This window comes from Bradyrhizobium manausense (assembly GCF_018129685.1).
Lineage (GTDB): Bacteria > Pseudomonadota > Alphaproteobacteria > Rhizobiales > Xanthobacteraceae > Bradyrhizobium > Bradyrhizobium manausense_D.
The window spans coordinates 1-115343 of the sequence record NZ_JAFCLG010000018.1 but is presented as its reverse complement, the minus strand read 5'-3'; the positions used below and the strand labels follow the sequence as shown (position 1 = coordinate 115343).

General features: G+C 64.5%; 100 protein-coding genes and 1 pseudogene (1 of these 101 running past the window's edge). 42 read left to right on the top strand and 59 right to left on the bottom strand.

Translation table 11 applies throughout. The annotated features are described in order from the left end of the window. The 3 genes from JQ621_RS28830 to JQ621_RS28820 form a co-directional block, all read left to right on the top strand. Positions 1–286: the 3' portion of a cupredoxin domain-containing protein gene (locus JQ621_RS28830; protein WP_212239848.1), read on the top strand. 44 nt of this gene lie to the left of the window's left edge; only the last 286 of its 330 coding nucleotides appear in the window; its start codon lies beyond the left edge, outside the window; its stop codon occupies positions 284–286. 139 nt (positions 287–425) lie between these two features. Further along, complete coding sequence (locus JQ621_RS28825) at positions 426–974, top strand: sigma-70 family RNA polymerase sigma factor (RefSeq protein ID WP_212239845.1); 549 nt, start codon at positions 426–428, stop codon at positions 972–974. Then, complete coding sequence (locus JQ621_RS28820; protein WP_212239842.1) at positions 971–1735, top strand: anti-sigma factor family protein; 765 nt, start codon at positions 971–973, stop codon at positions 1733–1735. The genes JQ621_RS28825 and JQ621_RS28820 overlap by 4 nt, the downstream gene beginning before the upstream one ends. Positions 1736–1767: 32 nt before the next feature. Here JQ621_RS28820 and JQ621_RS28815 read toward each other — a convergent pair whose 3' ends face one another. Further along, positions 1768–2493: a hypothetical protein gene (locus tag JQ621_RS28815; protein WP_212239839.1), complete on the bottom strand. Its 726-nt coding sequence runs from the start codon at positions 2491–2493 to the stop codon at positions 1768–1770. A 30-nt stretch (positions 2494–2523) separates the two neighbouring features. Beyond that, positions 2524–3915, bottom strand: a complete 1392-nt coding sequence (gene hpnO / locus JQ621_RS28810) for an aminobacteriohopanetriol synthase HpnO (RefSeq protein ID WP_212239838.1) — start codon at positions 3913–3915, stop codon at positions 2524–2526. 142 nt (positions 3916–4057) lie between these two features. Here hpnO and JQ621_RS28805 point away from each other — a divergent pair, with 142 nt between their 5' ends. Beyond that, positions 4058–4690 (top strand): DUF2147 domain-containing protein, encoded by a 633-nt coding sequence (locus tag JQ621_RS28805; protein WP_212239836.1) that lies wholly within the window; start codon positions 4058–4060, stop codon positions 4688–4690. Here the strand turns inward: JQ621_RS28805 and hpnN are convergent. Next, positions 4658–7246, bottom strand: a complete 2589-nt coding sequence (gene hpnN / locus JQ621_RS28800) for a hopanoid transporter HpnN (RefSeq protein WP_212239834.1) — start codon at positions 7244–7246, stop codon at positions 4658–4660. The genes JQ621_RS28805 and hpnN overlap by 33 nt on opposite strands. 456 nt (positions 7247–7702) lie before the next feature. Between hpnN and ispH the strand changes: the two genes are divergently transcribed. The 4 genes and pseudogenes from ispH (at position 7703) to JQ621_RS28780 (ending at position 11119) form a co-directional block, all read left to right on the top strand. Then, positions 7703–8629, top strand: coding sequence for a 4-hydroxy-3-methylbut-2-enyl diphosphate reductase (gene ispH / locus JQ621_RS28795; protein WP_212239832.1), 927 nt, complete (start codon positions 7703–7705; stop codon positions 8627–8629). 35 nt (positions 8630–8664) lie between these two features. After that, the gene (hpnH, locus tag JQ621_RS28790; RefSeq protein WP_212239829.1) at positions 8665–9825 is read left to right on the top strand and encodes an adenosyl-hopene transferase HpnH; all 1161 of its coding nucleotides are present in this window, start codon (positions 8665–8667) and stop codon (positions 9823–9825) included. 638 nt (positions 9826–10463) lie between these two features. Further along, positions 10464–10721: an antitoxin gene (locus JQ621_RS28785; RefSeq protein ID WP_212239827.1), complete on the top strand. Its 258-nt coding sequence runs from the start codon at positions 10464–10466 to the stop codon at positions 10719–10721. Positions 10722–10745: 24 nt separating this feature from the next. Beyond that, positions 10746–11119: pseudogene (locus JQ621_RS28780) on the top strand (PIN domain-containing protein). A gap of 266 nt (positions 11120–11385) precedes the next feature. Here JQ621_RS28780 and JQ621_RS28775 read toward each other — a convergent pair. Then, entirely contained in the window at positions 11386–12309 is a 924-nt protein-coding gene (locus JQ621_RS28775) for a LysR family transcriptional regulator (RefSeq protein ID WP_212239824.1), read from the bottom strand. Positions 12310–12329: 20 nt separating this feature from the next. Here JQ621_RS28775 and JQ621_RS28770 point away from each other — a divergent pair, with 20 nt between their 5' ends. From JQ621_RS28770 to JQ621_RS28760, 3 genes are read left to right on the top strand one after another with little or no spacing between them, the layout of a single operon-like run. Beyond that, positions 12330–12728 carry a putative quinol monooxygenase gene (locus JQ621_RS28770; RefSeq protein ID WP_212239822.1) on the top strand — a complete coding sequence of 133 codons (399 nt, stop codon included), beginning with the start codon at positions 12330–12332 and terminating at the stop codon, positions 12726–12728. Continuing rightward, positions 12725–13354 (top strand): NADPH-dependent F420 reductase, encoded by a 630-nt coding sequence (locus JQ621_RS28765; RefSeq protein WP_212239819.1) that lies wholly within the window; start codon positions 12725–12727, stop codon positions 13352–13354. Before JQ621_RS28770 ends, JQ621_RS28765 begins: the two co-directional genes overlap by 4 nt. Before the next feature lie 23 nt (positions 13355–13377). Beyond that, positions 13378–14136, top strand: coding sequence for an SDR family oxidoreductase (locus JQ621_RS28760; protein ID WP_212239817.1), 759 nt, complete (start codon positions 13378–13380; stop codon positions 14134–14136). Between the two features lie 277 nt (positions 14137–14413). On the opposite strand, the gene JQ621_RS28755 is transcribed toward JQ621_RS28760, so the two are convergent. From JQ621_RS28755 to JQ621_RS28720, 8 genes are all read right to left on the bottom strand, one after another. Continuing rightward, positions 14414–14803 carry a type II toxin-antitoxin system VapC family toxin gene (locus JQ621_RS28755; RefSeq protein WP_212239815.1) on the bottom strand — a complete coding sequence of 130 codons (390 nt, stop codon included), beginning with the start codon at positions 14801–14803 and terminating at the stop codon, positions 14414–14416. After that, positions 14790–15062, bottom strand: a complete 273-nt coding sequence (locus JQ621_RS28750) for an AbrB/MazE/SpoVT family DNA-binding domain-containing protein (RefSeq protein ID WP_212239812.1) — start codon at positions 15060–15062, stop codon at positions 14790–14792. Before JQ621_RS28750 ends, JQ621_RS28755 begins: the two co-directional genes overlap by 14 nt. Positions 15063–15254: 192 nt before the next feature. Then, on the bottom strand, positions 15255–16067 hold the full coding sequence (locus tag JQ621_RS28745; protein ID WP_249125640.1) for a phosphorylase: 813 nt from the start codon (positions 16065–16067) through the stop codon (positions 15255–15257). Further along, a complete protein-coding gene (gene shc / locus JQ621_RS28740; protein ID WP_212239806.1) occupies positions 16001–17953 on the bottom strand; it encodes a squalene--hopene cyclase in 1953 nt (650 codons plus the stop codon). Before shc ends, JQ621_RS28745 begins: the two co-directional genes overlap by 67 nt. Positions 17954–18004: 51 nt before the next feature. After that, a complete protein-coding gene (hpnE, locus tag JQ621_RS28735) occupies positions 18005–19261 on the bottom strand; it encodes a hydroxysqualene dehydroxylase HpnE (protein ID WP_212239802.1) in 1257 nt (418 codons plus the stop codon). Next, positions 19261–20100 (bottom strand): presqualene diphosphate synthase HpnD, encoded by an 840-nt coding sequence (hpnD, locus tag JQ621_RS28730; protein WP_212239796.1) that lies wholly within the window; start codon positions 20098–20100, stop codon positions 19261–19263. Before hpnD ends, hpnE begins: the two co-directional genes overlap by 1 nt. After that, the gene (gene hpnC / locus JQ621_RS28725) at positions 20090–20974 is read right to left on the bottom strand and encodes a squalene synthase HpnC (RefSeq protein WP_212239785.1); all 885 of its coding nucleotides are present in this window, start codon (positions 20972–20974) and stop codon (positions 20090–20092) included. Before hpnC ends, hpnD begins: the two co-directional genes overlap by 11 nt. 273 nt (positions 20975–21247) lie before the next feature. Further along, positions 21248–21484, bottom strand: a complete 237-nt coding sequence (locus JQ621_RS28720) for a cysteine rich repeat-containing protein (protein WP_212239778.1) — start codon at positions 21482–21484, stop codon at positions 21248–21250. A 483-nt stretch (positions 21485–21967) separates the two neighbouring features. Between JQ621_RS28720 and JQ621_RS28715 the strand changes: the two genes are divergently transcribed. Beyond that, complete coding sequence (locus tag JQ621_RS28715) at positions 21968–22465, top strand: hypothetical protein (RefSeq protein WP_212239878.1); 498 nt, start codon at positions 21968–21970, stop codon at positions 22463–22465. Positions 22466–22622: 157 nt separating this feature from the next. After that, positions 22623–23369: a hypothetical protein gene (locus JQ621_RS28710; RefSeq protein ID WP_249125639.1), complete on the top strand. Its 747-nt coding sequence runs from the start codon at positions 22623–22625 to the stop codon at positions 23367–23369. Positions 23370–23379: 10 nt separating this feature from the next. On the opposite strand, the gene JQ621_RS28705 is transcribed toward JQ621_RS28710, so the two are convergent. From JQ621_RS28705 to JQ621_RS28685, 5 genes are all read right to left on the bottom strand, one after another. Continuing rightward, positions 23380–24162: a class I SAM-dependent methyltransferase gene (locus JQ621_RS28705; protein WP_212239773.1), complete on the bottom strand. Its 783-nt coding sequence runs from the start codon at positions 24160–24162 to the stop codon at positions 23380–23382. A gap of 58 nt (positions 24163–24220) precedes the next feature. Then, positions 24221–26587, bottom strand: a complete 2367-nt coding sequence (locus JQ621_RS28700; RefSeq protein ID WP_212239769.1) for an efflux RND transporter permease subunit — start codon at positions 26585–26587, stop codon at positions 24221–24223. Between the two features lie 205 nt (positions 26588–26792). After that, positions 26793–27578 (bottom strand): ethanolamine ammonia-lyase subunit EutC, encoded by a 786-nt coding sequence (gene eutC, locus JQ621_RS28695; RefSeq protein WP_212239766.1) that lies wholly within the window; start codon positions 27576–27578, stop codon positions 26793–26795. Beyond that, positions 27575–29161 carry a B12-binding domain-containing radical SAM protein gene (locus tag JQ621_RS28690; protein ID WP_212239764.1) on the bottom strand — a complete coding sequence of 529 codons (1587 nt, stop codon included), beginning with the start codon at positions 29159–29161 and terminating at the stop codon, positions 27575–27577. The genes eutC and JQ621_RS28690 overlap by 4 nt, the downstream gene beginning before the upstream one ends. A gap of 171 nt (positions 29162–29332) precedes the next feature. Then, positions 29333–30715: an ethanolamine ammonia-lyase subunit EutB gene (locus tag JQ621_RS28685; RefSeq protein WP_212239761.1), complete on the bottom strand. Its 1383-nt coding sequence runs from the start codon at positions 30713–30715 to the stop codon at positions 29333–29335. A 167-nt stretch (positions 30716–30882) separates the two neighbouring features. On the opposite strand from JQ621_RS28685, the gene JQ621_RS28680 reads away from it, so the two are divergent. Further along, on the top strand, positions 30883–32622 hold the full coding sequence (locus tag JQ621_RS28680; RefSeq protein WP_212239759.1) for a methyl-accepting chemotaxis protein: 1740 nt from the start codon (positions 30883–30885) through the stop codon (positions 32620–32622). A 526-nt stretch (positions 32623–33148) separates the two neighbouring features. Here the strand turns inward: JQ621_RS28680 and JQ621_RS28675 are convergent. From JQ621_RS28675 to JQ621_RS28665, 3 genes are all read right to left on the bottom strand, one after another. Then, positions 33149–33640, bottom strand: a complete 492-nt coding sequence (locus JQ621_RS28675) for a septal ring lytic transglycosylase RlpA family protein (RefSeq protein WP_212239756.1) — start codon at positions 33638–33640, stop codon at positions 33149–33151. A gap of 343 nt (positions 33641–33983) precedes the next feature. Beyond that, positions 33984–35198 (bottom strand): acyl-CoA dehydrogenase family protein, encoded by a 1215-nt coding sequence (locus JQ621_RS28670; RefSeq protein WP_212239753.1) that lies wholly within the window; start codon positions 35196–35198, stop codon positions 33984–33986. Between the two features lie 160 nt (positions 35199–35358). Then, positions 35359–36570 carry an ABC transporter substrate-binding protein gene (locus JQ621_RS28665; protein WP_212239752.1) on the bottom strand — a complete coding sequence of 404 codons (1212 nt, stop codon included), beginning with the start codon at positions 36568–36570 and terminating at the stop codon, positions 35359–35361. A 185-nt stretch (positions 36571–36755) separates the two neighbouring features. On the opposite strand from JQ621_RS28665, the gene JQ621_RS28660 reads away from it, so the two are divergent. Beyond that, positions 36756–38273, top strand: a complete 1518-nt coding sequence (locus JQ621_RS28660) for a M81 family metallopeptidase (RefSeq protein ID WP_212239743.1) — start codon at positions 36756–36758, stop codon at positions 38271–38273. Here the strand turns inward: JQ621_RS28660 and JQ621_RS28655 are convergent, their stop codons facing one another. Both JQ621_RS28655 and JQ621_RS28650 read right to left on the bottom strand, forming a co-directional pair. Then, positions 38274–38849: an HdeD family acid-resistance protein gene (locus tag JQ621_RS28655; protein ID WP_212239741.1), complete on the bottom strand. Its 576-nt coding sequence runs from the start codon at positions 38847–38849 to the stop codon at positions 38274–38276. Positions 38850–38973: 124 nt separating this feature from the next. Continuing rightward, positions 38974–39870 carry an alpha/beta fold hydrolase gene (locus JQ621_RS28650; protein WP_212239740.1) on the bottom strand — a complete coding sequence of 299 codons (897 nt, stop codon included), beginning with the start codon at positions 39868–39870 and terminating at the stop codon, positions 38974–38976. A 98-nt stretch (positions 39871–39968) separates the two neighbouring features. Between JQ621_RS28650 and JQ621_RS28645 the strand changes: the two genes are divergently transcribed. Further along, positions 39969–40301, top strand: a complete 333-nt coding sequence (locus JQ621_RS28645; RefSeq protein ID WP_212239738.1) for a hypothetical protein — start codon at positions 39969–39971, stop codon at positions 40299–40301. Positions 40302–40304: 3 nt separating this feature from the next. Here the strand turns inward: JQ621_RS28645 and JQ621_RS28640 are convergent, their stop codons facing one another. Beyond that, entirely contained in the window at positions 40305–42377 is a 2073-nt protein-coding gene (locus JQ621_RS28640; protein WP_212239736.1) for a putative bifunctional diguanylate cyclase/phosphodiesterase, read from the bottom strand. 465 nt (positions 42378–42842) lie between these two features. On the opposite strand from JQ621_RS28640, the gene JQ621_RS28635 reads away from it, so the two are divergent. The 4 genes from JQ621_RS28635 (at position 42843) to JQ621_RS28620 (ending at position 46249) form a co-directional block, all read left to right on the top strand. Then, positions 42843–43382 (top strand): sigma-70 family RNA polymerase sigma factor, encoded by a 540-nt coding sequence (locus tag JQ621_RS28635; RefSeq protein ID WP_212239876.1) that lies wholly within the window; start codon positions 42843–42845, stop codon positions 43380–43382. Between the two features lies 1 nt (position 43383). Then, positions 43384–44037 (top strand): ChrR family anti-sigma-E factor, encoded by a 654-nt coding sequence (locus tag JQ621_RS28630; protein ID WP_212239733.1) that lies wholly within the window; start codon positions 43384–43386, stop codon positions 44035–44037. A 68-nt stretch (positions 44038–44105) separates the two neighbouring features. Further along, the gene (locus JQ621_RS28625) at positions 44106–44702 is read left to right on the top strand and encodes a sigma-70 family RNA polymerase sigma factor (protein WP_212239731.1); all 597 of its coding nucleotides are present in this window, start codon (positions 44106–44108) and stop codon (positions 44700–44702) included. Between the two features lie 8 nt (positions 44703–44710). Continuing rightward, a complete protein-coding gene (locus JQ621_RS28620) occupies positions 44711–46249 on the top strand; it encodes a cryptochrome/photolyase family protein (RefSeq protein WP_409334253.1) in 1539 nt (512 codons plus the stop codon). A gap of 8 nt (positions 46250–46257) precedes the next feature. Here JQ621_RS28620 and JQ621_RS28615 read toward each other — a convergent pair whose 3' ends face one another. The 10 genes from JQ621_RS28615 to hpaR form a co-directional block, all read right to left on the bottom strand. Beyond that, positions 46258–46701, bottom strand: a complete 444-nt coding sequence (locus JQ621_RS28615; RefSeq protein ID WP_312015453.1) for a TspO/MBR family protein — start codon at positions 46699–46701, stop codon at positions 46258–46260. Between the two features lie 83 nt (positions 46702–46784). After that, positions 46785–47612: an HD domain-containing protein gene (locus JQ621_RS28610; RefSeq protein ID WP_212239726.1), complete on the bottom strand. Its 828-nt coding sequence runs from the start codon at positions 47610–47612 to the stop codon at positions 46785–46787. A 240-nt stretch (positions 47613–47852) separates the two neighbouring features. Beyond that, a complete protein-coding gene (locus tag JQ621_RS28605; protein ID WP_212239725.1) occupies positions 47853–48731 on the bottom strand; it encodes a transglutaminase family protein in 879 nt (292 codons plus the stop codon). Next, positions 48728–51250 (bottom strand): circularly permuted type 2 ATP-grasp protein, encoded by a 2523-nt coding sequence (locus tag JQ621_RS28600; RefSeq protein ID WP_212239722.1) that lies wholly within the window; start codon positions 51248–51250, stop codon positions 48728–48730. Before JQ621_RS28600 ends, JQ621_RS28605 begins: the two co-directional genes overlap by 4 nt. 27 nt (positions 51251–51277) lie before the next feature. Further along, positions 51278–54547, bottom strand: a complete 3270-nt coding sequence (locus JQ621_RS28595) for a transglutaminase family protein (RefSeq protein ID WP_212239715.1) — start codon at positions 54545–54547, stop codon at positions 51278–51280. A gap of 248 nt (positions 54548–54795) precedes the next feature. Further along, positions 54796–56100, bottom strand: coding sequence for a methyl-accepting chemotaxis protein (locus JQ621_RS28590; RefSeq protein ID WP_212239712.1), 1305 nt, complete (start codon positions 56098–56100; stop codon positions 54796–54798). Next, positions 56078–56599: a PAS domain-containing protein gene (locus JQ621_RS28585; protein ID WP_212239702.1), complete on the bottom strand. Its 522-nt coding sequence runs from the start codon at positions 56597–56599 to the stop codon at positions 56078–56080. The genes JQ621_RS28590 and JQ621_RS28585 overlap by 23 nt, the downstream gene beginning before the upstream one ends. A gap of 178 nt (positions 56600–56777) precedes the next feature. Next, positions 56778–58301 carry a UxaA family hydrolase gene (locus JQ621_RS28580; RefSeq protein ID WP_212239700.1) on the bottom strand — a complete coding sequence of 508 codons (1524 nt, stop codon included), beginning with the start codon at positions 58299–58301 and terminating at the stop codon, positions 56778–56780. Positions 58302–58397: 96 nt separating this feature from the next. Next, positions 58398–59213 (bottom strand): HpcH/HpaI aldolase family protein, encoded by an 816-nt coding sequence (locus tag JQ621_RS28575; RefSeq protein WP_249125636.1) that lies wholly within the window; start codon positions 59211–59213, stop codon positions 58398–58400. A 129-nt stretch (positions 59214–59342) separates the two neighbouring features. Then, entirely contained in the window at positions 59343–59861 is a 519-nt protein-coding gene (gene hpaR / locus JQ621_RS28570; protein WP_212239698.1) for a homoprotocatechuate degradation operon regulator HpaR, read from the bottom strand. Between the two features lie 125 nt (positions 59862–59986). On the opposite strand from hpaR, the gene hpaH reads away from it, so the two are divergent. The 6 genes from hpaH to JQ621_RS28540 all read left to right on the top strand — a co-directional run bounded on the left by hpaH (position 59987) and on the right by JQ621_RS28540 (position 66539). Next, positions 59987–60793 carry a 2-oxo-hept-4-ene-1,7-dioate hydratase gene (hpaH, locus tag JQ621_RS28565; protein WP_212239697.1) on the top strand — a complete coding sequence of 269 codons (807 nt, stop codon included), beginning with the start codon at positions 59987–59989 and terminating at the stop codon, positions 60791–60793. 34 nt (positions 60794–60827) lie between these two features. Beyond that, on the top strand, positions 60828–61226 hold the full coding sequence (locus tag JQ621_RS28560) for a 5-carboxymethyl-2-hydroxymuconate Delta-isomerase (RefSeq protein WP_212239694.1): 399 nt from the start codon (positions 60828–60830) through the stop codon (positions 61224–61226). Beyond that, on the top strand, positions 61219–62757 hold the full coding sequence (hpaE, locus tag JQ621_RS28555) for a 5-carboxymethyl-2-hydroxymuconate semialdehyde dehydrogenase (protein WP_212239692.1): 1539 nt from the start codon (positions 61219–61221) through the stop codon (positions 62755–62757). Before JQ621_RS28560 ends, hpaE begins: the two co-directional genes overlap by 8 nt. A 105-nt stretch (positions 62758–62862) precedes the next feature. Next, a complete protein-coding gene (gene hpaD / locus JQ621_RS28550; protein WP_212239689.1) occupies positions 62863–63846 on the top strand; it encodes a 3,4-dihydroxyphenylacetate 2,3-dioxygenase in 984 nt (327 codons plus the stop codon). 170 nt (positions 63847–64016) lie between these two features. Continuing rightward, positions 64017–64886: a fumarylacetoacetate hydrolase family protein gene (locus tag JQ621_RS28545; RefSeq protein WP_212239686.1), complete on the top strand. Its 870-nt coding sequence runs from the start codon at positions 64017–64019 to the stop codon at positions 64884–64886. A gap of 27 nt (positions 64887–64913) precedes the next feature. Further along, on the top strand, positions 64914–66539 hold the full coding sequence (locus JQ621_RS28540; RefSeq protein ID WP_212239684.1) for a thiamine pyrophosphate-dependent enzyme: 1626 nt from the start codon (positions 64914–64916) through the stop codon (positions 66537–66539). A gap of 3 nt (positions 66540–66542) precedes the next feature. Here JQ621_RS28540 and alkB read toward each other — a convergent pair whose 3' ends face one another. The 4 genes from alkB to JQ621_RS28520 all read right to left on the bottom strand — a co-directional run bounded on the left by alkB (position 66543) and on the right by JQ621_RS28520 (position 70163). Next, positions 66543–67196, bottom strand: coding sequence for a DNA oxidative demethylase AlkB (gene alkB, locus JQ621_RS28535; protein ID WP_212239682.1), 654 nt, complete (start codon positions 67194–67196; stop codon positions 66543–66545). 9 nt (positions 67197–67205) lie between these two features. Continuing rightward, positions 67206–67952 carry a 2OG-Fe(II) oxygenase gene (locus tag JQ621_RS28530; protein WP_212239680.1) on the bottom strand — a complete coding sequence of 249 codons (747 nt, stop codon included), beginning with the start codon at positions 67950–67952 and terminating at the stop codon, positions 67206–67208. Positions 67953–68134: 182 nt separating this feature from the next. Then, a complete protein-coding gene (locus JQ621_RS28525; RefSeq protein WP_212239678.1) occupies positions 68135–68821 on the bottom strand; it encodes a DUF2848 domain-containing protein in 687 nt (228 codons plus the stop codon). Next, on the bottom strand, positions 68814–70163 hold the full coding sequence (locus tag JQ621_RS28520) for an amidase (protein WP_212239676.1): 1350 nt from the start codon (positions 70161–70163) through the stop codon (positions 68814–68816). The genes JQ621_RS28525 and JQ621_RS28520 overlap by 8 nt, the downstream gene beginning before the upstream one ends. Positions 70164–70337: 174 nt before the next feature. Here JQ621_RS28520 and JQ621_RS28515 point away from each other — a divergent pair, with 174 nt between their 5' ends. The 3 genes from JQ621_RS28515 to JQ621_RS28505 are packed head-to-tail and all read left to right on the top strand — an operon-like array spanning position 70338 to position 72814. After that, entirely contained in the window at positions 70338–70751 is a 414-nt protein-coding gene (locus JQ621_RS28515) for a Zn-ribbon domain-containing OB-fold protein (RefSeq protein ID WP_212239670.1), read from the top strand. Positions 70752–70754: 3 nt separating this feature from the next. Further along, positions 70755–71894 (top strand): thiolase C-terminal domain-containing protein, encoded by a 1140-nt coding sequence (locus tag JQ621_RS28510; protein ID WP_212239669.1) that lies wholly within the window; start codon positions 70755–70757, stop codon positions 71892–71894. Between the two features lie 5 nt (positions 71895–71899). After that, positions 71900–72814, top strand: a complete 915-nt coding sequence (locus JQ621_RS28505; RefSeq protein WP_212239668.1) for an SDR family oxidoreductase — start codon at positions 71900–71902, stop codon at positions 72812–72814. A 126-nt stretch (positions 72815–72940) separates the two neighbouring features. Here the strand turns inward: JQ621_RS28505 and ppc are convergent, their stop codons facing one another. From ppc to JQ621_RS28480, 5 genes are all read right to left on the bottom strand, one after another. After that, positions 72941–75733 (bottom strand): phosphoenolpyruvate carboxylase, encoded by a 2793-nt coding sequence (gene ppc / locus JQ621_RS28500; RefSeq protein ID WP_212239667.1) that lies wholly within the window; start codon positions 75731–75733, stop codon positions 72941–72943. Between the two features lie 272 nt (positions 75734–76005). Continuing rightward, a complete protein-coding gene (locus tag JQ621_RS28495; protein ID WP_212239664.1) occupies positions 76006–76410 on the bottom strand; it encodes a YccF domain-containing protein in 405 nt (134 codons plus the stop codon). Positions 76411–76474: 64 nt separating this feature from the next. Beyond that, positions 76475–77674, bottom strand: a complete 1200-nt coding sequence (locus tag JQ621_RS28490) for a rhomboid family intramembrane serine protease (RefSeq protein WP_249125635.1) — start codon at positions 77672–77674, stop codon at positions 76475–76477. After that, a complete protein-coding gene (locus JQ621_RS28485) occupies positions 77647–79191 on the bottom strand; it encodes an acyl-CoA synthetase (RefSeq protein WP_212239661.1) in 1545 nt (514 codons plus the stop codon). Before JQ621_RS28485 ends, JQ621_RS28490 begins: the two co-directional genes overlap by 28 nt. A gap of 139 nt (positions 79192–79330) precedes the next feature. Beyond that, on the bottom strand, positions 79331–80140 hold the full coding sequence (locus tag JQ621_RS28480; RefSeq protein ID WP_212239660.1) for a crotonase/enoyl-CoA hydratase family protein: 810 nt from the start codon (positions 80138–80140) through the stop codon (positions 79331–79333). A 105-nt stretch (positions 80141–80245) separates the two neighbouring features. Here JQ621_RS28480 and JQ621_RS28475 point away from each other — a divergent pair, with 105 nt between their 5' ends. Then, a complete protein-coding gene (locus tag JQ621_RS28475; RefSeq protein WP_212239659.1) occupies positions 80246–81118 on the top strand; it encodes an SDR family oxidoreductase in 873 nt (290 codons plus the stop codon). Between the two features lie 224 nt (positions 81119–81342). Next, positions 81343–82920, top strand: a complete 1578-nt coding sequence (locus JQ621_RS28470) for a fatty acid--CoA ligase (RefSeq protein ID WP_212239658.1) — start codon at positions 81343–81345, stop codon at positions 82918–82920. A gap of 182 nt (positions 82921–83102) precedes the next feature. On the opposite strand, the gene JQ621_RS28465 is transcribed toward JQ621_RS28470, so the two are convergent. Next, complete coding sequence (locus JQ621_RS28465) at positions 83103–84377, bottom strand: acyl-CoA dehydrogenase family protein (RefSeq protein ID WP_212239657.1); 1275 nt, start codon at positions 84375–84377, stop codon at positions 83103–83105. Between the two features lie 212 nt (positions 84378–84589). On the opposite strand from JQ621_RS28465, the gene JQ621_RS28460 reads away from it, so the two are divergent. Continuing rightward, positions 84590–85369 carry an enoyl-CoA hydratase-related protein gene (locus tag JQ621_RS28460; protein WP_212239656.1) on the top strand — a complete coding sequence of 260 codons (780 nt, stop codon included), beginning with the start codon at positions 84590–84592 and terminating at the stop codon, positions 85367–85369. A 74-nt stretch (positions 85370–85443) separates the two neighbouring features. Here the strand turns inward: JQ621_RS28460 and JQ621_RS28455 are convergent, their stop codons facing one another. Genes JQ621_RS28455 through JQ621_RS28445 form a run of 3 tightly spaced genes read right to left on the bottom strand, consistent with a single transcriptional unit; the run spans position 85444 to position 87596 of the window. After that, on the bottom strand, positions 85444–85821 hold the full coding sequence (locus JQ621_RS28455; RefSeq protein WP_212239654.1) for a DUF6285 domain-containing protein: 378 nt from the start codon (positions 85819–85821) through the stop codon (positions 85444–85446). A gap of 3 nt (positions 85822–85824) precedes the next feature. Beyond that, positions 85825–86811 carry a phosphotransferase family protein gene (locus tag JQ621_RS28450; RefSeq protein WP_212239651.1) on the bottom strand — a complete coding sequence of 329 codons (987 nt, stop codon included), beginning with the start codon at positions 86809–86811 and terminating at the stop codon, positions 85825–85827. Further along, on the bottom strand, positions 86808–87596 hold the full coding sequence (locus JQ621_RS28445) for an enoyl-CoA hydratase/isomerase (protein WP_212239648.1): 789 nt from the start codon (positions 87594–87596) through the stop codon (positions 86808–86810). The genes JQ621_RS28450 and JQ621_RS28445 overlap by 4 nt, the downstream gene beginning before the upstream one ends. A gap of 178 nt (positions 87597–87774) precedes the next feature. Between JQ621_RS28445 and JQ621_RS28440 the strand changes: the two genes are divergently transcribed. From JQ621_RS28440 to JQ621_RS28430, 3 genes are all read left to right on the top strand, one after another. Beyond that, positions 87775–88554, top strand: a complete 780-nt coding sequence (locus JQ621_RS28440; protein WP_212239645.1) for an SDR family NAD(P)-dependent oxidoreductase — start codon at positions 87775–87777, stop codon at positions 88552–88554. 103 nt (positions 88555–88657) lie between these two features. After that, on the top strand, positions 88658–89038 hold the full coding sequence (locus tag JQ621_RS28435) for a VOC family protein (protein ID WP_212239642.1): 381 nt from the start codon (positions 88658–88660) through the stop codon (positions 89036–89038). Between the two features lie 308 nt (positions 89039–89346). Continuing rightward, positions 89347–90624: an acyl-CoA dehydrogenase family protein gene (locus JQ621_RS28430; protein ID WP_212239639.1), complete on the top strand. Its 1278-nt coding sequence runs from the start codon at positions 89347–89349 to the stop codon at positions 90622–90624. Positions 90625–90816: 192 nt separating this feature from the next. On the opposite strand, the gene yghU is transcribed toward JQ621_RS28430, so the two are convergent. Then, positions 90817–91689: a glutathione-dependent disulfide-bond oxidoreductase gene (gene yghU, locus JQ621_RS28425; protein ID WP_212239636.1), complete on the bottom strand. Its 873-nt coding sequence runs from the start codon at positions 91687–91689 to the stop codon at positions 90817–90819. A gap of 305 nt (positions 91690–91994) precedes the next feature. On the opposite strand from yghU, the gene JQ621_RS28420 reads away from it, so the two are divergent. Together JQ621_RS28420 and JQ621_RS28415 are read left to right on the top strand one after the other, a co-directional pair. Beyond that, complete coding sequence (locus JQ621_RS28420) at positions 91995–93128, top strand: nitronate monooxygenase (protein ID WP_212239634.1); 1134 nt, start codon at positions 91995–91997, stop codon at positions 93126–93128. Positions 93129–93322: 194 nt separating this feature from the next. Next, positions 93323–94837, top strand: a complete 1515-nt coding sequence (locus JQ621_RS28415; RefSeq protein ID WP_212239632.1) for an acetyl-CoA acetyltransferase — start codon at positions 93323–93325, stop codon at positions 94835–94837. Here the strand turns inward: JQ621_RS28415 and JQ621_RS28410 are convergent. The 6 genes from JQ621_RS28410 to ltnD all read right to left on the bottom strand — a co-directional run bounded on the left by JQ621_RS28410 (position 94834) and on the right by ltnD (position 104284). Continuing rightward, a complete protein-coding gene (locus JQ621_RS28410; RefSeq protein ID WP_212239630.1) occupies positions 94834–96030 on the bottom strand; it encodes an efflux RND transporter periplasmic adaptor subunit in 1197 nt (398 codons plus the stop codon). The two genes, JQ621_RS28415 and JQ621_RS28410, sit on opposite strands and share 4 nt — an antisense overlap. After that, a complete protein-coding gene (locus JQ621_RS28405; RefSeq protein WP_212239628.1) occupies positions 96017–99196 on the bottom strand; it encodes an efflux RND transporter permease subunit in 3180 nt (1059 codons plus the stop codon). The genes JQ621_RS28410 and JQ621_RS28405 overlap by 14 nt, the downstream gene beginning before the upstream one ends. Before the next feature lie 246 nt (positions 99197–99442). Further along, a complete protein-coding gene (locus JQ621_RS28400; protein WP_212239625.1) occupies positions 99443–101134 on the bottom strand; it encodes a methyl-accepting chemotaxis protein in 1692 nt (563 codons plus the stop codon). Between the two features lie 163 nt (positions 101135–101297). Continuing rightward, entirely contained in the window at positions 101298–102575 is a 1278-nt protein-coding gene (otnK, locus tag JQ621_RS28395; protein WP_212239622.1) for a 3-oxo-tetronate kinase, read from the bottom strand. Beyond that, positions 102572–103354: a 2-oxo-tetronate isomerase gene (gene otnI, locus JQ621_RS28390; protein WP_212239619.1), complete on the bottom strand. Its 783-nt coding sequence runs from the start codon at positions 103352–103354 to the stop codon at positions 102572–102574. The genes otnK and otnI overlap by 4 nt, the downstream gene beginning before the upstream one ends. A 12-nt stretch (positions 103355–103366) precedes the next feature. Continuing rightward, positions 103367–104284, bottom strand: coding sequence for an L-threonate dehydrogenase (gene ltnD, locus JQ621_RS28385; RefSeq protein WP_212239617.1), 918 nt, complete (start codon positions 104282–104284; stop codon positions 103367–103369). A 114-nt stretch (positions 104285–104398) separates the two neighbouring features. Between ltnD and otnC the strand changes: the two genes are divergently transcribed. Continuing rightward, positions 104399–105085: a 3-oxo-tetronate 4-phosphate decarboxylase gene (gene otnC / locus JQ621_RS28380; protein ID WP_212239615.1), complete on the top strand. Its 687-nt coding sequence runs from the start codon at positions 104399–104401 to the stop codon at positions 105083–105085. 185 nt (positions 105086–105270) lie between these two features. Here otnC and JQ621_RS28375 read toward each other — a convergent pair whose 3' ends face one another. From JQ621_RS28375 to JQ621_RS28350, 6 genes are all read right to left on the bottom strand, one after another. After that, the gene (locus JQ621_RS28375; protein ID WP_212239613.1) at positions 105271–105975 is read right to left on the bottom strand and encodes an ABC transporter ATP-binding protein; all 705 of its coding nucleotides are present in this window, start codon (positions 105973–105975) and stop codon (positions 105271–105273) included. Further along, entirely contained in the window at positions 105959–106690 is a 732-nt protein-coding gene (locus JQ621_RS28370; protein WP_212239611.1) for an ABC transporter ATP-binding protein, read from the bottom strand. Before JQ621_RS28370 ends, JQ621_RS28375 begins: the two co-directional genes overlap by 17 nt. After that, on the bottom strand, positions 106687–107670 hold the full coding sequence (locus JQ621_RS28365) for a branched-chain amino acid ABC transporter permease (RefSeq protein WP_212239609.1): 984 nt from the start codon (positions 107668–107670) through the stop codon (positions 106687–106689). The genes JQ621_RS28370 and JQ621_RS28365 overlap by 4 nt, the downstream gene beginning before the upstream one ends. Further along, on the bottom strand, positions 107670–108548 hold the full coding sequence (locus tag JQ621_RS28360) for a branched-chain amino acid ABC transporter permease (RefSeq protein WP_212239870.1): 879 nt from the start codon (positions 108546–108548) through the stop codon (positions 107670–107672). The genes JQ621_RS28365 and JQ621_RS28360 overlap by 1 nt, the downstream gene beginning before the upstream one ends. 149 nt (positions 108549–108697) lie before the next feature. Beyond that, positions 108698–109942, bottom strand: a complete 1245-nt coding sequence (locus JQ621_RS28355) for an ABC transporter substrate-binding protein (RefSeq protein ID WP_212239607.1) — start codon at positions 109940–109942, stop codon at positions 108698–108700. 92 nt (positions 109943–110034) lie between these two features. Further along, positions 110035–110850: a putative hydro-lyase gene (locus tag JQ621_RS28350; protein ID WP_212239605.1), complete on the bottom strand. Its 816-nt coding sequence runs from the start codon at positions 110848–110850 to the stop codon at positions 110035–110037. Between the two features lie 119 nt (positions 110851–110969). Between JQ621_RS28350 and JQ621_RS28345 the strand changes: the two genes are divergently transcribed. From JQ621_RS28345 to JQ621_RS28330, 4 genes are read left to right on the top strand one after another with little or no spacing between them, the layout of a single operon-like run. After that, positions 110970–111887 (top strand): LysR family transcriptional regulator, encoded by a 918-nt coding sequence (locus JQ621_RS28345; RefSeq protein ID WP_212239603.1) that lies wholly within the window; start codon positions 110970–110972, stop codon positions 111885–111887. A gap of 31 nt (positions 111888–111918) precedes the next feature. Next, entirely contained in the window at positions 111919–113169 is a 1251-nt protein-coding gene (locus JQ621_RS28340; protein WP_212239600.1) for a Zn-dependent hydrolase, read from the top strand. A gap of 14 nt (positions 113170–113183) precedes the next feature. Continuing rightward, positions 113184–114095 carry an NAD(P)-dependent oxidoreductase gene (locus tag JQ621_RS28335; RefSeq protein ID WP_212239597.1) on the top strand — a complete coding sequence of 304 codons (912 nt, stop codon included), beginning with the start codon at positions 113184–113186 and terminating at the stop codon, positions 114093–114095. An 11-nt stretch (positions 114096–114106) separates the two neighbouring features. Then, on the top strand, positions 114107–115180 hold the full coding sequence (locus JQ621_RS28330) for a malate/lactate/ureidoglycolate dehydrogenase (protein WP_212239594.1): 1074 nt from the start codon (positions 114107–114109) through the stop codon (positions 115178–115180). Positions 115181–115343: the final 163 nt, after the last annotated feature.

Here is a 115343-nt window from a genome sequence, read left to right as displayed (position 1 = left end):
GGCCATCCTGCTCCCCGTCACGACCGCCCGTGCCGACGACAACGCCATGGAGGTGCATATCGACAATTTCGTCTTCCAGCCGGCGGAGCTCAAGATCAAGGTCGGCACGACCGTGACCTGGACCAACCGGGACGACATCCCGCACACGGTGGTGTCGGCCGGCAAGTTCCGGTCCAAGGCCCTGGATACCGACGACAAGTTCTCATTCACCTTCACCGATGCGGGCGACTACAAGTATTTTTGTTCGTTGCACCCGCACATGACCGGGATGATCAAGGTTGAGTAACGTCTCCAACCAAGGCATCTCTGTCTTGCCCGGCCGGTGGTCCCACGCCGGCCGGGCTCGCGTGCCTTCGCTCAGACCCGGGGATGACGCGAAGCACGCAACGATGGACCAAACGCAGCAAGAGGCAAAGCGAGAGGCGATGCCGGTCAGCGACGATTTCCAGAAGGCGCAGCGCTTCCGCGAGGCGGCGTTGCCCTATCTCGACGACGTCTACACGCTCGCACGTTATTTGCTGCGCGACGCCTCCGACGCGGAGGACGCGGTGCAGGAGTGCTATTTGCGGGCGCTGAAGCATTTCGACAGTTATCGCGGCCCGGCGATGAAGCCGTGGCTGTTCGCGATCCTGCGCAATGTCTGCAACGCCGAATACGCCAGACGCGCGCACTCGCATGCCGCGATCGAGGACACGCCTGGCGCTGCCGACCAGACGCCGATCTGGCAGGAGGGCGATGCGAGCCCGGAGACCGAGGTGCTGCGCAGCCGCGACGCCGGCGCCATTCGCAAGATGATCGACGCGCTCGCCGAGCCGTTCAAGGAAACCTTCGTGCTGCGGGAGATCAACAACCTGTCCTACCGTGAAATTGCAGAAGCCGTCGGCGCCCCCGTCGGCACCGTGATGTCCCGCCTCGCCCGCGCCCGCGCCATGCTGCGCGCGGCCTGGATGGCGGAAGAGGAGCATTCGAAATGACCTGCGACGAAGCAAAAATCCTGCTTCACGCGCTGCTCGACAACGAGCTCGATGCCGGCCACGCGCGCGAGGTCGAAGCCCATATCGCCACCTGCCCGACTTGCAAGGCCGAGTTCGCGGCCCAACAAGAGATGAAACGGGTGCTGGCCGACGCCAGTCTGCGCTACAGCGCGCCTGCGACGTTGCGCGCCCGGATCGAGGCGTCGATGCCGCAAGCGCGGCCGCAGCCGAGCCGGCGTTCCGTGCTGCGCGGGTTCGCGATGGGCTCGGCGGTCTCGGCGCTCGCCGCCTCCGGCGTCGTCGCCGTCGTGCTGCGCCAGGACGACCAGCAGCGCATCCTTTCGGAGGTGGTCTCCGCGCATCTGCGCTCGCTCCAGGCCGGTCATCTCATCGACGTCGTCTCGACCGACCAGCACACGGTCAAGCCCTGGTTCAACGGCAAGCTCGACGTCGCCCCGCCCGTGATCGACCTCACCGCGCAGGGCTTTACGCTGGTCGGCGGCCGGCTCGACTATATCGACGCGCGCGCCATCGGCGCCGTCGTCTACAAGCGCCGGCAGCACATCATCAACCTGTTCGTGTCGCAGACTGCGAGCACCGAGCATCGGCCGCCGAAGACGCAGACCATGCAGGGCTTCAACTGCCGCCGCTGGGGCGAGCGCGGCCTGAACTTCTGGGCCGTCAGCGACATCGGCAACGACGAGCTCGCCGAGTTCGTCGACAAGTTCGAGGTGGCGATGAAGGCGAATGTGGAAGGGTAGACCGAATGGCGTCTCTGCTCGCAAGTCCGGCATCATGGCTTGTGAGGCGGTTGAAAGACGGCCCAGTGATCATCCTTAAACAGATAGAGCGCTGACGATACCCGCAAGTATTCACTGCTCGAATAGAGGTACGTGACGCCCCTGCGCAAAGTGTCCACCGCCTGTCCGTCGCTCAACGGCACAAACACCAGCCCGCCGCGCTTTGGCACGGCAACCAATATCCCTTCGGGATGTTCGCGAAGACGCGCTCGCCAGAACTCTCGATCGAGAAAATAGCTGCTGTCGAGATCAGACGACTTACCTTGGACCTGCATCAGTCCCCCCGTCCAGGGCGTTGCGACGGGGGCACCGTAGACGCGCTTGAGATTGTCGACCGCCAATCGAAGCGCTTGCTCCGGACTAAGGTGCAGTCGCGCGAGATCCTGCGGAATTGCGTTCAACATGGAAACCGGTCCGTCGAACACGAACCTTATTTGCATGTCCCCGAGAAATTTGAAGGTCGCCAATTCGAGCTCGACCTCCTTGCCATCGGCCAGTCGGGCGCGCAGCTTGCCCATAGGCTCCAACGCCTCGTCCTGTTTGTTGGCACCGGGCGTCTCCCTGATGACGACCATCAGGTTATCTGCGCTCTTGTCGACGGTTTGCGCTGTGGCGTCCCTCGGCGCGAGCGATCCACTTAATAGCGCGAAAGCACACAGACAGGCATAGGACGCCAAGACCCGACGTTGCTTGGAAAGAAGGGCCAAACGAAAAGACATGACGATGTCATTTGATTGGAAGCCGACGGCTTACGCCGACCGTCGCACCGCGTTGTCCACCAGCGTCTTGCCGAGCGACCAGATCGCGCCCGGGACCTTGTGGCTGCCGGCGATGACGTCGTCGAAGGCGCGCTCGATCCAGTTGCAGTCTTCTTCGGTGATGGTGAGCGGCGGCAGCAGCTTGATCGTGTGGCTGCCGTGGCCAGCGACCTGCGTCAGGATCTTGTGATCCTTGAACAGCGGCACGGTGATGAGCTGACAGAACAGCCCCTTGTTGGCGGCCTCCAGCACGTTCCAGGACGCCCGCAGCCGCAGCGATTTCGGCGGGCCGAACTCGATGCCGATCATCAGGCCCTTGCCGCGCACTTCCTTCAGCAGCTCGTAACCGGGCACCATGCGCGTCAGCGCGAGACGAAGCTCGGCGCCGCGCTTGGCGGCAGCCTCGATCAGCTTCTCGGACTCCATGACATCGAGCGTGGCAATGCCGGCGGCCATCGCGAGATCGTTCTTGGAGAAGGTCGAACCGTGCACGACGGCGCGGTCCATCTGGTTAAAGATCTTGTCGAAGATACCCTTGCGCGTCAGCACCGCGCCGACAGGCACATGGCCGCCCGACAGCGACTTCGACAGCAGCACCATGTCGGGCTCGACGTTCCAGTGCTCGACCGCGAGGAAGCGGCCGGTGCGGCCCATGCCGGTCTGGATCTCGTCGGCGACGAACAGCGTGCCGTATTTCTTGCAGAGCGCGGCCGCGCCGGGCAGGAACTCGTCGGTGGGCATGTTGACGCCCTTGCCCTGGATCGGCTCGACGACGAAGGCCGCGACCTCGCGCGAGGCCAGCGCCTTCTCGAGCGCGGCAAGATCGTTGAACGGAACCGAGGTGCAGCCCGGCAGCAGCGGCTCGAAGCCGGTGCGGAAGTTCGAATCGCCCGTCAACGACAGCGCGCCATAGGTCAGGCCATGATAGCCGTGGGCGCAGTAGACGATACCGGGACGGCCGGTGGCGCCACGCGCGAACTTGATCGCGGCTTCGACGCATTCGGCACCGGAATTGGCGAAGAACGCCTTGTCGAGATAGGGAACGTATTTCAACAGCCGCTCGGCGAGCACGCCGGCGAGCACGGAGACGTCGAACTGGACGAGATTGGGCAGATCGGCGTCGAGCACGCTCTTCAGCGCCTCACGCATGACAGGATGGTTGCGCCCGATCGCGAACACGCCAAATCCGGACAACAGGTCGAGATAGCGCGCCCCCTCGCGATCGTAGAGGTACTGTCCATGCCCTTTCTGGAACCCGACATCGTAGCCGATGGTCTTGAGAACCCGAACGAACTGTTCGTTCAGGTACCGATTATGCAGGGCGCTGCGCTGGGCCTGACGGTCCGCGAACAATTGGGACATGTCTGGATTTGGACTGTTCATCCGCTACATACTTCGGTTGAGGGCCGCTTCGTCAACTGAAAACGGTCAGCCAACGGAAAAGGGTCTGTGCGGCCTTTTGCCCTTTTTCGGACCATCTTCGCAAGCACAGCTTTAGACCATGTTGCACCGCCGAGGAACACTCATGCGTTTAGCCATTTTCACCGGTATAATACTGGCAGGCAGTTACGCCAGCCTGACACCGGCGCTCGCCGCCGATCCCACGGGCGACTGGCGGGTCGCCGACGGCGTCGCCAATATCCGTGTCGCCCAATGCAACGGCAGCATGTGGGGCGCGGTTTCCTGGGAAAAACAGCCCGGCGGCCGTGACGAGAACAATCCGGATGTCTCAAAAAAGAACAGGCCGACGCTGGGCATGGTAACCCTGATCAATATGAAGAAGACGGCTGGCGCCGACCAGTGGGAAGGTCAGGTCTACAACGCGAAGGATGGTCAAATGTACAGCGCGACCATTACGCCTGTCGGCACCGACCAGCTCGAGATCAAGGGCTGTGTGCTGGGCTTCCTGTGCGGCGGCGAGACGTGGACCCGCGTCGGACCGCCAATCCCCCTCAGCACCGCCAACGCCATGGCCAAGAGTGCACCCAAAAGCACTGCAGCAGCGCCCAAGGCCGCTCCGGCGCCGTCTACCGCCGCACCGGCAACCACGACGGCAGCTCCGAAGAGCGCCGCCGCGACCAAGTCGGGTCAGAAAGGCCCCGCCGACACCGTCGGCGACATCTGCCTACTCCCTGAGATTGCGGGGTTTGCCCATTAGGGCCGGCTGAAACAGCAGCACTGCGGCAAGCGTCGTCACCAGCGAAAGTGCGAGCAGCTTGCCCATGCTGGACGTACCGGGATGGCTCGACAGCCACAGGCTGCCGAACGCGGTCGCCGTCGTCAGCGCGCTGAAAAAGATCGCACGTGTAAGGCTGGTCTGAAGCAGGTTCGTCCTGCCGGAGCGCCACGCCACGACATAGTAGATCTTGAACGCGACGCCGATGCCGAGCAGCAGCGGGAACGCGACGATGTTGGCAAAGTTGAGCGGCAGGCCGATCAACACGCAGATCTCGAGCGTCACTGCGCCCGCAACCAGAAGCGGCACCAGCGTCATCAGCACGTCGACGATGCGGCGGAGGGTGATCCACAACAGCAGCCCGATCACGAGCAGCGCATAGATGCCGGCATGGATGAATGCGTTCACCACGGTATCGCCGGATTTCAGGATCGAGACCGGTCCGCCGATCGCGGTCGGCTCGGCCTCGAGCATAGCCGCCGCGAACTTGCGCAGCGTATCGTTGTCGTTCGGGTCGCCCTTCGGCTGAGCTTCGACGCGGATGATGCCGTCCTTGCTCTTCCAGGCGTTGACGAGATCCGGCGGCAGTGAGCTCAGAGTGACCGGCCCGGCCTGCATCGCATTCCTGAGCTGGTCGAACACGATCTTCATGGGCGTCACGAACACGTCCTGCGCCCTGTTGCGGGTCGCCTCGTCGGAGTTTGCGAGCCTTTCCAGGGCGTCCGCGAGTCGGCGCGAGGCAACTGCGCCCGGCCCCTTCGCGTCACCCGCCGTCCGTCGAAGATTCTCGACCGCGGATTTCAGCGACTCGACGTTCTCCTGGTCCGACGGCGCCGCATCGACCTGATCAGGATTGAGCGCGGGGTTCAGCGTCTTGGCGCCCTGCGCGATCAGCTTCAGTTTCGGCTGCTGGTCCTCGGGCACGAAACTGTCGAGCGACATCACGCGCAACACTTCCGGCACCTTCTCCAGCTTCGCCTCGACCTGCCTGGCCTGGTCTTCGGACGTGACCATCACGTTGATCGCGTTGGCGCCGGTGTTGGGGTCCTTGCGCAGGTCGAGGAAGGTCGCGATCGACTCCGCCTTCGGATTGCGCAGGTTCATCGGGTTGAAGTCGAATTTCATGAAGTAAAGCAGCGGCAGGCCGGCGACCGCGAGCAACAGCGTACCGCCGACGACCAGAACACGGTGCTTCTCCAGGAAATGGTCGAGCGGCGCCAGGAAGGCATAACCGACCGGCTCCTTCTCGCCGGGCGGATTCAGAAGCTTCAACAGCGCCGGCAAGATGGTGATCGAGGAAATGAAAGCCACCAGCATGCCGACACCGGCGATCTGGCCGAGCTCCGAGATTCCCTTATAGGCGGTCGGCAGGAAGCACAGAAAGCCCGCCGCGGTCGCCATCGCCGCGAGCGACAGCGGCACCGCCGAGCGTTTCGCTGCCAGCACCAGCGCACCGGTGAGATCGTCGTGCTTGAAGCGCTCCGAGCGGTAGCGAACGCTGTACTGAATGCCGAAATCGACGCCGAGGCCGACGAACAGCACTGCGAAGGCGATCGACAGGAGGTTGAGCGAGCCGACCATCATCAGGCCCGCCGCAGTCGTCAGCGCAAGGCCGACGAAGAGATTGACGAAGACCGCGAAAATGATCTTCGCGGAGTGCAGCGCAAGCCACAGGATCAGGAGCACGACGACCACCGTGCCGATGCCGTTGACGACGGCGCCCTCCTGGACGGTCGCGTATTCCTCATTGGCGATCGGGACCGGACCTGTCAGCCGCACGCGCGCCTGGTACTTTGTCGCAAAATCGAGATCCAGCGCGGCCTTGCGGATCGCGTTGGTCGCACCCTTGCCGGGCTCCAGCGCGTTGTAGTCGAGGATCGGCTTGAACTCGATGAAGGCCCGCCTGTCCGAATCCGACAGCGGCTTGTCGCTGACGAGCTCGCGCCAGGAGAAGCTCGCATGACCTTTGTTGAGCACGGTCTCGACCGTCTCGGCGATCTGGTTGAACGGCCGGGCGGTGCTGTCGAGCCTGACCTGACCACGCTTGACGCCCGCGAGCCCGGTCTCCAGCGCGCCGGTCAGACCGCGGATCGAGGGATCGCCGGCCATGATCTCGATCAGGGGTGCGGCGGACTCGAACTCGCCGGTGATCTTGCCGACTTCCTCGGTCGGCAGGAACAGCAGGCCATTCTTCTCGAAGAACTCACCCGTGCCGAGCTGCTGCATCGACTGGAAGTTGGTCTTGTCGTCCTTCAACTTGGCATAGAGCGCGTCAGCCGCTGCGGTCGCCATCTCCGGCGTCCTGGCCTCGACGACCGCCAGAATCGTCGCGTCGCGGTCGAAAGCACGGTCGAACTGCTGGTCGCGCTGGCGCCAGTCCAGGTTCTGGGCAATCAGCGAATTGATGTCGGTGTTGATGGCGAAGTGCTGCGATGCGTAGTAGCCCGCGCCCACCGCCAGCAGGAGCCCAAGAACGACGACAAGGGGGGCAAACCGGGTGCAGGCCCTGACAATGGCAACGACTACGCTTTGCAGCATCTTTTCTTTCTAGTGTTAACAGCCTGCCGGAAACGCCCGCTGTTTAGCGGAGTTCCCGGGCGAAACCTATTGCCGTTTTGGGTCGTTCTGAGGGGAACAAGGTTCGAGGTAAACGGCGGCAGACCAAGGCAAAATCATGCGGGACGGCCGGTATAGCTGGGGACTTGAGGCGGTAAAGTGGCGAAGGGGTGAGCAGAAATGTCGACGCCTTGCTCACACAAATGGCGGGATGATAATACCTAGCATCGGTTCCCCGGGGAACCCGCGGCGCATCCCACCTTTTCTTTTTGCCGATTTTTTGACACAAAGTGCTGTGCCTGCATGCGCCGGGGCCCGGACGGGGTGGGCGGTTACCGCAGCTGCGGTGCCAATGGTGCGGATATTGCAGCATTGGCCGTAGCGGTCAGCCGCCGGGGACAATGAGCGGATGGGTGCAACTTGCGTGATGGGCGTCCAATGGAAGTTTATCTAGCGCAGCCGCGCGGCTTCTGCGCGGGCGTGGTGCGCGCCATCGAGATCGTGGAGCGGGCGCTGGAGAAATACGGCTCGCCCGTCTACGTGCGCCATGAGATCGTGCATAACAAATACGTCGTCGAGAGCCTCAAGAACAAGGGCGCGATCTTCGTCGAGGAACTGTCGGAAGTTCCGCCGAAGGCCGTGACCGTTTTCAGCGCCCATGGCGTCGCCCGCAGCGTCGAGGAGGAAGCGGCGGAGCGCGACCTTCCAGTACTAAATGCCACCTGCCCGCTGGTCACGAAAGTTCACAATCAGGGGAAGCGCTACATCACCAAGGGCCGCACCCTGATCCTGGTCGGCCATGCGGGCCATCCGGAGGTCGAGGGCACGATGGGCCAGGTTCCGGGGCCCGTGGTGCTGGTCCAGAGCGTCGAAGAGGCGAAGGCGCTGACCTTGCCGGCGGATACGCCAGTGGCCTACATCACCCAGACCACGCTGTCGGTCGACGACACCAGGGACATCATCGGGGTCCTGCAGGCGAAATTTACAGATATTCAAGGCCCGGACATCCGGGATATCTGCTATGCGACACAGAACCGCCAATCTGCGGTAAGGGACTTGAGCAAGCTGGTCGACGTGATTTTGGTGGTGGGCGCTGCCAATAGCTCGAACTCGAACCGGCTCCGCGAGATCGGCACTGAGGCCGGTGTCGCGAGTTATCTGATCGCCGATGGCCGCGAGCTCAATCCGGAGTGGTTGAAAGGTGCCAGGTCAGTCGGCCTCACGGCCGGCGCCTCGGCGCCCGAGGTGCTGGTGGATGACGTGATCGAAGCGCTGCGGCGGATCGGACCGGTGACGGTCTCGGTGCTCCCGGGCCGCGAGGAAAACATCGAATTCCGGCTTCCGGCCGAACTGGCTGCAAGCTGACCTACCCGAATTTCAAGCCCAGAAAGAAACGTGTAATGGCAATCCCCTTCTTCAAGGAAATGCGTATCGGCGGCTATTTGCTCAAGCAGAAACTGCTTGGCCGCAAACGCTATCCGCTCGTGCTGATGCTGGAGCCGCTGTTCCGCTGCAACCTCGCCTGCGTCGGCTGCGGCAAGATCGACTATCCGGATGCGATCCTCAACCGCCGCATGACCGCACAGGAGTGCTGGGACGCGGCCGACGAGTGCGGCGCGCCGATGGTCGCGATTCCCGGCGGCGAGCCGCTGATCCACAAGGAGATCGGCGAGATCGTGCGCGGCCTCGTTGCGCGCAAGAAGTTCGTCTCGCTCTGCACCAACGCGCTGCTGCTCGAGAAGAAGCTCGATTTGTTCGAGCCCTCCCCGTATTTGTTCTTCTCCGTCCATCTCGACGGCCTGCGTGAGCACCACGACAAGGCCGTGTCGCAGCAGGGCGTGTTCGACCGCGCCGTCTCCGCGATCAAGGCGGCCAAGGCGCGCGGCTTCACCGTCAACGTCAACGCCACCATCTTCGACGGCCACCCGGCCGAGGAGATCGCAAAATTCCTCGACCTCACCGTCGAGCTCGGCGTCGGCGTCTCGATGTCGCCGGGCTATGCCTATGAGCGCGCGCCGGACCAGGAGCACTTCCTCAACCGCACCAAGACCAAGAAGCTGTTCCGCGACGTCTTTGCGCTCGGCAAGGGCAAGAAGTGGAACTTCATGCATTCCGGCCTGTTCCTGGACTTCCTCGCCGGCAACCAGGAATACGAGTGCACGCCGTGGGGCATGCCCGCGCGCAACATCTTCGGCTGGCAGAAGCCCTGCTACCTGCTCGGCGAAGGCTACGCCAAAACCTTCAAGGAGCTGATGGAGACCACCGACTGGGATTCCTACGGCACCGGCCGTTACGAGAAGTGCGCCGACTGCATGGCCCATTGCGGCTACGAGCCGACGGCGGCGACCGCAGCCCTCAACAACCCGCTGAAGGCGATGTGGGTGTCCCTGCGCGGCATCAGGACCACAGGCCCGATGGCGCCGGAGATCGACATGAGCAAGCAGCGTCCGGCGCAATACATCTTCTCGGCCGAAGTGCAGAAGCGCCTGTCGGAGATCCGCAAGGACGAGGCCGAGGCTGCCGCGGCCAAGGCCGCACGGAAGGCTTCGACGGCCGCGTAAGCGCGCGCCCCGTAGCCCGGATGGAGCGAAAGCGAGATCCGGGACAGTCTCTCCGCGTTGCAAGCCCCGGATTTACGCTTTCGCTCCATCCGGGCTACGGACACCCCAAAACAGAAACGGCCCGATCGCCATGGCGACCGGGCCATTTTTTTGTTCAGGCCGGCTCGCGCTCCGGCAAAGGTGGAAAACAACCCCATGCACAGTAGCAACGCGTTGGTCGAACGGCACGATGTCCGTTTCGGTAAGCCCTTGCCGCGTCGAGCCAATCGGCGGCAAAGGAGCAACGGCCGGGGAATCTGCGGAGCTGCACCGCGATTCGAGGCCCTCCGTTCGGGCGAGCGACATTGCAGGCAGGCAATAAATTCGAATTTTGCGAATTTGGTTTGACGCGTCGGGCAAAACAGTGGCAGTATGCCATCGTGGCCCTTTCGCGAGTACCACCGCTTGGTCTGCGGACTAGCGACAATCAGCTTGGCATAACTTGCGCGCATGCCGCCGCCTGGCTTCGGCCAGAACGCCTGCATCGATCTCGTCCAGCGTCTTCGGCTTGCCTCCGTGGGCCAGCACGCCGCAGGCTGAATGGCCTCGTATGTGACCCGAGAGTGTATACGCGAAAATGTATCTCCAGGACGCAGCCCATGCCCGACATCGCCAAGGTCTTCAAATCCGGCAACTCTCAAGCCGTCCGGCTACCGAAGGACTTTCGTTTCTCGGTCGATGAGGTCGAGGTGTCGCGTGAAGGCGACGCCGTGATCCTGCGCCCGAGGCGGAACGCCTCCGGACCCTGGACCTCGCTTCGCGCGGCGGTTGCGCGCGGCTTCAGCCCGGACTTCATGGCCGACGGTCGCGAGCCTCAAGAGCAGGTGCACCCCGATCTCGATCGAGCGTTTCGATGACGAAATGGCGATACCAACGCCGTCATAGCGCTGGTCACACGTCGCTCGGAGCCTCTCCTGCGCCGAATCGAATCAACCGAAGCTGGCGCGATCGCGATGTCGTCCATCGTGGCCCACGAACTTTACTTCGGCGCCTATCGCAGCCAGAGAGTCGAATTCAACCTGGAAACACTTCGCCTTCTGTTCGCCGACCTCGAGATCCTCGATCTGGAACGGGAGGACGCGCGAGCCGCCGGCGAGATCCGGGCAGAGCTCGCGCGGCGCGGCACACCCATCGGCCCCTACGACATCCTGATCGCGGGCAGGCGATGGCGCGCGGCCTGCCGCTCGTCAGCAATAACACTGCGGAATTCCGGCGTATTGCCGGATTGCAGTTGGAGGATTGGACGAGAGATTGATACCCCCGCTTCTTGAGTTGCGAAGGGTTGCGGCAGCTACGCCCCATCAACTCGAAATCCAATGAAGCCCCTAGGGCCGCCGCAGCCGATGGCAAAGAGGAAAGCGGTGATCTGCCATCACGCAGTTGATGCTTGCGGAGTGAATGGCGGATTACGCTGGCGCTGCTCCGCTCTGCGCTCTGAGAACGCGCGGCGCAATCAAAACCTTCGCATAACCAAAAAGGCCAGATCGCGTTGGCGATCGAGCCGTTTGATTTCAGCCCTTCTCAGCCCAGCGCGTCCGCGATCTGCCGCACGCGGCTGACGAGCCAAGCGAGTCCGGGATCGGACTTCGTCGCGGCAAGTCGCACGAGGCTGACCGGAAAGCTGTCGATGTCCAGAGGCGGCGGCAGGACGCGCAAGCCGAAGACGGGCGCGAAGCGCTGCGCCAGCCGGGCAGGCACCGTTGCGACGAGATCGCTGCCGGCGACCGCGGCGAACGCGGTCAGGAACATCGGCACGCTGGCACGGACGCGGCGCTTCAATCCCTGCCTGGCGAGCGTCTCATCCACGACGCCTGCCAGCCTGCCCTGGAACGACACCAGCAGATGATCGACGTCGAGATAGGTTGCAAGGTCGAGCGTCTCGGCGAGCCGCGGGTGACGATGGCGCGCGATCACGGAGAAGCTTTCCTGCAACAGGATATCCGTCTCGAATTCGTCGGGGATCTCGTAGAAGCGGCCGATCGCGAGGTCGAGCTCATGCTTGCGCAGCGCTTCGAACGCGGCCTGCCCGACGGCAAAACGGCTGACCAGTCGCGTCGCCGGAGCTTCGGTCGCCAGCTTTTCCAGCAGCAGCGGCCCGATCGACGTCGCCACGAAATCGTTCGCGGCCAGCCTGAACTGCCGGTCGGACACGGCGGGATCGAACGCGGCGGCGCCGCCGACGACCTCCTGCGCCCGCTGCATCAGCTCCCGGACTTTCGGCGCGAGCTCGAGCGCGCGCCGCGTCGGCGTCAGGCCGTCGGGGCGCCGGGAGAACAACGGATCGTCGAAGAGGTCGCGCAGCCGCGTCAATGCGTGGCTGACCGCCGATTGGCTGAGACCGAGCCGGTCGGCCACGACGGTCGTTCGCTTGTGACGAACCAACTCGTCAAAGATCAGGAGCAGCGAAAAGTCGAGGCGCCTGATATTGTTCTTATCGATATCCATAATGAACGGATATCATTTCCATGCATGTGGGGGCAAAGGCTATCGTCCGGCCAGATATCCCCTTCGGGCGGGCTCGACCAAGTGCAGGGCCGTCCATCGCTTCAGGCTGTTCCGTGACAATCGAATATGTTCGTTATTCCCTGACCAAGCACAGCGGAGACGATCTCGTCGCCGCATATCGCACGGCAGGCGAGCACCTTCGGGCATCGCCCGAATGCCTCGCCTTCGACCTCACCCGCTGTGAAGAAGATCCGGGAAGCTACATCCTGCGCATCCACTGGACATCGACCGCCGACCATCTCCAAAAATTTCGAAAGGGGCCGCACTTCCCGCCCTTCTTTGCCGCCATCAAGGCGTTCGTCGATGAGATCGTCGAGATGCGCCATTACGCCGATACGGGGGTCGAATGGCTGCGATGACCAGAAAGATTCTCATCATCGGCGCCGGCCAAGTCGGCGCTTCGCTTGGCACGGCGTGGCTCGCCTGCGGACATGACGTCCGCTACGGCGTTTCCAATCCAGACGATCCCAAACATGCGGGCCTGCCGCGGGAGCGGCTGCAATCCGCCCGTGAGCGGCGCGACGCAGAGGTCGTGGTGCTTGCGACCCCCTACCCCGCGGCCCGATCCGCCCTGGAGGCGCTGGGCGATCTGTCCGGCGCGATCGTGATCGACTGCACCAACCCGCTCGGCATGGGACCGGAGGGCCTGCATCTCACCGTCGGATTTGACACCTCGGGCGGAGAGGAAATCGCCAGATTTGCCCCGGGTGCAAGCGTGTTCAAGACGCTCAACCAGACCGGCGCCGAAAACATGGCCCATGCCGCCGCGTTCCAGCCCAGATCGATGATGTTCGTCGCCGGCGACGACGAGGCCCGCAAGCCCATCGTGATGGAGCTCGTCGCCGATCTCGGCTTCGAGTCGATCGATGCCGGTCCGCTTCGCGCCGCCCGGCTGCTCGAGCCGCTCGCCATGCTGTGGATCGACCTCGTCATCAAGCACGGTCACCCGCGCGAGATGGCTTTCGCCCGGCTGCGCCGGGATTAGACTGCATTGCAGGGAGACGCATCATGAGTGCGAACAATCCGGATCGTGGCGATGCCGCGAAGCCGCAGCGCATGGTCATCGTCGGCGGTTCGAGCGGGATCGGGCGGGCGACGGCGGAGGCGGCCGTGGCGGCCGGGCTTGGCGTGATGCTGGTGGCCCGCGATGCCAGCAAGCTGGCACGCGTCGCGGACGAATTGGGCGGCGTGCCCTGGGCCAGCGTCGATATGACGGACCAGTCCGCCGTAGCGAAATGGACCGAGACGCTCGATGCGTTCGACCATCTCGTCATCACCGCCGCGTCGTCCAGCCATGGGCGCTTCGCCGACATGCCCCTGAGCGATGTTCGCCGCATGTTCGACGGCAAATTCTTCGGTCCCTATGCCGTGGCGCAGGCCTGCCTGCCGCGCATCATCGCCGGCGGATCGATCACCTTCTTCTCGGGCGTGCTGAGCCGGCGCCCCGGCCTGAACTGCTCGGGACTCGGGGCGGTCAATTCGGCCGTCGAGGGATTGACGCGGGCGCTCGCCCTCGAGCTCGGACCTCGGATACGGGTCAACTGCATCTCGCCGGGCATGGTACGCACCGAAGTCTATGCCGGGATGCCTGATGACGCTCGCCAAGCCATGTTCCGCAGCACCGGCGAAAGCCTGCCGCTCGGCCGCGTCGGCGAAGCGCGCGAGATCGCCCACGCGGTGCTCTTCGCTGCGACCAACACCTTCCTGACCGGTCAGGTTCTCGACGTCGATGGCGGCCACATGATCCGCCAATATGCGACGAGATGACGCTCGGCCCGTAGGGCGGATTAGCGTCAGCGTAATCCGCCATGACAAACTACGACATGGCCGGCTCCTGCGCTATCGTACCCAACATGCCCAACTATCGTCGCGCGTTTGTTGCCGGCGGCTGCTGGTTCTCTACGGTGGCGACATGGCCGCCGGCAAGGAAGGAGGCGCTGACCTGCCATCACGCAGGCGATGCTCGCGGAGTGAATGGCGGATTACGCTGGCGCTAATCCGCCCTACGCGACTAAGGTGCGATCCAGCGGTGTCACCGGAAGTGTCACGCTTCGCGCGCCCCTTCAAAGCCAGCCGCTTTCGCCGCCCTGACGAGCTTGCGATCGAAGGTGACGAAACCTTCGCAATGTCCGGATCGCGTCAGATGCAGCGCGTCGGCAAAATCCAATCCTCTCTCGGCAAGATCGAGCGCCGCTGCAACCATCGCGCCGTCCTCAACCGTCACGGTCGGAAGCCCCGCGAAGATGCGAAGCGCGCGCGCGACGTCCGAAGCAGGGTAGTCGTAGGCGCTGCGCAGCACCCATTCGACTTCGAGGATCACCGTGACGGCGACGAAGACAGGCTCGCCGTCGATCAACGCGCGTGCACGAGCGGACTGTTTGGCGTGGTCCTTGGTCAGGTAGCGGACGATCAGATTGGTATCAATCGCGAGCATGCCGCCTCGCTTCGGCGAGCACGCCTGCATCCATCTCGTCCAGCGTCTTCGGCTTTCCCTTGTAGGCCAGGACGCCGAACACGTCCTCCGGCCGCGTTTCGGCAAAGGCCGGCGCCGGTTTCAACAACACGCCCTCCGGCGTGTCCTCGACCGTGAGCCGCGTTCCCGCCCTCCATTCCCGCCGCTGACGAATGGCGCTGGGCAGGATGACCTGGCCCTTGGTGGAAACGGTCGTGGTGAGATTTTTCGCGCCGGCCATGGGCTCGACCTTCATGATGTAAGACGAATGTAAGATACATTCGGGCGGGCTCTCATTCAAGCCATGGGTGACGGTGCTGAGATCTCATTGAGCGAACGCGACCTCGTCCGCGACTGATTGCACCACCCAAATGAAAAGGCCCGATCGCCATTGGCGACCGGGCCTTTTCGTCTCGTCGAATCGAGCAGCCCCTCAGATCGTCTCCGCCACCAGCGCCTCGGCGCCCACAAGCTCCGTCCCGATCAGGAAATCCCGGCAGCCGCGAAGCGAGCGCAGCGCGCGGTTGAAGTCGATGCCGGTGGAGACCAGGGCATGCAGCGCGGCCGGGTTGCGGACGATGCCGCGCAGGACGGCGGCGAGGTCGATCTGGCCGTTGGGCTTGATCGCGGCGCGGGCGAGCGCCGGCAGCGCGCGGTGGGCGGGGTCGCTGATGACGCGGACCGCGGCGAAGGGCAAACCAGCCTCGGCGGCGTAAGCGGCCGCGATGTGGCTCTCCATGTCGACCGCGGAGGCACCGGTCTCGGAATGCAGCGCCGCCTTGCCCGAACTGGCCGTGACCACTTCCTCGGCACCGGCAAGGCTGCCGCGCACGACGCGGCGGCGGCCGGAGGTCAGCTTGTCGATGAGGTCGTCGCTGAGCGACAGGCCTGCGGCCCAGCGGGTGTCGCCCGCGAGCACTTCGGTTGCCACCACGACGTCGCCGGAGCGCAGCGTCGGGTCGAGCCCGCCGGCCACGCCAAAGGAGATCACGCCGCGAATTGTCTCGGGATCCACCACGGTCAGCAGCGCCCGCAATTGCGTCGGGCTGCTGGAGGAGCAGATGACCGCCATTCCGGGCCCAGCCGCGATGCGGGCCTCCTGAACCAGACCGGTCACAATGAGTATCGGTCGCGGGTCGATCGCCTGGCCCGCGGTCACATAGTCCCCCATCCCCAAAGTCACATCCCGACCCCTACCACCCTGCTGTTGGTGTTCCGCAAGTTCCGATACCGCGCCAGCGCCCATAGCGGAAAGAACTTTGGGTAACCATGATAACGTAGATAGAACACGCGGGGGAAGCCTGTGGCAGTATAGCGCTGCTCGTCCCACAGTCCTTTTTCGTTCTGTGTTGCAATCAGGTACTCCACCCCGCGGGCGACGGCCGGGTGATCAACCTCGCCAGCAGCCATCAGGGCAAGCAAGGCCCATGCCGTTTGCGAGGCGGTCGAGGGGGCGGCTTCCCAGCCCTTGTAGTCCAGCCGGTAACTGACGGCGTCCTCGCCCCAGCCGCCGTCCTTGTTCTGGATCGAGGCCAGCCAGGCGGCGGCCTTGCGCATCATGGGGTCGTCGTGGCGGACGCCGGCCATGTTGAGGGCGCACAGCACCGACCAGGTGCCGTAGATGAAGTTCATGCCCCAGCGGCCGTACCAGGACCCCTCCGGGTGCTGGGTCTTGCGCAAATAGGCGATGCCGGCGGCGACATGCTTGCTGGTCTTTTCGGTCTCGCCGAGCTGGGCCAGCATCGAGATGCAGCGCGCCGTGACGTCCTCGGTCGGCGGATCGAGCAGCGCGCCATGGTCCGAGAACGGGATGTTGTTGAGATAATATTCGAGATTGTTGACGTCGAAGGCGGCCCAGCCGCCGTCGTCGCTCTGCATGCCCTCGATCCACTCGCGGCCGCGGTCGATCGCGGCGTCGTAGCCGGTCACACCGTGCTCGCGGCGCATGCGGTCCATGGACATCACCACGACGGCGGTGTCGTCGAGATCGGGGTAATGGGCATTGTTGTACTGGAACGCCCAGCCGCCGGGACGCACGTCGGGCCGCTTCACCGCCCAGTCGCCCTTGAGCTCGAGCTCCTGCTTCGGGATCAGCCAGTCGAGGCCCTGCCTGGCCGCAGGCACCGCCTTGTCGCCACCGGCCTCCAGCAGCGCATGCGCCGTCAGCGTCGTGTCCCACACCGGCGAGACACAGGGCTGGCAATACGCCTCGTCGTCGCCGATCACGAGCAGCTTGTCGAGACCCCTGCGCGTGGTCGCGCGCGGCGGATAGTTCTCATCCTTGCCGAGCGCGTCGTACATCATGACGATGTTGGCCATGGGCGGATAGATCGCGCCCATGCCATCCTCGCCGTTGAGCCGCTCCTCGGTGAAGGCGAGCGCGGCGTCGATCGCGCGCTTGCGCAGGCTCTTGGGAAACAGCGGTTCGACCACGCGCAAAATCGCATCGAGCGAACGAAACAGCAGGAACCAGGCCATGCTCTGGTGCGGCGCCTTGGCGGTCATGCCGATCGAGCGCGGATCCTGCAGGAACAGCTCGTCGATGCCGACCCCCTTCGGATTTTTCGCGCGCGGCTTGAGCGCGGCCAGCACCATCAACGGCACCATCGTGGTGCGCGCCCAGTACGAGATCTTGTTGATGTGGAATGGCGACCAGAACGGCAGCAGCATGATTTCGATCGGCAGCACCGGCACCGCGCGCCAGGTCATGACGCCGAACATCGCGAGCATGAAGCGCGTGAAGACGTTGCTGTGAATGGCGCCGCCGCGGGCATGGATGGCCTCGCGCGCGCGCACCATATGCGGGCTGTCAGTGGAATCGCCGATCATCTTCAGCGCGAAATAGGCCTTCACGCTGGCGCTCATGTCGAAATCGCCGTCATGCACCAGCGGCCAGCCGCCATGGGCGCCCTGGACGCGGCGCAGATAGTTGCCGATCTTGGCTTCGAGCACGGCATCGACAGGCTCGGCAAGATAGTGGCGCAGCAGGACGTATTCGGCCGGAATCGTGCAGTCGGCCTCGAGCTCGAAGACCCAATGGCCATCGGATTGCTGGAAGCCGAGCACGCCTTGCGTCGCTGACGCAATGCTCGATTCCAAAGCTTCGCCGCTGGTCGCGTTCACGGAATCCATATCGCTCGATTGCTCCTGGCGTCGATTGAAAAGTGACCGGGACATTGCCTGTCAGGCCCGCTTTGCGGCCAGAACCAGATCGGCGGCGCGGTCACCTGACCGGACCGACCCCTCGATGGTTGCCGGCAATCCCGTAGCAGTCCAGTCGCCGGCAAGGAACAGGTTTTTGAGCGCGGTGACCGGCCCGGGACGCAGGGCATTCTGGGCCGGTGTTGCCGCAAATGTGGCACGGCGCTCGCGCACGATCTGCCAAGGCGGCAGCTCGCCGGAGACGCCGCCGGCCTTGCAGACGTCGTTCCAGATTTCCTGCGCGAGCTCCTCGCGCTGGAGGTCGACGAGGCGATCCCCATTGCTGATGGTGACGGACAGCCGGTTCGGGAACGCGAACAGCCATTCGACCGTCCCGCCGATCACGCCCAGGATCGGCGCTGAACCGGGCGGCGGTTCAAAGCGGAAATGGGCGTTCACGATGGCGCGGAATTCGGTCGGCGCGGTCAGGCCCGGCAGCAGGCTCGTCGCGGCACGCGGCGGCACCGCCATCACGATCACATCGCCAGCGGCAAGCTGGATGACATCCTCGCCGCCAAAGTTCAGCGCGCTGACCTTGCCGTCAGCGGTGACGAAGGAGCGGAGCTCGTGACCGAGCTGAACATTGTGGCCGCGCTCGGTGAGGAATTTCACGGCGGGCTCGATCAGCACGGCGCTCAAACCGTCGCGCGCGATCAGCGGACGACAGGCCTGCCCGCCCGCCAGCAGCGTCTCGCGCACGATTGCGCCGGCGAGCCCGGCGGAGCCCTCGGGCGGATCGACGTTGAGCGCTGCGAGCAGCAGCGGCTGCACCAGACGATGATAGAGCGTGCCCTCGCACGGAATGGACTTGCCGACCAGCGTCTGTTCCGACGCCCAGATCAGCGGCGCCAGCTTGAGATAATCGGTGAGCCCCGTATCGGGGACGCGGCGGCTCTCGTCGAACACCCAGGTCGGCAGCCGGCCGTTGCCGAGATCGATCTGCCAGCGCTGCCCGGTCTTGATGTCGACGAAGGGAAACTGCGCGCTCTCAGGGCCGACCAGGCCGGCCTCGGTGCCGATCGAGCGCGCATAGGCGCGCGCGTGGCCGTTGCCGGACAGCAGCAGATGATTGCCGTTGTCGATGGTCAGGTTGGTTGCACCGTCGAAATAGGAGCGGCAGCGGCCGCCGGCCTGGTGCGTCGCCTCGTGCACGGCGACCTTGTAGCCGGCGTTGGCGAGCCGCACAGCGGCGGAGAGGCCGGAAATTCCAGCGCCGATGATGTGAGCTGTGTTTTGCATCAGATGAAAGCGTAGCGGAGCAGGATCAGGATGCGTGTGACTTTCGACACACGCACCTGATAGCGCGGCGCGTTGAAGCCGCGCGCGATCAGGAGGTTCAGAATGGAACGGTAGTACTTCGACATGATCCGCGGCGCACGCACGGCGCGGCGCCTGTTGCGGTTCATGATCTCGTCCGACTTCTCGAAATGCGTTTTCGCGCGCTGTGCCAGCGGCAGGCAGACTTTCGGCAGCGCGCGCTCGGCGATCACACGGTTGGGATCGTTGGAGGTGATGCCGGCATGCAGCAGCGCCTCGCGCGGCAGGTAAAGCCGGCCGAGCGTTGCGTCCTCGTCGATGTCGCGCAGGATGTTGGTGAGCTGCAGCGCGCGGCCGAGATGATAGGCGAGCAGGATGCCGTCCCCTTCCGGCAGGCCGAACACGCGCACCGACAAACGCCCGACAGCGCTGGCGACACGATCACAATACAAATCCAGCGTCGCCATGTCGGGCGCGCGGATGTCCTGCGGCACATCCATCTCCATGCCGTCGACGATGGCAAGGAAATCCTCGCGCCTGAGCCCGAACGTCTTCACCGAGGCGACATAGTCCTTCAGCCGCGGCGGCGGGTGGCCCTGGTAGAGCGCATCGATGTCGTTGCGCCATTCCTGGAGCGCGGCGAGCCGCTCGTCACGCGGGCCATCGGAATCGGCGATGTCGTCGACCTGGCGGCAGAAGCTGTAGATCTGGAACATCGCCTCGCGCTGGTCGCGCGGCAGGATGCGCATCGCAGCGTAAAACGAGCTGTTCGACGCGGACGAGCCATAATTGGCGCTGGGCGCGGTCGCCTCAAGCGTCATGGGCGGTCCCCGGGTTCGAGATCGCTTTGCGGCCGATCGCACGGCGGCCGAGTTCGCCGAGCATGCCGGCAAGGCTGAAAACAAGCAGTTCGAACTTGTTCAGATGCACGCGCTCGCGCAAGGGATCGCGCACCTTCAAGAGACGCACGATGCGGTCGGCATAGGCCTGGATCACCGCGACGTCCAGCCCAAGGCGAACGTCCCGGATCTCCGCAGCCAGCGACCTGCCCTCATTGAGCAGGGCCTCGTTGCGCACCGCAAGCCCCTGAAGGCAGGCCAGCATCGCCGGCGGCGCCTCCGCCAACCCAAGCTGCTCGACCGAGGCGCCGCTCGCGGCCAGCGCGTCGCGAGGCAGGTAGACGCGGTTGAGCTCGCGATAGTCCTTGCCGCAATCCTGCAGGTGATTGTTGATCTGGAGGCCCGCGCAAAGCGCATCCGACGCGGCCCAGGTCGCGGTGCTCTCGCCATGGACGTCGAGCATGAAGCGGCCCACCGGCATTGCCGAATAGCGGCAATAGTGGATGACCTCGTCCCAGGTCTCATAGCGCAGCTTGGTCACGTCCATGCGGAACGCGATCAGCACGTCGAGCGCATGGCGCGGCGCCATGCCGCGTTCGGCGAGCGCACGGCGCAAGATGACGGCCTCGGCCTGGGTCTCGCCCTTGCCAAGCAGTTCCGCCTCGAGCAGGTCGAGATAGCGAAGCTTCTCGTCCGCCGGCAAGGTCGCGTGATCGGCGATGTCGTCGGCGGTGCGGACGAAATTGTAATAGGCCAGGATCAGGGCACGATGACGCGGATGAATGATCCAGGACGCGACGGGAAAATTCTCGTCGCGGTCACCCTTGCCGGATCGCAATTCGCTCGCAGAGGTCATCGAGGGCTGATCAACAATCGTTTGGACAGGAAGGGCTTTTTCGGTCGCGCGGGCTCGTGCCGGCGACGCGGCCGCGGCCCCCATATAGGGGAATACGGCCGCAAAACCAATCCTGTCGCGCGATGGCAGCCCCGCTGGGCCCGGCCTGAAAAGGCGGCCGACCTAAAGCGCGACGGCGCTTTAGGTCGTTGTTTGCGCATGATCTTTTCGGAAAACCGCTTCGCACTTTTCCGGATCTTGCTTGCGGCCGCCTTTGTGGGCCAGTGGCCGAGGTTACTGGTTGTGGTTCTTCAGGACCTGGTCGCAAGCCTGAGAGATCTTGGCCCGGTTCTCCTTGAGGCAGGCCAGCACGGTGAAATCGCCCTGGTCGATCACCGGACGGCAGAACTTCTGCACATCGCGCGTGCAGGCCTTCTGCTCGGCATCCGTGCCGCGCCCGCCCTGCTGGGCGAAAGCGGTCGTGGAGAGGGTTGCCGACGCCACGGTGAGAGCGATGAGAAGCTTACGCATTGTATTCCTTCATTCTGACGGCAGAATCGCACCAGTCCCGGGCAGCACAGGGCGGACGACCGGAACGGTTTGTTCTGATGGCAAGTAACCGCGGGACAGAGAGCGGTACCGGAGAAGGCCACAAGCGCTGGCAAATGCGGCCAAATTGCTGCCGCACCGACCAAATCAGGTCTCCCCTGGGTCTTCATTGGCAGATGTAAGAGGTTGATACTACGTCATAATTCTGGCATGCGGCGCTTTACTGCATACCTGTTGCAGCGTTGCATCTGTCCGATCGGCCATTTGGGCTGGAAACACAGCGAAACAGAGAGAATCCGGGTCCAGGCCATGACAAGACGGCTTCGCGAGCCTGACATCGCGGGCGGATAGGCTTCGAGCCGGACACGAACTCTTGAACCTGACACAGGCTCGCAACACTAAACCTTCGATGTGGCGAGACGCGCTGCCGTGCGCAGGCGTCGTTTCAAAAACGGGATATTGATGATGAAATTCTTCGGGCGATCCGAACTGGCGATCAAGGCGGCGGGCATCGGTGCGGCGCTGCTCTTCTCGGTCGCGGCGAGCCACGCTCAGTCGTCCGGGCCGTTCGCCGGCTTCGACGGCGCGTGGACCGGCACCGGTACGGTGTCGCTGTCCGACGGCTCGACCGAGCGCATCCGCTGCAAGGCGGACTACAAGGTCGCCGGCACCGGTCTCAACCTCAAGCAGGCCCTGCACTGCGCGTCCGACAGCTACAAGTTCGACCTCACCAGCGACGTGACGAGTCAGGGTGACCGGATCTCCGGCAACTGGAGCGAGTCCAACCGCAACATCTTCGGGAATCTGCAAGGCACCGCCGGCGGCGGCCAGATCGACGTGTTCGTCGAGGCCAACGGCTTTGCCGCCAATCTGTCGCTGCGCACCAACGGCTCCAAGCAGACGGTGCAGATCTCATCCAAGGGCGAGATCCGCGGCGTGAACATCACCATGACGAAGGGCTGATCGCCCTTCCAGGGTCGAAAGGATACGGCCCCCGGTTCTCGCGAGCCGGGGGCCTTTTGCCGAGATGAACCGCAGATACCTGCTCAGGGCCATCGGACTGTTTGCCGCCGCTCCCGCGTGGGCAAATGATCGGCCGCCAATCCAGCAAGGCACGGACATGCAGCCGTCGTCAGTGCAGCCACGCCATGTGCTCTGTTTTCTCGGCAAGGACGAGAGCCTGCTGCATCCGTCGGCGGGAGTGAAAAAGACGATCGCCGATTTCGGTTTCGAGATCGACCGTACCTATTCGCAAGCGAAACCCGATCCGCACATGGAGCAGTCGTTTGGCGTCTGCTGGGACCGCGTCTTTCCCAATGCCTGGTCCGCCGCTGACGAGGCGGCCGTCGCGAACCACAAATCCGTGCTCTACGTGCTGAGCCCGCCGATGGAGCGGCCGAAGGCGGTCGCCTATTCGGCCGCAGCCTTGCGCATCGTCGAGACGATGATCGAGGCTGGAGCGACCGCGGTGAAAGGCGAAAGCGCCGGCGTTGCCCACGGCCTGAAGCGATGGATGCAGTTGGCATCGCAATGCAAGGCGGCCGCGAAGACGAACCAGGGTTTCGCCCTGTCGGCCGCGATGAGCCGGACCTGTCGCCTCGCCTTCGCCAAGCGCCCGCTCGGCGGCACCGCCTATCATGAGAGCGTCGGCTTCCATCTCGTCGGATTGCCGGAGATCTATGTCGCAAACGCGCGCGCTGGCGATCGCGACGCGGTGACGATCATGGACGAGATCGCCGACGCGATGGCCGAAGGCGGGATCGAGGCGACGTTGAGCGAGCGCAAGCTCAGCCTCTCGCGGGAGACCAACTACGCCGAGGACGATTTCAAGTTCAACCCGTACGGGATCGTCCGCATCGACGCGTGAAAGCGAGGGATCACGGCCTGCGCGCGACGCATTCGCAGCGGCATCTGAAATAAACCGCGTCGGGATTGCATCCCCAGGCATCCCAGCCGGCAAGCGCGGTCTCAATTTCGTCGGCGGTCGCAAGCGACTTGCTCACCAGCTGCGGCCCGAGGCCGAGCAGGCTACGCCTCGCATCCGAGACCGCCTCGGCCCGGCTCACGCTATCGGCGCTGTGATTGACATAGCTCGCGCCGCCCCAGATCGGTGTGAAGCCGTGCGCGCGAAGAATGGCGCTCTGACGGCGGCCGAAGCGAAGCGCGTCCGGATCGTCGTGCTCATACCAGCGCTGCCAGAGCTCGAGCGCAAGGCGCACGCCATCGAGCTCGGGATAAAGAACGTTGCCGCCGACATCGGCGTCACGCGTGCCGAGCATCCCGCCCGGCTTCAGCACGCGTCGCGCTTCGGCAAGCGTTCGCGTCAGCGCCGCCGGGCCCTGATGATAGAGCACCGCATGAAAGAACACCGCATCGAACGCAGCGTCCTCGAACGGAAGCGCGGTCATGTCGGCCTCGACAAACGAAAGATTGGTCGCCCCCGATTGCGCGGCAAGCTGCCGGGCCGCCGCGATGGCGTTCGGCTCGATATCGACGCCCATGGCGGTGCCGACAATCTCCGCAAGCGCGGCCGTGATGGTTCCCGGGCCGCAGCCGATGTCGAGCAGCCTCATGCCAGGCGCCAGGAACGGGGCGAAGAAGGCGGCTGCCTCGCCACCCCGCTTCTGCTGAAATGCCGTGATCGAGCTGTCGTGCCGCATGAAAGCTCCCGAACCGCAGCCAGTGTGCTGCGATTCAGTGGCCGCCTGATGACCCCGCTCAGATCGCCGGCTTGTCCGGGCCCTGCAACTTGCCGTGCAGATTGATCAGCCACATCGCCGTCGGCCGCAGGATGAAGAGGTCGGCGACCAGCGCCGCGACCATCGAGAAGGCGCTGAGCCAGCCGAACAGCCGCAGCGACGGCAGATCCGAGAACACGGTGACGACGAGGCCGCAGGCCAGCACCACCGTGGTCAGGATCAGCGCCGGGCCGACCAGCACGGTCGCGCGTTCCACCGCGAGCGCCGAGCCGACGCCCGGCTTGCTCTCCAATCGCAAGCGATTGAGGAAGTGGATCGTTGCGGAGAGACCCAGGCCGAATGAGACGGTGAGCGCGACGACGCTGGCGAACTGCAGCCCTTCGCCCATCGCCCACAGCACCGTTCCCGACATCACCACCGGGAAGATGCCCGGCAGGATGCAGGCGAACATCACCACCCAGGAACGGAACGCAAGACCGATGAAGATCGCGACCAGCGCGAATTCGACGGTGAGACCGCGGTTCAGCTTTTCGATCATGCCGGCCGAGTTGCGCGCGGCGATGGCGGCAAGACCGGTGACGGCAACCTCGTAGCCGGGATGCTTCTTGCGGACGGCGTCGAGCTCGGAATCGAGCTTGTCGACGATCGGCAGCAGTTGGCTGGAGTCCTTGTCCGGCACGCGGCCGGCCACGACCACCGCATCCTGCTCGGCATCGATGAAGCGCCGCACCAGATGCTCGGGAATGACGTTGACATATTCCTTCAGAGTCGCGACGTCGTCGCTGCCGGCCTTTTCGGCGAGCCAGCGGCGCAGCGTTTCCAGCGACCAGACGTTGCCGACGCCGGCCGCCTTCTCCACGGTCGCGTGGACATCAGCGATGGTTTGCAGCGTCTCCGGCGAGTAGAGCGATTCCCCCTTGGGGAACTGGATCAGCACGTTGACCGGATTGGCGCCGGTGAGCTTGGCATCGAGCCGGTTGCTGGCGGCAACGGCCTGACGCTTGTCCGGCACCTGGTCGGCGAGCCGGTAGCGCGGCTGCAGATTGGCGTAGACAACGCCAAGGCTGGCGACGAACAGCAGCGCGATAAGGCTGAACAGGCCGGGCCGGCCGACCATGCGCACCGCGATCCAGTAGCAGAAATTGCGCAGCGCCTGCACGCCGGCATCCGCGCTCTGGAACTTGACCGCAAAGATCTTCTCGTTGCGCACGAACAGCACGCCGAACACCGGCACCAGCGACAGCACCGTGACGAGCGCAATGATGGTCGCAGCGAGGCCCGCCTCACCGAATTTGCGGATCAAATCGGAGTCGGAGAACTGGAGCGCGATGAAGGAAATTCCGGCGGTGCCGTGCGTCAGCACGCAGGCCGGGCCCACCACCAGCACCGCGTTCTTGAACGCGGTGAACTTGTCCTGGCCCGCGATCAGCCGGTCGCGCGCGGCGAAGGTGAGCTGCATCGAGTCCGAGAACGAGATCACCATGATGAGCGGCGTCATCACGTTCAGGAACATGTTGAGATTGAAATTGGCCCAGCCGAGCGCGCCGAGCGCGATCAGGATCGCGATCATCGGCGGGAACGCCGCCACCACCATGAACGAGATCTTGCGGAAGAAGATGATGGCGATGATGCAGCCGGCGAGAATGCCGAGGATGTTGTAGGTGAGGCCGTCGCGCTCGACCGCGTTGCGGATCTCGAGCTGCATCACCGGCACGCCGGAGAGCTGCACGCTGAGCCCGGTGTCGCCGAGATCCTCCTTCATCAGCGCGCGGATGTCGCCGACGGTCTTGGTGAGCTTGTTGGAGGCGACCACCTCCGGATCGAGCGACAGCACGATCAGCGCGAGCGTGCCGTCCTCGGACAAGAGCTTGCCGCGGATGATCTCGTTGTTCTTGACCGTCTCGATGAACTGGTCATAGGCCGCGCCCTCGGGCAATTCGGCCGGGAATAGTGCGGCCGGCAGCTTGCCCGGCGCCGGCGCCTGGCGCGCCGAAAACAGCGAGACCAGACCACGCGTGCCTTCGACCAGCTGCAGGTCGGTGATGAAGTCGCGCAACTTCTCGAGGTTATTTCGCGCCAGGAGTTTCTGGCCCTCGACGACGACGAGGACGTCGAATTCCTCAGCCGGGAACTTCTTGGTCACCGCTTCATACTGGCGGAATTCCGCGGTGTTGGAGCGGAACAGCTGCGACAGCGAATCGTCGATCTTGATCCTGTAGATGCCGAACACGGCGCCGACGAGCAACGCGATCAGGACGATGCAGGAGACGATCGGCGCCCGGACCGCAATCAGTCCGAGACGCTCCAGCCCGAACGCAATTGAGGACGCAGGCCCCTGCTCGACCTTGTCGACATGAACCTCACTCTCGCTGTGCTTTTCGAGCATGCCTTGTCCAGTTCCTAAATCGGTTCGGTCAGTGAGCTTATTGCGCCCCGCGAACGGCTTGAAAACGCCATACCAATGGGAGGCTTGCCCTTTGAAAATGCGCGGAAAATCGCCGGCAGCGGTTTAGCAGGTCAATGGCCCTTCTCGCAAGCGCACCAACGGTGTCCGAATCGATCAAGATGCGGCGATTTTGCCGGAATGCCCGTCATTCTGGCACAGCCGTGCCGATTCGACGCGGCGCGCGATCGGCGCTCTCGTCCTTGAGCGCCACACCCGTGACCTGTCGCGCCAGCCCCTCGCGGACCAGCCAGTCGATCTTGAGGGCCGCCTCGTCATAGCTCAACCCAGCCTTGTGGATGTTCGAGACGCAATTGCGCTCGGCATCGGTCAGGCCGGGCTTCGGTGCGAAGGTTAGATAGGCGCCCAGGCTGTCGGGCGCTGATAGCCCCGGCCGCTCGCCGATCAGCATCAAAACCATGCGGGCGCCGATGATAGCCCCGATCTCGTCGCCAAGCGCGACGCGCACGCCTGAGGCGACGACGACGTGACCGACTGCGACGGCGTCGCGCTCGCCCAGCAGAGGTAGCAGGCTTTGCAGCAGCGCCAAGGCATGGGCGTGGACGGCGGCGGCCGACAATCCATCGCCGATGACGATCGCAAGCTGGCACGGCGCGGTGGCGCGCTCCGCCAGCGCCGCAGCGGAGCCGGCATCGAGCTGCCGTCCGAGATCCGGCCGGCGCAGATAATCCCTGCGATCGGAGGCCCGGCTCCTGACCTCGGTGACGGCAAGCCCGAGCGCCCTCACCTCGGCAACCAGATGCGGCGCATCGAAGACGGCATGCACGGCGTCGCGAGCCCGGGCATGGGCCAGCGTGAAGTCGAGCAGCGGCCTCGTCGGCAGGCTCGCACCGCTCCTCCCGAGTGCGACACGCGCGGGCGTGAACGATCTGAGGTCGACGGTCGGGCGCGCCGGAACGGGCTCGTCGCTCATTCGGCGGGAACGGAGGCTTCGCGCAGCCGGATCGAATAGTTCGACGCGTTCTGCTTGCCACTGGTGGCCGCGCGGGCAAAGGTGATGAGATGATGCGCGATCATGGTGCAGCCGATCAGGCCTTCCATGTCACCACGGCGTATCCGTCCCAGCGCGAACTTCCAGAACACGCGCCTGTAGTCGCCGAGCACGCCGACCTTCCAGAAGATGTTGCGCAGCATGACAAGGCCGCGCTTGATGTTGGCCCAGGTCTTCATCTCGTCCGGCACCGGCATCTTCAGGCGATGCGGATAGACCTCATCGCACTGATACTGGAAGCGCGCGTAGACCTTCTCGGGCTCATAGGCGACGCTCATGGCGTGCTTCCAGGACGCTACGACCTCGTCATAGGGCAGCAGGAAGTCGACGTTGGAATCGCGTCCCTCGTCATGGACCAACCGCCCTTCCTTCTCCAATCGGTCCCATAAAGGCGTCTTCGGCAGTGCCTGGAGCAGGTTGATGGTGAGCAGCGGAATCCGGGACTCCTCGACGAAGGCGAGCAGCGCCTCCGAGGTGTTCGGCTTGTCGGTGTCGAGCCCCATGATGATGCCCGAGACCACCTCCATGCCGTAGGAGTTGATGGTGCGCACGCCCTCGAGAATCGGGACCATCATGTTGTGGTCCTTGTTCATCGCCTTCAGCGCGTCCGGGTCGGGCGTCTCGATGCCGCAGAAGATGGTGATGAAATAGGCCTCACGCATCTTTTTGAGGATCTCGGGACGTTTGGCGATGTTGAGGGTCGCCTCGCAGGCAAGCCGCATCACATAGCCGGTCTTCTTCTGCCATTCGATCAGATGCGGCAGGAGATCCAGCGCCGCCTTGCGGTTGCCGATGAAATTGTCGTCGACGAAGTAGACCGTGTCGGTCATGCCGCATTCCCGCAGCCGATCGAGCTCCGCGATGATCTGTTCCGGCGTCTTGATTCGCGGGTTGCGGCCATAGAGGCCGGGGATGTCGCAGAACTCGCACTCATACGGACAGCCGCTGGAATACTGGATGCTGCCGAGAAAATAGCGCTTCACGTCAGCAAGCTCGTAGGCCGGGATCGGAAACTCCGTCATCGGCACGCGGTCCTTGGTCGTGAGCACGACTTGGCTCTCGGGGCGCGACGTATCGCGCGACAGGATCTCGATCAACCGATTGGTGGCGTCGCCGAGCTCGCCGACGTGGAGATAGTCGAACGACGGATAGTAGTCCGGGCAGGCGCTCACCGAGGGACCGCCCAGCGCGACCGGCAGGTCGAACTCATGGGCGCGGCGGCAGATGTCGTTCATCTGCTGGCGCTGGATGTGCATGCCGCTGACGAAGACGGCCTCCGCCCATTCGAACTCTTCCTTCGCGGTGGGGCGGAGATTCTCGTCGACGAATTTGACCTGCCACTCCTTGGGCAGATAGGCCGCGAGCAGCAACAGGCCCTGCGGCGGCATGAAGGCGCGGACGCCGTCGGTCAGCGGATAGGCATGCTCGAACGTGCCGAAGGACGACGTGTAGCGTGGGAAAACACAGAGAATATGCCGGATCGTGCCGTTGCTTTCAGCGCGCATCAAACTTCCCCCAACCACGTTCTTCCAACGGTACTGACGAGGTCACCAGAAACATAGCGTAATGCTGCGACCGGAATTCCTCAATATTGTGGCATCGAACTAATTCGCAAGGCGCGCCAATGGTTTCCCCTGATCACGCCGATGGGCGGGGTTTTCGCGAGATTTCTCGCATCACGCGATCAGCCGCGAGGCAAAATCGGGCAAGAGGCCGGCGCCACCGGCAAGCCGGAAGTCGGCGCCGGCAATACCTGATCGCACCAGCCAGTCGTCGAATTCGGGCGCGCGGGCCACGCCGAAGACGTCACGGACATAGAGCGCGTCGTGGAAGGAGGTGGACTGGTAGTTCAGCATGACGTCGTCGGCGCCAGGCACCCCCATGATGAAGGTGACGCCGGCCGCGGCAAGCAGCGTCAGGAGATTGTCCATGTCGTCCTGGTCCGCTTCGGCATGGTTGGTGTAGCAGATGTCGACGCCGAGCGGCAGGCCGAGCAACTTGCCGCAGAAATGGTCCTCCAGCCCCGCCCGGATGATCTCCTTGCCGTCGTAAAGATATTCCGGACCGATGAAGCCGACGACGCTGTTGACCAGCAATGGCGCAAACGCCCGGGCGACCGCATAGGCCCGTGCCTCGCAGGTCTGCTGGTCGACGCCGTGATGCGCATTGGCCGAGAGCGCCGAGCCTTGCCCGGTCTCGAAATACATCACGTTGTCGCCGACCGTGCCGCGCTTCTGCGACAGCCCGGCCGCCTGCGCCTCCGTCAGCAGCGCGAGGTCGATGCCGAAGGAGCGGTTGGCGGCCTCGGTGCCGGCGACCGACTGGAAGACGAGGTCAACGGGCGCGCCCTGCCCGATCAGCGACAGGGTCGTGGTGACATGGGTCAGCACGCAGCCTTGCGTCGGAATTTTCAGCCGCGCGATGATTTCATCCAGCAGCCGCAGCAATTGCCCGATCACCGCCGGATCGTCGCTCGCCGGATTGATGCCGATGCAGGCATCGCCCGCCCCGAGCAGCAAGCCGTCGAGGATCGAGGCGGTGATGCCCCTGGCATCGTCGAAAGGGTGATTGGGCTGGAGCCGCGTGCTCATCCGGCCCTTCAGGCCGATGGTGTTGCGGAAGGCGGTCGTGACCTGGCACTTCCGCGCCGCCAGGATCAGGTCCTGGTTGCGCATCAGCTTTGAGACCGCGGCCGCCATTTCCGGGGTGATGCCAGGCGCAAGCTTGCGCAAGACCTCGGGCGTCGCGGCGTCCGAGAGCAGCCAGTCGCGGAAGGCGCCGACCGTGAGGGAGGAGACCGGCGCAAAGGCCCCGGCGTCATGGCTGTCGATGATGAGGCGGGTGACCTCGTCGGTCTCGTAGGGAACGACGACTTCCTGGAGGAACCGGCCGAGGGGGACGTCCGCCAAAGCCATCCGCGCGGCGATCATCTGCTCGGAGCTGCCAGCGGCAATGCCGGCCAGCCGGTCGCCAGAGCGCGGCGGCGTTGCCTTGGCGAGCAGGTCGCGCAGGTCCGGGAAGGTGTAAGTCGTGGCGTCAATGGCGTGGCGGTAGACCAAAACGCTCTCCGTGTCTCATAGACCTCTGGCCGGCTCCAAAGCAGCTTAGCGCCCAAGGATGGCTGCGCGTTAACGCCACGTCCACCTTAGTTCGGTATAGCGTTGTATACATTATACGCGACCGAGAGCACTTACCGGCCTCGCAGGCCATTCGGGTTTCGAACAACATGACGTCAGACCGATCTGGGAATGCTGGCGGCCCGGCAGGCCGTTTCACGCTGGCCGCCAGGCTCTACGCGATCTTCGCGCTGTTCGCCCTGCTGACCGCGGGAATCGCGATGTTGTCCGATTACAACAGCCGCCGCGGCGCCGAGCTGACCAGCGCGATCGAGACGGCGAATGCGGCCGCGCTGAATGTCGAGCGCGTCAACTCGCTGGTCTATGCGGTCGTGATGGAATCCCGCGGCGTCTACATGTCGACCGAACCGGCATTGGTTAAGAAATTCGGTGAAGGCCTGCTCAAGTTCAACGACCAGATCCTGAACGTCGTCAAGCGCTGGGAGACCATCGTCAAGGCCGACGACGCCGAGCAGTTCGCGAGCTTCAAGAAGCGCATCGAGCAGTTCGTCGAGTTCCGCAAGGAGCTGGTCCGCCGCGGCGTCGAGATCAATGCGGCTGCCGGGCGCGAATGGGGCGACAACGACGCCAACCGCGCCGTGCGATCGGCGCTGAACAAGGATCTCGAGGCGCTGTCCAAAGTCTATGCCGAGCGCGCCAGGCAGATCGCGCTTCAGACCGAGACCAACCGCACGCTGTCGTTCGCGCTGACCTGCCTCGGCGGCGTGGCGCTGGCGCTGGTCGTGATCGGCATCGTCATCATCGCCCGCTCGATCGCCCGGCCGCTCGCCGCGATCACCGCGACCATCAAGCAGGTCGCCGACGGCGCGGAGAACGTCGTGGTGCCGCACGCCGGCCGTGCCGACGAGATCGGCGCACTCGCCCGCGCCATCGAGGTGTTCCAGGACGCGATGAGCCGCAACCGCAACCTCGCCTCGCAGGTTTCGCAGGATTCCGCCGCGCGCGGACAGCGCGCGCGCCACATCGAGCAATCCGTCGAGGCGTTTGGCGAGGCGATCGGCGCGATCATGCGCGGCCTCAGCGACAACGCCGGTGTCATGCGCGAGACGGCGCAGACCATCACGCGCATCACCGCGGACGCGAATGGCCGCGCCGGCACGGCGGCGAATGCCAGCAAGCAGGCCTCGCACAACGTCACGGCGGTCGCGGGCGCCGCCGAAGAGCTCTCTGCCTCCGTCGAGGAGATCGGCCGCCAGGTGCGGCAGAGCGCAAGCGCGGTCGAGCAGACCGGCCAGCGCACCGAAAAATCGATCGCCGAGATCGAGAGCCTCGCCGCCGCCACGCAACGCATCGACGGCGTGCTCAGCCTGATCCAGGCAATCGCCGAGCAGACCAATCTGCTCGCGCTCAACGCCACCATCGAGGCCGCACGCGCCGGAGACGCCGGCCGCGGCTTTGCCGTCGTCGCCCACGAGGTCAAGGCGCTGGCCGGCCAGACCGCGAAGGCGACGGCCGACATCAGCGAGAACGTCGCGATGATCCAGTCCTCCACCCGCAACGCCGTCGACGCCGTCCGCGAGATCGGCGGCGCGGTGCGGGAGATCAACGAGGTCACCTCCGCGATCGCGGGCGCCGTCGGGCAGCAGGACCAGGCCACGCGCGAGATTTCCTCCAATGCGCAATCGGCCGCGCAGGGCAACGAGACGCTGGTCGCCAACATTACCTCGCTGCGCGACGCCATCGGCGAGACCGACACGGCGGCATCTTCGGTGCTGACGGCGGCGAGCAGCCTGACCGCGACCGCGGACACGCTGTCGCGCGAGGTGGAGAAGTTCTTCCAGAACCTGCGTTCGGGCGCGGCGGAGAACCGCGCCGCCAGGGCGGGATGAGGGTGCGCGGTCTGTGACGGCAGCAGACCCGAAGGGGTACGATCGGCTTCAAGTGCCAAGATCGGCTTCGCGGTCTTCCCGCGATGATCTTCTTCCGAGCACGTAGGCTGGTTGCAAGCCCGTGCTCGACAACGAAAAGCCCCGGCACGCGCGCCGAGGCTTGCGATTCAGTTCGCGTACATCCGGCGAACCAACCGTCGCAGGAAAGACTAGCTACGAATTTTGAACGGATGATGACGAAACTCGGCGTCAACAAAATGTCGCGCCTGGCGAAACGCCATCACCCGATCGCGTCGCGAAGATACATCTCCACCCGTCCGAGCAGATGATCAAGCGACGCGCTGGCGGTATCGAGCACCAGATGGTCTCGATCCCAGGCTTCGTAATGCCTGGTGACGATGTCCTCCAGGTCGGCAGTTGGAGGCCGGCAATGTCGGACGTCCGCGTCTCCGCCCGCTGCCGGTGAGGTCAGGGACTGCTCGGTGTAGAGTTCGCAACGCGCGAGCCGTTACGCCGACGACAGCGTTCAGCCAACAGGCCCCGGCGTCCAATCGTCTCCCGACAGCGGCCTGACCGTGACGGCGGGAATGACGCCAAGCTCCATGCTCGGATCGAAATGGCGCATCGTCCGCTCGTTGAGATCGATGATGCGGCCAGGCTTGAGCGGCCCCACGTCGTTGATCTTGACGATCACCTTCTTGCCGACGGCCTCGACCAGCGCGAATTTCGGCCTTGCCCCAAATTGGACGCCGCCAAACTTCTCGCGCAGGCTCGTCTTGATGGCGGCCGTCCACACCTCGGGATCATAACGCTCGCCGGAGGCTGTGCTCGGACCGCCCTCCTCCTTGCCGGGCTTGAGCGGATTGTACGAGGATGCCGCGCCGACGATCGCTTCCTCACAGGCAGCTTCGACAACGGCGCCTGATCGAACCTCATCTGTTTCACAACGGGCGGAAGTCGCAGACACGGCAAGCGCAACCAGGGCGCCGCACATCGCGGCGCTCGAGCGGAACTCCATTACTTCTCCTTTGATTGTTCGTTCGGTTCTCGATGCCGCAGAGCATGGGCAGGCAAACGCGGACGCGTTTTGCGAACTTGCGCCAGTCCTTTGCGGAAATCGCGCCAGCGTTGGCAGCGGAACCGGTGGGGGAACCAGAGTGATTCCCGCACGTGCTTGGTTGTCGCCGTCTAAGACAGGGATTGCGTCAGCAACATGACTCCGGGAGTCATGCGTCTCGACTTCCCGGAATCTTACGTGGCCGGCGATCGAGCCGTGTGGCGCAACACCCGCGAAAGCCGCAATCGCGCCAGACGGCAAACATGTTGCAGTCGTTGTTCGGCAAGGGAGGCGCCAGCCTCCGCTACGCCATCACGCCGCCACGCTTGATCAGTTCCTTGCCGACCGCGGCAAGATGCACTTGATCCGGACCATCGCCGATGCGGATGAAGCGGGCGTAGACATAGGCGCGGGCGAGGAACGTATCCTGCGAGACGCCTGCGGCGCCGTGGATCTGGATGGCGCGGTCGATGACGCGGGCGGCCATGCTCGGGACCACGATCTTGGCGGCGGCGATCAGATCGCGCGCGGCCTTGTTGCCCTCGCGGTCCATCCTGTCGGCGGCCTGCAGCGTGAGCAGCCGCGCTTGCGCGATCTCGCAGAAGGAGTGCGCGATGTCCTCACGCACCGAGCCCTGCTCGGCGAGCGGCTTGCCGAAGGCGACGCGCGAGACCGAGCGCCGGCACATCAGTTCCAGCGCGCGCTGCGCGCAGCCGATCAGTCGCATGCAGTGATGGATGCGGCCTGGGCCCAGTCTTCCTTGCGCGATCTCGAAGCCACGACCTTCGCCGAGCAACATGTTCTCGGCCGGCACACGGACGTTGTCATAGACGATCTCGGGGTGGCCGACGGGCGCGTCGTCATAGCCGTAGGTGAGCATGTCCCTGATGATGCGGACCCCGGGCGTATTTCGCGGCACCAGGATCATGGATTGCTGGCGATGGCGGTCGGGATCATCAGGGGCGGTCTTGCCCATCACGATCAGGATCTCGCAATCCTCGTTCATCGCGCCCGAGGTGAACCACTTGCGGCCGTTGATGACGTAGTCGTCGCCATCGCGCGTGATCGCGCACTGGATGTTGGTGGCATCGCTGGAGGCGACCTGCGGCTCGGTCATCGAGAAGCCGGAGCGGATGCGCCCCTCCAGCAGCGGCTTCAGCCAGCGCTCCTGCTGCGCCCTGGTGCCGTAGTTCGCCAGCACCTCCATGTTGCCGACATCGGGGGCCGAGCAATTGAACACTTCCGGCGCCCAGAGGATGCGGCCCATGATCTCCTTGACCGGCGCGTATTCGAGATTGGTGAGGCCCGGACCGTGCTCGCCGGAGAGAAACAGATTCCAGAGCCCCTGCTCCCGCGCCAGCCGCTTCAGGTCCTGCAGGACCGGCGGTGTCTTGTAGCGCGCGGCTTCCGGCTTCACCTGCTCGTAATAGAGTTCCTCGACCGGTTCGACATGATCGCGCATAAACCGGCGGACGCGGGCCTGAAGCTCCAGCGAACGGGCGGAGTGTTGAAAGTCCATCTTAATCCTCCCGGTCGCGCCCCTTGCGTCGGTCTCGTAGGGTGGGCAAAGCGGAGCGTGCCCACCATCTCTCTCGATCATTGACAGGTGGTGGGTACGGCGCAAGCGCGCCTTTGCCCACCCTACGGTACCGAACGTGCAGAGAGAGCCGCTCCCCCGCTCACGTCCCCTTCAACAGCTCGCTCGCGACGACCCAGTCGTTGCCGTCGAACTGGAGCATGTAGCCGTCCTTGATCGGGCGGAAATCCTGCGGCGTGGTGTTGAGGGTGATGCCGGGCAGGAGCAGCGACAGCGGCACGTTCTTCAGGTTCGAGGCCTGCGCCATGATGTTTTCGCGTGTCAGATTGTCCTTGCATTGCTTGAGCACCACGACCAGCGCCTCGGCGACGGTGTAGCCGTACAGCGCGGCGACGTTGTTGATGTCGGCATTCGGCAGGCGCCGCTTCATGAAGTCGATATAGGCCGACATCGCCGGATCGTCCTTCGGTTCCGCCGTGAACGGCTTCAGCGAGCCGAGCGACAGCACGCCCTTGCCGGCATCGAGACCGGCGGGCGCCATCACGGTCGCCTTGTTGGCACAACCGCTCGCGAGGAAGCGCGTCGGCTGCCAGCCGACCTCATGCGCTTTTCGGATCGCCTGCGCGCAAGCGCGCGGCGTCACCGAGTAGATCATGAAGACGTCGGCCTTGGTGTTGGCGAGCGTCAGCACCTGGGAGTCGACGGTGGGGTCGCTGACCTCGAAGCTCGAGGCCATCGCGATCGCCTTGTCGGCATCAGCGCCGAGCGCTTCCTTCACGCCGCGAAGATATTCCTTGCCGGCATCGTCGTTCTGGTAGAGCACGGCGAAGCGCGCATTGGGATTTTTCGCGCGGGCATAGGCTACGTCGATCGCGGCCTCGCTGGTGTAGTTGGGCGCCCAGGGCAGCGCCATCGACCACGGCATATTGGCGGGATCGTTCCACTTCGAGGCCGAGCTGATCAGGAACAGCTGCGGCACCTTGTTGCTGTTGAGATATTTCGCGATCGCCGAACTCGGCGCCGTTCCCATGGTTGCGAAGATGAAGGCGACGCCGTCGCCTTCGACCAGGCGCCGCGCGGCTTCCATGGTCTTCGGCGGCGAGAAGGCATCGTCGAGCGACAGGAGATTCAGCTTGCGGCCGTTGACGCCGCCCTTCTCGTTGATCTCGTCGAAATAGGCCGCGAGCACCCGGCCGGTGATGCCGAGCGGCGAGGCCGGCCCGCTATAGGGCATGGTGTTGCCGATCTTGATCTCGGTATCGGTGACGCCGGGACCATAGGATTTCTGGGCGGAGACGGGCGCGGACAGGCAGGTGGCTGCCAGCGCTGCGGCCAGGACCAAGGCGGCTTTCATGGTTTCTCCCGGAGCTTTGTCGTACGCGCTAAGCGGCGCCGTTTTGCTGTGTGTCAGACCAGCGGAGTTCGGCATAACGGTCTTGCGTCAACCGGCTGGTGGGGCGGCCCGATTCGATGCTAGCGAAGTGGTTTGCGAGGATGCGAGGTCGGCCCCGCGGCCTCGATGGACAAGGAGGAGCGCCCATGAGCCGGACGCGACGTGTGCTCTCTGCGCAGATCGCCCACGAGACCAACACTTTCTCGATCGTTCCCACCACGCTCGATGATTATCGCAAGCGGCTGTTTCTCCTGGGAGCCGAGATCGCCCCGGCGCTCGGCACCACCAGGATGGAGATCGCCGGGCATCTGGCTGCGGCCAAGCGCTACGGCTGGACGCTGGTTCAGCCGATTGCAGCCTCGGCCACGCCGTCCGGCAAGGTGACGGCCGACTGCTGGGCCGAACTGCAACGCCTGCTCTACGCGGCCTGCGAGACGGGCCCGCTCGACGGCGTCATCCTCGCACTGCATGGCGCGATGGTGACCGAAACCGAGGACGATGCCGAGGGTGCGTTGCTGGAAGGTTTGCGCAAACGGCTCGGCGAGACGATCCCGATCGCGGTGACGCTCGACCTGCATGCCAACGTCACCGAACGCATGGGCCGGCTGGCCAACATCATGCTGCCCTACCGGACCTATCCGCACATCGACCAGTACGAGACGGCACTTCGCGCGGCCGATCTGCTGCAAGCGGCGATGGACGGCAAGATCCGTCCGAAGGTCGCCCACCTGCAGGGACCGCTGCTCGACGGATGCAATCACGGACGAACCCAGGGCGGCGTGATGAGCGATCTGCTGGCGCGCGCTGCGGGCATGGAAGCACGGACGCCTGGCCTGTTGTCGGTCGACGTCTGCGCGGGCTTCAGCCGCTCGGACATTGCCGAGGTCGGCCCCAGCGTGCAGGTGACCTACGATGCCTCGCACAACGCCGCCGAGACGGCGGCGCGGCAGGCTGCGGCGGCGCTCTATGACGAGATGGTCCGTCGCCGCGCCGAGGTCACCGTCGCGGTGCATGATCTGCCGACCGCGACCAGGCTTGCCGCCGAGGCCGCAGCCGATGTCGCCGACACCCGCCCCCTTGTCATTGCCGACTACAGCGACAACCCGGGTTCGGGTGCCTATGGCGACGGCGTCCGCCTGTTGGAGGCGCTGCTGCAGGCCGACGTCAAAGGCGTGCTGCTCGGTGTGCTCGGCGATCCCGAAGCCGCCGCCCACTGTCATGCCGCAGGCCTCGGCGCCAGCCTCGACCTCGTCCTCGGCGCCAAACGCGATCCCGTAAGCTACGGGCCGCCACTCACGCTGACCGGGCGCGTTGCCGCGCTGTCGGATGGTGCCTTCGTCTGCGAGGGACCGATGAATGCCGGTCAGCCCATGACGCTCGGCCCCTCCGCCCTGCTCGAGGTGAACGGCATCTCGATCGCCCTGTCGACCAACACGCTGCAAACCTATGATCAGGAAATGTTCCGCATTCTCGGCGCGGAGCCGGCGCAGTTTCGGGTCGTCGCGGTCAAGTCCGCCCACCACTTCCGCGCCGCTTTCGGGCCGATGGCCAAGCAGGTGATTCTGGCCGACAGCGGCGGCCTTGCCACGAACGACTACACGACCCTCACCTATCGCAAGGTTCGCCGCCCGATCTGGCCGCTCGACGAGATGCCGCTGGATTGATCAGCGGCGCTGCTTCAAGGCGAGGCCCAGGCTGATCCAGCCGGCGCCCGCCATGACCAGGTCGATGCCGAGGAACAGGCCGAGGATGTAGACGCTGTTCACCGGCCAGCGCGCGACGATCAACAGACCGAGCAGCAGCGTGATGGCGCCTGACAGCGCCACCCACACCCACGGGCTCTCGCGCTTCATGCTGAAGGCGAGGAACAGCCTGACGGCGCCTGAGGCGATCAGGGACGCGCCCAGGAACAGCGTCAGCAGGACTGCCGCGAACAGCGGGTTGTCGAAGGTGAGGAAGCCCGCGATGACATAGAGCACGCCGAGCAGCGCCCAGATCAGGAACTTGCCCCAGCTCTTCATCTGGAATGCGCCGATGATCTCGGCAGCACCGGCAACGATCATCATCGCGCCGACCACGAGCACGCTCGCCACCGTCGCCATCACCACGCTGCCGAGCGCGACGAAGCCGGCGATGAGGTAGACGACGCCAAGGGCAACGATCCAGCCCCATTTGGCATGCAACGCGGCGATGCCGGAGCCGAGACCCAAATGTTGAGATGTATCCGAAGCACTTGTCATGACGCGCCTCCTGCATGTGACGCCCCAGAGCACATCTCGGGATAGCATGGTGCCGGGGCGCCAGCCAGCAGAGCAGTCCCGGCGGCCGTCAGCGTTGACGCAAATCAACGTCGCGTGCGAAGGCTCAGTTTCGCGCGGCCGCGTTGCGCAGGTCGAGCACGGCCTGCGCCCATTCGGCCGGCTGCTCCTGCGGCAGATTGTGGCCGGCGCCGGTGAAAACGCGCCGTTCGAAGAAACCCTCGAACTTCTTCGCATGATGCGCGGTGCCGGGATTGACACCATCGCTATCGCCGTCGATTGCGATGGTGGGGACACGCACCTGAGGCTGCTCGGCGAGCTTCGCCTCAATGGCAGCGTAGGCAGGATCGCCTTCGACCAGCGCATAGCGGTGGCGATAGGAATGGATCACGACATCGACGAAATCAGGATTGTCGAACGACGCCGCGCTCTGCTCGAAAGTGGCATCGTCGAATTGCCATGTCGGCGACCACATCGCCCACAGCTGGCGGGCGAAACCGCGGCGATTGCGCTCCAGCGCGCGGCGGCCGCGCTCGTTGTGAAACAGGTATTGGTACCACAGCGCCGCCTCTTCCGGCGGTGAGGCCGGCTCCATGGAACGGGCGATGTTCTGGATGTTGTAGGAATTGCCGGAAACGAGCCCGACGACGCGCTCGGGGTACAGCACCGACACGACGCAGGCCGCGCGCCCACCCCAATCATAGCCGCCGACGACGGCGCGCTGAATGCCGAGGGCATCCATGAACGCCAGGAGATCTGCACCGAGCGCCGCCTGCTCGCCTGAGCGCAGCGTCCGAGCCGACCGGAACCGCGTCGGCCCGTAGCCGCGCAGCCACGGTACCAGCACTCGCGCGCCGGCCTGCGCGATCAGCGGCGCGGCCGCGGCATAGGCGTTCACGTCGTAGGGGAAGCCGTGGCCCATGATGCAGGGCCAGCCATCAGGCGCGCCGTAGTCGAGATAGGCGATGTCCAGAACGTCAGTCGTGACGGATTTGTGTTGCATGCTACGCACTCGACCTGGCGCAAGAGCCTAACCCGCGCCTGTCGGTGATCCAACCCCTTTTGCGCAACGTTCCTGCAGCATCACAATGAAGGTTCAGCATGGTCTATGTCTCCATGACCGGCTTCCGCCCGCGCGGCATTGCGCAATTGCCGAGGTTCTGGTGGCGGACGTTCCGATCGCTGGCGCAGGCACGCAATGCCTCCGGAGTTGTCGCGGTCGAAGCCAAGATCGTCGGCGGGACCTATCACACGCTGACAGCCTGGTCGGATCTCGTCAGCATGCGCGCCTTCGTTGCGAGCGGCGCGCACCTCAAGGCGATGAAGAACTTCCGGACGCTCGGGACCGGCAAAATCTTCCGCTATGCGCCCGACGAGGTTCCGGATTGGGACACTGTCTACGAGCTTTGGAAGCTGCACGGCCGGGAGGTTTGAGTCTCAGGCGGCCTCGACCGACCTGCGCGCATCGGCCGCCGCTGGCCGCGACGCCTTCTCGTCGTCGATCATGCGAGTCACCACCTCGACCGGCATCGGCCGGCCGAACAGGTAGCCTTGCACGCTGTCGCAGCCCTCATGGCGCAGGAAGTCGAGATGACGCGTTGTCTCGACGCCTTCAGCCAGCACGGGGATGTTGAGACTGCGACCGAGCAGCAGCGTCGCCTTGACGATCGCGGCCGCATGCACGCTGGTCTCGACCGCCTGGACAAAGCTCTTGTCGACCTTGATCTTGTCGAACGGAAACGCCTGCAGCGTCGAGAGCGAGGAATAGCCGGTGCCGAAATCGTCCATGGCTACGGTGACGCCGATCGCCTTGAGCGCCAGCACGATCTGCAGCGCGTGCTGGCGGTCGGCGATGATGCCGCTCTCGGTCAGCTCGATCTCGAGCCGCGACGGCGACAGGCCCGTCTCGTTCAGGATTTCCCTCACGCGCCGCGGCAGATCGTGATTGAGCTGCATCGGCGCGACGTTGACCGCGACCTTGAAAGGCTGGCGCCATTGCGCGGCGGTGGTGCAGGCCGTGCGCATCACCCAGTCGCCGATCTCGATGATCAGGCCGTTCTCTTCGGCGATCGGGATGAAGGCATCCGGCGGAATGCGTCCCTTCTGCGGATGATTCCAGCGGATCAGCGCCTCAAAGCCGACGATGCCGCCGGTGTTGGTGTCATTTTGCACCTGGTAGTAGAGCTCGAATTCGTTGCCAGCGAGCGCACGCTTGAGGTCGATCGCAAGCTCGGCGCGGGCGCGGCTCGCCTCGTCCATCGACGGCTCATAGGTACAGATCTTGCCGCGCCCAAGGCTCTTGGCGCGATACATCGCCAGATCGGCGCGCTGGATGAGCAGGTCGCCGGCCTGCCCGTGCTCGGGAAACAAGGCAATGCCGATGCTGCAACCGACTGCAAGCGTCTGGTGCTGCCACTCGACCGGATCGATCACGATGTTGCGCAGGCGCTCGGCGAATTTGACGGCCTCGCCGCGGGCGAAGACGTCGCTCTTCACGGCGACGAATTCGTCGCCGCCGGTGCGCGCCAGAAATTCACCCGACTGCAGCTGGCCGGCGATACGCTGGGCGACCTGCCGCAGCAGGTGGTCGCCTCCGACATGGCCGTGAACGTCGTTGATGTCCTTGAAGCGGTCGAGATCGATCGCCAGCACGATCACGCGGGCGGTGTCATCGCCGCGTCCGACGAGCAGCTCGTGCAGTTGTTGGGCCAATCCGTTGCGGTTCGGCAAGCCGGTCAAGGGATCGTGCAGCGCCTGCTTCTTGTAGCTCTCGGTGGCCTCGTGGGCGGCCTGCAGGTCGATCGCGTAAGCAGACGCCGCCATCGCCATCATCAGGCTGATGCCGACGATGACGCTGGTGATCATGAAGGTATCGGACAGGGCCTGGGGCGGCACCGCGACGTCGAACACCGGGTACACGGTGACCGCGGCCATGCCGGTGAAATGCAGCGACACGATCGCCAGGATCATCGAGAGCGCGCCGCCATATTTGCAGAAACGCGTGACCGGCCGTGCGATGCGGTTTGCTGCGACCGCACCAAAGCCGGCCGCGAACACGACGGACAACACGACGAGCGGATAATTCCAGCCGAGCACGCCGGGCACTTCGAACGCCGCCATGCCGGTGTAATGCATCGCCGCGATGCCGAGACCGAAGATCGCGCCGCCGCCCTCGATCGCGGGCCCGAGCCGGGTGCGGGTGGTGATGAAGAAGCCGACCCAGGCGAAGATCACGGTGATCATCAGCGATACGAAGGTCAGCCCGGGTTCGAAGGCGCGCGCGACCGGGGCGTTGTAGCCGAGCATCGCCGCAAAATGCGTGGTCCATACCGTGCCCCCGGCGACGAGGCCGGACAGGAACAGCAGGTTGAAGCGCCGCGCGCCGGAGTTGCGCCGGACGCGCGCGAGCAGCCGCATGGATAGCAGCGACCCCAGCATGCAAACCAGCACCGCGACCGTGACGTAGCGCAGGTCGTGCTCGGCGGGCAGACAGGTCAGGGCTTGCCACATGCGAATTCTTTCTCCCGGAAAGCAGATACGAGGCAGGTTTGCGATTGGATCAGGACGGGTTCTTACAGGGTTAGCGGCAGATGAACGCCGCCTCGCCCGACCAAGGCCGAGCGGCCGATCCAACCATGCGGCGTATTAAATGCAGGTTTAGGCAGGAGAAATCGGCCGGACCGAAGGACGGCACGATGAAGAAACGGTGCGCGAATGCCGAGGTTTTGCCGCAAACGGGAACCTGGCCACCGGAATATCGCCGCTTGTCGCCGCCTGGCCGGGCACCTACAACGAAAGAGCTCATGGAGGTGATCCGGAGGGCGGCATCGGTCGTTATGGACAAAACATGTCAACCGAGGCTTCATGACCGCCGGTCTTCGCGCTGTGAGCAGGCCCTTGTGGCGCATCACCCCTGCCGCGGCTCCGCGGCGGGAACGGCCTCGAGGATTCATAGGCGAAAGGCCCAAGGCGACAGTGGAATGGGCTGAACTGATCGGACGCGTCGCGGCCCATGGCGATCGGGCGGCGTTCAAGCTTTTGTTCGAGCATTTTGCTCCGCGCGTGAAGGGATTCCTGGTCAAGACCGGGATGAACGCCGACGCTGCGGAGGAAATTGCGCAGACAACACTGCTGACCGTATGGCGGAAAGCCGCCCAGTTCGACCCCGCGTCGGCGGGCGCTGCCGCATGGATCTTCACCATCGCGCGCAACCTGCGCATCGATTCCGCACGGCAGGCGGCACGGCGGGCCAAGGCCGCGGTGAGCGCTGAACGGGATGAGACGCCTGAGGTCGTGGACTCGCCGGAGACCATGATGGCTAGGCGCGACGATGTCTCGCGCGTGGCAGCCGCCCTGGAGCGATTGTCCGAGGAGCAATCCAAAGTGATCCGGATGTCGTTTATCGAGGAACGGCCGCACGGCGAGATAGCTGAAACGCTCGGTATTCCGCTCGGAACGGTCAAATCTCGCATCAGGCTTGCCATGGCGCGGCTCAGGGATCTCTTGGACGACTGACATGACCATCAAACATCATCCCCCTGAAGATCTCCTGGCGGATTTCGCCGCCGGCCGGCTCGACGAGGCCGACCGCCTCGTCGTCGGCGTCCATGCCGCGCAATGCCCGCGCTGCCGGCGCTTCATTGCCGCGATCGAGCAGCTTGCCGGTGCTGCGCTCGAGCAAGCCGCTCCGGTCGCCATGGCGGACGACGCGTTCGCGACGGTGATTGCTGCGATCGACGCGCCGGAGATGGCATCGGTGCCGGCTCCGGACGTTTCGCAGCCGGTGCCGCCCCTTGACGACGATCTGCCGGAGATTCTGCTCCGCTGCCGGTTCGGCAAAAGCCGGCGCGTCGCGCCCGGCGTCAAGATGCAACCGATCATCCTGCCCGGCGCCGATAAGTCGCGCGCGTTCCTGCTGTGGTCGGCACCCGGCACGCGCATGCTGGAGCATTCGCACACCGGAACGGAGCTGACCCTGGTGCTCAAAGGCAGCTTCAGCCATGAAGGCGGCGACTACCGGGCGGGCGATTTCGATTTCGGCGACGGCGAGGTCGATCATCAGCCGATCGTCGGCGGCGACAGGCCGTGCCTTTGCCTCGTCGCCATGCGCGGCGATTTGCAGCTGCACGGCTGGCTCGGCCGCCTGATATCGCCCTTCGTGCGGCTTTGAGCACCCTCACCTGATCCAGTCGCGCCGCGCCGTCGTTCTCTTGTCAGGTTACGCTGGAGGACGAGGAAATGAGCTGCGGCAGGCTGACGGCCCGGGACCCGATGATCGAGCGTCTGAGCGATCTTCTCGCCCGCGTCGGACGCGGCGATCAGCGCGCGTTCGCCGAGCTCTTCGCCGCGACTCGCAACAAGCTGCGCAAGACCGCGCGCCCGATTGCGCCAGTCAATGCGGACCTCGACGATCTGCTCCAGGACGCTTATCTGAAGATCTGGAAGCACGCTGCCCACTTCGATCCGAGCCGTTCATCGCCGATCACCTGGATGTGCGCGATCATGCGGAACACCGCGATCGACGCCGTACGGCTCAAGCAAGTGCCGACGGCGGATCTCGATGAAGCGCTGGCGGTGCCTGACGCCGCCGATTCAGGAGACGAATTCGACTACGACCTCGCGCAGCCGATCGCAGCCCGCGCCATCGAGCGGCTTCCCGATGAACGCCGACAGTTGCTCTCGCGGGCCTATCTCGAAGGTGAAAGCCGCTTGATGCTGGCGCAGCGCTACGGCGTGCCGGTCGGTACGATCAAGACCTGGCTGCGGCGGACGGTGGTGTCGCTGCGCGAGGAATGCCTGTCGTGCACCCCGAACGTGATGGCGCCGCATCCGTGAGCCGGCACGTGGCCAGATCCGGCAAGCCGGAGCAGCAGGTCAGGAATCTGGTGCTGGTGCTCGGCGACCAGCTCGACCTCGACAGCGCCGCATTCGACGGCTTCGAGGCCGACCGGGACGTTGTGCTGCAAATGGAGGTGATGGAAGAAACCTCCTACATCCCGCAGCACAAAAAACGCATCGCTTACTTTCTCGCATCGATGCGCCATTTCAGGGATGAACTCGCCGCGCGCGGGCGGCGCGTGCACTATGTCGAGATCGACGCCCCGGAAAACACCGGCCGATTCGAAACCGAGATCGCCCGGGCCCAGCATGTGCTGAGGCCATCGCGCACGATCGTGGTCGAGCCTGGCGACTGGCGGGTCGCCGAAAAGCTCCGCCGGCTGGTCCAGCCGCCGGAGCTTCGCATCGACCGCCATTTCCTGTGTTCGCGCGACGAGTTCGCGACCTTTTCCGAACGACATCCCCGGCCGATCCTGGAGACGTTCTATCGCGCCATGCGCCGGAAGACCGGACTGCTGATGGATGACGGGGGACGGCCTGTCGGCGGTGCGTGGAACTTCGATGCCGAAAACCGAAAATCATTCGGCAAGGCCAGCCCTGGGGTCCCTTCTCGGCCGACCTGCGCGCCGGACGCGCTCACGACGGAGGTGCTGCGGCTGGTTGCGCTGCGTTTTGCCGACAGCCCCGGCAAGCTCGACGATTTCGACCTCCCGGTCACGCGCGCGCAGGCGCTGATGCAATTGGAGGACTTCGTCGCAAATCGGCTCCCCCTGTTCGGAACCTATCAGGATGCAATGCGCTCCGGCGAGCCTTTCCTCTACCACTCGGTTCTGTCGGGGCCGCTGAACCTGCACCAGCTGCGCCCGTTGGAGGTTGTGCAGTCGGCGTTGCGGAGCCCGTCGGCACCACTGAACGCGCTGGAAGGGTTTGTACGCCAGGTCATCGGCTGGCGCGAATTCGTCCGCGGCATCTACTGGCAGCGCATGCCGCACTACGCCGAAGCGAACGCGCTGGGCGCCGAACTGCCGATGCCGAAATTCTACTGGACCGGCGAGACCGAGATGCGCTGCCTCGCCGAAGCGATCGGCCATACCATTGACCATGCCTACGCTCACCACATCGAGCGGCTGATGGTGCTGGGCCTGTTCGCCATGCTGCTCGGCGTCAGGCCCTACGATGTCCATCGCTGGCATATGTCGATGTTCTGGGACGCGGTCGACTGGGTCTCGTTGCCGAACACGCTCGGCATGAGCCAGCATGGTGATGGCGGGATCGTCGGCACGAAGCCCTACGCCGCGTCGGGCCACTACATCAACCGCATGAGCGACCATTGCCGGCATTGCCGTTTCGATCCCAAGCAGGCGACCGGCGAGAACGCATGCCCGTTCACCACGCTGTACTGGAACTTCCTGGACAGGCACCGCAAACGCTTCGCCCGCAATGGCCGGATGAACAATCAATATGCCAATCTCGATCGCAAGGACGCTGGGGAATTGCGTGCGATACGGCGGCAGGCAACGAAGATCGTGGACGCAGCGACCTGATCGCCGGCTCAATTGAGAATGAAGATGCTGGCGTTGAGCAGGGTGGCGAATGCGACCCAGGCGGAATAAGGAACGAACAGCAATGCCGCCGTCCGGTCCGTCGGCCAGCACTCGACGATGAAGCCGATAATCGCCAGCAGCATCGCGACGATGATGCCGAGTGCGAGGCCGGTGCGGTGCCAGGTAAAGAAAACCGGCGACCAGGCGAAGTTGAGCAGCATCTGCGCAGCCCAGAGCAGCATGGCCCTGCCATCAGGCGCCTGGCGCCAGGTCCGCGCGCCGGCGAGCGCGATCAGCAAATAGATCACGGACCACGCCGGCGCGAAGACCCAGTTCGGCGGGTTGAACGGCGGCTTGATCAGCGCGCCGTACCACTCGCCCGGCAGGTTCGTGCTGCCGATGGCGAAGCCGATCCCGACCACGAGGAGTGCGAAAACAATATGGGTCGTCAAAGATCCGCGCATACCGCCACGACCACTTGAAAGGGACCTGTCATCCCGCATCAACGCGGCAGCATCCGCTTTGGATCACGTGCCTATTTCTGCGGCCCCGACAGCGTAATATCGCGTTCGGCGCGGAAGACGTTGCTGTAGAGATTGGCGATCCACTGCCGGCCGATCTCGGTCTTGTTGAGATAGCCGATCTCGGTCTGGATGTGCGGTGCCACGCTGTTCCAATAGAATTGCGGGTAGCGGTTCACGATGTCGGCGGGCGAGTCGTAGCCGAGCTGTCGATTCATGCCGACTTCCTCGAACTCGTAATAGAGTGCGTTGGCCTTGCGCAGATAGTTGGGATCGCCGAGCTGGCCGATGAAGTCGGCGGCGCGCAGGATCGAGGCCTCGTCGTCGTATTCCTGGCCCTGGCGGGCGGGAAAACGCGTCCCCTCGATGGCGCGGGCGACACGCTCGGAGTCCACGCCGCGGATCGATGGCAGCCGCCGCCTCACGAAAAGCTTCGACCGGTCAACGTGGTACATCATCAGGCTGGCATCGGATGCACCGCGGGGCAGTGACACCTTGGTGCCGGCCTCGTCGACCAGAAAGCCGTCTTCGTCGTCCTCCTCGAACAGGCCCCGCACGTAGCCGATATCGTGGGCGAGGCAGGCGATGAGGACGTGGAGGTAGTCTTCCGCATCGAGATGAGCGTGGAGGTTGCGCCCCATCAGGATCGACTGGGCGGCCAACGTCACCAGCATCGTATGCTCGATGTTGTGGTAGAGCGCGTCGCTGTTGCCGATGCATTCGAGCGCGGTGCGGGTCGACGCCTCCAGCACCCTGGCATAGGACTCGTCGAACCGGCGGCGCATGAACGAGCCCAGCAACTTCTCCAGGGTCTCAGCCGCCAGTCTCGGCAACGTCATCATGGATGCAGCCCCGTCTGTCGCTGGTGTCCCACGCAAACTCCCGACGTCTAACTCTGATTGTCGCCCTCGACGCGAGGCTCAGCATAGCCCAATCCGGGGCGGCTGACCAAATCCCGAAACAAAAAAACGTAAATATGATCCTGTGCCGCCGCGCAACATCACGTGCCGTCACAGTTCGGCAAAGCCGATCGCCAGCGCTTGCGGGGGCTCATCCAGCCCGGCCGATGGCCGAAACTAAGGTCATTCCACCAGCAGCACGTCCACGGCGACGCCGAGCTTCTGCTTCGGCGAGCCGACGATGATGCCGTCCACCGGAGACACATCCGAGAAGTCGCGGCCGACCGCCAGCACGATGTGATCGTTCGCGACCAGGAGATCGTTGGTCGGATCGAAATCGATCCAGCCGAGCTCCGCTCCACACCAGAGTGACACCCAGGCGTGCGTGGCGTCCGCGCCCTGGAGGCGCGCCTGGCCCGGCGCTGGAATGGTACGGAGATAGCCGCTGACATAGGCCGCAGGCAGTCCGAGCCCGCGAAGGCCTGCGATCATGACATGAGCAAAATCCTGGCAGACGCCATGGCGCTTGTCGAAGACCTCGTTGAGCGGCGTCGAGATCACGGTGGCCTTGGGGTCGTAGCGAAACTCGGTGCGGATACGGTGCATCAGATCGACCGCGCCGGCGAGGATTCCCGTTTCGGGCTTGAAGCTCTCCGCAGCATAGGCACTGACGGGACGCAAGACCGGCACCAGTGGGCTGGCAAAGACATAGCCGACCGGCGAGGACGGACCGAGACTGGTGGCCTCGAAGGCAATGTCGCGGATACTCTCCCACGATGGGCTGGCGGCGTCGCGTGCCGGAGGCTTGCGCTCGACGGAGACGCGCGAACGCGAGTCGATGCGCAAATTGCGATGCGCGGCCTCGATCACGATGCTTTCGGTCAACGTGCCGAAGAAGTCGCGGCGAACGGTCCGCTCCGACGGACGCGGGCGGATCTCGACCTTGTGCGAGATCAATTCCTGCCCGTGACCGCTGTTCGGTTCGAGCCGCAGCGTGCAGCGGGCGAAGCTGACCGGGCTCTCATACTCGTAGGTGGTGACGTGCCTGATGTCGTAGATCACGCCAGCCCCGTCAGCTTTTCCGGCCGGCTTGCATTCGTTCCGTGCGGAAAGTAGTGCAGCCCGATCGCTTCGGCGAGGCTGAGCAGATCCTGCTCCAGCGCGAACAGGGTTTTGACCTCGAGTTTTTCGGCCTCCGCTGTTGCCAGCATCGCCCGAACCGCCACCGCAAGCCGCTGCGGCTGCTCGATCAGGCCATGCTCCTTCAGGCTGGGAAGTGCCTCGATATGTTCGTTCAGTGTCGCCACCTGAAACGCCACCGAACGCGGATTGTAGGGGTCGAGCACGGCGAGGTCGCGCACCGGCGCCAGGATCGGCGCCAGCAGATAGCGCGAGCGATAGGTGATCTGGGAGTCCACCAGCGTCAGCAGGATATCGAGATCCTCGTCACCGGCCTCGTCATAGGCGAACTGCCGGGCAAAGCGCGCGGTGTTGATCGCGCGCTCCGTGCGACGACCGATATCGAGGAAGCGCCAGCCGGCGGCGCGGTTCATGTTCTCCTGCGCAAGGCCGGCAAAGCTCGCAAGCTCCTGCAAGGTCAGCTCGGCCGCGCTGAGCACGCTGTCGTCGTCCTCGACCTCGACGGAAAGACGCTCGGCCATCTCGGTGATGACCTGCCAGGCATCGGGCGACAGCCGCTCGCGCAAGGAGGTCGCCGTGCGTAGCGCCGAGCGCACCAGCGACAGCGCCGAGCCGAAACGCGCCTCGCTCTGCAACGCTTCGGCGACGATGCGCCCCGGCGCCGCGCGCGAGGTCTGCGAGATCGCGCCCCAGGTCACCAGCAGACGCTGGATTCGTTCGGCCGATTGCAGCGAGGCCGCGGTGCCCTTGTTGGGTCCGCTCGGCGAACCCAGCGCACGCACCAGGCGCAATGTCGCCTCGGCACGTTCGAGATAGCGGCCGAGCCAGAACAGATTGTCGGCAGCACGACTGGGCAGCACACCGGCGATGCGGCGGATGCGGACCTTGTCGACCGCCGGCAGCAGCGATGCGGTCGAGACCTTCTTTTCCGAGACCACCCAGACGTCGGCGGCGCGCGCGCCATCGCCCATCGACACGGCGCGCGCATCCGGCTGCTCGGCGATCCGGCAGAAGCCGCCGGGCATGATGGCCCAGCCGTCCGGCGTCGCGGCGGCAAACACGCGCAGCACGAAGGGACGCGGCGTCAGCTGGCCCTGCTCCCACACCGGCATGGTGGACAGACGCACCACCTCCTGGCCGACATAGTCCATGCCGCGCGCGCTGATGGCATCGATCAGGCGCTGACGTTCGGCCGCATCGAGCTCGCTTGCGAGCACCGGGCCGCTCGAGTCGAAGCCGGGAACCCCGCGCCGGTAGGCGCCTTCGATCGCGACCTGATCGAGCCGCGACAACACCTCGTCACGCGCCGATTTCTGGCCGCACCACCAGGTCGCGATATGCGGCATCTTCAGCTCTTCGCCGAGCAGGCGGCGGCTCAGGGCCGGCAGGAAGCCAAGCAGCGCCCTCGCCTCGAGCACGCCCGAGCCCGGCATGTTGGCGACGACGACGCCGTCCTTGCGCAGCACGTCGATCAGGCCGGGCACGCCGAGATGCGAGGATGCGTCGAGCTCGAGCGGATCGAGCGAATTGGAATCGACACGGCGCAAAAGCACGTCGAGCCGCTTCAAGCCGGCCACGGTGCGGATATGAACGCGGTTGTCGCTGACGGCGAGATCGTCGCCTTCGACCAGCAGGAAGCCGAGATAGCGCGCCAGCGTCGCGTGCTCGAAATAGGTCTCGCTGAAGCTGCCGGGCGAGAGCACGCCGATGCGCGGCTCGTCGCGATCGGCGCGCGCGCGAAGGCTGTCGCGAAACGCCTCGAAGAACGGCGCGACGCGCGGCACGTTCATCGACTTGTAGAGATCGGAAAAGGCGCGCGAGAGCACGAGGCGGTTCTCCAGCGCATAGCCCGCGCCTGACGGCGCCTGGGTGCGATCGCTGAGCACCCACCAGCGGCCATCGGGCCCGCGGCCGACATCGGCGGCATAGAGCGAGAGATAGCGTCCGCCCGGCGGCGGCACGCCACAGACGGGGCGGAGATATTCGGGGCTGCCGGCGATCGCGCCAGCCGGCAACCGGCCATCGGCGACCAGCCGGCCCTCGCCATAGATGTCCCGCAGCACGAGTTCCAGAAGCTCGGCGCGCTGGGTGATGCCGGCACAGAGCTGCTTCCAGTCGGCCTCGTCGACCAGCAGCGGCAGATGACTGAGCATCCAGGGACGGTCGGCACTGTCGCCAGGCGCGCGGTAGGTGACGCCGGCCTCGCGGAGGTGACGGTCGGCCATGCCGAAACGACGCTCGACCTCGTCGGGCGCCAGAGCGCCAAAAGCGTCGAAGAACCGGCTCCAGACCGCGCGCGGGGCGCCGTCGGGACCCAGGAACTCGTCGGGAATGCCGGGCAGGCGGCGATAGTCGCGGACCCATTGCGCGAGGCGGCGCTCGCCTTCGCGCTGGCCTTGCGTCTTACCTGCCCTGTCCCCTTCGGCTGCGCCCTCGCCCATGCGCCTCTCCCTGCCCCACCATCTTACTCATTGCAGGAGCGGTGTCCGCAAGTCGAGGGTCAGCGGGAATTCATTTGTGCGTTCCTCGGGCGGCGGCTGCATTGGCCCCGGCGTATGGCCGTGGTCCTGGAAGCGCGCCAGCCGCCGCGCCTCGGCCTCGTAGGTGTTGACCGGCTTGGTTTCGTAGTTGCGGCCGCCGGGATGAGCGACGTGATAAACGCAGCCGCCGATCGAGCGGCCGTTCCAGGTGTCGATCAGGTCGAACGTCAGCGGCGCGTGGACCGGGATGGTCGGATGCAGGCCGGAGGCCGGCTGCCAGGCCTTGAAGCGGACCCCGGCCACGGCCTCGCCCGAGCGGCCGGTCGAGGTCATCGGCAGGCGACGGCCGTTGCAGGCGATGACGTGGCGGCCCTCGATGAAGCCATCGGCCTTGACCTGGAGGCGCTCCACGGAGGAATCGACATAGCGCACGGTGCCGCCGGCCGAGCCTTCCTCGCCGAGCACGTGCCACGGCTCCAGCGCCTGCCGCAGCTCCATCGTCACGCCGCCATGGTGGACGCGGCCAAAGGCGGGGAAACGGAATTCGAGCTGGGCCAGATACCATTCCGGCTCGAACGCATAGCCGGAGCTTTTCAGCTCGGAGAGCACGTCCTGGAAATCCTCCCAGATGAAATGCGGCAGCATGAAGCGGTCATGCAGCGCCGTGCCCCAACGCACGAACTTGCCTTGCTGGGGCTCGCGCCAGAATTTTGCGATCAGCGCGCGGATCAGGAGCTGCTGCGCCAGCGACATGCGCGGATCCGGCGGCATTTCGAGGGCGCGGAATTCGACGAGGCCGAGCCGGCCGGTGGGCCCGTCAGGCGAATAGAGCTTGTCGATGCAGATCTCGGAGCGATGGGTGTTGCCGGTGATGTCGACGAGCAGATGCCGGAACAAGCGGTCCACCAGCCACAACGGCGCCTGGTAGCCCGGGGGCGGCACGTGCGAGAGCGCGATCTCGAGCTCGTAAATGCTGTCGTGCCGCGCTTCGTCGATGCGCGGCGCCTGGCTGGTCGGGCCAATGAAAAGGCCGGAGAAGAAATAGGACAGCGATGGATGCCGCTGCCAGTACAGCACGAGGCTCTTGAGCAGATCGGGCCGGCGCAGGAACGGCGAATCCTGCGGGCTCGAGCCGCCGATCACGACGTGATTGCCGCCGCCAGTGCCGGTGTGACGTCCATCGAGCAGAAACCTGTTAGCGCCGAGACGAACCTTGCCGGCGTCCTCATAGAGACCCGAGGTGATCTCGACCGCATCGCGCCAGCTCTGCGCCGGCTGGATGTTGACCTCGATCACGCCGGGATCGGGCGTCACCTTGATGACCTCGATGCGCGGATCGAACGGCGGCGCGTAGCCCTCGACATGGACCTGAAGCTGCATCTCCTCGGCGGTGGCTTCCAGCGCGGCGACCAGCTCGAGATAATCCTCGATACGCTCGACCGGCGGCATGAAGGCGCAGATCACGCCATCGCGGACTTCGACCGACAGCGCAGTGCGGACCGGGACGGAGGTATTGAGCTTCTCGGGCGCGACCCGCTCCGGCGATTTCGGCCGCTCCGGAAGCGTGAACACCGGCAGCTTGCCGCGCGGCTCCATCGGGTCCTGCTCGACGATGTAGGGATATTGATTGGGCGGCACGTAACCGAGCGAGCCGAGCGGCAGGCGCAGGCCGAGCGGTGAATCGCCCGGCGACAGGAACAGATGACCGCGCCGGAGCTGCCAGCGTTCGCTGCGCCAGCGCGGCGGCGCGTTCCAGCGCTGCACCGGCAGCACAAAGCCGCGCGGCGCGCGCAGGCCCTGATTGAACACCCGCGCCATGCGTGCGCGCGCCTCCGGATCGGACAATTGCGAGTTGGAGGGATCGACGTTGATCGGAAGCTCGGCTTCCTTCTGCAGCCAGTAGACCGTGTCCTCATAGGCCGGGATGATGTAGCCGGGATCGAGCCCGAGCCGGGCCGCCGTGCCCTCCATGAAATCCTCGGCGTCCTCGGTCTGGGCGGGCCTGGGATTTTCGATTTTTGCGATGAGGTCGGCATTTTTCCAGATCGGCACGCCGTCCTTGCGCCAGTACAGGCCGAAGGCCCAGCGCGGCAGGCTCTCGCCCGGATACCATTTGCCCTGGCCGTAATGCAGGAGGCCGCCCGGCGCGAAGCGATTGCGCAGGCGGCGGATCAACTCGTCGCCAAGCGCGCGCTTGGTCGGACCGACGGCTTCCGTATTCCATTCCGGCGCTTCGAGATCATCGACCGAGACGAAGGTCGGCTCGCCGCCCATGGTCAGCCGCACGTCCTGCGCGGATAGATCGCCGTCGACCTGCTCGCCAAGTTCGTTGAGCCGCGCCCAGGAGTCGTCGGAGAACGGTTTTGTGATGCGCGGCGCCTCGCGGATGCGCTTCACGCTCATGTCGAAGGCGAACTCGACCTCGGCGAAGCCGGCGCCGCCCGAGATCGGAGCGGCCGAGCGATAATGCGGCGTGGCGGCGACCGGGATATGCCCCTCGCCCGCCAGCATGCCCGAGGTCGCATCGAAGCCGATCCAGCCGGCGCCCGGGAGATAAACCTCGGCCCAGGCGTGCAGATCGGTGAAGTCATTCTCGACCTCAGGCGGGCCCTCGATCGGATCGATGTCGGGGCGGATCTGGATCAGGTAGCCAGAGACGAAGCGCGCGGCGAGCCCGAGATGGCGGAAGGTCTGGATCAGGAGCCAGGCGGAATCGCGGCACGAGCCGGCGCAGGAGGTGAGCGTTTCCTCCGGCGTCTGCACGCCGGGCTCCATGCGGATGATGTAGCTGATCTTCTTCTGCAGCTCGCGATTGAGATCGACCAGGAAGTTGACCGTGTTTGGTGCCTCGCGCGGGATCGACGCGAGATATTTTGCGAATGCGGTATCCGGCTTGATGGTCTCGAGATACGGCGCCAGCTCGGTCTTGAGATCCTTGGTATACTCGAATGGAAAGCTGTCGGCGTAGGGCTCGACGAAGAAGTCGAACGGATTCACGGTCGTCATCTGCGCCGTGAAATCGACCTCGAATTTCAGCTCGGTGGTCTTCTCCGGGAAGACGTAGCGGGCAAGCCAGTTGCCCTGCGGGTCCTGCTGCCAGTTCACGAAGTGATTGGATGGCGTGACCTTGAGCGAATAGCTCAGGATCGGCGTGCGCGTATGTGGCGCCGGCCGCAGGCGGATGGTCTGCGGGCCAAGATCGATCGGGCGGTCGTATTTGTAATGCGTGACGTGGTGTAATGCGACGTAGATCGACACGGGGTACGGTGCTCCAGCAGCTTTTTTGAGCAGAACACCTGACGTCAATGCGATCAAGCACTAACAACGGGCAGACCGTGCCTATGCAAGGTGCGGGTCGACCGAGAGCAATCGCTTGAGCCGCGAAAGTTTGGTGCTCAGCTGCCCGTCATGGCCGGGCTTGTCCCGGCCATCCACGACCTTGCCGCGGCACGAAGAACGTGGATGCCCGGGACAAGCCCGGGCATGACGACTTCTTGTGGACGGAGTTAAGCAGCCGAGGTCAGCCGCTGCAGGAACTGCGTCACCTCGCGCCTGAGCGTCTCGACCTCGCCATGGACGCGCTCGGAGGCGCTGTTGACCCGGCTGGCGACGCGGCCCGTATCGGCGGCAGCTTCGCTGATGCCGGTGACGTTGGAAGAGACCTGCAAGGTGCCAGCCGAGGCTTCCTGGACGTTGCGGGCGATCTCGCGGGTGGCGAGGCCCTGCTGCTCGATCGAAGTTGCGATCGAGGCGGTGATGCCGTCGATCTCGCTGATGGTCTGCGCGATCGCCTCGACGGCCGCGACCGAATTTGTGGTCGACTGCTGCATCTCGCCGACCTTGGCGCTGATCTCCTCGGTCGCCTTGGCGGTCTGGTTGGCCAGGCTCTTGACTTCGGAGGCTACGACCGCAAAACCTCGGCCGGCCTCGCCTGCCCGCGCCGCCTCGATGGTGGCGTTGAGCGCCAGCAGATTGGTCTGCGAGGCGATCTCGCTGATCAGCTTGACCACGTCGCCGATCCGCAGCGCCGCATCCGCAAGCGTGCGAATTTCGCTGCCGGCGCGGTTGGCCTCGGTCACCGCGCGGCCCGTGCTCGCGGTCGAGCCGGTGACCTGGCGGCCGATTTCGGCGATCGATGAAGCGAGTTGCTCGGCGGCGCTGGCGACGGTCGCGACGTTGCGCGAGGCCTGATCGGAGGCGCTGAGCACACCTGACGTTTGCTGGCTGGTCTTCTCGGCTGCAGCCGCCATCCGGCCGGCATCGGTTTCGAGATCGGTGGCTGCCCCCATCAGCGTGCCGGCGACGCCGTCAAGATGCGTGCCGAACTGCCGGGCGAGATCGGCGATCTCGACCACGCGGCGGCCGAGGCTGTCGGTGCCGGAATTGATGACCGTGGCGGAGCGGCGGAACGAGCCGGGCAGACCGCGCGCGAGAATCTTGCGAAAATACTTGCCGCGGCTGGCATAGTCCATCGAGGCCGAGGCCTCGCGCTGGAATGCATCGGTGATGTCGAGCATGTCGTTGACCGATTTCTGGATCGAGCCGATCCGGCCGGCCTGGCGAACGCTCAGGATACGCGCTTCCAGATCGCCATGCGATGCCTTGCGGCAGACATCGGCGACCTCATCGACCACCATTGCCGTGCGATGCTGGCACCAGACGGCGTAGGCGAGCAGCGCGACCGTCACGCCCAGCAATGCCGCAGCGGAAAGGCCGGTCACGCCGAGAAGCGAAAGCGCGAACGCAACGACAGCAAGAGCAAGCGCGAGCGCGGTCGCTCCCTGCGCCTTAGATAGAGAGCACAAATTCATCGTAACCCACACCCTGTTGCTTTAGCAGTCCGACCATCGCATCGAAGCTTGCATGCATGCCGTCCTTGGCATTGGCGTGCCGCGCCTCTTCGGCGCACAGCGTCTTGTAGATCGGCTTGATGCGTTCGATCTGGAGGGGATCCGGCTTGCGACGGTTGGAGTGATAGCCGACGATGTTGCCGCGCTCGTCGAAGGTCGGCGTGACGTGGGCGAACACCCAGTAATGGCTGCCGTCCTTCGCCAGATTGACGACATAGGCGAAGATCTCCTGCTTGGACTGCAGCGTGTCCCACAGCAGCTTGAAGACGGCGCGCGGCATATCGGGATGGCGGATCAGGCTGTGGGGCGCACCCATCAGTTCCGCATAGGTATATTTGGCCATGCGCACGAAGACGTCGTTGGCGTAGGTGATGCGGCCCTTCAGATCGGTCTTCGATACGATCAGTTCCTCCTCGCCGAGGAAACTCTCAACGCCGGTCGGCCGTATCGCGCGCGTCATCTCATCCAATCCTTGGCCAAGGCGAACGCCTCGTAGAAATGGAGTCCGCATCGACTCAAGAATTACGGCAGAAAATATTAATCAGGCGTGAGCACCGGGACCCGCGCGATCAAATGACGCCTCCGTATCACTACTTAGGAAGGCGCCAGCGCCGTGGTCTGATACCGCCGACATGAGATTACATCGTTGCGCCGAGCACCCAGGGCGCGAACTCGGCGCCGCCGAAATCGAAGCTCTCGCTCTTGGTCGGCTGGCCGGATGCGGTCTTGAGGATGAGATCGAAGATGCGTTCGCCGCACTGCTGAACGCTTTCCTCGCCTTCGAGGATGGTGCCGCAATTGACGTCCATGTCGTCTTCCATGCGCTTGTACATGGGCGTGTTGGTTGCGAGCTTGATCGAGGGGGCGGGCTTGCAGCCGAACACGCTGCCACGACCGGTGGTAAAGCAGACGAGATTGGCGCCGCCCGCGACCTGGCCGGTCGCGGCGACCGGATCATAGCCGGGCGTATCCATGAACACGAAGCCGCGCTTGGTCACCGGCTCGGCATAACGCAAGACCTCGACGAGATTGGTGGTGCCGGCCTTCGCCATCGCACCAAGGGACTTCTCGAGGATGGTGGTGAGGCCGCCGGCCTTGTTGCCGGGGCTTGGATTGGCGTTCATCTCGGCGCCTTCGCGCGTCGTGTACTCGTCCCACCAGCGCATGAGATCGACCAGCTTCTCGCCGACCTCGCGACTGACGGCGCGGCGCGTCAAGAGATGCTCGGCGCCGTAGGTCTCCGGCGTCTCCGACAGGATCACGGTGCCACCGTGACGGACGATCAGGTCGCTGGCCGCGCCCAGCGCCGGATTGGCCGACACGCCGGAATAGCCGTCCGAGCCGCCACACTGCAGCGCCACGATCAGTTCGCTCGCGGGAACGCTCTCGCGCTTGACCTTGTTGGCGTCGGCAAGGGCCTCGCGCACGAAGGCGATGCCGGCTTCCACGGTCTTCCGGGTGCCGCCAACCTCCTGGATGTCCATGGCCCGCAGCCGGCCCGCGAGCTTCTGCTCTTCCATCAGGCCGCCGATCTGGTTCACCTCGCAGCCGAGGCCCAGCACGATCACGTGAGAGAAGTTCACGTGGCGCGCATAGCCGCCGAGCGTGCGGCGAAGCAGCGCCAGCGGCTCGTTCTGCGTCATGCCGCAGCCGGTCTTGTGGGTCAGCGCGACGACGCCGTCGACATTGGGGAATTCGGCCAGCGGATTGTCGCCGGTGAAGGGATTCTTCTTGAAGACGTCAGCGACAAGGCTGGCCACATGCGCGCTGCAATTCACCGAGGTGAGGATGCCGATATAGTTGCGCGTGGCGACGCGGCCGTCCGGGCGACGGATGCCCTCGAACGTCGCCGGCAGATCGAAGTTCGGCGTCGGCTTGACGTCGGCGCAATAGGCGTAGTCCTTGGCGAAATCGCCCATGCCGATGTTCTGCACGTGCACGTGCTGGCCCGGCGATATGCCCTGGGTCGCAAAGCCGATGATCTGGCCGTAGCGGACGACAGGCTCGCCCACCGCGATCGGCTTGATCGCAACCTTGTGGCCGGAGGGAATGCGCTCGACCGTGGTCACGCCGTCGGCCACCACCGTCCCCGGCGGCAGGCTGGCGCGCGCAATCAGCACGCCATCATCGGGATGCAGGCGGATGACGGGGCTGATGGTCATGGAAGGTCTCCTTGGGAGGCGAGTGGCAAATGGTGAGTAGCGAATGGAAAAGGGAGCAGCGCTATTCGCTACTCCCTATTCGCCATTCGCCTGAGATCAGGCCTTGCCGCCCGAATCCTTGCGGGTCGCGTTGACCTGCATCTTGGCGTAGGTCGTCATCATGCCGACCTCGTTCGAGAGCGTCACCAGCTTGAAGCCCATGTTGATGGCACGCGCCGCGCCTTCGGCGCCGCTGCAATGAATACCGGGGTTGAGACCGCGCTTGCCGCATTCCTTGATGATCTTGTCGTAGATCGCGAGGATCTCGGGCTCGGAGCGATCGAGCTTGGGCTCGAGGCCGTAGGAGAAGCCGAGGTCGGACGGACCGATATAAACGCCGTCGATGCCCTCGACATCGAGGATCGCTTCCATGTTCTCGACCGCCGTCTTGGTCTCCATCATCGGCAGCAGGATGGTGTCGGCATTCGCGGTCTTCTGATACGAGCCGGCGGTGCCGTACATGCCGGCGCGGATCGGCCCGTTGGAACGGACGCCCTGCGGCGGATATTTGGAATAGGAGACGAGGTTCCTGGCTTCCTGCGCCGTGTTGACCATCGGGCAGATCACGCCATAGGCGCCGCCATCGAGCACCTTGCCGATGATGCCGGGCTCGTTCCAGGGCACGCGGACCATCGGGACGACCGGGTGCTTGTCCATGGCCTGGAAGCACTGCACCATCGACTGATAGTCCTGCACGCCATGCTGGATATCGACGGTGACGCTGTCGAAGCCGCACTGCGCGATCATCTCAGCCGAGAAGCCGGAGGGAATGGCCAGCCACGCGTTGACCACGGCCTTGCCCGACTTCCAGATTTCCTTGACCTTGTTCGCCACGTTGCCTTCCTTCTTTTTTGCCTGGATCTTCGCCACCATGACGAGCGCCGCAACAGCGCGATCCTGCCTTCCGATGCCGATTTTGGACGGATCAGCTTGGGCGGCACTTTGAGCTAAAAAACGCGGCAATGTCCATGGCTGTTGCCGCGCCCATGCGCATATCTGCTTTCACTCCTCGGCATTTGCCTCATCGCCGGCGCCAAGCCCTGCGAGGCTCCGCTCGAGCTCGCCCAGCATCTCCTGCAGCTCGGCCAGCTTGCGCGCGCCGAAACGCTGCGTGATCTCGGCATAAATTGCTTCCGACGACGGCGCGACCGCCGCCATCAGCTTCACCCCCTCTTTCGAGATCGACACCATGCTGCGGCGCTGGTCCGTCTTCGCCGTCTTGCGATCGATCAAATTGCGCGCCTCGAGATCGCGCAGGATGCGCGACAGGCTCGGGCCGAGGAGAAATGCCGTGCGCGCGAGTTCCGTGACCTCGGCGGCCTCGATCGCCGCGAGCGCGCGCAGGATGCGCCATTGCTGCTCGGTCAAGCCATGCTCGCGCAGCGATGGGCGAAATTGCCGCATCACCGCCTCGCGAGCCCTCAGCAGCGACATCGGCAGCGAGCGCGAGAAGTCGCGCATCGGCACTTGCCGCGCGGCAGCCGCGCTTGTGTTGGTCGGATCAGTGGACTTCTTGGCCATAACGCTCTTTCAAAGCCGCCCGCTCAGACCGCAAAACGTTTGCAGTGCAGCAAACCCGAATCGTGATTGACGCATTCACTTAACATGTTAAGTATCTCCCGGCACCACGATTTGGCAGTTCACCGATGCCGCTTTCGAACGACGATATCCAAGCCTGCGCGAAACGTCTGCACCAGGCGGAAAAGACCCGCGTGCAGATCCGGCAGCTCTCGCAGGACTTCCCCGACATCACCATTGCCCATGCCTACGCGATTCAGAAGGCGTGGGTCGACATCAAGATCGCCGAGGGTCGCCTCGTCAAAGGCCACAAGATCGGCCTGACCTCGAAGGCGATGCAGAGCGCGCTCAACATCGACGAGCCGGATTCCGGCGTGCTGCTCGACGACATGTTCTTCGCCGATGGCGGCCTGGTGCCGACCGAGCGCTTCATCGCAACTCGCGTCGAGGCCGAGCTCGCCTTCGTCATGAGCAAGCGGCTCGAAGGTCCCGACTGCACGCTGTTCGACGTGCTCAATGCCACCGATTTCGTCGTGCCGGCGCTGGAGATCCTGGATACGCGGATCGAGCGTGTCGATCCCCAGACCAAGGCCACGCGAAAAATCCACGACACCATCGCCGACAATGCCGCGAATGCCGGCATCGTGCTCGGCGGACGGCCGATCCGTCCGCTGGACGCGGACCTGCGCTGGATCGGTGCGTTGTGCTTCAAGAACGGCCAGCTGGAAGAGACTGGCCTTGCCGCCGGCGTGCTCAATCATCCCGCCACCGCAGTCGCCTGGCTCGCCAAAAAGATCGCGCCGCTCGGGCTTGCGCTGGAGCCCGGCCAGGTCGTGCTCGCCGGCTCTTTCATCCGTCCGATCGAGACCCGCAAGGGCGACACAATTCAAGCCGATTATGGCGCCTATGGCTCGGTCAGCTGCTACTTTGCTTAGAATGCAATAAGAAGACACAGGGAGTGAAACCGCCATGCCGCATTTCACGATCGAATATTCGGCCAATCTCGATGGCCGTCTCGACATCGGCGCCGTCTGCGAAGTCGTGCGCAAAGCTGCCGTCGAGACCGGCGTCTTCCCGCTTGGCGGCATCCGCGTTCGCGCCGTCAGGTGCGAGCACTATGCGATTGCAGACAGCCGGCACGATTACGGCTTCCTCGACATGGTGCTGCGCATCGGCGAAGGCCGCGATCTCGCCACCCGTCAGAAGGCCGGTGAGCACGTCTTCCAGGCGCTCTCGAAGCATCTCGATCCCGTCTTCGCCGCCAGCAAGTTCGCTTTGTCGTTCGACATGCAGATCAACGACAAGGACACCAGCTGGAAGCGCAACAACATCCACGACGCCCTGAAAGTGGAAGCCGCCCATGGATAAGCCGACGCCCAAAGCCGATGTGTTCCAGGCCAACCGCGACCGCGTTGCGCCGCTGCTGAAGAAGTTGAGCGCCGATGGCATCGGTCACATGATCGACGGCAAGATCGTGCCGTCGATCTCCGGCCGGACGTTCGAGACAAAGTCCCCGGTCGACGGCTCTGTGCTCGCAAGCGTCGCCCGCGGCAATGCGGAGGACATCGACGCCGCTGCGACGTCGGCTTCCCTCGCCTTCAAGTCCTGGCGTGATATGGGGCCCGCGATGCGGCGCAAGCTGCTGCATCGCGTCGCCGACGCGATCGAGGACAATGCCGAAGACATCGCCGTGCTCGAATGCATCGACACCGGCCAGGCTTATCGCTTCATGGCCAAGGCGGCGATCCGCGCGGCCGAGAATTTCCGCTTCTTCGCCGACAAGTGCGCGGAGGCCCGGGATGGCCTCAACACACCGAGCGACGAGCACTGGAATGTCTCGACGCGCGTGCCGATCGGCCCGGTCGGCGTGATCACGCCGTGGAACACGCCGTTCATGCTCTCGACGTGGAAGATCGCCCCTGCTCTCGCCGCGGGCTGCACCGTCGTGCACAAGCCGGCCGAATGGTCGCCGGTTACGGCCGCCATCTTGTCGAAGCTCGTCAAGGAGGCCGGCGTGCCCGACGGCGTGCTCAACACCGTGCACGGCTTCGGTGAGGAAGCCGGCAAGGCACTGACCGAGCATCCCGCGATCAAGGCGATCGGCTTCGTTGGCGAAAGTGCGACGGGCTCCGCGATCATGGTTCAGGGCGCGCCGACGCTGAAGCGCGTGCACTTCGAACTCGGCGGCAAGAACCCTGTGATCGTGTTCGACGATGCGGACATGGACCGCGCGCTCGATGCCGTCGTGTTCATGATCTACTCGCTCAACGGCGAACGTTGCACCTCGTCAAGCCGCCTGCTGATCCAGCAAAACATTGCCGAGAAGTTCATCGAGAAGCTGATCGCGCGCGTCAAGGCGCTGAAGGTCGGCCATCCCCTCGATCCCGCCACCGAGATCGGACCCTTGATCCACGAGCGACATCTGGCGAAAGTCTGCTCCTATTTCGACGTCGCGCGTCAAGACGGCGCCACCATCGCGGTCGGCGGCAAGGCCTATGACGGGCCGGGCGGCGGACACTATGTGGAGCCGACGCTGGTGACAGACGCGAACGGCAAGATGCGCGTGGCGCAGGAAGAGGTGTTCGGCCCCTTCCTGACCGTGCTGCCTTTCAGGGACGAGGCCGACGCAATCGAGATCGCCAACGACATCCGTTATGGCCTCACCGGCTATGTCTGGACCAACGATGTCGGGCGGGCGCTGCGCGTTGCAGACGCGCTCGAGGCCGGCATGATCTGGCTGAACTCGGAAAACGTCCGCCATCTGCCGACACCGTTCGGCGGCATGAAGGCCTCGGGCATCGGCCGCGACGGCGGCGATTACTCGTTCGACTTCTACATGGAAACCAAGCATGTCTCGCTGGCGCGCGGCACGCACAAGATTCAGAAACTGGGAATCTAGAAGCACCGTCGTTCCGGGCGCGAAGCGAACCCGGAACCTCGAGATTCCGGGTTCGGTCCTGACGGACCGCCCCGGAATGACGGGGCCCAAAGAGGGGAAACGCAAATGCCGGTACCGCAACATGTCTTCGAGCCGCCGTTCAACATCATCCGCTCCAGCCACGTCGTGCTCGAGGTCACCGACCTGAAGCTGAGCCGCGAGTTCTACGAGACCGTCGTAGGCCTGCATGTCGAGGACGCCGACGACAAGGTCGTTTACCTGCGTGCCGCCGAGGAGCATCAGCATCACTCGCTCGTGCTGCGCAAGGCGGCCGTGCCCGCCTGCAAGAGACTCGGCTTCAAGGTCGGCAATGACGGCGATCTCGACAAGGCCGCGAAATTCCTCTCCGAGAGCGGCCTCGCCTCCGCCTTCGTCGACCAGCCCTTCCAGGGCCGCACGCTGCAATTCACCGATCCGTTCGGCTTCCAGATCGAGCTCTATGCGTCGATGGACCGGCGGCCGCATCTGCTGCGCCGCTATGACCTCTACAGGGGATGCCATCCGCAGCGGCTCGACCATTTCAACGTGTTCGCCGCCGAGGTCCAGGACACCATCGACTTCTATGCACGTCTCGGCTTCCGCCTCACCGAATATGCCGAGGAGGATGGACCGAACGGACGCATCGCGGCGGCCTGGATGCATCGCAAGGGCAACGTCCACGACTTCGCCATCACCAACGGCAAGGGCCCGCGGCTGCACCATTTCGCGTATTGGACACCGACGGCGATGAACATCATCCATCTCTGCGACGTCATGGCGTCCCAGGGCTTTGTCAAGAACATCGAGCGCGGCCCCGGACGCCACGGCATTTCAAACGCGTTCTTCCTCTATGTGCGCGATCCCGACGGACATCGCCTGGAGCTCTACACCAGCGACTACTTCACCGGCGATCACGACCACGAGCCGCTGCGCTGGTCGCTGCGAGATCCGCGGCGCCAGACGTTGTGGGGCGCACCAGCGCCGCGATCCTGGTTCGAGCAGGGCTCGCCGTTCTCGGGCCAGGCCGTGCGCGACCCGAAGTTTGTGGCCGACGTGCTGGTGGCCGATTGATGCCGTTACCGGCCAGAACTCTTTCCCCGTCGCCCCGGCGAAGGCCGGGACCCATCACCGCAGGGAGACGTTTGGCCAAGACACGTTGTTCGGTACTCCTACCGGATACAATTGATAGATTTCGCGGTATGGGTCCCGGCCTTCGCCGGGACGACAGGAAAATCTCGCCAATGAAGCTCCCTCGCCTCGCCACCTATTCCATCAAGGGTGAAACCCGCTACGGCGCCGTCCTCGAGGGCGGCATCGTCGATCTCTCCGCGCGCCACGCAAAAGACTATCCGACGCTGCGCGAGGTGATCGCCGCCGGCAAGCTCGTGAGCTTTGCCGAAGAAGCCGCCAGCCGCACGCCGGTTCATGCTCTCGACGAGATCACCTGGCTGCCGCCCGTGCCTGCGCCGGAGAAGATCATTTGCATCGGCGTCAACTATCCCGATCGCAACGCCGAATACAAGGACGGCCAGGAGGCGCCGAAATATCCGAGCATGTTCATGCGGAGCCCACGCTCTTTCGTCGGGCATGGCACGCCGCTGGTACGTCCGCGCGCGTCCGAGCAGCTCGACTACGAGGGCGAGATCGTACTGGTGATCGGTAAGCCCGGCCGGCACATCAAGGAAAGTACCGCGCTCGACCACATCGCAGCGCTCACGCTCTGCAACGAAGGCTCGGTGCGCGACTGGCTGCGGCACGCCAAGTTCAACGTGACGCAGGGCAAGAACTTCGATTCCAGCGGCAGCCTTGGGCCGTGGCTCGTGCCGTACATCCGGGAAGCGCAGATCGCCGACATCAGGTTGACCACGCATGTCAATGGCGAGTTGCGGCAGGACGATCGCACCAGCCGCCTGATGTTTCCGTTTCGCTATCTCATCAGCTATATCTCGACCTTCGCAACGCTCGTCCCCGGCGACGTCATCGTCACGGGTACGCCGACGGGTGCGGGTGCGCGGTTCGATCCGCCGCGCTATCTGAAGCCCGGCGACGTCATCGACGTCGCGGCCGAGGGCATCGGCACGTTGCGCAACGGTGTCGTCGACGAAGTCTGAAGACAACAATCGAAATGGAATGATGCAATGACCACCCTCACCGGCGGCGAAGCAATCGTAAGCGGGCTTGTCGCCCATGGTGTCGACACCGTGTTCGGCCTGCCCGGCGCGCAGGTCTACGGCCTGTTCGACGCCTTCCACCAGGCCCAGCTCAAGGTGATCGGTGCACGGCACGAGCAGGCCTGCGGTTACATGGCTTTCGGCTATGCGCGCTCCAGCGGCAAGCCCGGCGTGTTCAGCGTGGTGCCCGGCCCCGGCGTGCTCAACGCCAGCGCGGCGCTGCTGACCGCGTTCGGCTGCAACGAGCCGGTGCTGTGCGTCACCGGCCAGGTGCCGACGCAGTTTCTCGGCAGGGGCCGCGGTCATCTGCACGAGATGCCGGACCAGCTCGCGACCTTGCGCACCTATGTGAAATGGGCCGATCGAATCGAACATCCCGGCAATGCACCGACCACCGTCGCGCGCGCTTTCCAGGAGATGATGTCGGGACGACCTGGTCCTGCCTCGGTCGAAATGCCCTGGGACATCTTTACGCAGCGCGCCGACACCGCCGCCGCACAGGTGCTGGAGCCCCTGCCCGCGCCGCGGCCTGACCCTGATTTGATCAAGCAGGCCGCGGCGCTGATCAAGAACAGCAGGGCACCGATGATCTTCGTCGGCAGCGGTGCGATCGACGCACGTGACGAAATCCTCGAACTCGCCGAGATGATCGATGCGCCAGTCGTCGCCTTCCGCAGCGGCCGCGGCATCGTCTCCAATGCGCACGAGCTTGGCCTCACCATGGCCGCCGCCTACAAGCTGTGGGCCAAGACCGATCTGATGATCGGCATCGGCACGCGGCTGGAGCTGCCGACGATGTCGCGCTGGCCGTACCAGCCCGACGGTCTCAAGAGCATCCGCATCGACATCGATCCGGTCGAGATGCGGCGCTATCCCCCGAACACGGCGATTGTCGCAGATGCCAAAGCCGCGACCGCGGATCTTGCCGCCGCCGTCAGCAAGGCCGGCTACAGCAAGACCGCTGGCCGTCGCGCCGCGATCCGAGACGCCACCGCGACTGCGCAGCAGGAGATCCAGCGCATCCAGCCGCAGATGGCGTATCTGAACATCTTGCGCGAGGTGCTGCCGGCGAACGCGATCGTCACCGATGAACTGTCGCAGTTCGGCTTTGCCTCCTGGTACGGCTTTCCGATCTATGAGCCACGCACCTTCATCACCTCAGGCTATCAGGGCACGCTCGGCTCGGGCTTCCCGACCGCGCTGGGCGCCAAGGTCGCCAATCCCGACAAGCCGGTGGTGGCGATCACCGGCGATGGCGGCTTCATGTTCGGCGTGCAGGAGCTTGCCACCGCGGTGCAGTTCAACATCGGCGTGGTGACGCTGGTGTTCAACAACAACGCCTATGGCAATGTCCGCCGCGACCAGCGCGAACGCTTCGACGGCCGCGTGGTGGCGTCCGACCTCGTCAATCCCGACTTCGTCAAGCTGGCAGAATCCTTCGGCGTCGCCTCTGCGCGCGTCACGGCGCCGGACCAGTTCAAGGCGGCGATGGAGAAGGCGCTTAGCCACGGCGGGCCGTATCTGATCTCGGTGGAAGTGACCAGGGATTCCGAAGTCAGCCCTTGGGCGTTCATCCATCCGCCGAAGCCTTAGGCATCAACGGGTCCGGCGAAAGGTCAGATTGATCCTGATGCGGCCGAGCAGCGCATGCTCGCCATCGGCGAGCGGCGCGACGCCGTGATAAGCAAGGCGCGACGGGCCACCCCACACGACGACGTCGCCATGGACCAGCCGGAAGCGGCGCGGCTTGTCGCCGCGCGCGAGGCCGCCGAACAGGAAGGTCGCGGGCAGTCCAAGTGAGACCGAAACAATCGGCGCCGAATAATCCAGCTCGTCCTTGTCCTGATGCAGCGACAGCCGCGTGCCGGGCTCGTAGCGGTTGACGAGGCAGGCATCCGGCGCGAAGTTCCGGAAGCCGCCATGCTCCGCCGCGCGGCGGGCGAGATCGCGCAGCACTGGCGGCATCGCGGGCCACGGATCCCCGATTCGCGGATCGATGGGATCGTAGCGATACCCGGTGTGATCGGTGATCCAGCCGCGCTCGCCGCAATTGGTCATGGCGACCGACATCTGGTGGCCGCCAGGCGTCGTCATCCGGCGGAACGGCGATTGCGCCACGATGGCGCGCACGGCGTGGATCAGCTCGCTCTCGATCGGCCTGACGAAACCGCGCAGCAGCACGGCGCCGTCGGCGATCTCCTCGCGCGACGGCTGCGCCTCTGCAACGCTATCGAACAGATCAGCCGTCAACGCCTGCGCTCATTTTGCATCGTGAAAGATCACACCCAGCGTGTGGCGCCGGCCGGACCTGATCCGGCTGACGCCGTGGCGGAGATTAACGCGGTAGGTGCCGCGTGTCCCCTGCACCGGGCGATGATGCACAGCGAAGGCGACCGCATCGCCCTGCGCCAGTGGAACCACCTCGGCGCGCGACTGCATGCGCGGGCGTTGCTCGGTCAGCACGAACTCGCCGCCGGTGAAATCGCGACCAGGCTCGGAGAGCAGGATCGCCACCTGAAGCGGGAACACGTGCTCGCCATAGAGGTCCTGATGCAGGCAGTTGAAGTCGCCAGCCTCATATTGCAGCAGCAGCGGCGTCGGCCGCGCCTGCCCCGCGTCATGGCAGCGCTTCAGGAACGCGGCATGTGCTGTGGGGTAGCGGATGTCGATCCCCATCGCCTCGTTCCAGCGGTTAGCGACGCCCTGGAGGTGCGCATAGAGCACCGGGCGCAGCTCCGCGACCAAGCCGGGCAGCGGATAGGAGAAATATTTGTATTCGCCGCGGCCAAAGCCGTGGCGGCCCATGACGATGCGGCTGCGGAAGTGCGCGTCGTCGCGATAGAGGGCGGTGATGGCGCGGCATTGGTCCGGCGTGAGCAGGCCTTTGAGGACAGCGCAGCCCTGGGCGTCGAGTTCGGCGGTGAGTTGGGACCAGTCGAGGGAGTCGACACGGGCGGCGAGGTCAGATGCAGAGTCAGGTGAGGCAACACGTTTGGCGATAGCCATAGCGATCATCCTATCTCTCCGTCATTCCGGGGCGCGACAAAGTCGCGAACCCGGAATCCATTCATCCACCGACTATTCTGCACGATGGATTCCGGGCTCGCGCCGAGGGGCGAGCCCCGGAATGACGGAGAGTGTGTCGCAAGTTTTGACGGCCGCAACCACCCGATTTCCGTGTGAGAACCTCAGCCCCGCACCGGCAGCGTCACCACATCATAGCCATGCTTGATTATGCGCTTGAGCACCGGATCTTCCAGTTCGAAGTCGAAGCGCTCGGCGGGGCGGATGCCGCCTTTGGCGGCGAAGGTGCCGCCGAACATGGCGCAGCCATCAGGGAATTTTCCGCCTTCGAAGCCGCGCGCGATCAAATCGGCAACCGGCAGCATCGCATCCAATGTGCCCTCCTGGTAGAGCACGCGCTCGCCTTTGATCGTGGCCCAGGAACGCAGGATCATCTTGTCCCAATGGCCGATGACGTCTTCGAGCTCCCACAGCGTCGATGCGATCGGCTTGTCGCACATTTGCTTGGAGACGGTGACGTTGTAGGCCTCGACCTTGCGGTCGGTGTGATCGGAGCCGCAGCCAACGAAGATCCGGCCCTGCCAGCCGATCAGCACGAACTCGACCTCGCCGCTAGAATCCCCGCCTGTGCATTCGATGCTGTCTTCCTGCGTCAGCCGCCGCGCCGAGGCGCGGTAGTAGATCGGCGTCGAGGCCGGCCGGGCGATGCCCATCGCCTCGAGCTCGTCGATGTGCTTGTCGCGCGCGATCGCGTCGCGGCCGGTCCAGCCGGCGATCACCATCTGGTCGATAGCGAGCGCCAGCGGCGTGGTGGTGTCCTGGGCGTCGACGGTGAAAGTCAGGTCAAACACGAATGACGGCCTCCATGCCGGCAGCAAGTTCAAAGATACGGCGGTCCGAGCCGCCCGCCCCTGCAAGCATCAGGCCGACAGGAACATCGCCTTCGCGATGCGCAGGGACCGAGATGGCGCAGCCGTCGATCATGTTGATGAATGTGCAATTGCGCAGCGCGCGCAGGTTCTGGGTCGTGAACGCCTTGTCGTCGGCCAAATCCAGAATCTTGGGCGGCGTGTTGGCCGTGGTCGGCAGCACCAGCGCGTCATAGGGCGCGATGCGCGCATTGACGCGGGCGATCAGCGAGCGGCGCTCGTTGAGGAGATCGATGTAGTCGGCCGCGCTCTGCGCCTCGCCGCGCAGGATGCGCACGGAGACCCTGGGGTCGTAGACGTCGCCCTTGGCGGTGATGAGATAGCGATGCCAGGCGTAGCTCTCGGAGGCCGCAAAGCCGCCCTTGGCGTTCATCGGGCCGATGTCGTGGAATTCGGCCATCTCGATGCGCTCGATGATGGCGCCGTGATCGGCCAGCGACTTCAGCGCGCGCTCGAAGGTCTCGGAGACCGCGGCGTCCAGATCGTCCAGTGCGATCGTGGTCGGCACCGCGAGCCGCATACCCTTTACAGGCCGCGGCTTCAGCGCAACGATCGGTTCGTTGGCAAGGACCGCGTCAAGTATGGCACAGCAGCTGACCGATCGCGCCAGCGGCCCGATACTGTCGAGCGAGAACGACAGCGGCACCGAGCCGTCGAGCGGCACGCGGCGCTGCGTCGGCTTGTAGCCGACGATGCCGTTGAAGGCCGCCGGAATGCGGCAGGAGCCGCCGGTGTCGGTGCCGAGCGCGCCATGCGCCATGCCGTCGATCACGGAGACCGCCGCGCCCGAGGACGAGCCGCCGGGCACATGACCCTCGGCCCGGTTCCAGGCGCCTTTGGGTGTCCCATAGTGCGGATTGATGCCGATACCGGAATAGGCGAACTCGGTCATGTTGGTGCGCCCGATCACGACGAAGCCCGCCTTGCGCAGCCGCGCCACGGTGGCGGCATCCTGCTCGGCCGGCGGAGAATCGTCGAGCGCGCGGGAGCCGGCGCGCGTCACCTGGCCCTTGATGTCGAACAGATCCTTGATCGAGACCGGGATACCGGCATAGCGCGACGGTGCGGCCTTGGCCTTGCGCAAGGTGTCCATCGCATCCGCCGTTGCGAGCGCGCCGTCCTTGTCGACATGGATGAAGGTGCGCTGACCCTCGCCCGCGGGATCCGTGATCCTTGCGAGGCAGGCCTCGACCAGCTTGCGGGAGGTGGTGCGGCCGCTTTCGAGGTCCGCGGCGAGGCTCGCCAGTGTCGGAAAATCGGGCATGTCTGTCTCACGGAATATTGCGCGCGCAATCTACAGCGCCGGCTCAGTTCGACACAAGCATTGTGCGCATGATGTCATGCATGCTGACTGCTGGATTGTTGACGCGTCATGGTCGATTGTCGCATCAAGATCGAAACAGGCGGGCGTCAAGCCCGTTTTGGGAGGTTTTCCGAGATGGCCGAACCGCAGCGCGCGCGACCGAAACCGACGCCGGAAACCCAGCATTTCTGGGATGGCACCAAAGCAGGTGAGCTACGCCTGCAACGATGCGACGCCTGCGCGCATGTCTACTTTCCGCCGCGCCCGTTCTGCCCATCCTGCGCCTCGCGCAAGGTGTCTGTCTTCAAGGCGAGCGGCAAGGGTTTCCTCTACAGCTACGTGATCAACCACCGCCCCGCCGCGCCCGGCTTCACGCCGCCTTACGCGATCGCCGTGGTCGAGCTGGACGAAGGGCCGCGGATGATGAGCAACATCATCGACTGCCCGCAGACGCCGGAGGCGCTCGAGCTCGACATGAAGCTCGAGGTCGCGTTCCAGCAGCTGGACGACAGGATCACCCTCCCCCTCTTCCGTCCGGCCAAGGGGTAGACCATGCGCAAGAACCAGGTTGCCGTCGTCGGCGCGGCCGAGACCACCGAGCTCGGCGTCGTCCCCAACATGTCGCAGCTCCAGCTTCACGCGGATGCGGCGCTCAACGCCATCGCGGACGCTGGACTAAAACTATCCGATATCGACGGCTTTGCCACCGCGGTCGAAACGCCGCAGCAGGTCTGCCACTATCTCGGCATCAAGCCGACCTGGGTCGACGGCACCTCGGTCGGCGGCTGCTCGTTCATGCTGCATGTTCGGCATGCAGCGGCCGCGATCGAGGCTGGCCTGTGCAAGACCGTGCTGATCACGCATGCCGAAAGCGGCAAGTCTATGATCGGCAAGCAGCCGCGCTTCACAGCGGCGGACAGTCTCAACGGCCAGTTCGAGGCGCCCTTTGGTGTCTACGGCCCGCCCAGCATGTTCCCCATCCCCGTGCTGCGCTTCATGAAGACCTATGGCATCACACACGAACAGCTTGCGTCGGTCGCGGTGGTGCAGCGGGAATGGGCGGCGAAGAACCCGCGCGCCATGATGAAGGACCCGATCACGGTCAACGATGTCCTCAACTCGCGCATGATCGCCTATCCGTTCCGGCTCCTGCAGTGCTGCCTCGTCACCGACGGCGGCGGCGCGCTCATCCTGACCTCGGCCGACCGGGCCAGGGACTTTCCGCGCAAGCCCGTCTACATCATGGGGACCGGCGAGAGCGTGGAAACGCCGATGGTCAGCCAGATGGAGACGTTCAACTCCTCGCGCGCGTTCAAGACGGCGGGACCTCTCGCCTTCCAGGAGGCCGGCATCGCCCACAAGGATGTCGATCATCTCATGATCTACGACGCCTTTGCGCATCTGCCGCTGTTCGGCCTCGGCGATCTCGGCTTCATGCCGCATGAGGAGACCGGCAAATTCATCGCCGACGGCAACACGCGCCCCGGCGGCAGGCTGCCGCTCAACACCAATGGCGGCGGGCTCTCCTACATGCATTCGGGCATGTACGGCATGTACGCGCTCCAGGAGAGCGTGCGGCAGATGCGCGGCATCGCGCCGGCGCAGGTCGCCGATGCGAAGATTTCCGTGTGCCACGGCGTCGGCGGGATGTTCGCCGCATCGGGCACCATCGTGTTTACGAACGAGAGGTAACCCACATGAGCAAATCACTGCAGGACAAGGTCATCATCGTCACCGGCGCAGGCCGTGGCATCGGGCGCGAGATCGCGCTGCTCTGTGCGGCCGAAGGCGCCAAGGTCGTCGTCAACGATCCCGGTGTTGCCGCCGACGGCGCCGGCTCGAGCGCTTCGCCTGCCGAGGAGGTGGTCGAGGAGATCAAGAAGCGCGGCGGCATCGCGGTGCCCAACTTCGAGTCGGTGGCGGAGGCCGTGCCCGCCAGCAAGATCGTGAAGACCGCGACCGACCATTTCGGCAAGCTCGACGGCGTCGTCAACAATGCCGGCATCCTGCGCGACATGATTTTCCACAAGATGAGCGTGGAGGCCTTCGAGGCCGTCATCAAGGTGCATCTGATGGGCTCGTTCTACGTCAGCCACGCCGCCGCGCGCATCTTCCGCGAGCAGGAGAGCGGCTCCTTCGTGCACTTCACCTCGACCTCGGGCCTGATCGGCAATTTCGGCCAGGCCAATTACGCTGCCGCCAAGCTCGGCATCATCGGCCTCTCAAAGTCGATCGCGCTCGACATGGGCCGGTTCAACGTTCGCTCGAACTGCGTCTCGCCGTTCGCCTGGACCCGCATGATCGGCACCATCCCGACCGAGACCGAAGCCGAGAAGGCGCGCGTCGACAAGATCAAGCAGATGGGCCCCGAGAAGATCGCGCCGATCTGCGCCTATCTGCTGTCCGATGCCGCCAAGGACGTCACCGGGCAGATCTTCGGCGCGCGCATGAACGAGCTGTTCCTGTTCAGCCAGAACCGCCCGCTGCGCTCGGTCCATCGCAGCGAAGGCTGGACACCGCAATCGATCGCGGAACACGGCATGCCGGCGCTGAAGGGCTCGTTCTACAAGCTGGATCGGTCGGCGGATATCTTCCCGTGGGATCCGGTGTAACGATCGCGCTCTCTCCACACGTCATGGCCGGGCTTGTCCCGGCCATCCACGCGTTACCGCGCACGCAGAAAGACGTGGATGCCCGGGTCAAGCCCGGGCATGACGGCTGAGCCTGCAGTCAGACCTCTACCCCGTATTCCTCAACCCCGCTGAGATACCGTTGATCGTCAACTGAATCCCGCGCAGCACCTGCTCGTCCGGGTTCTGCGCGCGGTGCTCCCGCAACAGCTCGACCTGAACGTGGTTGAGTGGGTCGAGATAGGGGAAGCGGTGACGCACGGAGCGCTCCAGCAGCGGGTTGCCCTGCAGCAGCCGGTCCTGCCCCATGATATCGAGCAGTGTCTCAATGCAGGAATGCCATTCGCGGCGGATGCGGCCGAAGATCTTTTCGCGCAGGGCCTCATCAGGCACCAGTTCGGCATAGCGCGAGGCGATCGCGATCGAGCTTTTTGCCAGCACCATGTCCATGTTCGACAGCAGCATGCGGAAGAACGGCCATTCCTTGTAGAGCTCTTTCAGGAACGGCATGCCCTTGTCGGGATGCTCGGAGATCCATTGCTCGACCGCACTGCCGAAGCCGTACCAGCCCGGCAGCATCAGGCGGCACTGCGCCCATGAGAACACCCAGGGGATCGCGCGCAGGTCCTCGATGGCGCGGGTCTTCTTGCGCGAGGCCGGACGGCTGCCGATGTTGAGCGTCGCGATCTCGTTGATCACGGTCGAGGACCAGAAATAGTCGACAAAACCGTCGGTCTCGTAGACGAGGCCGCGATAGGCCTTGAAGGCGAGATTCGAGAGCTCGTCCATCGCCGTCAGGTACTCGCGGCGCGGCGCGCTCTGGCGCGGGTGCAGCAGGCTCGCCTCCAGCGTCGCCGCCGCCAGAATCTCCAGATTGTTGCGGCCGACCTCTGCGTTGGAATATTTCGACGAGATGATCTCGCCCTGCTCGGTGATGCGGATCTGGCCGTTCACCGCGCCGCCCGGCTGCGCGATGATGGCGTCATAGCTCGGGCCGCCGCCGCGGCCGACGGAGCCGCCGCGGCCGTGGAAAAGGCGCAGGCGCACATGGTGGCGCTCGAACACCTCGACGAGGCCGATCTCGGCCTTGTAGAGCTCCCAGCCCGAGGTGACGAAGCCGCCATCCTTGTTGCTATCGGAATAGCCGAGCATGACCTCCTGCACGCTGCCGCGGCTGTCGACGAGGCGGCGGTAATCGTGCAGCGACAGCATGCGATCCATGATGCCTGAGGAGGCCTGCAGATCCTCGATGGTCTCGAACAGGGGCACGATGTTGATGGCGCTGCGGCCGGAGGGATGAACGAGGCCGACCTCCTTGAGCAGCACCGCAACCTCGAGCATGTCGGACATGCCCTTGCACATCGAGATGATGCATTGGGGGATCGCGTCCGAGCCGAACTTCGCATGCGCCTCGGCAGCCGCATGGAAGACGTTGAGCTCGCCCATGGTCTCGTCGCTATACTTGATGAACGGCGACACCAACGCGCGTGTGCTGCGCAATTCGTTGGTGAGCAGCGAAATGCGCGCCTCCTCGCCGAGGGCGAGATAGGACATGCCGGGGTTGGCGGCATCGATCAGCTCGGCGACGGTGCGTTCGTGCACGGCCGAATTCTGGCGGATGTCGAGCCGCGCCAGGTGGAAGCCGAAGCAATCCACGGCGCGCCGCAAGAGCCGCAGCCGGCCGCGCGCGATGACGCGGGCATTGTTGGCAATCAGCGAGCGATGCAGCACGTCGAGATCGGCCTGCAGCTCCCTAACGCTCTCATAGGGCGCGCCCTTGCCGACGGGACGGCGGGTGATCTCGACCTCGAGTTTTTCAGCCGTCGCGGTCAAACGCGCATAGATGCCTGACACCGCGAGGCGATAGGGCTCGCCGCTCCGGTGCGGCGAGGTGTCGGGCGAGCGCTCCGCCAGCGTGCGCAGCTCCTCGGAGACGTCGGCGAGATGGGCCGCGATCGACAGTTCCGAGCCAAGCACGTGCAGTTCCTCCAGATAGAACTGCATCACCCGGCTCGACTGCAGCCGAAGCGTGCCGCGCATCACGTCGGCGGTGACGAAGGGATTGCCGTCGCGGTCGCCGCCGATCCAGCTGCCCATGCGCAGGAACGAGGCAAGCTCGCTGGCGGCCTGCTCGCCGCCCTCCTCCAGCCGGTCCTCAAGCGCATTGACCAGCCGCGGCACCTCGCGAAGGAAGGTGTAATCGTAGAACGACAGGCCGTTGGCGACCTCGTCGAGCACGGTAAGCTTGGTCCGGCGGAGCAGATTGGTCTGCCACAGCGTCAGAACCTCGCGGCGAAGCTGCTCGTCGCTGGCGGCAGCCTCGTCCGCGGTCAAAGCGACGCGCTCGCGACGGTCGAGCAGCGCGGCAACCTCCATCTCGCGGTCCATGGTGCTCTTGCGGCGGACCTCGGTCGGGTGCGCGGTCAGCACCGGGCTAACCAGCGCCGTCTTGAAGAAATTGCGCAGCGCGTCCGAGCCGATACCCGCTGCCTTGGCCTTGGCCAAGGTCTCCACAAGCACGCCGGAGCCGCTGGCGGCGCTGCGGGTGCGCATCTGGCGGATGTTGTTCTGGTCCTCGGCGATGTTGGCGAGGTGGGAGAAATAGCTGAAGGCGCGGACGACCCGCACCGTGTCGGAGGTCGACATACTGTCGAGGATCTGCTCGAGCTCGCGGCGGGCGAGCCGGTCCTCGTCGCGGTGAAACCGGATGGAGGTCTGCCGGATACGCTCGACCAGATCGAACAACTCGGCCCCCTCCTGGTCGCGCACCGTGTCGCCCAGGATGCGTCCAAGCAGGCGAATGTCGTCGCGCAGCCGCGCATCGGCCTCCAGCGCCTGGACGTCCTCAGGCCGGTTTGAGCGAGGATCGGCGGCATCGGATGGTAATGTCTGGAGGGACATGGCTCGCTCCCCTTCTAGAGCTCCCAATGGCTCCCCGGCCTGCCGAGTGTGCGATATTTTTCTGCCGCAGTGCAAGACGAACTTGGGGGCGACGCACACTCAACTTCGTCGTTGCGAGCGCAGCGAAGCAATCCAATGGTCTCGCGGCTTCGCTGCGCTCGCAATGACGATGTCGCGGCAGAGGTGCCCCTGTCCGGCGGCTAGTCGGATCGGATCGCGGGATTACCGACTTCCGCTCTGCCGTAGGAGGCCTACGTTACGGGGCGCGCGCCTTAAGCCGGCACGATTACCTTGCCGATCGGCCAGAGCGCGATGCCGGCGAGCTTCAGATGGGCCCAGGCGAAGGGAAGGCCGATGATGGTGATGGCATAGAGCACGGCGGTCAGGAGGTGGCCGAGCGCCAGCCACCAGCCGGCCAGCACGAACCAGATGATGTTGCCGATCACCCCCAGGGCGCCCGTGCCGATATCGCTCATGCCGGTGACCTCATCGCGGTTGACGGCCCGCGAACCGAACGGGAGGAGCGTGTAAATGGCGATGTTGAACGCCGCCCGCGCCCAGGGCAGCCCGATGATGGTGACAGCCATGATGACGGAGGCCACCAGCCAGCCGAAAGCCATCCAGGCCCCGCCGATGAGAATCCAGATCAGGTTGAGCAGGATGGAAACTGGGGACATTGGATTCAGGAACCTTGGGATCATCCGGAGGACAACGAGCCCTCTTATAGCACGACCGGCGAGGTCATAGTCCATGACGCCTGTTACGTTCGGCGCGCAGCGATGTGCCGACAAATCCGACATCATCGAGACCGCGCGACATCTCCTTCGAACAGAGCCAAAGCGTCACCGCGGCGGCCCCGACCGCGACCAGTCCCGAGACAAGAACAGCATTGGGACAGAATGTGACAAGAAGATTATCGAGTGGAATGGACCCTGTCGGCCAGCGCGGCGTGCAGGATAATGCCAGCGCCCAACCGGACAGCATCGCGGCGATCGCGTTCGCTGCCGCCAGCATTGTCACGACGATCGCAAGACCCTTCTTCATGGAAAGCGCGAGATCGACCAGCTTTACGGCGGCACAGAAGGCGACCGCGGCGACGACGGTCAAAGCCCATCCTGAAACTCCGGCGGCGAAGGCCTGAGCCTGGCCGCTCCAGGTCCATAGCGCCGCGACACAGGCAAGCAGGGTCAGGTTGACCTTCACGACTTCGGGAAACTTGCAGCGAAGCGCATAAGCATTCGCCTTCTCGACGAGGTCCAGCAGCGCGCAGACAATCAAGCCGGCAGCAAAACCGCCGAGGTGGACGCCCCAATCGATCCGCGAATTGCCGAACGCAAACGCGATGTTCAATCCGATGTTGATCGCGAAGAAGTCGAAGCTGACATCGAGCTTGCCGAGAATCCACAGACAAAGCAGCGCGCCCAGGATGCCCGACGTGGCGCCGGACGCACCGACCGTCAAATAGGGGGTGGAATGGATGCCGTTGCCGATGACGGCGCCGAACACCATCGCGCAGAGATAGATGATGAGGAAGTAGGCCGGCCCGATCCGCCGCTCGAGATGTCCGCCCCACAGCACCAGGCACAACATGTTCATGGTGAGGTGGATGAAATTGACGTGCAGGAAGCCGTAGGCGAGCAGGCGCCAATATTCATGCCGTGCAATTGCGGTCGAATACATGCCGCCGTAGCGATACAGCAGCTCCGCGGGCGCCGCCGGACCGCCCGCCTGGATGAAGCAGAATCCCGATGCGAGGACGGTCACCGTCATCAGCGCGTAAACGGCCGCATGAGGGATTTCGAAGAAACTGGCACGAAATGAAGGCATCGGTGATCGCAGGCGGCGGGAAACGGGCCGCCAACCTAGCCGAGCCGACCGATGATTTCTACTCCCGCGTGTGCCAGCCTGCGACGTCAGATCTTGCGCCCCGCCTGCTCCCAATAGGGGTCGCGCAGGCGGCGCTTGAAGATTTTTCCGGAGTCCTCGCGCGGCAGTCCGGTGCGGATTTCGATGTGTTTTGGGACCTTGTAATCGGCGAGCGAGCCCTTCAGCCGCGCACGGATGGCGGCCGTATCAAGCGCGACGCCCGGTTGCGGCTCGACCACCGCCATCAGCGCCTCGCCGAACTCGGCATCGGGAATGCCGAACACCGCGCAATCATGCACGCCGGGCACGGCATGCAGCACGGACTCGATCTCGGCCGGATAGATGTTGACGCCGCCTGAGATCACCATGTCGCGCTTGCGGTCGCAGATGAAGACGTAGCCGTCCTCGTCGATATAGCCGACGTCGCCCGAGGTGATGAACCCGTCGCGATCGATCTCGGCGCGCTTCTCCGGCTTGTTGTGATAGGTGAAGTCGGCCGTCCCGGCCATACGGGAATAGATCTCGCCGATTTCGCCGACGCCCAGCACGCGGCCGTCATCGCCGATGAAGCGCAGCTCGGCGCCGGGCGAAATCTTGCCGACAGTGCCCGGCTTTTTCAGCGCATCCTCCGACGTCGCGAAGGTGACCGCGCTGGATTCGGTCGAGCCGTAGAATTCGTAGATCACCGGCCCCCACCATTCGATCATGGCGCGCTTGACGTCCGCCGGACAGGGCGCCGCGGCGTGGATGATGTGGCGCAAGGACGAGACGTCGTATTTCTTGCGCACCTCCTCCGGCAGCTTCATCAATCGGATGAACATGGTCGGCACCATGAAGATGGTGTCGATTCGGTAGCGCTCGATCAGCTCCAGAAACTCCTCCGCCTCGAAACGCGGCATCAGCACCAGCGCGCCGCCGAGCTTGCCGGCGCGGATGCCGAACGAGTTGGGGGCGGAATGATAGAGTGGCCCCGGCAGGATCGCGCGGGCTCCGGGCTTTAGGCCGTAGATCATCGCGCGCATGCGTTCGCCGGCCGCCTGCTGCTCCAGCGTCGGCGCGTTGCGACGCACGCCCTTGGGATGGCCCGTCGTCCCCGAGGTGTAGATCATGTTCATCGGCTGCGGCACGACGGGGCCGTCATAGGGCTGAAACGGCGCAAGCCAGGATTCGAAATCGATCGCGAAGTCCGGCGTCTTCAGATGATCGGGATCGATCTTGTAGTTCTTCAGGATCTCCGGCGGCGTCGGCACGCTGAGCACGGTGACACCAGCGGGGATCGCATCGCGCAAGGCATGCAGCATGTCGGCATGGCCGATCAGCACGGACGTGCCGGTGTCGTTGAGGATGTAGTTGATCTCCTCCGGCTTGAAATGCCAGTTGATTGGCACGCCATAGGCCCCGAGACGCATTGCTGCGTAGGCGGCCTCCAGGAAGGCAATGTCGTTGCGCATCAGCATGCAGACGCAATCGCCCTGGCGGACGCCGATTGTGGCGAGTCCTGACGCGATGCGGTCGGCGCGGGCTGCGACTTCTGCATGGGTACGCTGGCGGTCGCCGGAGACGATGCCGAGGAATGGGGGCGTTTCGCTCATTTTTGTTTTTCTTGTTGAATAACGGCGGTGCCAGTTAGTCGTCATCACCGGGCTTGTCCCGGTGATCCACGTTCTTGTTTCGCCGCCTTGGGACCAAGAACGTGGATGGCCGGGACAGGCCCGGCCATGACGGCGACCATCAGTCCACATACTTCGCCGCGCGCTTCTCCAGATTGGAGCGCACGGCTTCGGTCTGGTTGGCGCTGCCGATCAGCTTCTGTTGCTCGACGGATTCCGCGAGCAGTGCCGGGCCCGGATCGACCGAGAGATTGTTGAGCAAGCGCTTCGCAGCACGGATCGCGTCGGGGCTCTTGCCGGCGATCTCACGTGCGACTTCGAGCGCCGCCGCTCGCGGGTCATCGCAGATGCGCGTGGCGAGGCCGTACGTCATCGCCTCCTGCGCGGAGAAGATGCGGCCGGTGTAAGTGAGATCACGCAGGATGTCGTCTCGCACCAGCGAGGCGAGGATCGGCGTGCCCGCCATATCGGGGACGAGGCCCCATTTGATTTCCATGATCGACATGCGCGCATCGGGGCTGAGAAAGCGCATGTCGGCACCGAGCGAGAGCTGGAAGCCGCCGCCGAAGGCGACGCCATGCACGGCCGCGATCACGGGAACCGGAAGCTGGCGCCATCCCCATACCGCCTGTTGCGGAAAGTTCGCCTGGCCGTGAGTCCGCTTGGTGAGATCACGATTTTCGCCACCCGGAATTCCGTTGCCGCCCTTATCCTTCATGGCGGCAAAACGCCCCATGTCGAGACCGGCGCAGAACGCGCGGCCCTCGCCGGAGAGCACGACGACGCGCACGCCTTTTTCCTTCGAAAGCCGTTCGGTTGCCGCGACAAGGGCCTCGAACATGGCCTGATCGAGCGCATTCATCTTGTCCGCGCGCACCAGCCGCACATCGGCGACGCCTTCCGAGATCGAAATCGAGACGCGCTCTTCCATGGATGAATTCTCCCCTGTTCTTGTTCGGTGCCGCTTTACAGGAAGCTGACGGCCGGATTTAGTCAATCGACCAATTAACTGACAATCCCTAAGGGAGAAACATCCATGTTCAAGGAAAATCTTCTGGCTGGGCGGCGCATTCTCGTGACCGGCGGTGGGACCGGGCTCGGCAAATCCATGGCGGCCCGCTTTCTCGAGCTCGGCGCCGAGGTTCATATCTGCGGCCGGCGCAAGATCGTCTGCGACGAGACCGCGATCGAGCTGATGGGCGAATATGGCGGCCGCGTCACCAGCCACGGCGTCGACATCCGCAACGCGCTCGCGGTCGAGGAGATGGTCGAGAACATCTTTCGCGATGCACCGCTCACCGATCTCATCAACAATGCCGCCGGCAATTTCATCTCGCGAACGGAAGAGCTTTCGCCGCGCGGCTTCGATGCCGTCGCCAATATCGTCATGCACGGCACGTTCTACGTGACGCATGCGGTCGGCAAACGCTGGATCGCGCTGAAACAGCCCGGCAACGTGGTCTCGATCACCGTGACCTGGGTCCGTAACGGCTCGCCTTATGTGGTGCCGTCGGCAATGAGCAAATCGGCGATCCACGCCATGACGATGTCGCTGGCGACCGAATGGGGCCGCTACGGCATCCGCCTCAACACCATCGCACCGGGCGAGATCCCGACCGAGGGCATGAGCAAGCGCATCAAGCCGGGCGACGAGGCCGGAGCGCGCACCAAGGCGATGAACCCGATGGGCCGCGTCGGCACCATGGAGGAGTTGCAGAACCTCGCGGTGTTCCTGATCTCGGGCGGCTGCAACTGGATCAATGGCGAGACCATCGCCATGGACGGCGCGCAGGCGCTCGCCATGGGCGGCAATTTCTACCAGCTCCGCGACTGGAGCGACGACGACTGGAAGACCGCGCGCGAGAGCATCATGGCGCAGAACGAGAAGGATCGGGCGAAAAGAGGATAATCTCTCTGCCGTCGTCCTGGCGAACGCCAGGACCCATTACCACCGAATCCTGTTTGGCGAAGATTGGTCATGATCAGTCTTCGCCAAATTGCGTTTTGTGGCTATGGGTCCTGGCCTTCGCCAGGACGACGGTGTTGAAGCAGTGGCGCCCTCCACCACCTTGTCTTCCTCCCCGGATGACGCCACACTCCCAAGCATAACAACAAATCGCCCACGGGAGAAACATGACCACACAGCCATTGGCTGACCTCGCCGACATGGTGCGCGAGCGCGCGGCGAGCCGCGGCAATGCCATTGCCTATGAGTTCGAGGGCCGCGTCACCAGCTTTGCCGAATTCGACACCAAGACCAACAAGGTCGCCAATGCGCTCCTCGCGATGGGCGTGAAAAAGGGCGACCGCATCGCCTATCTCGGCAAGAACAGCGATGTCTATTTCGAGCTGCTGATGGGGGCGATGAAGGCCGGTGTGGTGATGGCGCCAGTGAACTGGCGGCTGGCGGGACCCGAGGTCGCCTTCATCGTCACGGATTGCAAGGCGCCGGTGCTGTTCGTGGGACCTGAGTTCATCACGCTTGTTCGTCAGATCAAGGATCAGCTGCCCGGCGTGCGCACCGTCATCACCACCGAAGGCGGCGCGTCGGAATGGCAGGACTTTACGGCGTGGCGCGATGCGCAGAGCGGAAATGACCCGAAGGTTCCGATCGACACCAAGGACATCGCCATCCAGCTCTACACGTCAGGCACGACGGGCAAGCCGAAGGGCGCGATGCTGAGCCACGCGAACTTCCTCAATCTGGTGCAGACGGGCAATGCCGAGGACAAGCCGGAATGGAACCGGTGGTCGACCGACGACGTCTCGCTGGTCGCGATGCCGATCTTCCATATCGGCGGCTCGGGCTGGGGCGTGATGGGGCTGTATCACGGGGCCCGCGGCGTAATCGCGCGCGAATTCGATCCGACCAAGGTGCTGGATTTCTTCGAGCAGTCGGGCATCACGAAACTCTTCATGGTGCCGGCGGCGATGCAGTTCGTGGTCCGGCAGCCGCGCGCGAGAACCGTCGACTTCTCGCGGCTGAAATACATGCTGTATGGCGCCTCGCCGATTCCCGCTGCGCTGTTGAAGGAATGCATCGAGGTCTTCAAATGCGGCTTCGTGCAGATGTACGGCATGACCGAGACGACAGGCACGATCGTCGCACTGCCGCCCGAGGATCACGTCGAGGGCCTCGAGCGGATGCGCTCGGCCGGCAAGGCGCTGCCCGGCGTCGAGATCGCGATTCTGGACGTCGACGGCAAACCGCTGCCGCCGCGACAGGTCGGCGAGATCGCAACGCGCTCGGGCTCCAACATGGCAGGCTACTGGAACTTGCCGGAGGCCACGGCCGCAACGCTACGCAGCGATGGCTGGCTGCGCACGGGCGATGCCGGTTACATGGACGAGGACGGCTATCTCTACATCCACGACCGCATCAAGGACATGATCATCTCCGGCGGCGAGAACATCTACCCGGCCGAGGTGGAGAGCGCGCTGTGCGATCACCCTGACGTCGCGGAAGCCGCCGTGATCGGCGTGCCCGACGACAAATGGGGCGAGGCGGTGAAGGCCGTGGTGGTGATGAAACCGGGCAAGGAGGCGACCGCCACCGACATCATCAACTTCACCCGGGAGCGCATCGCCGGCTTCAAGACACCGAAGAGCGTGGAGTTCTTGCCGGCACTGCCCAGGAATCCGTCAGGGAAGATTCTGAGGCGGCAACTTCGCGAGCCGTATTGGGCAGGGAAGGATCGGCGGGTGAATTAGGACTCCCTCCATCGACATCGTCGTCCTGGACAAGCGTAGCGAAGCGGAGCGCTGATCCAGGACCCATTGCCACCGAATTGAGTTTGGCGAAAATTGGTGGTTACCCGCCTGCCGCGAACTCCTTCCTGGGGTAATGGGTCCTGGCTTTCGCCAGGACGACTCGGAGAGAGCGCCGCCGAAAGCTAATGCTTCCCCGGCCCCATATACCCGAACAGGAACCCCGCCACCTTGCGCATCTGGATCTCCTCGCTGCCCTCGGTGATCCGATAGCGGCGGTGGTGGCGGTAGATGTGCTCGAACGGCTTGTGGCGTGAGTAGCCCATGCCACCGTGGACCTGCATGGCGCGGTCGGCGGATTCGCAGCAGAGACGGTTTGCCCAATAGTTGCACATCGAGACGCGGTCGGAGAGCGTGCGCTCGATCTGCTCCTCGGTGAGCTTGTCCATCTCCCAGGCGGTCTTGCGGATCAGCAGGCGCAGCATCTCGGCTTGCGTGGCGAGCTCGACCAGCGGGAACTGGATCGCCTGGTTCTCGGCCAGCGCCCTGCCGAACGGCTTTCGCTCACGCGCGTATTTGACGCTCTCGTTGATGCAGTAGACGGCGGCGCCCAGCGAGCTCGCGGCCTGACGGATGCGGTTCTGATGAACAAAGCATTGCGCCAGCGACAGGCCGCGGCCGACCTCGCCGAACTGTGCATCCTCAGGCACGAACACGTCGGTGAAACTGACACGCGGATGGTCGGTCGGCATGTTGAAGGTCCACATGTATTCCTCGATCCTGACGCCGGGGCTCTTGGCCGGCACCAGGAAGCAGGTGATGCCACGGGCATCGCCGTCATTGCCCGAGGTGCGCGCGAACAGTGCGCAATGGGTGGCGACGTGCATGCCTGTAGTCCACATCTTCTCGCCGTTGATGATCCAGCCCTTGACGTTGTCGCGGGTCGCCGGCACCGCGCGCGTCTCCATGTGGGTCGCGTCCGAGCCGTGATGCGGCTCGGTCAAACCAAAAGTGATGCGGTACTTGCCCCTGATCGAACCGTCGATCATCGCCTTCTGGTCGTCGCGGCCGTAACGGTCGAGCATCGTGACGACCGGGAAATTGCCGACGATCGAATGCTCGTTCTGCAGATCGTTGTGCAGGCCGAGGCCCTTCGCGGCAAAATGCTCACGGATGACGGCCATCCAGAGGTTCGAGCCATCCTTGCCGCCATATTGCTTCGGCACCGGAAAACGCAGATGACCGGCGGCATCGGCGAGATCCTTTGCCTTGCGCAACAGCGCCTCCCATTCGTGCCGCGGCAGACCGCCATTCTCGAAATCGGTGCGCGCCCATTCGCGGCGATGATCAAAGAAGCGGATGTTGTCATCGGCTTGCTCGAGTGGCTTGATCTCGCGTTCGATGAAACGGTCGAGCTCTCCGAGATAGGCGACGAGATCGGCAGGCAATGAGAAATCCACAGGCTCTCTCCCGGATGATTTGATCGCTTTTGCGTTAAGGCGCTAGGCGCGTTTTGCTTCGCACGATTAAGGTGAGAAGAGCCGCATGAAGTCAAGCAAGGCGAGGCGTGTGACATACGCAATGCGCGCACGCGCAATTTGATGGCGCTCGTGCGCGGGCACGCGGTAATATCACGCCAATACTCTCAGGGAAGAAAATGCGGGAGCGCGCGATGGAGCTGAAATTCGCAAAGGTGGAACGCAAGGGGCCGATCACAACAGTCACGTTGTCGCGGCCCGAGGTCTACAACGCGCTGCACACCGACGCGCATTTCGAACTGCAGAAGGTGTTCGACGATTTTTCTGGCGATCCCGAGCAATGGGTCGCGATCGTCACCGGCGCCGGCGACAAGGCGTTCTGCGCCGGCAACGATCTCAAGTGGCAGGCGGCGGGCGGCAAGCGCGGCTGGGACAAGGGCGGCTTCGCCGGCCTCACCTCGCGCTTCGACTGCGACAAGCCCATCATCGCCGCGGTGAACGGCGTTGCCATGGGCGGCGGCTTCGAGATCGCGCTCGCCTGTGACCTGATCATTGCGTCGGAGAACGCGACCTTCGCACTCCCTGAACCGCGCGTCGGCCTTGCCGCACTCGCCGGCGGCCTGCACCGGTTGCCGCGCCAGATTGGCCTGAAGCGCGCCATGGGCATGATCCTCACCGCACGCCATGTCAGCGCCAAGGAGGGCCATGAGCTCGGCTTCGTCAACGAGGTGGTGCCGCAAGGCGAGGCGCTCGCGGCCGCGCTGCGCTGGGCCGAGATGATCACCGAGAATTCGCCGATGTCGATCCGGGCCTCGAAGCAGACCATTCAGAAGGGGCTTGCCGTGTCGCTGGAACAGGCGATCGAGGAGCAGCGGGAGTATCCGGCGGTGAAGGCGATGGTGGCCTCGCAGGATTACATCGAGGGCCCGAAGGCGTTTGCGGAAAAGCGGCCGCCGAAATGGGTGGGGAAGTGACCGCGCCTTGCGCGGTCATTCCGGGGCGCGCCGGCTTGGGCGCGAGCCCGGAATGACAGCCGAGAAAGTCGCGCCTACCCGCCTCGCGACAGCTCCCGCTTGTAGGATGCGTAGTTCGGCTGATCGACTGCGAGCTTGTCCATCGTGGTCTGCCACAAATGTTCGGCGAGGCCTGGCGTTGCGAGATCGACCTCGCCCTTGGCGATGCGGTCCGCGAGCGCGCGATTAAGGTCCGCTACCGAGCCGTCCATGCCGAGCAGCGCGCGCAAACGCTCGACTTCCTTCGCTTCGCTCCCCTCTTCCTGCATCAGCTGCCGCGTGACGAGATCGAGGATGTTGATCGCGACCCGCAGCTTGAACGCCTGGTGACCTGATATCAGCGGCGTGATGTCGTTGCGGAGGAAATCGGCGACTGATTTGGTCAGCTCGACGGGTGTCGGTTCGTCCTGCATGCCCTAGCCTCCCCGCGGCGCGAGCAGCCGCAACAGATCGATCTCGGTCTCGGAGGCCCGGCGGCCGATCATCGCACGTTCCATGGAATGGTCCGGCCCCTCGCGGAACCGCTGCATCATGCCGCCGCACATGATGCCCCAGCGCAGCGTGCCCATCACTTCCCAGAATTTTACGCGCGCAGGATCGACCTTGCGCCCCGCGGCTTCATAGCCGGCGAACAGCTCTTCACGCGAACCAAAGCCGCCGACGGGTTTGTCGATCTCGCCAAATCGCCAGGAGTTGACGCAGACCCAGCCGAGATCCTCCATGGGATCGCCGAGATGGGCGAGCTCCCAGTCGAGCACGGCGCGCAACCCGTCGGCGCCGATGATGAGGTTGCCGTTGCGGAAGTCGCCGTGCACCAGCGTCGTCTCAGCCGACGGGCCGGGATCATGGTCGCGCAGCCAGCGCAGCGCCAGCTCGAACACCGGCTTCGGCCAATTCAGGCTGCGATAGTCGCGATCGAACTCCGCGATCTCCTGGGTCGCCGACCTGCTGCGCAGCTCGGGCAATTTGTCCTGCGGCAGCCGGTGCAGGCCCGCAAGCACGCCGCCGATCTGTCGCGCCAGCAGTGGCCGCGCCGCCGCAAATTCATCATCGCGAAGTATCTTGCGGGCGATGGTCTCGCCCTCGACACGCTGCATGATGAAGCCGGTGCCCAGATCTTCGTCCGGAGTTAACACATGCATCACGCGTGGCGATGGTACACCTGCCTCGAAAGCCAGCTGCATCAGCTGCGCTTCGGCCGCAAGACCGGCTGCACGCGTTGGCGCCGCGCCATAGCCTTTCGGGGACCGGCGCAGGATCGCGCCGATCGGCCCATCGGGATGCGTGATGTCGAAGCGCCAGGTTTCCTGACTGGCACCACCCGAAAGCTTTGCCGCGCCGGTGACGCCGGTTGCGCCGGGACACCAGCGCTGGACGCTGCGGGAAAGCTCCGCCTCGATCATTTGCCTTTGAACTGCGCGGGCCGCTTCTCCAGGAACGCGCCGACACCCTCACGGAAATCCTGGGTATCGCCCGCGCGCAACTGGCACTGGAATTCGAGATTGAGCTGATCCTCGAAGGAATTTTCCGGGCTGTCCCAATAGAGCTTGCGGATCAGCGACAGCGCGACCGTGGGGCCACTGGCGAGATCGCGCGCGAGCTTCATCGCCTCCTCCATCAGCACGCCGTCGTCGTAGACGCGATTGATGAGGCCCCATTCAAGCGCCTTCTCGGCCGGCAGACGCTCACCCATCAGCGACAATTCGACCGAGCGCGCCTTGCCGATCAGACGCGGCAAGAGCCAGGTCGAGCCGCAGTCCGGAACGAGGCCGATGCGCCGGAACGCCTGCAGAAAATAGGCGGAACGCGCGCACAAGATCATGTCGCCGAGCAGCGCGAAGCTCATGCCCGCGCCGGCGGCCGGGCCGTTCACGGCGGTGACGATCGGGCAGTGCAGATGACGGATGCGGCGCAGGAACGGATGAAAGCCGGTCTCGAGTGTCAGGCCGGCCTTGGTTTTCTTCGACTGGTCGTTGCGGCCCTGGAGATTGGCGCCAGTGCAGAATGCCCGCCCGGCACCGGTCAGCACGACGCAGCGCACCTCGTCCTTTTTCTCCTCGATCGCATCGAGCGCGTCGGAGAGCCCGCCCAGCATGTCCACGGAGACGGCGTTCATCACCTCCTGATGGTCGAGCTTGAGGATCGCGACCGAACCATCGAAATCGAGCGTGACGTGTTTGAACTGCATGGTGTCCTCGTCAGTTGCCGCCGCGATGTTTCGCAGATCGGAATTTAGTTTTGCCGGGATGCATATTTGATTTTTGGCGCGGTCTTGTCCATGGTGGCCAAAGCATACCCCACCGTCATATCGCATGATCTTGCGCGCACCGGCTGACGCGCGGCGTGCCAAAAACAGGAAACGCGCCATGAACCTTTTCGACCTCACAGGCCGCGTCGCCGTGATCACCGGCGGCAACGGCGGTATCGGGCTCGGCATCGCGCAGGCGCTCGCCGGCCAGGGCTGCAACGTCTCGATCTGGGGCCGCAATGCTGACAAGAACAAGGCTGCTGCCGCGAGCATGGCGGAGCTATCAGGCAAGGTCGACAGCCGCGTCTGCGACGTCACCGACCCTGCTTCCGTCAACGCCGCGATGAAGGCGACGCTGGACACGTTCGGCCGGGTCGACGGGTGTTTCGCCAATGCCGGCATCGGCGGCGGCGGCCGCAGGTCCTTCATCGAGCGCACCGAAGAGGAATGGCGAACGATGTTCGCGACCAATCTCGACGGCGTGTTCCACGCCTTCCAGGCCGCCGCGAGACACATGACCGAGCGCGCCAATGCCGGCGATCCCTTCGGCCGGCTGGTCGCGACCTCGAGCCTTGCCTCGATCTTCGGCACGGCCCGCAATGAACATTATGCCGCGACGAAGGCCGCCATCAATGCGCTGGTGCGCGCGCTCGGCGTCGAGCTTGCCCGCCACGGCGTCACCGCGAACGCGATCCTGCCCGGCTGGATCAAGAGCGACATGACCGCGGGCATCATGGCCAACGAAAAGTTCGTCGCCAATGTCATGCCGCGCATTCCGATGCGCCGCTTCGGCGAGGCCAGCGATTTTGGCGGCATTGCCGTGTATCTGATGAGCAAGGCGTCGTCATATCACACCGCCGATACGTTCGTGATCGACGGCGGCTATACGGCGTTCTGATCTCGTAGCCCGGATGGAGCGAAGCGCAATCCGGGACTGCCACAAGCAACAAACCCGGATTTCGCTACGCTCCATCCGGGCTACAAACGCTGAGGGGGAAGCAATGTTCTCGCACATCATGATCGGCACCAACGACCTCGACAAGGCCAAGGCCTTCTACGACAATTTGCTCAGCACGCTCGACGTGCGGCCTGCCAAGGTCGATGGCCACCGCATTTTCTATTTCACCAAGACCGGCGTCTTCTCGGTGACGAAGCCGATCAACGGCGAGCCGGCGACCTGCGCGAACGGCGGCACGATCGGTTTTGCCGCCAACTCGCCCGAGCAGGTCGACAAGTGGCACGCAGCCGGCGTCGCCGCAGGCGGAACGCCGATCGAGAATCCGCCCGGCATCCGCGAGGGCGCGGGCAACAAGCTGTATCTCGCCTACTTGCGCGACCTCGACGGCAACAAGATCTGCGCGATGCATCGGATGCCGAGCTGAGCTGCGGCCACACACTCGGTGTCGTCCCGGCGAAGGCCGGGACCCATAACCACAGGGAGTTGTTGTAGCGCAAACTCGTAACTCCGAGTCTTCGCCGAACTCCTCCCTGTGGTTATGGATCCCGGATCTGCGCTTCGCTTGTCCGGGACGACATGCGGGTACAGATCAACCATTCAAACAACATTTCAAACGTCCCGCGAAATTCCATCGCATGGCAGGGCTCGCGTGAGAAAAATACGTGCTCGCTCTTTCGCGGCGCTACGACTATTCTCCCGGCCAACACGATCTCAGCGACCTCGGGAGGAACAATGACAAAGCACGCCTACATTCCCCGCACCACCAACTACACGCTCAATCCCGGCGATGAGCTCAATGACCTGCGCATGTCGGACCAGGTCCGGCCGCTCTACGATCACGTGAAGAAGTTCATCCGAGACACCGTCGAGCCGATGTCGATCGAGTTCGCCAAGGCCGGCGAAGGCAAGCAGGATCGCTGGAGCTTTACGCCGAAGCAGCTCGAGGTACTCGAGGTCGCCAAGAACAAGGCCAAGAAGGAAGGCCTCTGGAACTTCTTCCTGCCCGACGACGAGACCGGCCAGGGCCTGAAGAATCTCGACTACGCCTATATCGCCGCCGAGCTCGGCAAGAGCCCACTGGCGTCGGAGACGATGAACTGCTCGGCGCCCGACACCGGCAACATGGAGGTGCTGGAGCGCGTCGGCACCAAGGAGCAGAAGGAAAAGTGGCTGAAGCCGCTGATGAACGGAGAGATCCGCTCGGCCTACGTCATGACCGAGCCGAACGTCGCTTCGTCCGACGCCAAGAACATCTCGACCACCGCCAAGCTCGTCGGCGACGAATGGGTCATCAACGGCGAGAAGTACTACATCTCCGGCGTCGGCGATCCCCGCTGCAAGATCCTCATCGTGATGGTGAAGACGAATCCGGACGCCGCGCCGAGCAAGCAGCAGTCGCAGATCCTGGTGCCGCGCGACACGCCCGGCGTCGAGGTGCTCGGCCCCATGTACGTGTTCGGCCAGGACCACGCGCCGCGCGGCCACATGCACATGCGCTTCAACAACGTGCGGGTGCCGAAGGAGAACATCCTGCTCGGCGAAGGCCGCGGTTTCGAAATCTCGCAACTCCGCCTTGGACCCGGTCGCATCCATCACTGCATGCGCACGATCGGCAAGGCCGAAAAGGCGCTGGACCTGATGGTGCAGCGTGGCCTCACCCGCGAAGCCTTCGGCAAGAAGATCGCCCATCTCGGCGGCAACATGCAGATCATCGCGCAGGCGCGCTGCGAGATCGAGGCGATGCGGCTGATGGTCCTGAAGGCCGCCAAGGCCATGGACGTGCTCGGCAACAAGGAGGCCCGCGTCTGGGTCTCCATGGTGAAGGCCATGGTGCCCGAGCGCGCCTGCAAGATCATCGACCAGTCGATCCAGATGCACGGCGCCACCGGCATCTCGCACTGGACCCCGCTTGCCGAGATGTACCAAGACGTGCGCCATCTGCGCTTTGCCGATGGTCCGGACGAGGTGCACTGGATGGTGGTGGGTCGGCACGAGCTGAGCATGGCGTAGTCCGCCTTCTCTTTCCCCTCTCCCCGCTTGCGGGGCCGCGACGAGCTTCGCTCGCGCTGAGAGGGTCAGGGTGAGGGGGAGTCCCCGCGAGGACGGTGACAGTTGAACTCGCGGCGACCCCCCTCACCCGAAATCCGCGCTTTCAGCGCGCATTCCGGCCTCTCCCCGCAAGCGGGGAGAGGCGAAGACCGCCTACGTCGCGGGCGCGACCTTGTCCTGCGTCTTGGTCTCGAAATCTGATGCGTCGTGGCGCTCGTGGAGCTGGCTGGCGGGATCGCCCGAGACACGGTTGACCATGCGGCCGCGCTTTACCGCCGGGCGCCTGGCGATCTCATCGGTCCAGCGCTGCACGTTCTTGTAGTCCTGCACCGACAGGAATTCGCCGGCGCCATAGACCAGCCCCTTGGCGAGCGCGCCGTACCAAGGCCACACGGCCATGTCGGCGATCGTGTACTCCTTGCCCGCGAGATATTCGTTGTCGGCAAGGCGCCGGTCGAGCACGTCGAGCTGACGCTTGACCTCCATGGCAAAGCGATCGATGGCGTATTCGATCTTGAACGGCGCGTAGGCGTAGAAATGACCGAAGCCACCGCCGAGATAGGGCGCGCTGCCCATCTGCCAGAACAGCCAGGACATCGCCTCGGTGCGGGCCTTGATCTCCTTCGGCAGGAAGGCGCCGAACTTTTCCGCGAGATAGAACAGGATCGAGCCCGATTCAAAGATCCGGATTGGCTCCGGACCGGAACGGTCCATCAGGGCCGGGATTTTCGAGTTCGGGTTGATGTCGACAAAGCCGCTGCCGAACTGGTCGCCATTGCCGATCTTGATGAGCCAGGCATCGTATTCGGCGCCCTTGTGGCCGAGGGCCAGAAGCTCCTCCAGCATGACCGTGACCTTGACGCCATTCGGCGTCGCCAGCGAGTAGAGCTGGAATGGATGCTTGCCGACCGGCAGCTCCTTGTCGTGCGTCGCACCTGCGATCGGCCGGTTGATGCTGGCGAACTGCCCGCCATTCTCCTTGTTCCAGGTCCAGACTTTGGGCGGCACGTAGGGGGCGTCGGTCATGCGAAGGCTCCGGCGGAAAGATGCGCCTGCATTAATTAGCCCGTGGACGGCCAATGACAAGCCCTGACGGCTCTGCGTCCGGCGCGGGCCTCGGGCGAACGTCATGCAGGCTGGTCAGTCGCCAGCCTGCTCCTGATGATGATTTGGCCCGACCTGGCGACATCCGTAGGCGCTCTCAGTTTTGTTTCTGCGGCGGAATGGTTCGTCCACGCCGCAACGCCTGCGCACAAGATGCTCGCGCGAATCCGGCGTGGCATCCCCGGCAACGAAGGGCTAGCGTCGCCAGAGGCCGCCGGGAGAAGACCATGAAATCGCCGATCTGCGACATGCTGGGCATCGAATTCCCGCTGCTCGCCTTCAGCCATTGCCGCGATGTCGTCGCCGCCGTCAGCCGTGCCGGCGGTTTTGGCGTGCTCGGCGCCACCGTGCACACGCCCGCCACGCTCGAACGCGAGCTGAAATGGATCGACGATCACGTCGACGGCAAGCCCTATGGCATCGACGTCCTGATCCCCGAAAACATCTCCACATCAGGCGAGAAGGACGTGACCTGGAAGAGCCTGGAGGCGCGTGTGCCGCAGGAGCACCGCAAATACACGCGTGAACTCCTGAAGAAATACGATATCGAGCTGACCACCACCGAGGTGGCCGACGACCAGCCGCAGCCATTCGATGCCGAGACCGCGCTGGAGCTGCTCAGAGTCTCCTTCAATCATCCTATCCGGCTGATCGCGAATGCGCTCGGCGTTCCGCCGAAGGCAATGATCGACATGGGCAAGACGCACAACGTGCCGGTCGCAGCCCTCGTCGGCGCCAAGGAGCACGCGCTGCGCCAGGTCGCAGCGGGTGTCGATATCCTGGTCGTGCAGGGCACCGAAGCCGGCGGCCATTGCGGCGAGGTCTCGACCATGGTGCTGGTGCCTGAAGTGATCAAGGCGATCAAAACGGTCCGCGACGTGCCGGTGCTCGCAGCCGGCGGCATCATGACGGGGCGGCAGATGGCGGCCTGCATGGCGATGGGCGCAGCCGGCGTCTGGACCGGCTCGGTGTGGCTTGCCACCGTCGAGTCCGAAACCAGCGAGATCTTCCGGGAGAAGATGATCGCCGCATCCTCGCGCGACGCAATCCGCTCCAGGGGCCGGACCGGAAAACCGGCGCGCCAGCTCCGTTCGGTCTGGACCGATGCGTGGGACCGCGCGCCGGAGAGCCCGGGCGCACTGCCGATGCCGCTGCAGAGCATCGTCAGCCGCGACGCCTTCAACTCGATCGACCGTGCCGCGGCCGCCGGCAACGCCAGGGCACGCGATCTCGTCAGCTACTTCGTCGGCCAGGGCGTCGGCTTGATCGACAGTGTGAAGTCCGCTGGCGCCGTGGTGCAGGAGTTCAAGGAAGAGTTCGCCGAAGCCGTCGAGCACATGAATGCGCTGGTGGCGGAGTGATGTGTTTGTGGCCCATCCTTCGAGGCTCGCCCGACGGCGCGTTGCGCCGCCGACCTCGCACCTCCTGCGACGATGACTTTGCCATCGCGCGGGGATGACGCTGTACCCGTAGCCGTCATCCTGAGGTGGCCGCTTCTTCAGCGGCCCTCGAAGGACGACGGCGTGCCCAAGATCTAACACTGAAGCAAGAAAAGATGACCAACTCCCCTATCCCCGAAGACCGCATCCCCGTCATCGTCGGCATCGGCGAGATCGTCGATCGCCCCAAAGAGATCACCGCGGGCCTCGAGCCGCTCGATCTGCTCGAACAGGCGTTGCAGCGCGCCGAGGCCGACGCCGGTGCAAGGCTGCTTGGCGAGGTGCAATCGCTCGACGTCGTCAACTTCCTGAGCTGGCGCTATCGCGATCCCGAGAAGCTGCTGGCACAGCGGCTCGGCATCACGCCGGCGCATTGCTACTACGGCCCGGTCGGCGGCGAGAGCCCGATCCGTTACATCCACGAGGCCGCCAAGCGTATCGCGCGCGGCGAATGCTCCGTGGCCGCGGTCTGCGGCGCGGAGGCGCAGTCGACTGCGACCAAGGCCGAGCGCGCGGGCGCAAAGCTGCCATGGACGCCGTTCGCCCATGATGTCGAGGAGCCGAAACGGGGCGCTGCATTCCAGAAGCCGCTCGCCGTCAAACTCGGGGTGTTCCGACCCGTTACGGTCTATCCGTTCTATGAGGCCGCATCCTCCGCGCATTGGGGCCAGACGCCGCGCGAAGCGATGGCTGAATCAGGAACGCTGTGGTCTCGTTACTCCGAGGTCGCCGCGCAAAATCCAAACGCCTGGCTGAAGCGGCGCTATGCGCCGGAGGAAATCACGACGCCGACCGCGGACAACCGGCTCATCGCCTGGCCCTACAACAAGCTGATGGTTGCCAACCCCAGCGTCAACATGGGCGGCGCACTGCTGCTCACCAGCCTCGCCAAGGCACGCGCGGCTGGAATCGCGGAGGACAAGCTGGTCTACCCGCTCGGCGGCGCCTCAGCCGAGGAGCCGCGCGACTATCTCTTGCGCGACCAGTTCTACGAGAGCCATCCGCAGAATGCCGTGCTGAAAGCGGTGATGGATCTCGCCGGCGGGGACGGCAAGACATTCGACGCAATCGAACTCTACAGCTGCTTTCCCTGCGTGCCCAAGATGGCGCGGCGAACGCTGGGCCTCGGCGCCGACGTGCAGCCCACCGTGAACGGCGGCCTCACCTTCTTTGGCGCACCGCTCAACACTTACATGACGCACGCCGCCTGCGCGATGGTGCGGCGTTTGCGCGGTGGCGACAAACTCGGCCTGCTCTACGGCCAGGGCGGCTTCGTCACCAAGCATCACGCCCTGGTCGTGTCGAAGACAGCGCCGCGAGAGGCGCTGGCGCAGGAGACGAGCGTGCAGAGCGAGGCGAACCGCAACAAGCGCGCAGTGCCTGACTTCGTCGATCAGGCCAATGGCAAGGGCAAGGTGGAGAGCTTTACGGTGCTATATGGCCGCGGCGGCGATATCGAGCACGGCGTGGTGATGCTGCGCACGGAGGATGACCGTCGCACGTTGGGGCGGATTCCGGCCGGGGATACCGCAACGCTGGCGCACTTGTTGAACATGGATAAGACGCCAGTCGGTTCGAATGGCGAGATCGCGATGGCTGCGGATGGCGTGCCGGAGTGGCGAGTGGCTTAGCTTTTCGGCGCCTGCTTTTCCGACGCCGTCGCCGGCTTGCCGCCGGCACCGACCACGCGCACCTGATCGCCGTCGGACAGGCCGTCCGGCGGCGCGGTGATGACGCGATCGTCGGGCGCGAGGCCCGAAGCGAGCTCGATCTCGCGGCCGAGGTCACGGGCGATGGTCACCGTCTTGAACTGCACCTTGTCGTCCGCACCGACGGTTGCGACACGCAGGCCGCTGCCATTGAAGATCAGGGCGCTGGCGGGAATGCTGAGCGGCGCGGAATCGCGCTGCAGGCTCAGCTTCACGCTGGCATAGCCGCCGGGCATCAGCTCGCCTGAGGAATTGTCGAGCCCGAGTTGCATGCGCGTGGTGCCGGAGGCGACGTCGACGGCCTGCGAGGAGGCCTCCACCGTCGCGGTGAAAGTCCGGTTCGGATACTCCGGCATCACCATGGTCGCCTTGGCGCCGATCTTGATCGCCGGCACGTAGTTCTGGGGGACGTTGACGTAGACGCGCAGCTTGGTGATGTCGGAGACGACGAACATCGCCGGGCCCGAGCCACCGCCGGCATTGATCAGCGCGCCGACATCGGTATCGCGCGCCGTGACCACGCCGTCGAACGGCACGGTGATCTTCTTGTAGCCGGCCAGCGCCTCGAGGCGCTCGACATTGGCTTGGCCTGAATGAACCGCAGCGTTCTTGTTGGAGAGATCGGCGGTGCGCTCGTCGATCTCCTGCGCCGAGACGAAATTGGAGGCGACCAGCGTCTTGCGCCGGTTGAGGGTCGCTTCCGATAGCCTGGCGCTGGCCTGCTGGCTGGCGAGGTCGGCGCGGGCCTGCAGAAGCTGCTGGTCGAGATCAGGCGCCTCGATCTCGGCGATCACCTGCCCGGCCTTGACGCGCGCACCGATATCGGCGCTCCAGCTTTTGAGATAGCCGGAGACCCGCGCGAAGATCGGGGCGCGATAATAGGCCTCGAGCCGGCCCGGCAGGTCGATGGTGGAATTGAGCGCCTTGGCGTTGGGCAACGTCACCGCAACGCTCGGAATGGCCTGGTCGTCGGTCCATTCCTTCAGCCTGGAGCTCTGGTCTTCGCGGGCCCGGATGCCAGTACCGACCACGAGGCCAGCCGCAATCAGCGCCACCACGCCGAAAATGCCCAGTTTCCGGCGCGACACCGGGGAGCGGGGTTCAGTGGGCGACATGCGGAGCCTCCAATGGGGCGGCGACTTTGGCGCCTTGCTTCTTGTGTACCATACTGAACACCACGGGAACAAACATCAGCGTGGCAAACGTCGCGAAAATCAGCCCGCCGATCACGGCGCGGCCAAGGGGCGCATTCTGCTCGCCACCCTCGCCGAGCCCGAGCGCCATCGGCGCCATGCCGATGATCATGGCGAGCGCAGTCATCAGCACCGGGCGGAACCGGACGAAACCGGCTTCGAGCGCCGCCGCGATGGGGTCACCGAGTTCCTCATAGCGCTCGCGCGCAAACGAGATCACCAGCACGCTGTTTGCGGTAGCAACGCCCATGCACATGATGGCGCCTGTCAGTGCCGGTACCGACAGCGTCGTCTGCGTCGTGAACAGCATCCAGACGATACCGGCGAGCGCGGCCGGCAGCGCGGTGATGATCACGAATGGATCCGACCAGGACTGGAAGTTCACGACGATGAGGAAGTAGATCAGCACGACGGCGCCCAACAGGCCGAACAAGAGGCCCGTGAAGGCGCTGTTCATGGTCTGCACCTGGCCGAGCAGCACGACGGACGAGCCCTTTGGCACCTGCTTGGCCGTGTCGGCGATGATCTGACGGATGTCATTGGACACCGCGCCGAGATCGCGGCCCGAGGTCGTCGCGAAGATCTGCACCATCGACTGGATGTCGTATTGCGACACCACCGCGCTCGATACCGAACGCTTGATGTCGGCGATACCGCCGAGGATCGGGGACTGCGAATTGCCGGCCGCCGTGATCGGCAGCGTCTGCAGTGCGCTGAGCGAGTCGATCTGGTATTGCGGCGTCTGCATCACGATCGAATAGGACACGCCGTTGTCGGGGTTGAGATAGTAAGTCGGCGCGACCTGCGAGGAGCCGGCAAGATTGACCACGAGGCTGTTGGTGACGTCGCGCTCGGTCAGACCGACATATTGCGCACGCGTCCGGTCGACATCGATGTTGAAGGTCGGGTTGCTCGGCGATTGCTGGATGCGCGCATCGGCAACGCCGGGAATTCGCCGGACCTTGGCCAGCAGGCTGTTGGCGTAGGCGAAGTTGGCGGCGAGATTGGCGCCGCGGATCTGCAGATCGATCGGCGCCGGCGCGCCGAAATTCAGGATCTGGCTGACGATGTCTGCGGGCAGGAAGGCGAAGCTGACGCCGGGGAACAGCCGCGGCAATTGCTCACGCAGCACACGCACATGTTCCTCGGTCGGCTTGTGGCCTTCCCTCAGCTTGATCTGGATGTCGCCATCCTGCGGACCGATCACGCCGGTGTTGTTGTAGGTCATGTTGATGCCGGAGATCGGCATGCCGATGTTGTCGGTCATGGTCTCGATCTCACCCGGAATCAGCTTGCGGACGGCCTTCTGCACGTCGGCGAGCTGGTTGGCGGTCTCCTCGACGCGCGTGCCGACCTGGGTGCGGACATGCATCAGGATGTTGCCAGCGTCGACCGCGGGGAAGAAATTGCGACCCAGGAAAGGCACCAGCGCGAAGGACGCGCCGACCACGCAGAGGAATACGGCGACAAACACTATGCGGTGCGCCAGCGCGAGCTCCAGGAGATTGTGATAGCCGCCGCGAATGCGCTCGAATCGCTGCTCGAAACCGCGCTGGAACCAGACCAGCGGATTGCGCGATTTCGGCGGTCCGCCCTCATGATGCTGATGCGCCTGCAGCAGGTAATTCGCCATGGTCGGCACCAGCGTGCGCGACAGGATGAACGACCACATCATCGCGAACATCACCGCTTCCGCCATCGGCACGAACAGGAAGCGCGCGACGCCGGTGAGAAAGAACATCGGCACGAACACGATGCAGATACAGAGCAGCGAAACGAAGGCCGGTGTCACGATCTGGTTGGCGCCGTCGAGGATCGACTGCTCGACCGGCTTGCCCTGTTCGAGGTGGTAGTTGATGTTCTCGATGGTCACCGTGGCGTCGTCGACGAGGATGCCGACCGCCAGCGCAAGGCCGCCGAGCGTCATGATGTTGAGAGTCTCGCCGATCGCCGACAGCATGACGATGGCGCCGAGCACGGACAGCGGGATCGAGACCGCGATGATGACGGTCGAGCGCCAGCTGCCGAGGAACAAGAGGATCATCACGCTGGTGAGCAGCGCCGCGATCACGCCTTCGAAGGCGACGCCCTGGATCGCGCCGCGAACGAACACCGACTGGTCGCCGATGAAGCCGATCTTCAGCGCGTCCGGCAGCTGATCCTTGACGTCGATCACCTTCTGCTTGATGCCGGAGATGATGTCGAGGGTCGAGGTCGCGCCGGCCTTCAGCACCATCATCAGCACCGAGCGGTTGCCGTCGACATGGACGATGTTGGTCTGCGGCGGATTCCCGTCGCGCACCGTGGCGACGTCGCGGACATAGACCATCGCACCGTTGACGGTCCTGATCGGCAGATTGCCGAGCTCGTCGATCTTGAGCGGCGAGTTGTTGAGCTGGATGTTGTATTCGAACTGGCCGATCTTCTGGGTACCGACCGGCGTGATCAGGTTTTGCGCGGCGAGCGCATTGGCGACGTCCTGGCCGGACAGGCCGCGGGCCTGGAGCGCGGTCGGGTCGAGGTCGATCTGGACCTGGCGCTGCTTGCCGCCGAACGGATACGGGATCGCCGCGCCTGGCACGGTGACCAGCGGCGTGCGCAACTGGTTGATGCCGATGTCGGCAAGGTTCTGCTCGGTCAGGCCATCGCCCGACAGCGCTACCTGGATGATCGGCACGGTCGAGGCGGAGTAGTTCAGGATCAACGGCGGTGTCGCGCCCGGCGGCATCTGCTTGATCAGCGTCTGTGAGATCGCCGTCACCTGCGCATTGGCGGTGCGGATGTCGACACTGGGCTGGAAGAAGATCTTGATGATGCCAAAGCCGTTATAGGAATTGGCGGTGATGTGCTCGATGTCGTTGACGGTCGTCGTCAGCGCGCGCTGGAACGGCGTGGTGATGCGGCCGGACATCTGGTCGGGCGGAAGGCCCGTGTACTGCCAGACCACGCCGATCACGGGAATCCGGATATCCGGAAAGATGTCGGTCGGCGTCCGCAGCGCCGCGAGCGGCCCGATGATCAGCAGCAGGAGCGCGAGCACGACAAACGTGTAGGGCCGGCTCAGGGCAATACGGACCAGAGCAATCATTCGTCAGGTGATTCCAAATAGGGGGACAGGGAACACGCCCCCACGGTTTCCCGGCGTCGATTTACCCGAACAGCACTGAAATGGCCAACCCCAGCGGCTCACGCGCGGTCACTTCCCTGCTATCGCACTGCGAAATCGCATTCCAGATATGCAGTCTCAGCCTCGAATATGGCCGGGGCAGCTTTCAGCCACGTCAAAAAGCGGCGCCGGACGGCGCCGCTTTCAGAACTCACATCGACTTGAGTCTTAAGCCGCGCGGACGTTGGTCAGGAACCTGCCGACCTCGGTCTTCAGCCGGCTCGAGTCGTTGGACAACATCTGCGCGGCCGACAGCACCTGCGAGGAGGCGGTGCCGGTCTCGGTCGCGCCGCGCTGCACGTCGGTGATGTTGGAGGAGACCTGCTGGGTGCCCTGGGCCGCCTGTTGCACGTTGCGGGCGATTTCCTGGGTCGCGGCGCCCTGCTCTTCCACCGCGGCTGCGATCGCCGAGGAGATTTCCGAGAGCCGCTCGATGGTCGAGGAGATTTCCTTGATCGCGCCGACCGAGTCGTTGGTCGCCGCCTGGATGCCGGAGATCTGCTGACCGATCTCGCCGGTCGCCTTGGCAGTCTGCTCGGCCAGCGCCTTCACCTCGGAGGCGACAACCGCGAAGCCGCGGCCGGCTTCACCGGCGCGCGCCGCCTCGATGGTCGCGTTCAGCGCCAGCAGGTTGGTCTGGCCGGCGATGGTGTTGATCAGCTCGACGACATCGCCGATACGGGAGGCGGCCTTCGAGAGCTCGCTGACGCGCTCGGTGGTGGCACGGGCCTGGCCGACGGCGTCGCCCGCCATCCGCGCCGATTCCTGCACCTGTCGGCTGATCTCGCCGACCGAGGAGGCCATCTCTTCGGTCGCCGAAGCCACCGACTGGACGTTGGTGGAGGCTTCTTCCGAAGCCGCAGCAACCGTGGTCGCCAGCCGCTGCGAGCGGTCGGCGGTCGAGGTCAGCGTCGAGGCGGAGGCCTCCAACTGGGTCGAGGCCGACGACACGGTCTGGACGATCTCGCCGATCATGGTCTCGAATTCGCGGGTGATGCCGTCGACGCGGCGGCCGCGCTCGATCTTGGCTTCGGCGTCGGCCGCAGCGGCCTCGTCGGCCGCCTTCTTGGCGATCAGCGCTTCCTTGAAGACCTGGAGCACATCGGCCATGGAGCCGATCTCGGTCTTCTCGCCGCGGTGCGGGACTTCGGCGTAGAGATCGCCACGGCCCAGCGCCTGCATCGGCTGAATGATCGAATTGATGCCGCTGGAGACATCGTGGACCAGATAGAAGCTGACGCCGATGCCGGCGATGACGGCGGCACCGAGGATGATCGCGACCAGCATGAAAGCGTAGTAGAAGGTGTCACCGGCATCCACGGCAGCCTGATTGCCGCCATTGGTGTTGAGCTCGATGTCCTTGGCCAGGATGGCGTCGGCTTCGAGCCCGATTTTGTTGACGGTCTTGGTGTTGAGCTCGTGCGCCTCATGCGGAGTCTTGCCGGCTTCCTGACGCGACAGCGCCATGACCTGCTGTGTGCCCTTCTTGTAGTTATCCCAGGTCTGGGACCACTGGCTGTAGAGAGCGCGCTCCTCGGGCGAGGTGATCATTCCCTCATAGGACTTGCGAAACTTGGTGTTGGCCTCGACGACGGTCGCCAGCGTCTTTTCGGCCGCGAGCTTCTCTTCCAGCGTTTCGGCCAGCATGTGCTCTCGGATGACGTTGCGATAGGTAATGACGCCGGCGCGTAGATCGCCGAGCACGCGCACGCTCGGCATCCAGTTCGTGCTGATGTCGGTCGTGTTGGCATTGATCGCCCGCATTTTCATGACGGCGAGCAGCCCCATGCCGGTCATCGCAATCAGCAGAAACGCCACGACACTGATGATCTTGGCACGAATGGAGATGGTAGCGAGCATAATGGGTCTCTTTGCGTTGACGCAGTGGCGCGTCCAAAAATCGATCAACCGAAGGCGTCGGCGCCGATATCCAACAACAAAGCGACTGAGCAGTTGTTAACTACGACTCCGTACGAGTACGGAACCTTAAAGAAGTGAATGAGGAACTAAAAATGCTCTGCGCTCAGCGCATGAGCCTCATCGCGTCCGCGAAAAACTCCGGTCCGCCGAAATTGCCTGACTTCAAGGCGAGCAGCATGTCGCCCGCGGCCGCGCCGACGGCACGAAGCACCGGCACTCCCGCGGCGATCTCCGTGCCGACCAGGAAACCGGGGATCCCGAGGCGGTCGACGACGGCGCCGGAGGTCTCGCCACCGGCCACGATCAAGCGCCGCACGCCTGATTTTACGAGGCTTTCGGCGATGTCGGCCATCGTCTGCTCAATGGCGTGCCCTGCGGCGTCGCGGCCGTGACGCGCCTGAAGCGCTGCGACGTCCGCAGGCGTCGCGCTCGATGCAATCAGCACCGGACCTTGGGCCATCAGCTCCTTCGCCCAATCGAACGCACGCTGCGCTTCGTTCGCGCCCGTAAGAATACGGTCGGTATCGAGATGTAACACCGGCATGACGCGTTCGGCGTTGGCGATCTGCTGCAGGGTGGCCTGCGAGCAGCTGCCGGCAAGGCATGCCACCTGTCCGCCGACGGCAGCGCCCTGCTCGCTGCCGGCTGCCGCCGACTTGACCCTGCCGGTCGAGACCAGCGCTCGCGCCAGCCCGAGGCCGATGCCTGAGGCGCCGACCGACAGCCGATGATCGGCGGCAACAAGGCCGATGGTCTCGAGGTCGCGGTCGAATACGGCGTCGACAACCGCAGCTCCAATGCCTTTGCCGGAGAGCTCGGCAAGCCGGGCCCGGACGGCGTCCACCCCGCGCGCGAGCGTCGCGAGATCGACAAGACCGACCTGCGTCTTGCTCTGGCGCGCCAGCACACGCACCAGATTGGAATCGTGCATCGGGTTGAGCGGGTGATCTTTCAGCGGACTCTCGTTCAGCGGCACGGCCCCGACGAACAGATTGCCCTGATAGACGGTGCGGCCGGTCTCCGGGAAAGCCGGCGTCACCAGCACGATAGCCTCGCCGCAATCGGCGCGGAGCGCATCCATCACCGGGCCGATGTTGCCGGCATCGGTGGAATCGAAGGTCGAGCAGATCTTGAACAGCACATGGCTCGCGCCGCGGCTGCGCAGCCATGTCTCCGCGGCGCGCGAGCGCGACACCGCGAGCCCCGGCTCGATCGACCGGCTCTTGAGCGACACCACGACGGCGTCGACCTCGGGCAGTTTCAGATCATCGGCGGGCACGCCGATGGTCTGCACCGTGCGCAGGCCGGCGCGCGTCAGCGTGTTGGCGAGGTCGGAGGCGCCGGTGTAGTCGTCGGCGATGCAGCCCAATGCAAGTGTCACGGCTTCACTCCGGCGTAGGGCTTGAACCAGGCGAGGCCGTCGGTGGTCTTGCCGCGCGGATTGTATTCGCAACCGACGAAGCCGGCATAGCCGAGACGATCGAGCTCGTCGAACAGGAACGGATAGTTCAGCTCCTCGCCATCGGGCTCGTTGCGCGAGGGGATGCTGGCGATCTGGACATGGCCGATGATCGGCATCATCTCGCGCAGCCGCATGGCGACGTCGCCGTGGATGATCCCGCAGTGGTAGATGTCGAACTGGAGTTTCAGATTGGGCAGCCTCAACTCCTGGATCAGATCGCGTGCGAAGCCGAAATCGTTGAGGAAGTAGCCGGGCACGTTGCGCGCATTGATCGGCTCGATCACGATGTCGATGCCATGCGGCGCGAAGAATTCGGCCGCCCAGGCCACCGATTTGTAGAAGGCCTCGATCGCGATGCGCTCGCCGCGGTTGGCGATGCCCGCCATCAAATGCAGGCGCTTGACGCCGGTCGCCTGTGCATAAGGCAGCGCTGTCTCAAGGCTCGCCTTGAGATCATTGAAGCGTGCAGGCAGCGCTGCAAATCCTTTCTCGCCGGCATTCCAGTCGCCTGGTGGCAGGTTGAACAGCGCCTGGGTGAGGCCGTTGCGCTTGAGCCGTTCGCCAACCGCTTCGACCGGATGCTCGTAGGGAAAGAGAAATTCGACGGCGGTGAAGCCGGCTGAAGCGGCAGCGTCGAAACGATCGAGGAACGGCACCTCGGTGAACATCATCGAGAGGTTGGCGGCAAAACGGGGCATTGGAATCCTCTTCTACTTGTCGCCGGGAAGCTTGACGCCGGTGACCTGGGCATACATCCGCGCCACCGATGCATCGTCGTCGCGGCCCATGCCGGCAGCCGACGTCATCAGGAACATCTGGAGGGCTGCGGCGGAGACCGGTACTGGAAATCTTGCGGTACGCGCCATGTCCTGGATGATGCCGAGGTCTTTCACGAAAATCTCCACTGCGCTGCGCGGCGTGTAGTCGCCGTCGAGCACATGCGGCATGCGGTTCTCGAACATCCAGGAATTGCCGGCGGAGGCCGTAATCACCTCATAGACCTTGCGGATGTCGAGGCCCTGCTTGGCGGCGAACGCCATCGCTTCACTGGCCGCCGCGATATGCACGCCGGCGAGCAGCTGGTTGATCATCTTGAAGGCCGCGCCCTGGCCGGCGGCATCGCCAAGTTCGTAGAGTTTTGCCGCCATGGCGTCGAGCGCCGGACGCGCTTTTGCAAAGGCGGCCGCGCTGCCCGACGCGAGAATCGTCAGCTCGCCTTGCGCGGCACGCTGCGCGCCACCAGAGATCGGCGCATCCAGATAATGACGGCCCGTCGCCTCGAGCTGTTTGGCGAGGCGCCGCGCCACGTCGGGATCCATGGTCGCGGAGGAGATGAAAACGCTATCCCTCGGCAAGGTTTCGGCGACGCCGTCCTTGCCGAACAGGATCGTCTCGGTCTGGGCAGCATTGACGACGACGCTGACGACGATATCGGCGCCTTTGGCCGCCTCGGCCGGAGTCGCAGCGCCAGCGCCGCCATCCCCGACAAACCGCGCGACCGCATCAGCTGAAACGTCGCAACCGGTCACGCTATGGCCAGCGCGCTTCAGCGACGTCGCCATGCCGTATCCCATCGAGCCGAGCCCGATGACGGCGATGCGCTGGTTCTGTGACGTGGAGGCTGACATGCAACTGACCCTTCTTGTTCTTGCGAACGTTTCCCGGACGGCCACCCTTTGCGGGGGCTCGTGACCTCGAATAACACGGCTTGGCCGCGCTGCCAAAGCGTGAGACAAGCGAGCATGACGGCCATGAGAACTGAGACAAGCAACGAGACAAGGCTGCGTGAGGATATCTGCCGCTTCGGACGGTCGCTATTCGAGCGCGGGCTGACGCCGGGGTCGTCAGGCAATATCAGCGTCCGGCTGGACGGCGGCGGCTGGCTCGTGACGCCGACCAACGCCTCGCTCGGCTTCCTCGATCCGGCCAAGTTGTCGCGGCTGGATGAGCAAGGCCGCCTCGTTTCAGGCGATGCGCCGACCAAGGAAGTTCCCCTGCACACCGCGCTCTACGACACGCGCGCAAGCGCGCGGGCGATCGTGCATCTGCATTCCACGCATTCGGTCGCGCTCTCGATGCTGCCCGAGATCGACCCACGCGCCGCACTGCCGCCGATGACGGCCTATTACCTGATGAAATGCGGCGCCACCGCGCTCGTGCCCTATTACCGCCCTGGCGATCCCGCCGTCGCCGATGCGATCAAGGGGCTGGCGGGGAAATATTCCTCCGTGCTGCTCGCCAATCACGGCCCGGTCGTGGCCGGCGACACGCTGGAAGCAGCGGTGTTCGCGACCGAGGAGCTGGAGGAGACGGCGAAGCTGTATCTGCTGCTGCGGGGCATGAACCCGCGGTACTTGTCACCGGAGCAGGTGAGCGATCTGGTGAAGGTGTTCGGGGTGACGTTGCCGGAGCATGGGCACGAGCATTGAGATCACAATTCTTCCGATGTCGTCCTGGCGAAAGCCAGGACCCATTACCACAGGGAGTAGTTGTTGGCAGATTCTGGCAACCAATGTCGTCTCAAAACACCCAGTTGGGATAATGGGTCCTGGCTTTCGCCAGGACGACGTTGAGGGGCATCCGGTTTCGACACGTCCGTTATGGCGAAGCGTACCTACAGCCCCAGATACGCCTTGCGCACATCCGGGTTGCCCCTGATCTCCGCCGCCGGCCCTTGCATCAGCACGCGGCCGGTTTGCAGGATGTAGGCGCGGTCGGCGATCTCCAGGCACTCGGCCATGCGCTGCTCGACGATCAGCACGGTCATGCCGGCCTCGCGGATCGTTTTCACCGCCTGGAAGATCTCATCGACCAGTTTGGGCATGATGCCCTGCGAGGGCTCGTCCAGCATCAACAGCCGCGGGCGCGTCATCAGCGCGCGGCCGATCGCCAGCATCTGCTGCTCGCCGCCGGAGAGCGTTTCGGCGCGCTGCTCGAGGCGTTCGGAGAGGCGTGGAAACAGCTTGAAAACGAGATCCAGCGGTGCCTCGCGATCCGCCTCGCCGCGATAGAGATAGCTGCCGAGGCGCAGATTGTCGCGCACCGACAGGCGCGGAAACAGGCGGCGGTTCTCCGGCACATAGGCAATACCGGTCGCGGTAACGTGATGCTGCGCCATGCCGTCGAGGCGCTTGCCGTCGAACGTCACAGTGCCCGAACGCGGACGCTCGGCGCCGGCGATCGTTTTGAGCAGCGTCGACTTGCCCGCGCCATTGGCGCCGGCAACGCAGACGATTTCGCCCTTCTGGACCTCGATCGAGACCGCGGAGATCGCGACCAGGCCCTGATAGGCAGTCGTGACTTCATGCACCGACAGCATGACGATCTCCCAGATATGCCTTGATCACCTTGGGATCGCGGACGACGTCGGCAGGCTTACCCTCGACCAGAACCTTGCCGAGGTCGAGCACGATGGCGCGATCGACCAGCGGCATCACGATCTCCATGACATGCTCGACCATCAGCACAGTGATGCCGGCATCGCGAACCTTGCGCACCAACGCGACGCCGGTCTGCGCCTCGGTCGGCGTGAGGCCGGTGAGGACTTCGTCGAGCAGCAGCAATTTCGGCTCGGTCGCGAGCGCGCGGGCGACTTCGAGCCGGCGCTTCTCGGCCGGCACGAGGTCGCTCGCGAGCACGTCGGCGCGCGCGGCAAGGCCAGTGAATTCCAGCACCTCATAGGCCTTGCGGCGTGCCACGCGCATCACGGTGTTGCGAACGAGCGCACCGACGATGACGTTGTCGATGACAGTCATGGTCTCGAAGCTCTTGACCACCTGGAAGGTGCGGCCGACGCCGAGCTGGCAGCGCTCGGCCGCCGGCAAATTGGTGACATTCTCACCGTCGAACCAGATCGAGCCCTGCGTCGGCGGCAGGACGCCGGCGATGAGATTGAACAGCGTCGACTTGCCGGCGCCGTTGGGGCCGATCAGGCCGACGATCTCGCCGCGGCCGACCGAGATCGAAACGTCGCTGTTGGCGACGAGGCCGCCGAACCGCTGCCAGACGCCGCGGGTTTCAAGGAGCGCGGTCATCGCGTGGCTCCTCTTGCCTTGGAGCGGGAGAGCAGGCTCACGAGGCCCTGCGGCAGGGCGAGCGATATCAACACGATTAGCGTGCCGTAGACGATGAGATCAACGCCGCGGCCGGAGCCGCCGATATAGGAGCGCGTTAGCTCCGTCATTGGGATCAGGATGGCCGCCCCTAACACCGGCCCCCAGAGCGTGCCGATACCGCCGAGCACGGCCGGCAGTGCCATCAGCAGCGAGAACTGGAAACCCATGACGCTTTCAGGATCGATATAGGCGAGGAACTGTGCGTAGAAGGCACCCCCGACGGCAACGAGGAACGCAGACACCGCCGCCGCGCCCATCTTGGAGTTGAACACGACGACGCCCAGACTCTCGGCCGCTTCCGGATTGTCCTTCACCGCGCGCCACCAGAAACCCCATTTGGAATCCTCAAGCCACCAGGTGACGAACCAAGCGAGGCAGCACAGCGCCAGCGCGAAGTAGAAGTACGGCAGCTTGCTGCGCATGAACTGGAATTTCAGCCAGCTGTCGCCGCGCACGGGAATGGTGATCCCCATCGCGGCTCCCGCCCATTCCCAGTTCTGGAACAGCAGCAAGCCGATTTCCGCGATCACGATGGTCGCAATCACGAAGTAATGGCCGCGCAGGCGGAAGAAGGGATAGCCGAGCCCCATCGCGATAACAGCCGCGATCCCGCCGCCGGCGAGCATCCCGAACCAGGGCAACACGCCGAACTTCGTGAACAGAAGCTCGGTGGTGTAGGCGCCGATGCCGAAATAGAGCGCGTGGCCCAGCGAGATCTGTCCGCAATAGCCGGAGAGGATGTTCCAGCTCTGCGACAGCGCCGCATACATCAACGTCAGGACCATGATGTTCTGGATGTAGACGTTCTTGACGAAGAGCGGCGCGAGCGCGGCAAGAGCGGCCAGCACTGCGGCAATGATGAGATCGCGGCGGCGCCGCGCGGCAAAATGCTTGTCCATCACATCGACCCGAACAGGCCACGCGGCCGGATGAAGACGACGAGCAGGTACACCGCATAGATGCCGACCGACTTCAGCGAGGGCGGCAGCATCAGGGCGGTCACCGCTTCCACTAGGCCGACGATGATGCCCCCGGCAAAGGCGCCGAACACGCTGCCGAAGCCGCCGAGCGCCACCGTGACATAGGCAATCAGCGCAAAGGAGGCGCCGACGTCGGGATAGATGTAGAAGAACACCGCCATGATCGCGCCGGCGAGACCGACCAGTGCGGCCCCAAGGCCCCAGCCGAACGCGAACACGCGGTTCTTGTCGATGCCGACGAGCGCGACGGCGCCGGGATCTTCACGGGTGGCCTCCAAGGCGCGGCCGAAATCGGTGCGATGGATGAAGAAGTAGAGGCCGGCAAAAGCCGCGATCGAGACCAGCGCACCGACCAATTGCGGCTCCGGAAGGAAGATGCCTGCAACCGAGATGGTTTTGCCGGCAAGCCAGGATTGCGGAATGCTGCGATAGTCCGGCGTGAAGAACAGCTGGGCGAGGCCTCGCATGACGATGGCGAGGCCAAAGGTCGTGAAGATCTGCACCATGCCCGCGTTGGCCTTGGCTCGCATGGCGAACCGTACAATCAACAGATAGACGATCGCTCCGAACACGAACATCGCCGCGGCAACCAATGGCGCCGAAAGCAAGGGGTCGATGGCGAAGAACGTGAACAGGAAAAAGGACGCGTACATCGCGATCATCAGGAACTCGCCATGGGCAAAGTTCGTGACGTCCATCAGGCCGAAGATCAGCGCGAGGCCGACGGCGATCAGGCCGTAGAGCAGGCCCATCAGCAGGCCGCTCGCGAGACTTTGGACAATTGTTTCGACTGTCAGCAACTTGTCCCCCAGAAAAAGCCCTCGGCCCGAGGGGTATCATCGAACGCGCATCGCAAAGGACTAGCCCGCCCTCGTCTTTCCCGACGCGGGCTCCGTCTTACATCGCAAGATCAGGATCGGGAGCTGTCAGAACTCCCGAGCCATGCTCACTTCATCGGCCAGACAGCGTCGGCCACCGCCGCCTGCGACGGGAAGATGGTGACGAACTTGCCGCCGATATATTGCAGCAGCACCGGATCGGCGTCGTTGTTCTGGCCCATGTCGTCGAACTTGACCCGCTTCCAGGGCATGATGGTCTGCTCGCCCGGAATGTCGGTTGCGGCCATCGCATCGCGAATCTTCTCGCCGTCGGTCGACTTGGCGCGGTTGATGGCGTCCGCGATCACGATCATCGCCATGAACTGCCGCGACGTGTTGTCGTTGAGGTCCTTGCCCGACTTCGCCTTGAACAGATCGTTGATCTTGCCGACCATCGGCCGCTTGGCGGCGAGATCGAGCGAGAAGCTGCCGCGCGTGATCGCGCCTTCGAGCTTGTCGCCGACGGCGTCGTAAAGCGCCTTTTCGGAGAAGCCGGCTGCCTGGGCGAGGATCGCGTTCGGCTTGTAGCCGAGCTCGGCCATCGTCTTGACCAGCAGGATGCCGTCCGTGGTGTAGCTCGAGGGCAGCAGCACGTCCGCGTTGGCAGCCTTGAGCTGCTGGACTTCGGCGGACAAGGACGGCGAGTTGGCGCGATACTTGATGTCGGAGACGATCTTGTAGCCTCGCTCGGTCGCGAGCTTGGTCTGGGCGTTTGCGGAGTCGGTGCCGAAGATCGTGTCTTCGTGGAACAGCGCCAGCGTGTCGGCCTTGACGCCCTTCTTCTTCATCGCGTCGAGGAAATCGAACATCGCGGCCGAGAACATCTCGTCATGCGGCGATGCGCGGAAATAATACTTCAGTCCGCGGCGATGCAGGCTCGGCGAGGAGTTGTCGGCCGACAGGAACGGGATCTGGTAACGCTCGCAGATCTGGCTGACGGTGACCGCGACCGCGCTCTGATAGGAGCCGAGCACGGCGCAGGCCTTCTCCTGGGTGATCAGTCGCTCGGCTTCGGCGCGGCCTTTTTGCGGGTCGCCCTGGTGGTCGGCGTACACGATGCGGATCTTGGCGCCGCCGAGACCGGGCAAGCCGACGCCCTTTGCCAGCGGAAGGTCGAAGTCCTGATCATTGTTGATGATGTCGATTGCGGTCTCGAACGCGCGCTGCGCATCGACACCGACCTGGGCGCCCGCACCCGACAGGGGATAGGTCGCGCCGATCAGCACCTCGGAAGTCTGTCCGCGCGCAGCTAGCGGCAGCAGCGCGGCAGCGGCGGTGGCTCCGAGCAGAACGTCGCGGCGAGTGATCGTCATTGGCAAAGTCCCCTGTTATTCGAATTTTGCGCGTATCGAATGAAACGATTGGCAAACTGCGTAAAGCCCGAAGAAGCAGCAAACGCTGCCTACTAAATCACGGCCATGTTCCTGTTTTTCAGATCGGTCACCAGCATCAAGCCAGGCGAATGCGTGATTGCGAATGGTACCTTGGCGGCGTTGATCACCGATTGCGGCGTCACGCCGCACGCCCAGAACACCGGGATCTCGTCCTGGGCGACTGGTACGGGATCACCATAGTCCGGCTTGGCAAGGTCGTTGATGCCGATCAGGTGCGGATGGCCAAGATGCACAGGCGCGCCGTGCACGGCGGGATAGCGCGAGGTGATCTGCACCGCGCGGATCGCATCGGCCGGTTTGAACGGGCGCATCGACACCACCATCGGCCCCGCGAACGGACCGGCCTCGCCGCAAGCGATGTTGGTGCGGTACATCGGCACGCGCACGTTCTGCTCGATGTGACGGATCGGCATGCCCTCGTCGAGCAGCGCCTCCTCGAACGAGAACGAGCAGCCGAGCACGAAGGTCACGAGGTCATCGCGCCAATGCTTCGTCACATCGGTCGGCTCGTCCACGACTTCGCCATCGCGCCAGACGCGGTAGCGCGGCACGTCGGTGCGGATGTCGAGATCGGCGCCGAGCGCGGGAATGTGGGGACTGCCGACGTCGGACATGCCGATGATCGGGCAGGGTTTCGGATTGAGCTGGCAGAATCGGTGGAAGGCACTGGCGTATTCCGCCGGCAGGATCGCCAGATTGCCCTGGACGAAGCCGGGGGCGACCCCCGCGGTCGAACCGACCCTGCCGCCGCGATAGGCGAGCCGTGCCTGACGGCTCGGGAGGATGTCAGACGTTTCAGTTTGCTGCGCTGCCACCAAAACAGTCATGTGATTGACCTGCCTATAAACTCGACAAAGACAGCCAACACCAAGCGTGCTATAAAGTCTAATCTTCCTTTCTAATCGATATCGATAAATTTGGTTTATCGAAGAGGAAAATTCTTCCGATGCTGGACTTCAGGTCGATCGAAACCTTCCTCTGGGTTGTCAAGCTCGGCAGCTTTCGGGGCGCCGCAGCACGGCTCAATACGACCCAGCCGGCGATCTCCCAGCGTATCGCGCAGCTCGAGCGCGAGATGGGGGTCAAGCTGCTGAACCGCGATCATCGCGTTGCGTCTCCCACCCCGAGCGGACGGCAGATGATGGTCTATGCTGAAAAGCTGATCGGCCTGCGCGCGGCCATGATGGCGGAGATCGGCGACGCTTCCGCGATGCGCGGCGTGATGCGGCTCGGTGTGGCCGAGACCATTGTGCACACCTGGCTGCCGCGGCTGGTGAAGAGCGTCAACGAAATCTATCCGAACCTGTCGCTGGAGATCGAGGTCGACATCACGCCGAACCTCACCGCGCGCCTGCTTGCGCAGGAGATCGAACTCGCTTTCGTGGTGGGGCCCCTCTCCGCTTCGGGCGTGCACAACCGCAAGCTCGCCGACTATCCGATCGGCTTTCTCGCAAGTCCCTCACTCGGGCTCGGCCACGGCCCCGTCACTCCGGCCGATATCGCGCGTTTTCCGATCATCACCTTCCCGCGCAAGACCAGGCCCTATGAAGTTGTCCGGGAGGTATTCGACCGTCCGGAGCTGCCGCCGATCCGCCTGCACGCCTCCGCCTCGCTTGCGACCGTGATCCACATGGCGGTGGAAGGCCTCGGCATCGCCGTGATCCCCGACGCCATCGTCGAGAGCGAACTCGCCGACGGCCGGCTGCAATTGCTCGACACCGACCTGGAGATCGCACCGCTGACATTCACGGCGAGCTGGCTCGCCTCGCCCGACGTCGTCGCGGTGCAGCGCGTCGCCGAGCTTGCATGTCAGATTGCGCAGAGCAGCCTCGCAGTTGACGCGTCCGCGCTGGCGCGTCATTGAAAAAGGTGCCGGACCAACAAGAGACCGACGCATGAGCCGAGCCGCGACCAACCTGCAAATCGATTCCGCCCGCCTCTGGGGCTCCATCCACGAGACCGCGCAATTCGGCGCGACGGCCAAGGGCGGTGTGCGGCGGCTGACGCTCAGCCGCGAAGACAAGCAGGTCCGCGACTGGTTTCGAAAGGCCTGCGAGGACGCCGGGCTTGAGGTGCACACCGATGCACTCGGCTCGCAATTCGGCCTGCGCAAGGGACGCGATATGTCGAAGCTGCCCGTCGGCATCGGCTCGCACCTCGACACCCAGCCGACCGGCGGCAAGTATGACGGCATTCTGGGAACGCTCGGCGCGCTCGAAGTGATCCGCACGCTGAACGACGCCGGCATCGAGACAGAGGCGCCGATCTGCGTGGTCAACTGGACCAATGAAGAGGGCTCGCGCTTCGCGCCGGCGATGATGGCATCCGCAGCCTATGTCGGCGATTTCACCACCGACGATATCCTCTCGCGCAAGGACATCGACGGCACCACCGTCGGCCAGGCACTCGACAGCATCGGCTATCGCGGCGACAAGCCGGTCGGTTTCCAGAAGCTCGGGTGCTTCGTCGAACTCCACATCGAGCAGGGCCCGATCCTCGAAGCCGAGGGCAAGACCATTGGCGTGGTCGATTCCGGCCAGGGCGTGCTCTGGTACGACGGCAAGATTTCCGGCTTCGAGAGCCATGCGGGATCAACCCCCATGCCGCTCCGCCGCGATGCGCTGGCGACGCTCTCCGAGATCGTGCTGGCGATGGAAGCCATTGCCAGCAAGCACGGCCCGAACGCGGTCGGCACCATCGGCGAGGCCGTGATCGCCAATCCCTCGCGCAACGTCATTCCCGGCGAGATCGCCTTCACCATGGATTGCCGCAGCGCCGACGGCGCGATCATGGATGCGCTCGATCGTGATTTGCGCGCCGCAATTGCCGAGATCGCCGCGCGTCGCAAGGTCGATGTGAAAATTGACCTCGTCTGGCGCAAGCCGCCAACGCACTTCGATCCCAAGCTGATCGCAGCGGTGGAGAACGCAGCCAAGACGCTCGGCTATTCCTCGCGCCGCATCACCTCCGGCGCCGGCCACGACGCCTGCAATCTCAATACCGTCATGCCGGCGGCGATGGTGTTCGTGCCTTGCAAGGACGGCATCAGCCACAACGAGCTGGAAGATGCGACGCAGGGCGACTGCGCCGCGGGCACCAACGTGCTGATGCACACCGTGCTGGCGATCGCCGGCGTCGCATCGTGAGTGGGAGTAGCGCCATGCGCGGAGTTTTCGTCGACGCCAATGAAGCGCTTGCCGTGATCATGGAGCGGCTGGAGAAGCCGGGTGATCCCAAGATACGGATCCACCGGGACCCCGATATCAAACCCGAGCAATATCCTGAAATCCTCGACGGCGCCGAGATCGCCATCGTCGACCACACGGCGCTCCCGACCGAAGTCGCGAAGAAGTGCGCGGGCCTCAAGCACGTCGTGTTCCTCGGCACCGGCGCGCGCAGCTACATGAACCCGGAGGAGCTCGCCGAGCTCGGCATCTCCGTGCATCTGATCAAGGGCTATGGCGACACCGCCGTCGCGGAGTCGGCCATCGCGTTGATGTGGTCCTCGGCCCGCGTCATCGCGATGATGGATCGCGAGATGCGCGCCGGGAACTGGCTGCGCGAGGACGGCATGCAGCTCACCGGCAAGACGCTGGGCCTGATCGGCTTCGGCGGCATCGCCGCCGAGGTCGCGCGCATCGCGTCCGGCGGCGGCATGAAGGTGATCGCATGGAACCGCTCGCCAAAGAGTCATCCGGGGGTCGAATTCACCGATCTCGACGCATTGCTGGCGCGCAGCGATGTCGTGTCGCTGCACCTGCTCCTCAACGACGAGACGCGCGGCATGATCACGCGCGAAACAATCGGCAAGATGAAACCCGGCGTCGTCTTCATCAACACCGCCCGCGGCGCCATCGTCGACGAGCAGGCGATGATCGACGCGCTGAAGTCGGGACACATCCGCCACGCCGGCCTCGACGTCTTCAACATCGAGCCGCTGCCGGCGGACCATCCACTGACGAAAATTCCAAACGTGACGCTGTCGGCGCATTCCGCCTTCCGCACGCCGGAAGCGAGCGAGAACCTGATTGAAGCGGCATGGGTCCATTGCCGCCGGATCGTGAAAGGATAAGAGCAACAACAATGGCCGACTATCGCACCATCAAGGCGGAGCCGCTCACGAACGCCGTCCGCGCAATCGTCAAGGCCGGTGGCTCCTCGGACCGCGAAGCCGAGCTCGTCTCCACCAATCTTGTCGAGGCCAATCTCAGGGGACACGACTCCCACGGCGTCGGCATGATCCCACGCTATGTCCAGAGCGTCGTCAATGGCGGCCTCGCCGTGAACCAGCACGTCAAGACCGTGCTCGACACCGGTCCGCTGCTCACCCTCGACGGCCTGACCGGTTACGGCCAGGTGATCGGCCATGAAGCGATGGAGCTGGCAGCCGAGCGCGCCAAGAAGAACGGCGTGTGCCTCGTTGGTCTGTCCAACGCGCATCACATCGGCCGTATCGGTCACTGGGCCGAGCAGTGCATCGACCACGGGCTGGTGTCGATCCACTTCGTCAACGTGATCTCGCGCCCGATCGTTGCGCCCTGGGGCGGCAGCGATGCGCGCCACGGCACCAACCCGTTCTGCGTCGGCATCCCGCGCCGGGGCAAGGAGCCGATCGTGCTCGACTTCGCCACGAGCCGGATCGCGCAGGGCAAGACCCGCGTCGCCCACAACAAGGGCGTCGAGCTCGAGCCCGGCACCATCATCGACAACGAGGGCAAGCCGACCACCAACCCGCGCTACACCGTGATCCCGCCGCACGGCGCCATTCTGCCGTTCGGCGAGCACAAGGGGTCGGGGCTTGCACTGGTGTGCGAAATCCTCGGCGGCGCACTCTCCGGCGGCCAGGTCGTCAAGGGCCCCTCCGACGGCAAGTACAACGTCCTCAACGGCATGCTCTCGATCGTCATCGATCCAGGCAAGCTCGGCACGGGCGAGAACCTGGCGCGCGAAGTCGAGAGCTTCATCGCCTGGCACACCGGCTCGCCGCCCGCCCCCGGCGTCGACAAGGTGAAGATCGCCGGCGAGCCCGAGCGCGAGACCAGGAAGAAGCGTCTCGCCGAAGGCATCCCGGTCGATCCGACCACCTGGCAGGAGATTCTCGAGGCGGGGAAGAAGTTCGGGCTGGATCAGGCGGCGGTCGAGAAGATCGCGGGGTAGTCTCGGACGCGGCTATCAGAATCGGTGTCGTCCCGGACAAGCGCGCTTAAAGCGCGCGCCGATCCGGCAACTGTTATGTTGATGGTTCGACCTTATAGATTTTTCGGTCGCGCAGCATGGCGTTGAGGATGGTCAGCAGCTTCCTGGCGACAGCAATGAGGGC

Excerpts from the sequence above, each read along its gene's own strand:
- JQ621_RS28345 (WP_212239603.1), top strand. The coding sequence starts at position 110,970 with ATGCTGGACTTCAGGTCGATCGAAACCTTCCTCTGGGTTGTCAAGCTC.
- hpnD (WP_212239796.1), bottom strand. The coding sequence starts at position 20,100 with ATGACGCTTGAGGCGACCGCGCCCAGCGCCAATTATGGCTCGTCCGCG.
- JQ621_RS28775 (WP_212239824.1), bottom strand. The coding sequence starts at position 12,309 with ATGGATATCGATAAGAACAATATCAGGCGCCTCGACTTTTCGCTGCTC.
- JQ621_RS28590 (WP_212239712.1), bottom strand. The coding sequence starts at position 56,100 with ATGAATTTGTGCTCTCTATCTAAGGCGCAGGGAGCGACCGCGCTCGCG.
- JQ621_RS28600 (WP_212239722.1), bottom strand. The coding sequence starts at position 51,250 with ATGGGCGAGGGCGCAGCCGAAGGGGACAGGGCAGGTAAGACGCAAGGC.
- JQ621_RS28650 (WP_212239740.1), bottom strand. The coding sequence starts at position 39,870 with ATGCAACACAAATCCGTCACGACTGACGTTCTGGACATCGCCTATCTC.
- hpnC (WP_212239785.1), bottom strand. The coding sequence starts at position 20,974 with ATGACCTCTGCGAGCGAATTGCGATCCGGCAAGGGTGACCGCGACGAG.
- ltnD (WP_212239617.1), bottom strand. The coding sequence starts at position 104,284 with ATGTCAGCCTCCACGTCACAGAACCAGCGCATCGCCGTCATCGGGCTC.
- JQ621_RS28335 (WP_212239597.1), top strand. The coding sequence starts at position 113,184 with ATGCGCGGAGTTTTCGTCGACGCCAATGAAGCGCTTGCCGTGATCATG.
- hpaD (WP_212239689.1), top strand. The coding sequence starts at position 62,863 with ATGCCGGTACCGCAACATGTCTTCGAGCCGCCGTTCAACATCATCCGC.
- JQ621_RS28505 (WP_212239668.1), top strand. The coding sequence starts at position 71,900 with ATGAGCAAATCACTGCAGGACAAGGTCATCATCGTCACCGGCGCAGGC.
- JQ621_RS28750 (WP_212239812.1), bottom strand. The coding sequence starts at position 15,062 with ATGGCCGGCGCGAAAAATCTCACCACGACCGTTTCCACCAAGGGCCAG.
- JQ621_RS28415 (WP_212239632.1), top strand. The coding sequence starts at position 93,323 with ATGACCAACTCCCCTATCCCCGAAGACCGCATCCCCGTCATCGTCGGC.
- JQ621_RS28455 (WP_212239654.1), bottom strand. The coding sequence starts at position 85,821 with ATGCAGGACGAACCGACACCCGTCGAGCTGACCAAATCAGTCGCCGAT.
- otnI (WP_212239619.1), bottom strand. The coding sequence starts at position 103,354 with ATGCCCCGTTTTGCCGCCAACCTCTCGATGATGTTCACCGAGGTGCCG.
- JQ621_RS28460 (WP_212239656.1), top strand. The coding sequence starts at position 84,590 with ATGGAGCTGAAATTCGCAAAGGTGGAACGCAAGGGGCCGATCACAACA.
- JQ621_RS28820 (WP_212239842.1), top strand. The coding sequence starts at position 971 with ATGACCTGCGACGAAGCAAAAATCCTGCTTCACGCGCTGCTCGACAAC.
- JQ621_RS28405 (WP_212239628.1), bottom strand. The coding sequence starts at position 99,196 with ATGATTGCTCTGGTCCGTATTGCCCTGAGCCGGCCCTACACGTTTGTC.
- hpaE (WP_212239692.1), top strand. The coding sequence starts at position 61,219 with ATGGATAAGCCGACGCCCAAAGCCGATGTGTTCCAGGCCAACCGCGAC.
- JQ621_RS28420 (WP_212239634.1), top strand. The coding sequence starts at position 91,995 with ATGAAATCGCCGATCTGCGACATGCTGGGCATCGAATTCCCGCTGCTC.
- JQ621_RS28445 (WP_212239648.1), bottom strand. The coding sequence starts at position 87,596 with ATGCAGTTCAAACACGTCACGCTCGATTTCGATGGTTCGGTCGCGATC.
- JQ621_RS28520 (WP_212239676.1), bottom strand. The coding sequence starts at position 70,163 with ATGCCCGATTTTCCGACACTGGCGAGCCTCGCCGCGGACCTCGAAAGC.
- JQ621_RS28375 (WP_212239613.1), bottom strand. The coding sequence starts at position 105,975 with ATGCTGTCGGTGCATGAAGTCACGACTGCCTATCAGGGCCTGGTCGCG.
- JQ621_RS28450 (WP_212239651.1), bottom strand. The coding sequence starts at position 86,811 with ATGATCGAGGCGGAGCTTTCCCGCAGCGTCCAGCGCTGGTGTCCCGGC.
- JQ621_RS28760 (WP_212239817.1), top strand. The coding sequence starts at position 13,378 with ATGAGTGCGAACAATCCGGATCGTGGCGATGCCGCGAAGCCGCAGCGC.
- JQ621_RS28410 (WP_212239630.1), bottom strand. The coding sequence starts at position 96,030 with ATGTCGCCCACTGAACCCCGCTCCCCGGTGTCGCGCCGGAAACTGGGC.
- JQ621_RS28515 (WP_212239670.1), top strand. The coding sequence starts at position 70,338 with ATGGCCGAACCGCAGCGCGCGCGACCGAAACCGACGCCGGAAACCCAG.
- hpnN (WP_212239834.1), bottom strand. The coding sequence starts at position 7,246 with ATGCTGCAAAGCGTAGTCGTTGCCATTGTCAGGGCCTGCACCCGGTTT.
- yghU (WP_212239636.1), bottom strand. The coding sequence starts at position 91,689 with ATGACCGACGCCCCCTACGTGCCGCCCAAAGTCTGGACCTGGAACAAG.
- JQ621_RS28680 (WP_212239759.1), top strand. The coding sequence starts at position 30,883 with ATGACGTCAGACCGATCTGGGAATGCTGGCGGCCCGGCAGGCCGTTTC.
- JQ621_RS28475 (WP_212239659.1), top strand. The coding sequence starts at position 80,246 with ATGTTCAAGGAAAATCTTCTGGCTGGGCGGCGCATTCTCGTGACCGGC.
- hpnE (WP_212239802.1), bottom strand. The coding sequence starts at position 19,261 with ATGCAAAACACAGCTCACATCATCGGCGCTGGAATTTCCGGCCTCTCC.
- JQ621_RS28480 (WP_212239660.1), bottom strand. The coding sequence starts at position 80,140 with ATGGAAGAGCGCGTCTCGATTTCGATCTCGGAAGGCGTCGCCGATGTG.
- JQ621_RS28805 (WP_212239836.1), top strand. The coding sequence starts at position 4,058 with ATGCGTTTAGCCATTTTCACCGGTATAATACTGGCAGGCAGTTACGCC.
- JQ621_RS28765 (WP_212239819.1), top strand. The coding sequence starts at position 12,725 with ATGACCAGAAAGATTCTCATCATCGGCGCCGGCCAAGTCGGCGCTTCG.
- JQ621_RS28665 (WP_212239752.1), bottom strand. The coding sequence starts at position 36,570 with ATGAAAGCCGCCTTGGTCCTGGCCGCAGCGCTGGCAGCCACCTGCCTG.
- JQ621_RS28545 (WP_212239686.1), top strand. The coding sequence starts at position 64,017 with ATGAAGCTCCCTCGCCTCGCCACCTATTCCATCAAGGGTGAAACCCGC.
- JQ621_RS28700 (WP_212239769.1), bottom strand. The coding sequence starts at position 26,587 with ATGCTCGAAAAGCACAGCGAGAGTGAGGTTCATGTCGACAAGGTCGAG.
- ppc (WP_212239667.1), bottom strand. The coding sequence starts at position 75,733 with ATGTCCCTCCAGACATTACCATCCGATGCCGCCGATCCTCGCTCAAAC.
- JQ621_RS28585 (WP_212239702.1), bottom strand. The coding sequence starts at position 56,599 with ATGACGCGCGCGATACGGCCGACCGGCGTTGAGAGTTTCCTCGGCGAG.
- JQ621_RS28400 (WP_212239625.1), bottom strand. The coding sequence starts at position 101,134 with ATGCTCGCTACCATCTCCATTCGTGCCAAGATCATCAGTGTCGTGGCG.
- JQ621_RS28715 (WP_212239878.1), top strand. The coding sequence starts at position 21,968 with ATGAAATTCTTCGGGCGATCCGAACTGGCGATCAAGGCGGCGGGCATC.
- JQ621_RS28495 (WP_212239664.1), bottom strand. The coding sequence starts at position 76,410 with ATGTCCCCAGTTTCCATCCTGCTCAACCTGATCTGGATTCTCATCGGC.
- ispH (WP_212239832.1), top strand. The coding sequence starts at position 7,703 with ATGGAAGTTTATCTAGCGCAGCCGCGCGGCTTCTGCGCGGGCGTGGTG.
- JQ621_RS28745 (WP_249125640.1), bottom strand. The coding sequence starts at position 16,067 with ATGGGCGCTGGCGCGGTATCGGAACTTGCGGAACACCAACAGCAGGGT.
- shc (WP_212239806.1), bottom strand. The coding sequence starts at position 17,953 with ATGGATTCCGTGAACGCGACCAGCGGCGAAGCTTTGGAATCGAGCATT.
- JQ621_RS28670 (WP_212239753.1), bottom strand. The coding sequence starts at position 35,198 with ATGGACTTTCAACACTCCGCCCGTTCGCTGGAGCTTCAGGCCCGCGTC.
- JQ621_RS28470 (WP_212239658.1), top strand. The coding sequence starts at position 81,343 with ATGACCACACAGCCATTGGCTGACCTCGCCGACATGGTGCGCGAGCGC.
- JQ621_RS28580 (WP_212239700.1), bottom strand. The coding sequence starts at position 58,301 with ATGACCATCAGCCCCGTCATCCGCCTGCATCCCGATGATGGCGTGCTG.
- hpaH (WP_212239697.1), top strand. The coding sequence starts at position 59,987 with ATGCCGCTTTCGAACGACGATATCCAAGCCTGCGCGAAACGTCTGCAC.
- JQ621_RS28710 (WP_249125639.1), top strand. The coding sequence starts at position 22,623 with ATGCAGCCGTCGTCAGTGCAGCCACGCCATGTGCTCTGTTTTCTCGGC.
- JQ621_RS28690 (WP_212239764.1), bottom strand. The coding sequence starts at position 29,161 with ATGCGCGCTGAAAGCAACGGCACGATCCGGCATATTCTCTGTGTTTTC.
- JQ621_RS28340 (WP_212239600.1), top strand. The coding sequence starts at position 111,919 with ATGAGCCGAGCCGCGACCAACCTGCAAATCGATTCCGCCCGCCTCTGG.
- JQ621_RS28655 (WP_212239741.1), bottom strand. The coding sequence starts at position 38,849 with ATGACAAGTGCTTCGGATACATCTCAACATTTGGGTCTCGGCTCCGGC.
- JQ621_RS28660 (WP_212239743.1), top strand. The coding sequence starts at position 36,756 with ATGAGCCGGACGCGACGTGTGCTCTCTGCGCAGATCGCCCACGAGACC.
- JQ621_RS28640 (WP_212239736.1), bottom strand. The coding sequence starts at position 42,377 with ATGTGGCAAGCCCTGACCTGTCTGCCCGCCGAGCACGACCTGCGCTAC.
- JQ621_RS28770 (WP_212239822.1), top strand. The coding sequence starts at position 12,330 with ATGCATGTGGGGGCAAAGGCTATCGTCCGGCCAGATATCCCCTTCGGG.
- JQ621_RS28440 (WP_212239645.1), top strand. The coding sequence starts at position 87,775 with ATGAACCTTTTCGACCTCACAGGCCGCGTCGCCGTGATCACCGGCGGC.
- hpnH (WP_212239829.1), top strand. The coding sequence starts at position 8,665 with ATGGCAATCCCCTTCTTCAAGGAAATGCGTATCGGCGGCTATTTGCTC.
- JQ621_RS28645 (WP_212239738.1), top strand. The coding sequence starts at position 39,969 with ATGGTCTATGTCTCCATGACCGGCTTCCGCCCGCGCGGCATTGCGCAA.
- JQ621_RS28355 (WP_212239607.1), bottom strand. The coding sequence starts at position 109,942 with ATGACGATCACTCGCCGCGACGTTCTGCTCGGAGCCACCGCCGCTGCC.
- JQ621_RS28530 (WP_212239680.1), bottom strand. The coding sequence starts at position 67,952 with ATGGCTATCGCCAAACGTGTTGCCTCACCTGACTCTGCATCTGACCTC.
- hpaR (WP_212239698.1), bottom strand. The coding sequence starts at position 59,861 with ATGGCCAAGAAGTCCACTGATCCGACCAACACAAGCGCGGCTGCCGCG.
- JQ621_RS28560 (WP_212239694.1), top strand. The coding sequence starts at position 60,828 with ATGCCGCATTTCACGATCGAATATTCGGCCAATCTCGATGGCCGTCTC.
- eutC (WP_212239766.1), bottom strand. The coding sequence starts at position 27,578 with ATGAGCGACGAGCCCGTTCCGGCGCGCCCGACCGTCGACCTCAGATCG.
- JQ621_RS28350 (WP_212239605.1), bottom strand. The coding sequence starts at position 110,850 with ATGACTGTTTTGGTGGCAGCGCAGCAAACTGAAACGTCTGACATCCTC.
- JQ621_RS28755 (WP_212239815.1), bottom strand. The coding sequence starts at position 14,803 with ATGCTCGCGATTGATACCAATCTGATCGTCCGCTACCTGACCAAGGAC.
- JQ621_RS28630 (WP_212239733.1), top strand. The coding sequence starts at position 43,384 with ATGACCATCAAACATCATCCCCCTGAAGATCTCCTGGCGGATTTCGCC.
- JQ621_RS28705 (WP_212239773.1), bottom strand. The coding sequence starts at position 24,162 with ATGCGGCACGACAGCTCGATCACGGCATTTCAGCAGAAGCGGGGTGGC.
- JQ621_RS28720 (WP_212239778.1), bottom strand. The coding sequence starts at position 21,484 with ATGCGTAAGCTTCTCATCGCTCTCACCGTGGCGTCGGCAACCCTCTCC.
- JQ621_RS28575 (WP_249125636.1), bottom strand. The coding sequence starts at position 59,213 with ATGGTGGCGAAGATCCAGGCAAAAAAGAAGGAAGGCAACGTGGCGAAC.
- JQ621_RS28825 (WP_212239845.1), top strand. The coding sequence starts at position 426 with ATGCCGGTCAGCGACGATTTCCAGAAGGCGCAGCGCTTCCGCGAGGCG.
- JQ621_RS28510 (WP_212239669.1), top strand. The coding sequence starts at position 70,755 with ATGCGCAAGAACCAGGTTGCCGTCGTCGGCGCGGCCGAGACCACCGAG.
- JQ621_RS28485 (WP_212239661.1), bottom strand. The coding sequence starts at position 79,191 with ATGAGCGAAACGCCCCCATTCCTCGGCATCGTCTCCGGCGACCGCCAG.
- JQ621_RS28625 (WP_212239731.1), top strand. The coding sequence starts at position 44,106 with ATGAGCTGCGGCAGGCTGACGGCCCGGGACCCGATGATCGAGCGTCTG.
- otnC (WP_212239615.1), top strand. The coding sequence starts at position 104,399 with ATGACGGCCATGAGAACTGAGACAAGCAACGAGACAAGGCTGCGTGAG.
- JQ621_RS28610 (WP_212239726.1), bottom strand. The coding sequence starts at position 47,612 with ATGATGACGTTGCCGAGACTGGCGGCTGAGACCCTGGAGAAGTTGCTG.
- JQ621_RS28370 (WP_212239611.1), bottom strand. The coding sequence starts at position 106,690 with ATGACCGCGCTCCTTGAAACCCGCGGCGTCTGGCAGCGGTTCGGCGGC.
- JQ621_RS28785 (WP_212239827.1), top strand. The coding sequence starts at position 10,464 with ATGCCCGACATCGCCAAGGTCTTCAAATCCGGCAACTCTCAAGCCGTC.
- JQ621_RS28675 (WP_212239756.1), bottom strand. The coding sequence starts at position 33,640 with ATGGAGTTCCGCTCGAGCGCCGCGATGTGCGGCGCCCTGGTTGCGCTT.
- JQ621_RS28815 (WP_212239839.1), bottom strand. The coding sequence starts at position 2,493 with ATGTCTTTTCGTTTGGCCCTTCTTTCCAAGCAACGTCGGGTCTTGGCG.
- JQ621_RS28330 (WP_212239594.1), top strand. The coding sequence starts at position 114,107 with ATGGCCGACTATCGCACCATCAAGGCGGAGCCGCTCACGAACGCCGTC.
- JQ621_RS28430 (WP_212239639.1), top strand. The coding sequence starts at position 89,347 with ATGACAAAGCACGCCTACATTCCCCGCACCACCAACTACACGCTCAAT.
- JQ621_RS28365 (WP_212239609.1), bottom strand. The coding sequence starts at position 107,670 with ATGGACAAGCATTTTGCCGCGCGGCGCCGCCGCGATCTCATCATTGCC.
- JQ621_RS28540 (WP_212239684.1), top strand. The coding sequence starts at position 64,914 with ATGACCACCCTCACCGGCGGCGAAGCAATCGTAAGCGGGCTTGTCGCC.
- JQ621_RS28435 (WP_212239642.1), top strand. The coding sequence starts at position 88,658 with ATGTTCTCGCACATCATGATCGGCACCAACGACCTCGACAAGGCCAAG.
- hpnO (WP_212239838.1), bottom strand. The coding sequence starts at position 3,915 with ATGAACAGTCCAAATCCAGACATGTCCCAATTGTTCGCGGACCGTCAG.